At 73.8% G+C, this 115343-nt stretch carries 82 protein-coding genes, 1 rRNA gene and 2 pseudogenes (1 of these 85 running past the window's edge); 21 read left to right on the top strand and 64 right to left on the bottom strand.

Features of this window, described 5'->3' with window-relative positions:
• Both ACZ34W_RS25075 and ACZ34W_RS25070 read left to right on the top strand, forming a co-directional pair.
• Positions 1-478 carry the final stretch of an ATP-binding protein gene (locus ACZ34W_RS25075; RefSeq protein ID WP_465607225.1) on the top strand. It extends 1175 nt beyond the left edge of the window, so 478 of the gene's 1653 nt are visible here — the last part of the coding sequence; its start codon lies off the left edge, out of view; its stop codon occupies positions 476-478.
• Positions 475-1164 (top strand): response regulator, encoded by a 690-nt coding sequence (locus tag ACZ34W_RS25070; protein WP_329489873.1) that lies wholly within the window; start codon positions 475-477, stop codon positions 1162-1164. Before ACZ34W_RS25075 ends, ACZ34W_RS25070 begins: the two co-directional genes overlap by 4 nt.
• Positions 1165-1261: 97 nt before the next feature.
• On the opposite strand, the gene ACZ34W_RS25065 is transcribed toward ACZ34W_RS25070, so the two are convergent.
• The 6 genes from ACZ34W_RS25065 to ACZ34W_RS25040 form a co-directional block, all read right to left on the bottom strand.
• The gene (locus tag ACZ34W_RS25065) at positions 1262-2932 is read right to left on the bottom strand and encodes a solute symporter family protein (protein ID WP_465607223.1); all 1671 of its coding nucleotides are present in this window, start codon (positions 2930-2932) and stop codon (positions 1262-1264) included.
• Positions 2929-3459, bottom strand: coding sequence for a DUF485 domain-containing protein (locus ACZ34W_RS25060; RefSeq protein WP_465607221.1), 531 nt, complete (start codon positions 3457-3459; stop codon positions 2929-2931). Before ACZ34W_RS25060 ends, ACZ34W_RS25065 begins: the two co-directional genes overlap by 4 nt.
• 124 nt (positions 3460-3583) lie before the next feature.
• Complete coding sequence (locus ACZ34W_RS25055; RefSeq protein WP_465607246.1) at positions 3584-4276, bottom strand: response regulator; 693 nt, start codon at positions 4274-4276, stop codon at positions 3584-3586.
• Between the two features lie 65 nt (positions 4277-4341).
• Positions 4342-5502, bottom strand: a complete 1161-nt coding sequence (locus ACZ34W_RS25050; RefSeq protein WP_465607219.1) for a sensor histidine kinase — start codon at positions 5500-5502, stop codon at positions 4342-4344.
• A gap of 42 nt (positions 5503-5544) precedes the next feature.
• Entirely contained in the window at positions 5545-6030 is a 486-nt protein-coding gene (locus ACZ34W_RS25045) for a DUF1453 domain-containing protein (protein ID WP_465607217.1), read from the bottom strand.
• Positions 6031-6186: 156 nt separating this feature from the next.
• Complete coding sequence (locus ACZ34W_RS25040; RefSeq protein ID WP_329489867.1) at positions 6187-8298, bottom strand: DNA gyrase/topoisomerase IV subunit B; 2112 nt, start codon at positions 8296-8298, stop codon at positions 6187-6189.
• Positions 8299-8834: 536 nt separating this feature from the next.
• On the opposite strand from ACZ34W_RS25040, the gene ACZ34W_RS25035 reads away from it, so the two are divergent.
• A complete protein-coding gene (locus ACZ34W_RS25035) occupies positions 8835-9068 on the top strand; it encodes a DUF7455 domain-containing protein (protein ID WP_352294235.1) in 234 nt (77 codons plus the stop codon).
• A gap of 228 nt (positions 9069-9296) precedes the next feature.
• Here ACZ34W_RS25035 and ACZ34W_RS25030 read toward each other — a convergent pair whose 3' ends face one another.
• A complete protein-coding gene (locus ACZ34W_RS25030; protein WP_442906956.1) occupies positions 9297-10079 on the bottom strand; it encodes a S1 family peptidase in 783 nt (260 codons plus the stop codon).
• A 427-nt stretch (positions 10080-10506) separates the two neighbouring features.
• Here ACZ34W_RS25030 and ACZ34W_RS25025 point away from each other — a divergent pair.
• Positions 10507-11424: pseudogene (locus ACZ34W_RS25025) on the top strand (IS30 family transposase); the annotation flags it as partial.
• Positions 11425-11548: 124 nt separating this feature from the next.
• Here the strand turns inward: ACZ34W_RS25025 and ACZ34W_RS25020 are convergent.
• The 6 genes from ACZ34W_RS25020 to ACZ34W_RS24995 form a co-directional block, all read right to left on the bottom strand.
• Positions 11549-13189, bottom strand: a complete 1641-nt coding sequence (locus tag ACZ34W_RS25020; RefSeq protein ID WP_329489864.1) for an RNA polymerase sigma factor — start codon at positions 13187-13189, stop codon at positions 11549-11551.
• Positions 13190-13732: 543 nt separating this feature from the next.
• Positions 13733-14665, bottom strand: coding sequence for a FadR/GntR family transcriptional regulator (locus ACZ34W_RS25015; protein WP_465607213.1), 933 nt, complete (start codon positions 14663-14665; stop codon positions 13733-13735).
• Between the two features lie 219 nt (positions 14666-14884).
• Complete coding sequence (locus ACZ34W_RS25010) at positions 14885-15790, bottom strand: hypothetical protein (RefSeq protein ID WP_465607211.1); 906 nt, start codon at positions 15788-15790, stop codon at positions 14885-14887.
• A 3-nt stretch (positions 15791-15793) separates the two neighbouring features.
• The gene (locus tag ACZ34W_RS25005) at positions 15794-17515 is read right to left on the bottom strand and encodes an ATP-binding cassette domain-containing protein (RefSeq protein WP_465607209.1); all 1722 of its coding nucleotides are present in this window, start codon (positions 17513-17515) and stop codon (positions 15794-15796) included.
• A gap of 348 nt (positions 17516-17863) precedes the next feature.
• Entirely contained in the window at positions 17864-18622 is a 759-nt protein-coding gene (locus ACZ34W_RS25000) for an NUDIX hydrolase (protein ID WP_329489860.1), read from the bottom strand.
• Positions 18623-18785: 163 nt separating this feature from the next.
• Entirely contained in the window at positions 18786-20924 is a 2139-nt protein-coding gene (locus ACZ34W_RS24995) for an amylo-alpha-1,6-glucosidase (protein ID WP_329492271.1), read from the bottom strand.
• A gap of 749 nt (positions 20925-21673) precedes the next feature.
• Here ACZ34W_RS24995 and ACZ34W_RS24990 point away from each other — a divergent pair.
• Positions 21674-22987: an alpha/beta fold hydrolase gene (locus ACZ34W_RS24990; protein WP_465607206.1), complete on the top strand. Its 1314-nt coding sequence runs from the start codon at positions 21674-21676 to the stop codon at positions 22985-22987.
• Between the two features lie 76 nt (positions 22988-23063).
• On the opposite strand, the gene ACZ34W_RS24985 is transcribed toward ACZ34W_RS24990, so the two are convergent.
• Positions 23064-24644 (bottom strand): DUF4192 domain-containing protein, encoded by a 1581-nt coding sequence (locus ACZ34W_RS24985; RefSeq protein WP_465607204.1) that lies wholly within the window; start codon positions 24642-24644, stop codon positions 23064-23066.
• Between the two features lie 228 nt (positions 24645-24872).
• Here ACZ34W_RS24985 and ACZ34W_RS24980 point away from each other — a divergent pair, with 228 nt between their 5' ends.
• Positions 24873-27107, top strand: coding sequence for a RecQ family ATP-dependent DNA helicase (locus ACZ34W_RS24980; protein ID WP_465607202.1), 2235 nt, complete (start codon positions 24873-24875; stop codon positions 27105-27107).
• Between the two features lie 536 nt (positions 27108-27643).
• On the top strand, positions 27644-28252 hold the full coding sequence (locus ACZ34W_RS24975) for a hypothetical protein (protein WP_329489856.1): 609 nt from the start codon (positions 27644-27646) through the stop codon (positions 28250-28252).
• A gap of 145 nt (positions 28253-28397) precedes the next feature.
• On the opposite strand, the gene ACZ34W_RS24970 is transcribed toward ACZ34W_RS24975, so the two are convergent.
• From ACZ34W_RS24970 to ACZ34W_RS24960, 3 genes are all read right to left on the bottom strand, one after another.
• Entirely contained in the window at positions 28398-28925 is a 528-nt protein-coding gene (locus ACZ34W_RS24970; RefSeq protein ID WP_329489855.1) for a hypothetical protein, read from the bottom strand.
• A 256-nt stretch (positions 28926-29181) separates the two neighbouring features.
• Positions 29182-29892, bottom strand: coding sequence for a ribonuclease HII (locus ACZ34W_RS24965; RefSeq protein WP_329489854.1), 711 nt, complete (start codon positions 29890-29892; stop codon positions 29182-29184).
• Positions 29893-30180: 288 nt separating this feature from the next.
• Complete coding sequence (locus ACZ34W_RS24960) at positions 30181-30999, bottom strand: TetR/AcrR family transcriptional regulator (protein ID WP_465607199.1); 819 nt, start codon at positions 30997-30999, stop codon at positions 30181-30183.
• A gap of 160 nt (positions 31000-31159) precedes the next feature.
• On the opposite strand from ACZ34W_RS24960, the gene ACZ34W_RS24955 reads away from it, so the two are divergent.
• Positions 31160-32707: an MFS transporter gene (locus ACZ34W_RS24955; RefSeq protein ID WP_380390945.1), complete on the top strand. Its 1548-nt coding sequence runs from the start codon at positions 31160-31162 to the stop codon at positions 32705-32707.
• A gap of 237 nt (positions 32708-32944) precedes the next feature.
• Here the strand turns inward: ACZ34W_RS24955 and ACZ34W_RS24950 are convergent, their stop codons facing one another.
• The 15 genes from ACZ34W_RS24950 to nrdR all read right to left on the bottom strand — a co-directional run bounded on the left by ACZ34W_RS24950 (position 32945) and on the right by nrdR (position 52920).
• The gene (locus ACZ34W_RS24950; protein WP_465607197.1) at positions 32945-34657 is read right to left on the bottom strand and encodes a DUF4153 domain-containing protein; all 1713 of its coding nucleotides are present in this window, start codon (positions 34655-34657) and stop codon (positions 32945-32947) included.
• Between the two features lie 199 nt (positions 34658-34856).
• The gene (locus tag ACZ34W_RS24945) at positions 34857-38003 is read right to left on the bottom strand and encodes an Ig-like domain-containing protein (RefSeq protein ID WP_465607195.1); all 3147 of its coding nucleotides are present in this window, start codon (positions 38001-38003) and stop codon (positions 34857-34859) included.
• Positions 38004-38100: 97 nt separating this feature from the next.
• A complete protein-coding gene (locus ACZ34W_RS24940; protein WP_359838520.1) occupies positions 38101-39135 on the bottom strand; it encodes a carbohydrate ABC transporter permease in 1035 nt (344 codons plus the stop codon).
• Positions 39132-40139 (bottom strand): carbohydrate ABC transporter permease, encoded by a 1008-nt coding sequence (locus ACZ34W_RS24935; RefSeq protein ID WP_465607193.1) that lies wholly within the window; start codon positions 40137-40139, stop codon positions 39132-39134. Before ACZ34W_RS24935 ends, ACZ34W_RS24940 begins: the two co-directional genes overlap by 4 nt.
• A 139-nt stretch (positions 40140-40278) precedes the next feature.
• Complete coding sequence (locus ACZ34W_RS24930) at positions 40279-41661, bottom strand: ABC transporter substrate-binding protein (RefSeq protein WP_465607191.1); 1383 nt, start codon at positions 41659-41661, stop codon at positions 40279-40281.
• Between the two features lie 245 nt (positions 41662-41906).
• Entirely contained in the window at positions 41907-43112 is a 1206-nt protein-coding gene (locus ACZ34W_RS24925) for a cytochrome P450 family protein (protein ID WP_329489847.1), read from the bottom strand.
• A gap of 198 nt (positions 43113-43310) precedes the next feature.
• Positions 43311-44555, bottom strand: coding sequence for a cytochrome P450 (locus ACZ34W_RS24920; protein WP_329489846.1), 1245 nt, complete (start codon positions 44553-44555; stop codon positions 43311-43313).
• On the bottom strand, positions 44552-45262 hold the full coding sequence (locus ACZ34W_RS24915; protein ID WP_465607188.1) for a GTP-binding protein: 711 nt from the start codon (positions 45260-45262) through the stop codon (positions 44552-44554). The genes ACZ34W_RS24920 and ACZ34W_RS24915 overlap by 4 nt, the downstream gene beginning before the upstream one ends.
• Entirely contained in the window at positions 45243-45611 is a 369-nt protein-coding gene (locus ACZ34W_RS24910) for a DUF742 domain-containing protein (RefSeq protein ID WP_329489844.1), read from the bottom strand. The genes ACZ34W_RS24915 and ACZ34W_RS24910 overlap by 20 nt, the downstream gene beginning before the upstream one ends.
• Entirely contained in the window at positions 45608-46072 is a 465-nt protein-coding gene (locus ACZ34W_RS24905; RefSeq protein ID WP_465607186.1) for a roadblock/LC7 domain-containing protein, read from the bottom strand. Before ACZ34W_RS24905 ends, ACZ34W_RS24910 begins: the two co-directional genes overlap by 4 nt.
• Positions 46072-47892 (bottom strand): sensor histidine kinase, encoded by a 1821-nt coding sequence (locus ACZ34W_RS24900; protein ID WP_465607184.1) that lies wholly within the window; start codon positions 47890-47892, stop codon positions 46072-46074. Before ACZ34W_RS24900 ends, ACZ34W_RS24905 begins: the two co-directional genes overlap by 1 nt.
• 229 nt (positions 47893-48121) lie before the next feature.
• Complete coding sequence (locus tag ACZ34W_RS24895) at positions 48122-48688, bottom strand: Clp protease N-terminal domain-containing protein (protein WP_465607182.1); 567 nt, start codon at positions 48686-48688, stop codon at positions 48122-48124.
• A gap of 3 nt (positions 48689-48691) precedes the next feature.
• Positions 48692-48937: an RNA polymerase subunit sigma-70 gene (locus tag ACZ34W_RS24890; protein WP_329489840.1), complete on the bottom strand. Its 246-nt coding sequence runs from the start codon at positions 48935-48937 to the stop codon at positions 48692-48694.
• Positions 48938-49157: 220 nt separating this feature from the next.
• Complete coding sequence (locus tag ACZ34W_RS24885) at positions 49158-52049, bottom strand: vitamin B12-dependent ribonucleotide reductase (protein ID WP_465607179.1); 2892 nt, start codon at positions 52047-52049, stop codon at positions 49158-49160.
• Positions 52050-52422: 373 nt separating this feature from the next.
• A complete protein-coding gene (nrdR, locus tag ACZ34W_RS24880) occupies positions 52423-52920 on the bottom strand; it encodes a transcriptional regulator NrdR (RefSeq protein WP_329489838.1) in 498 nt (165 codons plus the stop codon).
• Between the two features lie 551 nt (positions 52921-53471).
• On the opposite strand from nrdR, the pseudogene lexA reads away from it, so the two are divergent.
• Positions 53472-54143: pseudogene (lexA, locus tag ACZ34W_RS24875) on the top strand (transcriptional repressor LexA); the annotation flags it as partial.
• Between the two features lie 102 nt (positions 54144-54245).
• Here lexA and ACZ34W_RS24870 read toward each other — a convergent pair.
• From ACZ34W_RS24870 to ACZ34W_RS24850, 5 genes are all read right to left on the bottom strand, one after another.
• Positions 54246-56366, bottom strand: a complete 2121-nt coding sequence (locus tag ACZ34W_RS24870; RefSeq protein WP_465607177.1) for an ATP-dependent DNA helicase — start codon at positions 56364-56366, stop codon at positions 54246-54248.
• A gap of 12 nt (positions 56367-56378) precedes the next feature.
• Positions 56379-58202: an IucA/IucC family protein gene (locus ACZ34W_RS24865; protein WP_465607175.1), complete on the bottom strand. Its 1824-nt coding sequence runs from the start codon at positions 58200-58202 to the stop codon at positions 56379-56381.
• Positions 58180-59625: a lysine N(6)-hydroxylase/L-ornithine N(5)-oxygenase family protein gene (locus ACZ34W_RS24860; protein ID WP_465607173.1), complete on the bottom strand. Its 1446-nt coding sequence runs from the start codon at positions 59623-59625 to the stop codon at positions 58180-58182. Before ACZ34W_RS24860 ends, ACZ34W_RS24865 begins: the two co-directional genes overlap by 23 nt.
• Before the next feature lie 57 nt (positions 59626-59682).
• Positions 59683-60306 carry a GNAT family N-acetyltransferase gene (locus ACZ34W_RS24855; RefSeq protein ID WP_465607171.1) on the bottom strand — a complete coding sequence of 208 codons (624 nt, stop codon included), beginning with the start codon at positions 60304-60306 and terminating at the stop codon, positions 59683-59685.
• Between the two features lie 104 nt (positions 60307-60410).
• Complete coding sequence (locus ACZ34W_RS24850; protein WP_465607169.1) at positions 60411-62246, bottom strand: IucA/IucC family protein; 1836 nt, start codon at positions 62244-62246, stop codon at positions 60411-60413.
• Positions 62247-62577: 331 nt separating this feature from the next.
• Between ACZ34W_RS24850 and ACZ34W_RS24845 the strand changes: the two genes are divergently transcribed.
• Together ACZ34W_RS24845 and ACZ34W_RS24840 are read left to right on the top strand one after the other, a co-directional pair.
• The gene (locus ACZ34W_RS24845) at positions 62578-63774 is read left to right on the top strand and encodes a trypsin-like serine peptidase (RefSeq protein WP_465607167.1); all 1197 of its coding nucleotides are present in this window, start codon (positions 62578-62580) and stop codon (positions 63772-63774) included.
• A gap of 32 nt (positions 63775-63806) precedes the next feature.
• A complete protein-coding gene (locus ACZ34W_RS24840) occupies positions 63807-64952 on the top strand; it encodes a trypsin-like serine peptidase (protein ID WP_465607165.1) in 1146 nt (381 codons plus the stop codon).
• Positions 64953-65030: 78 nt separating this feature from the next.
• Here ACZ34W_RS24840 and hflX read toward each other — a convergent pair whose 3' ends face one another.
• The 5 genes from hflX to miaA all read right to left on the bottom strand — a co-directional run bounded on the left by hflX (position 65031) and on the right by miaA (position 71936).
• On the bottom strand, positions 65031-66539 hold the full coding sequence (gene hflX, locus ACZ34W_RS24835; protein WP_329489832.1) for a GTPase HflX: 1509 nt from the start codon (positions 66537-66539) through the stop codon (positions 65031-65033).
• 151 nt (positions 66540-66690) lie between these two features.
• Complete coding sequence (locus ACZ34W_RS24830) at positions 66691-69054, bottom strand: RelA/SpoT family protein (RefSeq protein WP_465607162.1); 2364 nt, start codon at positions 69052-69054, stop codon at positions 66691-66693.
• Positions 69055-69234: 180 nt separating this feature from the next.
• On the bottom strand, positions 69235-70155 hold the full coding sequence (gene dapF, locus ACZ34W_RS24825) for a diaminopimelate epimerase (RefSeq protein WP_465607160.1): 921 nt from the start codon (positions 70153-70155) through the stop codon (positions 69235-69237).
• A gap of 74 nt (positions 70156-70229) precedes the next feature.
• A complete protein-coding gene (locus ACZ34W_RS24820) occupies positions 70230-70739 on the bottom strand; it encodes a hypothetical protein (protein WP_329489829.1) in 510 nt (169 codons plus the stop codon).
• A gap of 246 nt (positions 70740-70985) precedes the next feature.
• The gene (gene miaA / locus ACZ34W_RS24815; RefSeq protein WP_465607157.1) at positions 70986-71936 is read right to left on the bottom strand and encodes a tRNA (adenosine(37)-N6)-dimethylallyltransferase MiaA; all 951 of its coding nucleotides are present in this window, start codon (positions 71934-71936) and stop codon (positions 70986-70988) included.
• Positions 71937-72095: 159 nt separating this feature from the next.
• On the opposite strand from miaA, the gene ACZ34W_RS24810 reads away from it, so the two are divergent.
• Complete coding sequence (locus tag ACZ34W_RS24810) at positions 72096-72365, top strand: antitoxin (RefSeq protein WP_465607155.1); 270 nt, start codon at positions 72096-72098, stop codon at positions 72363-72365.
• A gap of 49 nt (positions 72366-72414) precedes the next feature.
• On the opposite strand, the gene ACZ34W_RS24805 is transcribed toward ACZ34W_RS24810, so the two are convergent.
• Positions 72415-73113 (bottom strand): class III extradiol dioxygenase subunit B-like domain-containing protein, encoded by a 699-nt coding sequence (locus ACZ34W_RS24805; RefSeq protein WP_465607153.1) that lies wholly within the window; start codon positions 73111-73113, stop codon positions 72415-72417.
• A gap of 96 nt (positions 73114-73209) precedes the next feature.
• On the bottom strand, positions 73210-74706 hold the full coding sequence (miaB, locus tag ACZ34W_RS24800) for a tRNA (N6-isopentenyl adenosine(37)-C2)-methylthiotransferase MiaB (protein WP_329489825.1): 1497 nt from the start codon (positions 74704-74706) through the stop codon (positions 73210-73212).
• Positions 74707-74844: 138 nt separating this feature from the next.
• On the opposite strand from miaB, the gene ACZ34W_RS24795 reads away from it, so the two are divergent.
• A complete protein-coding gene (locus ACZ34W_RS24795; protein ID WP_329489824.1) occupies positions 74845-75864 on the top strand; it encodes a TAXI family TRAP transporter solute-binding subunit in 1020 nt (339 codons plus the stop codon).
• A 64-nt stretch (positions 75865-75928) separates the two neighbouring features.
• Here ACZ34W_RS24795 and ACZ34W_RS24790 read toward each other — a convergent pair whose 3' ends face one another.
• Both ACZ34W_RS24790 and ACZ34W_RS24785 read right to left on the bottom strand, forming a co-directional pair.
• Positions 75929-77365, bottom strand: a complete 1437-nt coding sequence (locus tag ACZ34W_RS24790; protein WP_329489823.1) for a sensor histidine kinase — start codon at positions 77363-77365, stop codon at positions 75929-75931.
• A 6-nt stretch (positions 77366-77371) separates the two neighbouring features.
• Positions 77372-78145: a response regulator transcription factor gene (locus ACZ34W_RS24785; protein WP_329489822.1), complete on the bottom strand. Its 774-nt coding sequence runs from the start codon at positions 78143-78145 to the stop codon at positions 77372-77374.
• Between the two features lie 385 nt (positions 78146-78530).
• Here ACZ34W_RS24785 and ACZ34W_RS24780 point away from each other — a divergent pair, with 385 nt between their 5' ends.
• From ACZ34W_RS24780 to ACZ34W_RS24760, 5 genes are all read left to right on the top strand, one after another.
• A complete protein-coding gene (locus ACZ34W_RS24780; protein ID WP_329489821.1) occupies positions 78531-79307 on the top strand; it encodes an amino acid ABC transporter ATP-binding protein in 777 nt (258 codons plus the stop codon).
• A 123-nt stretch (positions 79308-79430) separates the two neighbouring features.
• Complete coding sequence (locus tag ACZ34W_RS24775; RefSeq protein WP_465607148.1) at positions 79431-80333, top strand: glutamate ABC transporter substrate-binding protein; 903 nt, start codon at positions 79431-79433, stop codon at positions 80331-80333.
• Between the two features lie 49 nt (positions 80334-80382).
• Entirely contained in the window at positions 80383-81033 is a 651-nt protein-coding gene (locus tag ACZ34W_RS24770; protein ID WP_329489819.1) for an amino acid ABC transporter permease, read from the top strand.
• On the top strand, positions 81030-81881 hold the full coding sequence (locus tag ACZ34W_RS24765) for an amino acid ABC transporter permease (protein WP_329489818.1): 852 nt from the start codon (positions 81030-81032) through the stop codon (positions 81879-81881). The genes ACZ34W_RS24770 and ACZ34W_RS24765 overlap by 4 nt, the downstream gene beginning before the upstream one ends.
• Before the next feature lie 146 nt (positions 81882-82027).
• Entirely contained in the window at positions 82028-83857 is a 1830-nt protein-coding gene (locus ACZ34W_RS24760) for an FAD-dependent monooxygenase (protein WP_465607145.1), read from the top strand.
• Here ACZ34W_RS24760 and rny read toward each other — a convergent pair.
• The 7 genes from rny to ACZ34W_RS24725 all read right to left on the bottom strand — a co-directional run bounded on the left by rny (position 83838) and on the right by ACZ34W_RS24725 (position 91726).
• Positions 83838-85292, bottom strand: coding sequence for a ribonuclease Y (gene rny, locus ACZ34W_RS24755; protein ID WP_465607143.1), 1455 nt, complete (start codon positions 85290-85292; stop codon positions 83838-83840). The genes ACZ34W_RS24760 and rny overlap by 20 nt on opposite strands.
• Positions 85293-85479: 187 nt before the next feature.
• The gene (locus tag ACZ34W_RS24750) at positions 85480-86544 is read right to left on the bottom strand and encodes a regulatory protein RecX (protein WP_465607141.1); all 1065 of its coding nucleotides are present in this window, start codon (positions 86542-86544) and stop codon (positions 85480-85482) included.
• A 7-nt stretch (positions 86545-86551) separates the two neighbouring features.
• Positions 86552-87682, bottom strand: a complete 1131-nt coding sequence (gene recA, locus ACZ34W_RS24745) for a recombinase RecA (protein ID WP_465607139.1) — start codon at positions 87680-87682, stop codon at positions 86552-86554.
• Positions 87683-87882: 200 nt separating this feature from the next.
• Positions 87883-89109, bottom strand: a complete 1227-nt coding sequence (locus ACZ34W_RS24740) for an AI-2E family transporter (protein ID WP_465607243.1) — start codon at positions 89107-89109, stop codon at positions 87883-87885.
• A 203-nt stretch (positions 89110-89312) separates the two neighbouring features.
• Positions 89313-89507, bottom strand: coding sequence for a DUF3046 domain-containing protein (locus ACZ34W_RS24735; RefSeq protein WP_329489814.1), 195 nt, complete (start codon positions 89505-89507; stop codon positions 89313-89315).
• 32 nt (positions 89508-89539) lie between these two features.
• Positions 89540-90094 (bottom strand): GNAT family N-acetyltransferase, encoded by a 555-nt coding sequence (locus ACZ34W_RS24730; protein WP_329489813.1) that lies wholly within the window; start codon positions 90092-90094, stop codon positions 89540-89542.
• Positions 90095-90190: 96 nt separating this feature from the next.
• On the bottom strand, positions 90191-91726 hold the full coding sequence (locus tag ACZ34W_RS24725) for a S8 family peptidase (protein ID WP_465607136.1): 1536 nt from the start codon (positions 91724-91726) through the stop codon (positions 90191-90193).
• Positions 91727-92043: 317 nt separating this feature from the next.
• Here ACZ34W_RS24725 and ACZ34W_RS24720 point away from each other — a divergent pair, with 317 nt between their 5' ends.
• Positions 92044-96831, top strand: a complete 4788-nt coding sequence (locus tag ACZ34W_RS24720) for an ATP-dependent helicase (RefSeq protein WP_465607134.1) — start codon at positions 92044-92046, stop codon at positions 96829-96831.
• Positions 96832-96931: 100 nt separating this feature from the next.
• On the opposite strand, the gene ACZ34W_RS24715 is transcribed toward ACZ34W_RS24720, so the two are convergent.
• The 9 genes from ACZ34W_RS24715 to ACZ34W_RS24675 form a co-directional block, all read right to left on the bottom strand.
• Positions 96932-97213: a hypothetical protein gene (locus ACZ34W_RS24715; protein ID WP_465607132.1), complete on the bottom strand. Its 282-nt coding sequence runs from the start codon at positions 97211-97213 to the stop codon at positions 96932-96934.
• A 54-nt stretch (positions 97214-97267) separates the two neighbouring features.
• Positions 97268-97636, bottom strand: coding sequence for a helix-turn-helix domain-containing protein (locus ACZ34W_RS24710; RefSeq protein ID WP_329489809.1), 369 nt, complete (start codon positions 97634-97636; stop codon positions 97268-97270).
• Between the two features lie 383 nt (positions 97637-98019).
• Positions 98020-98490, bottom strand: coding sequence for a CinA family protein (locus tag ACZ34W_RS24705; protein WP_329492264.1), 471 nt, complete (start codon positions 98488-98490; stop codon positions 98020-98022).
• A gap of 107 nt (positions 98491-98597) precedes the next feature.
• Entirely contained in the window at positions 98598-99236 is a 639-nt protein-coding gene (gene pgsA, locus ACZ34W_RS24700; RefSeq protein ID WP_329489808.1) for a CDP-diacylglycerol--glycerol-3-phosphate 3-phosphatidyltransferase, read from the bottom strand.
• The gene (rimO, locus tag ACZ34W_RS24695; RefSeq protein WP_329489807.1) at positions 99233-100705 is read right to left on the bottom strand and encodes a 30S ribosomal protein S12 methylthiotransferase RimO; all 1473 of its coding nucleotides are present in this window, start codon (positions 100703-100705) and stop codon (positions 99233-99235) included. The genes pgsA and rimO overlap by 4 nt, the downstream gene beginning before the upstream one ends.
• A 96-nt stretch (positions 100706-100801) precedes the next feature.
• Positions 100802-101665, bottom strand: coding sequence for a helix-turn-helix domain-containing protein (locus ACZ34W_RS24690; protein WP_329489806.1), 864 nt, complete (start codon positions 101663-101665; stop codon positions 100802-100804).
• A 274-nt stretch (positions 101666-101939) separates the two neighbouring features.
• Entirely contained in the window at positions 101940-104648 is a 2709-nt protein-coding gene (locus ACZ34W_RS24685) for a DNA translocase FtsK (protein WP_329489805.1), read from the bottom strand.
• Between the two features lie 123 nt (positions 104649-104771).
• Positions 104772-105407 carry a response regulator gene (locus tag ACZ34W_RS24680; protein WP_329489804.1) on the bottom strand — a complete coding sequence of 212 codons (636 nt, stop codon included), beginning with the start codon at positions 105405-105407 and terminating at the stop codon, positions 104772-104774.
• A gap of 339 nt (positions 105408-105746) precedes the next feature.
• Entirely contained in the window at positions 105747-110249 is a 4503-nt protein-coding gene (locus ACZ34W_RS24675) for a HAMP domain-containing protein (protein ID WP_465607241.1), read from the bottom strand.
• A gap of 570 nt (positions 110250-110819) precedes the next feature.
• On the opposite strand from ACZ34W_RS24675, the gene ACZ34W_RS24670 reads away from it, so the two are divergent.
• On the top strand, positions 110820-113381 hold the full coding sequence (locus ACZ34W_RS24670; RefSeq protein ID WP_329489803.1) for a SpoIIE family protein phosphatase: 2562 nt from the start codon (positions 110820-110822) through the stop codon (positions 113379-113381).
• A 288-nt stretch (positions 113382-113669) separates the two neighbouring features.
• On the top strand, positions 113670-114233 hold the full coding sequence (locus ACZ34W_RS24665) for an acetate uptake transporter (protein ID WP_359806547.1): 564 nt from the start codon (positions 113670-113672) through the stop codon (positions 114231-114233).
• Between the two features lie 81 nt (positions 114234-114314).
• Here ACZ34W_RS24665 and ACZ34W_RS24660 read toward each other — a convergent pair whose 3' ends face one another.
• Together ACZ34W_RS24660 and rrf are read right to left on the bottom strand one after the other, a co-directional pair.
• Positions 114315-115184, bottom strand: coding sequence for a phosphatase PAP2 family protein (locus ACZ34W_RS24660; protein ID WP_465607127.1), 870 nt, complete (start codon positions 115182-115184; stop codon positions 114315-114317).
• 76 nt (positions 115185-115260) lie between these two features.
• Positions 115261-115343: ribosomal RNA gene (gene rrf / locus ACZ34W_RS24655) — 5S ribosomal RNA — on the bottom strand; the annotation flags it as partial.

Below are 115343 nucleotides of genomic sequence, written 5' to 3'. Positions count from 1 at the left end.
CGAGCGCGGCGTCCGGCTGGCGGTCGCCCCGGCGGCGCACCTGCCGGACGCGGTGGTGGACACCCGGGCGCTGGTCACGGTGCTCGGCAACCTGATCGACAACGCCGTCGACGCGGTGGCTCCGGGCGGCGGCGGTCAGGTGGCGGTGACCCTGGTGGCGGCCGGGTCCACCCTGCTGGCCGAGGTCGCGGACAGCGGGCCGGGGGTGCCGGCGGCCCTGCGCGAGCGGGTCTTCGAAGAGGGGTGGACCAGCAAGGACGCGCCCGCGCACCGGCCGCGCGGGCTGGGGCTGGCGATGGTGCGGCGGCTGGTCGAACGGACCGGTGGCCGGATCGTGCTCGACACCGGGCCGCTCGGCGGCGCCCGGTTCACCGTCGAGCTCCCCGAGGCCCTGCACGACGCCCCCCCGGCCGCGGTCGCCCCCGCACCGCCCCTTCCCGCACCGCCCGTCCCCGCACCGCTCGTGGAGGCCCGATGATCGACGTACTCGTGGTGGACGACGACTTCCGGGTCGCCGACGTGCACGCCGCGTACGTGGCCAAGGTGCCCGGCTTCCGGGTCACCGGCACCGCGCACTCGGCCGGTCAGGCGCTCGCCGCGCTGGAACGCCGCCCGGTGGACCTGCTGCTGCTCGACCACCACCTGCCGGACGAGACCGGCCTCGCCCTGGTGCGGCGCCTGCGCGAACGGCAGGTGGCGTGCGACGTGATGATGGTGACGGCCGCCCGGGACGTCTCCACGGTGCACGCCGCGATGCAGCACGGCGCCCTGCAGTACCTGGTCAAGCCGTTCAGCTTCGCGGGGCTGCGGGAGAAGCTGGTCGCCTACGCGCAGCTGCGGCACGCGCTGGCCGGACCGGCCGCGCGCGAGGCGGGCCAGGACGAGGTGGACCGGCTCTTCGCCACCCTGCGCGGCACGGCGGCCCCCGCGGCCGCCCTGCCCAAGGGCCACTCGGCGCCCACCACCGACCTGGTGCTCGGTGTGCTCCGCCGCGCCGGCCGCCCGCTCTGCGCCCAGGAGGTCGCGGACGCCACCGGGCTGAGCCGCTCCACCGCGCAGCGCTACCTCAAGCAGCTGGAGCGGGACAGCCGGCTGCGGCTCACCCTGCGTTACGGCGACACCGGGCGGCCCGAGCACCGCTACGTGCTGGCCGTCCGGGCCTGAGGGCCGCCCCGGGCCGAACGCCGCCGTTCACGGCGGAACCCCGACGGGTCCCAGGCCCGTCGGGGTTCCGTGCGCGCCGCGCGGCGCCCGCCGCGGCTCAGGCCGCGCCGGCTCCGGTGAGGGAGCGGACCTCCAGCTCGGCGTAGCGGTCCGCGTCGGCCGGCTCGGGCGAGGTGAGGGTGCCGATCCAGCCGGCCAGGAAGCCCAGCGGGATGGAGACGAGGCCCGGGTTCTCCAGCGGGAACCAGTGGAAGTCCACCCCCGGGAAGAGCGCCACCTTGGTCCCGGAGACCACCGGCGAGAAGGTCACCAGGACGATCGCCGGGATCAGCCCGCCGTACACCGACCAGACCGCGCCGCGCGGGGTGAACCGCCGCCAGAACAGCGTGTACAGCAGCACCGGCAGGTTGGCCGAGGCGGCGACGGCGAAGGCCAGGCCGACCAGGAAGGCCACGTTCAGCTGCTGGGCGAAGAGGCTGAGCGCGATCGCGACCGCCCCGATCCCCACCGCCGCGATCCGGGCGACGCCGACCTCCTCGCGCTCGGACGCCTCCCGGCGGGCCCGCCGGGAGGCCGGCACGCCGCCCCGCCGACGGCGCGGGCGCCCCCGCCAGGCGCCCGCCCAGATGTCGTGGGCGAACGCGGCCGAGGAGGCGAGCGTCAGCCCGGCGACCACGGCCAGGATGGTGGCGAAGGCGATCGCCGAGATCAGCGCGAACAGCACCACCCCGCCGGTGCTGCCGTTGCCGCCGCCGAGGACGAGGGCCAGCAGCGGGACGGCCGTGTTCCCCGCCGCGTTGGCGTGCCGGACCTCCGCCGAGCCGACCAGCGCGGTGGCGCCCAGGCCGAGCGCGACGGCCATCAGGTAGAAGCCGCCGACCAGCCCGATCGCCCACATCGTCGAGCGCCGGGCAGCCCGGGCGGTGGGCACCGTGTAGAAGCGGGACAGGATGTGCGGCAGGCCCGCGGTGCCCAGCACCAGGGCGAGGCCGAGGCTGAAGAAGTCCAGCCGGCTGGTGAAGCTCGCCCCGTACTTGAGCCCCGGCTCCAGGTACCGCTGCCCGGCGCCGCTGTGCTGGGCGGCCTGCCGCATCAGCTCACCGACGTCCCCGTGGAAGCGGACCATCAGCAGCACGGTGAGCAGCACCGAGCCCGCGATCAGCAGGAAGGCCTTGACGATCTGGATCCAGGTGGTGGCCCGCATCCCGCCGACCGTGACGTAGACGATCATCAGACCGCCCACCGCCACGATGGTCCAGGTCCGGGCCTGGGTGCTGCTGGTGCCGAGCAGCAGGGCGACCAGGCTGCCCGCGCCGACCATCTGGGCGACCAGGTAGAGCAGGGTGACGACGACGCTGGCGCCGCCGGCCGCCGCCCGGACCTTGCGCCGCCGCAGGCGCAGCGCCAGCACGTCGGCCAGGGTGTACCGGCCGGCGTTGCGGACCAGCTCGGCGACCAGCATCAGCACCACCAGCCAGGCGACCAGGAAGCCGATGCTGTAGAGCACGCCGTCGTAGCCGTACAGCGCGATCAGCCCGGCGACGCCGAGGAAGGAGGCGGCGGAGAGGTAGTCGCCGGAGAGCGCGAAGCCGTTCTGCAGCGGGGTGAAGTCACGGCCGCCGGCGTAGAAGTCCTCGGCGGCGCTGCCCCGGCGGCCCACCCAGAGGGTGATGCCCAGGGTGACCAGGACGATGACGGCGAAGAGCACGATGGCCAGGTCGTGGTGGTCGCCGGCGGGGGCGACGGGAGGCGGGGTCGCGGTCCTCATCGCAGCTGGTCCTGGGTGTCCCAGCGCAGGCCCAGCGCGGCCCGGTCCCGCTTGGTGCGGGCGTTGCGGGCGTAGAGCCAGGTGAGCAGGAAGGTCGAGGCGAACTGCAGCAGGCCGAGCAGCCAGGCCACGTTGACCGGGCCGGCGACCTGGCTGCGCATCAGCCCGGGCGCGCCGGCCTGGGCGGCGACGTACAGCAGGTACCAGCCGAGGAACGCCCCGCTGACCGGGAGGACGAAGGCCCGGTAGCTGCGCTTGATCTCCTGGAACGCGTCGCTGCCCTGGACGGCGCGGTACACCTCGCTGCTGTCGACGGCCGACGGGGCCTCGACCGGCGGCACGGGAGCCGGCCCGAGCGGGGCGGCCTCCGTCCGGGCCGCGGGCGGCGCGGACGGCACCGGTGGTGCCGGCGGCGGCACGGCGGGGGCCGGCGGCGCGGGCCGGTCGGGCTGGGGGGCCGCGGCGGGAGCGGCCCACCAGTCGAATCGCTGCCCCTGTCCGGGACTGCTCGTCTGCTGCTGTGGCACTACTGCTCCTGGACCGGCGGGGCTCTGACCGAACCCATGATGGAGGCCCACGGAGCCCGCCAACTCCCATTGCAGATACGTTCACTCGATGAGGTGATCGATGATCCGACAGGTGCTCATCCGACTACTGCTGCGTACCGGTGAACCCGTGGCGAAAGGCGTACGCGACCGCCTGGGCGCGGTCCCGCACCCCGGTCTTGGCGAACAGATTGTTGATGTGCGTCTTCACGGTGGCCGGGCTGACGAACAGCCGACGGGCGATCTCGGTGTTGGAGAGGCCCTCCGCGATCAGTGCCAGCACCTCGGCCTCGCGGGCGGTCAGCCCGTCCGGCAGCTCCGCCGGGCGCCCCGCTCCCGGCCCGGCCGGACCGGACCGGCCCGCACCGCCGCCACCGCCACGCCCGCCGCCGTGCGACGCGTCCCACCCGCCCGGCGCGGTGGCCTGCTGCGCACCGCCCGCCAGCCGCTCCAGCAGGCGCAGCTGCACCTGCGGCGAGAGCCCGGCGGCGCCCGAGCGGACGTCCGCGATGGCCCGGGCGATCTCGTCGCCGCCGGCGTCCTTGGTGAGGTAGCCGCGCGCCCCGGCCTGCAGCGCGGGGAAGAGCGACTCGTCGTCGGCGTAGGTGGTCAGCACGACGACCTCGGTCTCCGGGTGCGCCGCCCGGATCCGGCGGGTGGCCTCGACCCCGTCGCAGCGCGGCATCCGCAGGTCCATCAGGACGACGTCCGGGCGGTGCCGCTCGACCAGCTCGACGGCCTCCTCGCCGTCGGCGGCGGCACCCACCACCTCGATGCCCGGCAACAGGCCGAGCAGCATCACGATGCCCTCGCGCACCACCGTCTGGTCGTCCGCGACCAGCACCCTGGTCGGATCCGCCCCGGTCACACCGGCACCCGCAACAGCACGCGCCACCCTCCCTCGTCCGGGCCCGCCAGCAGGGTGCCGCCGAGCAGTTCCGCGCGTTCGCGCATCCCCAGCAGACCGTACCCGCTGCCGGTGGCCGCCAGCCCACCGGCCGATTCGCCGCGGCCCGGGCGGGTGTTGCGCACCTCCAGCTCCACCGCGTCGGGCAGGTAGCGCAGTTCCAGCGCGCAGCGTGCGCCGGGGGCGTGTTTGCGCACGTTGGTCAGAGCCTCCTGCGCTGTGCGCCGGACCGCGAGCCCCGCTTCGGCGGGGAGCGGGCGCGGGGTCCCGGTGACGGTGAACGCCGCCCGCTCGCGCCCGGTCAGCTCCACCAGGAACTCGCCGACCGGGGTGAACTCGCCGCGCAGCGCGGAAAGCGCCTGCCGGGTCTCGGCCAGGCCGTCCCGCGCCATCCGCCGCGCCGCCACCACCCGTTCGCGGACCTGCTCCCGGTCGGTGCCCGCGTCCAGCATCAGCCGGGCCGCCTCCAGGTGGACGAGCTGCGCGGAGAGGCTGTGGGCCAGGACGTCGTGGATCTCGCGGGCGATCCTGGCGCGCTCGGCGAGCGCCGCGCTCTCCGCCTCGGCGGCCCGCGCCGCCCGTTCCTGGGCCAGCAGCCGCCGGGCGGTACCACGTGCCTCGCCGTCCATCCGCAGCAGGTAGCCGAGCAGGGTGAGCCCGCCCACCGTGGCGAGGATCCCCAGCCAGCTCTCCCAGCTGGCGGCCGTGTAACTGCCGAACGCGGCCGCCGCCGTGGCCAGCGCGGCGCCGGCGGGCAGCCGGACCAGCGCGGTCAGGGCCAGCCCGCCCCAGACGAAGTCGGCCAGCAGGTGGGCCCTCCCCCACTCGGCGACCCAGGCGGTGCCGATCAGGGCGGCGGCCAGGGCGAGCGCGGGCCGCAGCAGCTGCGCGCGGGCGGCCCGCAGGAAGGCGGCCGTCAGCAGGACCACCGCGGCCAGCCCGGCCGCCGCCGCGGCCACCGCCCAGCCGGTGTACCCGCCGCGGGAGAACGTCCCCCAGCCCAGGGTCACGAGCAGGACCGTCCGGCCGATCAGCGTCAGGACCCGCCGGGCCGGGCTCTCCGCGTCCCTCTCCAACCCCTCGCGGGCCGGCCAGCCGGTCCAGCTCCACCCGGGCACGGGCCTCCCTCTCGTCGGTGTGGTCACGCGCGGGCCAGCCGGTCAGCCGGCCACGCCCGCGCGGTACGGCGTCGCCAGCTCCCGCGCCCTCCAGTTCACCACGACGGTCCGGACCACCAGCAGCGCGGCGAGCCCGAGCATCAGCGCGCTGCCGCTCTGGTGGACGTGCAGCGCCGCGCCCAGTCCGTACAGACCGATCCGGACGACGATCATGCCGGCCCAGGCCGCCCCGGTGGCCTTGGTGGCGCGGGTCCAGAGCGCGCCGTCCTCACCGCGCCAGATCCGGACGGTCCAGCCCCAGACGCAGCCCATCGCCAGCACCACCAGCAGCGAGGCGGCGGTCAGCCCGATCGAGAGGGCCCGGTGGGCACCGTCGACCAGGCCCGGGTCGCGCAGCGCGAGCACGACGAGGACCAGCGGCAGCACCCAGAACCGGCGCTCGGTGTCGAGGCGCTGCGGGCTCAGCTGGCGGCGGAGCACCAGGGCGACCACCGCGATGATCACGAGGACGTTGACGAGGCCGGTCATCGGATTCTCCGTTCCGACAGGAGGGCTTGCTGACCTCTCCGACGCTACGGATCCGGCGCCCCCCGCTGATCGGCGCCGGGGTGGACCGGGGGTGGAGCCGGCACGGCAGGGGCCCTCCACCCGAGGGTGGAGGGCCCCTGCCGTGCGGCGGTGCGCTCAGGCGTCGATGCGCGAGCGGTCCAGGGTGGCCGCCGAGTCGACGATGAACTCCTTGCGGGGGGCGACGTCGTTGCCCATCAGCAGGTCGAAGATCTTCTCGGCCTGCTCCAGGTCGCCCAGGTTGATCCGGCGCAGGGTGCGGTGGCGCGGGTCCATGGTGGTCTCGGCCAGCTGGTCGGCGTCCATCTCACCGAGGCCCTTGTACCGCTGGACCGGGTCCTTCCAGCGCATGTTCTTGCGCTGGAACTCCAGCAGGGTGGAGCGCAGCTCGGCGTCGGAGTAGGTGTAGTGGTACTTGTCCTGGCCGCGCTTGGGGTTGGTGAGCTCGATCCGGTGCAGCGGCGGGACGGCGGCGAAGACCCGGCCCTGCTCGACCATGGGCCGCATGTAGCGCTGAAAGAGCGTCAGCAGCAGGCAGCGGATGTGCGAACCGTCGACATCGGCGTCGGCCATGAAGATGACCCGGCCGTAACGGGCCTGGTCGATGTCGAAGGTGCGGCCCGAACCGGCCCCTATCACCTGGATGATCGCGGCGCACTCGGTGTTCTTGAGCATGTCGCTCACGGACGCCTTCTGTACGTTGAGGATCTTGCCGCGGATCGGCAGCAGCGCCTGGAACTCCGAGTTGCGGGCCAGCTTGGCGGTCCCGAGCGCGGAGTCCCCCTCGACGATGAAGAGTTCGCTGCGCTCGACGTCGTCACTGCGGCAGTCGGCCAGCTTGGCCGGCAGCGAGCTGGTCTCCAGCGCGGTCTTCCGGCGCTGGGCCTCCTTGTGCTGGCGGGCGGCGACCCGGGTGCGGGCGGCCGCGACGACCTTGTCCAGGACGGCCCTGGCCTGGAGCTTCTCGTCCTTCTTGGCGGAGGTCAGGAAGGCCTTGAGCTCCTTGGCGACCACCGCGGCGACGATCCGGTTGGCCGCCGAGGTGCCCAGCACCTCCTTGGTCTGGCCCTCGAACTGCGGCTCCGCGAGCCGGACGGTGACCACGGCGGTGAGGCCCTCGGTGGCGTCGTCCTTGGTGATGTCGTCCTCGGCGACGCGCAGCAGCTTGGCGGCGCGCAGCGCCTCGTTGACGGTCTTGGCGAGCGAGCGCTCGAAGCCGGTGACGTGGGTGCCGCCCTTGGGGGTGGCGATGATGTTGACGAAGGAGCGCAGGGTGGTGTCGTAGCCGGCGCCCCAGCGCAGCGCGATGTCCACGCCGAGGTGGCGGGTGACCTCGGTGGGCGTCATGTGGCCGACCTCGTCCAGGACGGGGACCGTCTCCTTGAAGGTGCCCTCGCCGTGCAGCCGCAGCACGTCGCAGACCGGCTTGTCCGGCGCGAGGAACTCGCAGAACTCGGCGATGCCGCCGTCGTAGTGGAAGGTCGACTCCTCGACCACGTCGCTCTCGGTCAACCGCTCGTCACGGACGACGATGGTGAGGCCGGGGACGAGGAAGGCGGTCTGCCGGGCCCGGTTGTGCAGGTGCTCCAGGGAGAGCCGGGCGTCCTTGAGGAAGATCTGCCGGTCGGCCCAGTAGCGGATCCGGGTGCCGGTGCGGGCCTTCGGCACCTTGCGGGCCTTGCTGAGGCCGTTGGCGGGCTCGAAGGGGGCGTCCGGGCCGCCCTCGGTGAAGATGCCCGGGGTGCCCCGGCGGAAGCTGACCGCGTGGGTGTGGCCGCCGCGGTCCACCTCCACGTCCAGCCGGGCCGAGAGGGCGTTGACGACGGACGCGCCCACGCCGTGCAGGCCGCCCGAGGCCGCGTAGGAGCCGCCGCCGAACTTGCCGCCGGCGTGCAGCTTGGTCATCACGACCTCGACACCGGAGAGCCCGGTCTTGGGCTCGACGTCCACCGGGATGCCGCGGCCGTTGTCGCGCACCTCCACCGAGGAGTCGTCGTGCAGGACGACGTCGATGCGGTCGCAGTGGCCGCCGAGGGCCTCGTCGACCGAGTTGTCGATGATCTCCCAGAGGCAGTGCATCAGGCCCCGGCTGTCGGTGGAGCCGATGTACATGCCGGGGCGCTTGCGAACCGCCTCCAGGCCCTCCAGGACGAGCAGGTGCCGAGCGGTGTAGTTGGAGCCGTCGTCCCCGGCCAGCAGTGCGGACGGCACGGTCGATTCGGCACTCACGCGGCACTCTCCTCGGTGAAGTTCTGTCTCATCGGTCACATCCGGGCACAGCCGGAACGTCCGCCAGTGCAGCACACCGCACCGACAACAGCTCCGCCACGTGTGCACGCCCCTGCGCTGGGTCACAGCACGACGAGCCGGTCCCGCGCAGCTTGTACGCGCTGCGCGAACACGCACCGCGCCGGATTCCGCGCACCGGAGCGCCATCTCCTCCCGGTACCACCGGTCCTGGCGGATCGTGGGACCGGGCACAGGCTCCGGAACTGCCGTTATGCAGGCTACCGGGGCCTAGGACGGGGCTTATGCTCCAACCCAGCAGAGGATTATGCTACGCGGACCTCGCACCCCGTCCCGATAGGGCGTTCGAGGGACAGGCGGATCCTGGGCTTCGGTACGCATGAACCACCGGCCCCCGGGGCACGTCCTCATCAACACAGCAGAATCCTCAAAGAAGAAAAGCCACGAGCGGGAACGTTTTCGGCCTGGTTGGATGTTGACCCTGGTACGACAGCTCGTCGAGCTAGAGAAGAGGCGACGTGACTACTGTTCTGACCCCTGCGAGCCCGCTCACCGCGGCTGACCGCTGCGACCGCTGCGGCGCCCAGGCTTACCTGCGCGTCGTACTCGCCAGCGGCGGAGAGCTGCTCTTCTGTGCCCACCACGGCCGGAAGTTCGAGCCCGAGCTCAAGAAGATCGCCGTGGAGATACAGGACGAGAGCGGCCGGCTCAGCAGCACCACCAACGCCACGGCCGCCGACGAAGAGCGCTGATACCAGGCGCCACAGCAGCAGCAGGCCAACGAGCTGTGTCCGGCCGCGCACTGCGCGCGACCGGCGAGCCGGGCGGCGGGTCCCCTGACGGGGGCCGGTCGCCCGGCTCTGCTGTTTCCGGCCGCGATCGGACCAGCTGCGATCCGGCCGGGCCCGCCGCGGTTTCGGTACGGGCCGTCGCGCCGCCCGACGGTACGGGCGACGCGACGTCAGAACGTGACCGTGCGACTACAGGACGGAGCGTACCGCGTCGGCGACCGCGGCGACGCGGGTGTAGACACCCGGGTGGGCCGCCTCCGCGCAACCCGTCCCCCAGGAGACCAGCCCGGCGAGGCGTCCGGCGACGACCAGCGGGCCACCGCTGTCCCCCTGGCAGGCGTCCTTCCCGCCCTTCTCCGCACCGGCGCAGACCATGCCGCGGGCGTCGAAATGCCCGTCCGACCCACCCGGGTAGGCCTGGGCACAGGTCCGGTCGGGGATGACCGACACGTCGACACCACGGAGCGTGGGCGAGTAGTCGCCCTTGCCCGAGGTGTCCCCCCAGCCGTAGACCTGCGCCCGGTTCCCCTCCCGGTACGGCTCGGTGTCCCCCTGGCCGACCAGGTCGATCACCGGGCGGGCACCCTGCGACTCGGTGAGCGTGAGCACCGCCACATCGTTCATGTTGGCCGCGAAGGCGTAGTCGGGGTGGATCCAGACCGCCTCGACGGGCACCTCACGGCCGACCGAGCCGCGCAGGTCGTCCCGGCCCACCACGACCTTCAGCCCCGGCCGCTCCACCCGCCGGCCCTTGGCCTCGTCGTAGAAGCAGTGCGCCGCCGTCACGACCTTGGTCGGAGTGACGAGCGCACCACCACAGAACTGCCCCGAGCGACCGTTGCCGAACTGCTGGCGGCTGGCGACCGCCACCATCCACGGATGGTCGGCGGTGCTCACGACGGCGCCGCCGATCACCCGCCGCTGGGCCTCGGCCGGTGCGGCCGGGCCGAACGCGACCAGCGTCGCGGGCAGCGCGGCGAGCAGGCCCAGGACGGCCGCCCGGTAGCGGCGACGCACCGGCCGGCCGGCCGGGCACGCCGAGGGCGAGGCGACGGTCGGCAGGTCCGCGCGATCCGGGTTGGGCAGCACCGTGTGTCTCCAGTTGGCTCGGTAGCGGGCAACCGGCACAGCGTAGGTGATCGGCTACGGTCCGCGACCGGTTACCGCCGCACCGCCACCCGGACGAGCGACAACAGCCACCCGGACGCTGACGCGCCCTATCGCCCTGTCGCTCTATCGCCCGGTCGCCCCCCGGAGCCACGCCGGACACGGAGAAGGCCCGGAGCGCAGCTTAGGTTCTAGTGGTCGTCGCAACACCCCAGCTCAGGGGATGCGATGGACTTCAGGATCCGGGAGAGGCGGGACCCTCAGGGGCCTGTGCGGCTTGACAGGGAGCGAGCGGCAGGTCGCGGCCGAGCTGGGCCGCAGCCCCTCCACGGTCAGCCGGGAGATCCGCCGCAATCGCCACCCCTCCAGCGGTGCCTACCGCCCGCACGCGGCCCAGGCCCGGGCCGATGCCCGTCGGCCCCGCCCGAAGACGGGGAAGATCGCCGACAACCCGGAGCTCCGGGGCTTCATCCAGGACCACCTGAACGTGAAGTGGAGCCCCGAGCAGATCTGCCAGGCTCTGCGGGACACCTTTCCCGAGCGGCCGGAGATGCACGTGGTCCACGAGACGGTCTACCAGGCTCTCTACATCCAAGGCCGGGGCGAGTTGCGCCGCGAGATCGCGGCGGCCCTACGCACCGGACGCGCCCGCCGGGTTCCCCACCGCCAGGCCGCCGCACGCAGACCCAGGTTCGCCCACCCCATGGTCATGATCAGCGAACGCCCCGCCGAAGTCGAGGACCGAGCCGTGCCCGGCCACTGGGAGGGCGACCTGATCATCGGCAAGGACGGCGCCTCCGCCATCGGCACCCTCGTCGAGCGGGCCACCCGCTATGTGATGCTCCTGCACCTGCCCGCCGGCCGAACCGCCGAGCAGGTACGCGACGCCCTCGTGGACGCCGTCCGGACCCTGCCCGCCCACCTGACGCGCTCACTGACCTGGGACCAGGGCGCCGAGATGGCCGCCCACGGCTCCTTCAGCGTCGCCACCGACATCCCCGTCTACTTCTGCGACCCCGCCAGTCCCTGGCAACGTGGCTCGAACGAGAACACCAACGGCCTGCTGCGGCAGTACTTCCCCAAGGGCACCGACCTGGCCGCCCACACCGCGGAGCACCTGACCGCCGTGGCAGCCGAGCTCAACGGCCGACCACGCAAAACGCTCGGCTGGGAAACCCCAGCCGAGCGCCTGCATAAACTGCTCGCGGCCCGAACAACCGACCACGTGTTGCAACGACCCTTAGAAACCGCCCAGTGCTCCGGGCCTTCTCACGGTGCGGAACGCCGGACCGGGCCGGACCGGGTGGTCCGGCGGCGGTCCCGCCGGTCGCGGATCAGTCCAGGTAGTCGCGCAGCACCTGGGAGCGCGACGGGTGGCGCAGCTTCGACATGGTCTTGGACTCGATCTGGCGGATGCGCTCACGGGTGACCCCGTACACCTTGCCGATCTCGTCCAGCGTCTTCGGCTGACCGTCCGTCAGGCCGAAGCGCATCGAGACGACACCCGCCTCGCGCTCGGAGAGGGTGTCCAGCACCGAGTGCAGCTGCTCCTGGAGCAGGGTGAAGGAGACCGCGTCGGCCGGCACGACCGCCTCGGAGTCCTCGATCAGGTCACCGAACTCGCTGTCGCCGTCCTCACCCAGCGGGGTGTGCAGCGAAATGGGCTCGCGACCGTACTTCTGGACCTCGATGACCTTCTCGGGGGTCATGTCGAGTTCCTTGGCCAGCTCCTCCGGGGTGGGCTCGCGGCCCAGGTCCTGGAGCATCTGGCGCTGGACGCGGGCCAGCTTGTTGATGACCTCGACCATGTGCACCGGGATACGGATGGTGCGCGCCTGGTCGGCCATCGCGCGGGTGATCGCCTGGCGGATCCACCACGTGGCGTAGGTGGAGAACTTGTAGCCCTTGGTGTAGTCGAACTTCTCGACCGCACGGATCAGGCCCAGGTTGCCCTCCTGGATGAGGTCCAGGAAGAGCATGCCGCGACCGGTGTAGCGCTTGGCCAGCGAGACCACCAGGCGGAGGTTGGCCTCCAGCAGGTGGTTCTTGGCGCGGCGGCCGTCCTCGGCGATGATCTCCAGCTCGCGCTTGAGCTTCGGCGCCAGCTTGTCGGCGGCCGAGAGCTTGTCCTCGGCGAACAGGCCGGCCTCGATGCGCTTGGCGAGCTCGACCTCCTGCTCGGCGTTGAGCAGCGGGACCTTGCCGATCTGCTTCAGGTAGTCCTTGACCGGGTCGGCGGTGGCACCGGCGACGGCGACCTGCTGGGCAGGCGCGTCGTCCTCGTCGTCGTCGGAGAGGACGAACCCCTGCGACTCCTCCTCGGGCTCCGCCTCCTCGCCCGCCTTGTCGCCGGGCAGCGCGACGTCCTCGATCAGCTCTTCCTCGCCGCCGATCTCCTCGTCGCCCTTGCCCGCCTTACCTGCGGCGGTCTTCTTGGCGGCGGTCTTCTTGGCCGGCGCGGCGGTCTTCTTGGCGGCCGCCTTCTTCGCCGGGGCGGCCTTCTTCGCCGCAGGCGCCTTCGCCTCGGCGGAGAGCGTGGCTCCCGCCTCGGTGATCTCGGCGGACACCGTGCCGACCGACGCCGCGGCGGCCGCGACCGCCGGAACGGAGATGGTCGCGCCGGGCGCGATGCGCACGGGGGGCTTGGTCGGGGCCGCCGGAGCGGCGGGGTTCCGGGTGGTGACCGCCTTGGTGGCAGTGCGCTTGGTGGGGCTCTTGGCAGCGACGCTCTTGCGCTTGGCACCGGCCGGCTCGGCCGCGCTGACCATAAGGTCCACCCCCTCCTCAATCAGAACCTGGTTGAGGCTGCGCATGACGTTCTTCCACTTGGTGACCGGGATCTGGTCCGCCTCGAACGCCTGGCGCACGTCGTCACCGGCGATCTGCCCCTGGGCCTTGCCCCGCTCGATGAGCGCCAGCAGAGCCGCGGACTCGGCGATCTCGGGGGGAAGCGAACGGGATGTGCTGGCCGACACGAACAACCTCTCGGACGATGAGTGGACTCGAACCCGTACCGGCCGCCCGAGCGGGCGGGGAAGGAGATCGCGCGTCGGACGCGCGGTGTCGATTCCGACCGACTCGGGCTTGAGGACTGGGTTTGCAGGACGGCAGCAGCGCCGCAGACCAACACAGCATTCTGACATGTTGGGGTATTCCGGAGCTGCTTCCGCTCAGGACACATCGCTGCTACTCGTCAAGTGTTACGCATGGCCTTCGTGTCGCGGGTCACACCACTCGGCGCCCGCGGCCCGGGGCCGACCTCCATCATCCCTCACTCGCGACCAAGCTCTTGGCATGGGCAGACCACTGCGGCCGGGGCGGCTGCCGCCGGGCGTGCGGATTCCGCGGATCACGGCGGTTCACGGCGGATCACGGCGGATCACGGCGGATCACAGCCGTTCACGGCGGAGCGGGCGTCCGACGGCCGGGCCCGGGCGTGAAGAAGCCCTCCGGCTGCGCCGTGCGGTGCAGCCGGAGGGCCGGGAGTTCGCGGGCCGCTCGATCGCCGGGTGGGCGACTCAGTGCTCCCGGGGAGCGGGGACGGACGGCTCGATCTCCGGGTGGACGGTGAGCAGCGCCCGCACCGCGGCCTCGCCCGCCGTGCCGTCGCCGGTGCCGAGGGCGTCCACCAGCCGGGCGTGCAGGCTGACCGAGGCCTCCGAGGGGCGCTCGCAGGAGGTGGGCGGGCCGCCCGACACCTGGAGGGCGCAGGAGACGATCCCGGAGAGGTGCTCCAGCATCCGGTTCCCCGCCATCTGCAGGACCAGGGCGTGCAGCTCGGCGTCGGCCCGCGAGAACGTGGAGAGGTCGGCCTGGGCGGCGGCGTGGCCCATGATCTCGATCAGTTCGACCAGGCGCTGCTGGACGTCCTCCCGGCCGTGCCCCGCGGCGAGCCTGGCGGCCAGCGGCTCGATCGCCCAGCGGAGCTCGAACAGCTCCCGGCGCTGCTCGTCGCGCTGCGGGCCGAAGGCGCGCCACTCGATGATGTCCGGGTCGAGCAGGTTCCAGTCGCCGACCGGCCGGACCCGGGTGCCGACGTTCGGCCGGGCACTGACCAGGCCCTTCGCCTCCAGCACGCGCAGCGACTCGCGGACGACGGTGCGGGAGACCTCGAAGCGCTGGCCGATCTCCTCGGGGACGAGCGGGCGGTCGGCACCGAGGTCGCCCGAGACGATCATCTGACCGAGCTGCTGCACGAGCTGGCCGTGCAGGCCTCGGCCACGACTGCTGGTGGTCTTGCGGCCGACCCGGCCCAGATCCGACTCGGCGCCCTCCCAGCGGGGCGCCGGCGGGGTCGGCCGGTCGGCGTACGAGAAGCGGTCCAGGTCGCCGGCGCCGGGGATGGCACCATCGGCGGAACGGGCGGGGGTCATGGTGGGGTGCGCAAGGGTACTCACAAGTCCTTTGTCGGCGATCGGCGGGCGCAGCTTGAGAATTCTCGTGAAAAGCACACGAAAGGGTGATCGACCGTGACTGGATAATTGACTTCTTATCAGGAAGAACCGCACATTACGGCCACTGCTGGTCGATCTTGGCAGACCGTCAGCGACGGTCCGGGCTCTGCCAGGGGATTCCCGGTGGCTTCCCGGCCCTCGGCGAGGCTTTCGACCGGCCTCCGCCGGGAGCCGCGCGGGCGGGCGCCCGACCGGTCCGCACGCCCGCCCGTCGCCTCAGAGCGCCCGCCGCCGGGCCTGGACCATGAGCGAGACGAGCAGCAGCACCAGCGCCGGCGCCGCGACCGCTGCCAGCAGCGCCGGGTCGGTCAGCACCGAACCGCCCTCCGCAACCCGGTCGTCCCCGCCGTACACCCATCCGTACGCCCACTCGACGCCGGACTGGAACGGCAGCAGTTCGGTCGCGCGGGCCGGCCAGGCGGTGCCGGTCTGCCGGAGCACCAGGGCCACCCCGGACTCCAGCAGCGGCGGCAGCGCGCAGAGCAGCAGCACACCCGCGGCGGCACTGCGGGTCAGCGAGGCCGTCAGCACCCCCGTCCAGCCCGCCACGACCACCAGCAGGACGAAGGCCAGCAGAGCGGCGGGCACCCCCTGGCCGGCCGCGAGCGCGGCGGGGGCGAAAGCCCCGGGCAGGTCCGCGAGCCCGCTGAAGCCTGCCGAGGCGAGCGCCTCGGACACCCGGCCCGACAGGGCGGCCGGCTCCGACCAGGCGGCCACCGCCACCCCGTCCGGGAGCGCGAAGTGCACGACCACGATGTCGATCAGCAGGGTGACCAGCGCCAGCAGCCCGGCCACCGGGGCGATCACCACCAGCTTGGCCAGCAGCAGCCGCACCCGGCGCGGATACGACACCTGCGAGGCCGCCAACCCCGGGTGGCGCACCTCGTGGCCGTAGGAGAGCGCGCCCAGCAACCCGGCGCCGAGCGCCGCGAACGGCAGCGGGATCAGCGGCACGGTCGCCGTCAGCAGCCGCACGCCGGCCGACCCGGCCAGCGGCCCGGCGGGAGTCTGGGCGGCCAGCACCGCGGCCACCGCGGCGTCGCAGAGCAGCACGGCGGTGAGGAGCAGCCAGGTGGAGCGCAGGCCGCGCAGCCGGCGCAGCTCGTAGGCCAGTACACGCACGGTTCACTCGCTCCGGTGGTCGGGGACGGCGGGGGCGGCGGGGGCGGCGGGGGTGTCCGGGGCGTCGGGGGTGGTGCCCGGGAGCGGTCGGCCGAGGCGGACGGTATCGGCGGTCATCAGGTCGCCGGCGTCCTCGCGCCGGGCGCGGGCACCGGGGTCCGGGGCGCTGCCGGACCGGGCCAGTCCGCGGAGGCCGTCCCGGAAGAGGCGGTCCACGACGACCGTCGGCGCGGTGTCGGCGCTCTCGATGACCCCCCCGGTGTCGGGGGTATCGGCGGTCGCGGGAGTGCTGGCGGTGTTGGGGGTACCGGCGGTCGCGGGGGTGTCGGCGACCTCGGGAGTGCGGCCGGTGTTCGGAGCTTCGGCGGTTGTCAGCTCGGGTAGGCGGGGCGGGTGGGGGTCCCGGGACCGTGACTTCCGGTCCTGCCGGCCCTCCCGGCCCTGCCGGGTTTCCTGGCCCTGCCGGGTTTCCTGGCCCTGCTGGCCCTGCTGGCCCTGCTGGCCCTGCTGGGGCGTGCGCCGGGTGGCCCGCGCGGTGACCGCCGACAGGGCCGTCGCGGCGGCGACCGCGACGGTACCGGCGGCCGCGGCCGCGACGGACGACGAAGGCAGCGCGAGGACCGGCAGCGCGCCGGTGCCCGCCGCGCCCGCGGCCGGCCTGGGCACCTGCGCCGACTCGCTCGGGGAGGCCTCGGGCTCCACCGCCGCCTCCGCCGGGCGGGGCTCCGCCGAACGGGGCTCGGCCAGGCGCCCGGACCTGGGATCGGCCGGGCGGTGCTCGGCCTGCGCCGACCTGACCCGGAGCCGACCCGACCGCCCCGAGGCCGTGGGCAGGGTGGCGCGGGGAGCGGGCTGCTCGACCACGCGGTCGGCGAGTTCGTGCAGCAGGATGCCGTGCCGGTAGGCGAGTTCACCGATCTCGGTGCGATCGATCCCCGCCACCGCGAGGCCCGCCCCGCCGTCCCGGCGCACCGCCGCGCCCTGGGCCGCCAGCAGATCGGCGAGCCGGGCCATCTGCGGCCCGCGCACGGCGACCTCGGGGCTGAGCCGGGTGCGGCAGAACTCCTCCACCGGCTGATCGGCCACCAGGCGGCCCTGGTCGAGCGTGACCACCCGGTCCGCGAGCCGGGAGGCCTCCTGCGGCGTGCGGGTGGTGACCAGGACCGCGCCGCCGGCGACCCCGAACGAGCGGAGGAAGGAGTGGAACCACTCCACATTGCGCGGCGAGAGCCCCTCGGTGGGCGCGTCGAGGATCAGGGCGCCCGGGTCGCCGAGCAGCGCCGCGGCGAGGGCGAGCCGCCGGTGCATGCCGGGCGAGAAGCTGCGCAGCCGCTGCCCGGCCACGGCCGCCAGCCGGGTCTGCTCCAGCAGTTCGTCGGCCCGCCGGGCGGGGACTCCGACGGCCGCCGCCAGCATCCGGAGGTGGCTGACGGCCTTTCGGTCGGGGTGCCCGGCGACCGCGCCGCCGGCACCGCCCGGGGCCGGCAGCAGTACGCCGACCTCGCGCTCCGGGCGGCGGAGCCGACGGTAGGTGCGGCCGTCGAAGAGCGTGACGCCCTGGCCGCGTTCGAGTTCGAGCATCAGCCGCAACGCGGTTGACTTGCCCGCGTCCTCGGGGCCCAGCAGTGCCGTCACGGAGCCGGCGCGGGCGTCGAAGGTCAGGTCGAGCACCGCCGGCGGGACACCCCTGCGGTAGACCTTGGTCAGTCCGGTGATCTGGATCATCGCTGGCTGCTCCCGTGCCCTCGGCCGACCTGGTCTGCGCGACACGGGGCCGTGCCCGCACGGCCCCGCGCCAGCACATTAGGGGGCCGGAGCGGCGATTCCGGGCATTACGGGAGCGGCACGGGCCCGCCGCCCACGCACCTCACCCGATCAGGGGACAATCCGATCCTGCGACGGAGTCACCGTCGCACCGATCGGGTGAGCGGTTCCGGGCGTTGCGGTCGTTCCGGGCTCTGCGGATGTCGGGCGCCGCGGATGTCGGGCGCCGCGGATGTCGGGGGCCGCGAGCACCGGTGGCCCGGCCGCCGGGAGGGCGGCCGCGGGCGCGGGGCTGGACGGGATGCCCGCTCAGGACTCCGGGCGCAGCATGGGCGGGTTGAGCACGGTGGCGCCGCCGGGGGTGAACAGTTGCGCGGGGCGGCCGCCCTGGCGCGTGGTCGTGCCGCCGGAGGGCAGCAGGAAGCCGGGGGTGCCGGTGACCTTGCGGTGGAAGTTCCGCGGGTCGAGCACCACGCCCCAGACCGCCTCGTAGACCCGGCGCAGCTCGCCTACGGTGAACTCGGGCGGACAGAACGCCGTCGCCAGTGAGGAGTACTCGATCTTGGACCGGGCCCGCTCCACGCCATCGGCCAGGATCAGCCCGTGGTCGAAGGCGAGCGGGACGCCGTCGACCGGACTCGGTCCGAGCAGTTCGGCGACCGGGGCCCAGCGGGCGCCGCTGGCGTCGCCACCGGCCCGCGGGGTCGGCAGGTCGGGCGCCAGGACGAGGTAGGCCACGCTGACCACCCGCATCCGGGGGTCGCGCTGTGGGTGGCCGTAGGTCGCGAGCTGCTCCAGGTGGGCGCCGGCCGCACCGGGGCCCGCCGCGTCGTGGCCGGGAGCGGAGTAGGCGCGCAGACCGGTCTCCTCGGCCAGCTCCCGGGACGCCGCCTCGGCCAGGCCCTCGTCCAGGCGGACGAAGCCGCCCGGCAGGGCCCAGTAGCCCTGGAAGGGGGGCTCGCCCCGTCGGACCAGCAGGGCGCACAGCGCGTGGTCCCGCACCGTCAGGACCACCAGGTCAACCGTGACAGCGAACGGGGGGAAGGCCGACGGGTCATAACGCGACATGGCGACGATCATAGTCGTCTCTCTGACGATAAGCACAGGCCCGCGCACGAAGCGTGCCCGACCGTCCGCGCCCCCGACCTGTCCCTGCCCCGTGCCCGGCTCTGGGTGGCCGGCCGGTCGGGCGGGGCGGGCGGCCCCGCCCGACCGGGGCGCGGTTCAGGGGTCAGCGGGCGACCAGCTGGAGCTCCGCGGACGCCTCCTCGACCATCGCCACGCCGATCCGGCTCACCCGCACCGAGAACGGCTCGCCCGCCACCCGCAGCCCGGTCAGCTGCAGCTCGCCCAGCGGCGCCGTGCTGGCCGGCCGGACCAGCACCCGGCCGCCCGGTACGTCGGGGCGCACCCCGGCGAGGGCGAACACCGCGTGCACGGCCCCGGCCGCCGAGACCGCCGCCGGGTGACACGCGGCCGGGTGCGGCACCGGCGGGCAACCGGGGACACGCTGCTCCCCCGCGTACATCTCGGGCAGCCGGCCCTCGAAGTGGGCGGCGGCGCCGAGCAGGCCCTCCAGCAGGGCGCCGGCCTCGTTCTCGTGGCCGGCCTCGGCCAGCCCGGCGATCGCGAGGGCGGTCTCATGGACCCGCACCGCCCCGCTGCGGTGGCCGAGCGGATTGAACCGGGGCGACTTGGCGCTGAGCGTGCGCAGGCCCCAGCCGCTGTCCAGCTCGGGCGCGGCCAGCCGTTGGGCCAGCACCCTGGTCTGCTCGCGGTCGAGCAGGCTCTCGTGCCGGCCGCCGTCGGCGCAGAGCCCCGGGTCGAGGAGGTGGACGAAGGAGGAGGCGACGGCGGGGAGCTGCTGGCCCCCCGGGACGAGGCCCGCCGCCGGACGGCCGCCGGAGAGGTCGTCGATCCAGAACCGCTCACGGAAGCGCCCCCGCAGACCGGCCGCCCAGGAGCGCCACTCCTCGGCGCCGGGGCGGCCGAAGGCGTCCAGCAGCTCGGCCCCGTGCAGCGCGGCCCGGTGCGCCTGGGCCTGGACCTCGGCGCGGGCCGCCACCGGATGGGCGGCGCGCTCCTCCACCGGACGGCTCAGGTCGGTGACGAAGCCGTCGACCAGGCCGTCACGGAGCGCCCCGAGCGCCCGCTCGGCGGCCGGCAGCAGCTCGGCCACCTCGTGCCGGGGCAGGCCCCAGCGCCAGGCCTCGGCGAGCACCGTGACGAACAGCAGGGTCGCCTCGGTGGCCGTGCAGGTGGGCGGCAGCTCCGGACCGCCGTGCCGCAGCGCCCCGGGCAGCAGCCCCTCGGGCCGTTGGCCGGGGCCGCCCTGGCCGGCCGGGGGCGCGAGCTGCTGACGGCGGGCGAGTGCCCGCAGGGTGCCGGCCGCCAGCCGGGTGCCCAGCGGGAGCATCAGCCGGGCCGCCCAGAGCGCGTCGGCCGGGGCGAGTCCGAAGCGCCAGGGCGCGCCGGAGGCCGGGTAGAGGTCGGTCGGGCGGTCCGGGTCGGCGAACAGCAGGCCGCCGAGGGCGTCCAGTGCGCGCGGCACCAGCGACTGGACCCGGGGGTCGTCACTGCGGACCTCCGGCTCCGCCCACGGCAGCGGGACCCCGGTGCCGCGGCCGCCCGGCGGCCGGGGACCGGGGGTGGTGCTCTCCAGCTCGGTGCGCAGCTCGACCGACCACCGGGCGCCGGGCTGCACCTCCAGGTCCCAGCGCAGCACTCCGGCGCCGGCCAGCACGGCGTGCGGCGAGGGCTTGGCGCTGACGACGGCGCTGTGGGTCGGCCCGGCCCAGCGCAGCCCTGCGGACTGCACCTGTCCGGGCAGGTCCGGCGGCCGGTGCCCGGCGGCGATCTCGCCGACCGGGCCGAGGTCCGTGCCGAGCGCGATCTCCAGCGGCAGCCGGGCCGGCCTGCTGCCGGTGTTCCGGACGGTGACGGTCTCGATCCCGTCGGCATGGCGCAGCCGTTCGACGGTGAGCGCCGGATCGGGGTCGAGGTCGCCGGGGATCCGGACGGCGCCGAGGAAGCGGGCCTGCGCCGCCGAGGTCAGGGTGCCCTGGAGCGGCAGCGGCTCCATGCCGCCGATCCGCAGCTCCATCCGGGCCAGGACCCGGACTCCGGAGCGGTAGAAGCCGTGGAGGCCGTGACCGCGCAGCTGTCCGTCCGGACCGGAGGCGGCCATCGAGGGGGCGTTGACGCAGAGCACCGCGTGGTGGACGGCGGCGGGCTGCGGACGCGGCGCCGCCGACCGGGCCGGGCCGGCGGGTGCGCCGCCGGGCATGCCCGGCGGTACCTGGTCGGGGCGCCCGACCGGTCTCGGCGCACCGACCACGCTCTCGGCCGGCATGGCCTGTGGTGGCCTCATGGCGGTCACCGGACTCTCCTCCCCTCGGCGGTCCGGTGGCCGGGGGGCCGGTGGGCCGCGAGCATGCTCGATCGCGTGCTGATGATGCCTGGCCGGCAGGGGTTCCCGCCGGCGTGTCTGCCGTGTCTGGCCGTACCCGTCGCCGGGCCGTGCCATGCGGTGCCCGGTGCCGCCGGGGTACCGGGTTCGCCTTTCCCGGGCACCCGCTGGTGCCCGGCACTTCGTCACGGCCTCTGCCCGGTCGCACCGGTGACACCGTGTCCCGATCGGCGCCCCGGTCCCGCCGTGGACGGGCGCGGGGCGACCACCTTCTGCCGGCCGCCCGCCGGCCGGGCGGTGCGCCGGGCACCGTCGGCGGGCCGCACCCCGGTACTCGGCGCGGCGCGGCGTCGTCCGGCTACGGGAGCCCGGTGTCCGTCCGGGCACAGTGCCCCCGGGGTGAACGCCGCGGACCGGCCGCAGGTAACGCCCGAACCGTCACTTCGGCCTGCCGCACCGGGGTACCGGGCAGTCGTGCCGCCGCCGGGCCGCCGGCGCTCCGGGCCGGTGCCGTGACGGGCCCGCACCCACGGGTGCCGCGGCTGTCGTACAGCCTCGCGCGGCTCCTCGGGCGGACGGTCGTGAACGGCAACCGTCGAACCCGTGTCCGACCGCCGTCAGGATACGGTGCGGGGGTTGCGGCGCCCGCACCGGCAACACCGTGAGCGGCGGCGTGACGGCTGTGAACCAGACACATACCGAGGAGTTGTATGTCCACCGCCAGCCGGCTGCCCGGGATTGTCACGACCGACCACGTCTTCCGCGTGCCCCTCGACCACTCCGCCCCCCAGGGCGAGCAGATCGAGGTGTACGCCCGCGAGGTGGTGGCCGCGCGCCGTGAGAAGGACGATCTGCCCTGGCTGCTCTTCCTCCAGGGCGGACCGGGCGGCAAGGCGGGGCGCCCGCTCGGCCGCGACGGCTGGCTGGAGCGCGCCCTGGACGACTACCGGGTGCTCCTGCTCGACCAGCGCGGCACCGGGCGGTCCACGCCCGCGAACCGGCAGACCCTCGCCCGGCGCGGCGGCGCCCAGGAGCAGGCCGACTACCTGACGTGCTTCCGCGCGGACTCGATCGTGCGGGACGCCGAGCTGATCCGGCTCCGACTTCTCGGCGACGACCGGCGCTGGAGCGTGCTCGGCCAGAGCTTCGGCGGCTTCTGCCTCCTCACCTACCTGTCGATCGCGCCCGAGGGGCTGCACGAGGCTTTCGTCACGGGCGGCCTCGCGGGCCTGCGCAGCTCGGCCGACGACGTGTACCGGGCGGCCTACCCCCGGGTGGTCCGCAAGAACGAGGAGCACTACGCCCGCTTCCCGCAGGACGTCGAAGCGGTCCGGCGGATCGCCGCCCACCTCGCCGACTCCCCCGCCACGCTGCCCGACGGCGGGCTGCTCACCGTCCAGGCGTTCCAGGGCCTCGGCATGATGCTCGGCGGCGGCAGCGGCTCCGGAAGCCTGCACTACCTGCTGGAGGAGGCCTGGGTGGAAGGCGTCGCCGGGCCCGAGCTGTCCGACACCTTCCTGGCCGGCGTCCAGGCGAAGGTCTCCTTCGCCGAGGGACCGCTGTACGCCGTGCTGCACGAATCGATCTACGGTCAGCGGTCGGTGGACGGGGCGGGTACCGGCTGGGCGGCCGAGCGCGTCCGCAAGGAGTTCCCCGAGTTCGACGCCGGGGCTGCGCTGGAATCGGGGGCCCCGGTGCTGTTCACCGGGGAGATGATCTACCCCTGGCTGTTCGACACCGACCCGGCGCTCCGCCCGCTGAAGGAGACGGCGGAGCTGCTCGCCGCCCGCACCGACTGGGCCGACCTGTACGACCCGGCCCGACTGGCCGTCAACGAGGTGCCCGTCGTGGCGGCGGTCTACCACGACGACATGTACGTCGACACCGCGGACTCGCTGGAGACCGCCCGGGCCGTACGCGGCCTGCGGACGTGGGTCACCAACGAGTGGGAGCACGACGGGCTCCGGGTCAGCGGCGGCAAGGTGCTGGACCGTCTGATCGCGATGGCCCGCGGCGAGGTGTAGCGGTCTCGGGCCGCCGGCTCGGGTCGGCGGCCCGAGCCGGCCGGCGGAGGAACCGGGGCCCCCGACCGCCGGGGTGTCACGGCGCATGCCGGGACCGGCCCGTCGCACCGCGGGCGCCGCGACTCCGGCCGCGCCCACCCGCCGTCGCCTCCGCCTCCGCCTCCGCCTCCACCGACGCCCAGGGCGAGGCGCGGCCGGGCCCCACCCTCCAGGCGGAGCGCACCCGGGGGGACGGCCGTCGTGCCTCGCGGTCAGACGCCCGAACCGGCGGTCCTGCACTCGGGCCCTCGTCGGGCCGACCGCCCTCGCGGACCTTCGCCGTGCCCCTGGCCGGACGGTCGGGGCGCCGCCCCGGCGTACCGGCGACACCTGGCGCGCCTGCCTCGCCGGGCACCGCCCCCGGGCTCGCGGCACCCGACTCACCCGGCGGCTCCGCCTCGGCCTCCCCCTTGCGGGCGCGCCGACGGCGAGGCTTCGCCGGGGCCGGGGGCGACGGCTCCTCCGGCGACCGCTCGGGGTCCGGACCCCGCTCAGGGACAGGGCGGCCCGGGCCGCCCGCCGGCGCTCCCCGCTCTCCGGCGGAGCGGCGGCCGCGCTCGGCCGCCACGCTCGCCAACAGCTCCTCGGGCGAGAGGCCGCCGTTCAACGACTCGTAGAGCAGCTGGGCCAGCAGGTAGGTGGGGGCGAGCCGAAGCGTGTGGGCGAGCACCACGCGGGCCGTCGCGGTGTCCCCCGCGACCCAGGAGGCCCAGGCCAGCAGAGTGAGCGGCGGCGGGGCGTAACCGGTGTAGGGCGGCACGCACCGTCTGGCGAGGAAGCGCCAGAGCCGCTGGGTGGGCGCGAGCTCCTCGGGCCGGATGTACTCGGCGGCCCGGTCCCGGGTGCGCCGGTCCTGGAGGGCGACGAGCAGCCGGGCCGTCCGGTGGTCGTCGAGTACGCGCGCGCCGGCCATGAACTCGGCCACCGCCTGGTCGAGCAGCGCGCCGCCCTGCTCCCGGGAGGGCGACGGCGCCCGGCTGTCCAGTACCCGGGCCAGTGCCAGGCGCTGGGCGTCCGCCTCGGGCGGACCGATCGGGCCCACCGCCGCCACGATCGCCTTGCGGCTGCCCCGCGGCGCGAGTCCCGCGAACGTGGCCGCCGCGGCCACCGGGCCGGGGGCGGGGCTGTGCCGGACCGGGTGGCCGGCCGGATCGCAGCACCCCTCCCGACGGCAGAGGAAGGACCACCAGCGGCCGGCGGACACGCAGAGTGACTCCTTCACCCGCACTCCCCTGGCCTCGAAGGCCGCCCGCAGCTCCTCCGCGAGCGGTTGGAGCCGGTCGAGCACCGGCGGACCGTGCTCCCGGTCGGGGTCCTGACAGAGGTAGAGGAGGACCTGGACCGGTCGGCGGTCCCGGCGCTCGGAGAGGCCGACGAGCAGCGAGGCCGTCTCGTCGGCGGCCGCCGACCACTGCTGCGGCGCCTCGGGGATGTCCAGCCGGATCACCCCGCCCTGGTGGAGGTCCGGCCCCTGGAGGCCGACGGCGACGATGCTGTCGTCGGGGAAGAAGCCCAGCAGGTAGGGCAGCAGCTCGGCCATGTCGGCCGGGCCGCGCATGGTGACCGGACGCCCGCCGGAGGCCGGGTGGAAGGGGAGTGCGACGCGTTCGTTGTTCATGACCGGAAGACTGCCGCAATCCACGAGCCGCCCCCGGATTTTCCTTTTCCCTGTGGATAAAGCCCGCCTGTGGATAAAACGTCCTTCGTTCGGGGCATTCGGAGCCACTCTCCCGGGGGACATTCGACACCCGTTCAGCGGAAGAGCTGATGAATTGCACCCGCCGGCCACCCACCCGTGAGCAGCGCCGTTCGCCCATTGTCGGCAGCTCGGGGTTACATGGACGGCATGCAGCAGCCGCAGAACCACACCACCGCCACCGACGCCACCGCCACGGCCGGCACCGGCAGCGCGACAGCCGCCGACCGCGCCGAGGTCCGGGCGCGGGCCGAGGCCGTCCTGCGCGAACTCGCCGGGCCCGCCGCCACACTCCGCGAGGACCAGTGGACGGCCATCGAGGCCCTGGTCGTCGACCACCGCCGGGCCCTCGTGGTGCAGCGCACCGGCTGGGGCAAGTCCGCCGTCTACTTCATCGCCACCGCCCTGCTGCGGGCCCGCGGCGCCGGTCCGACGGTGATCGTCTCCCCCCTGCTCGCCCTGATGCGCAACCAGGTCGAGTCGGCCGCCCGGGCCGGCATCAACGCCCGCACCATCAACTCGGCCAACACCGACGAGTGGGACGCCGTCCAGGCCGAGGTCGCGGCGGGCGCGGTGGACATCCTGCTGGTCAGCCCCGAGCGGCTGAACAACCCCGACTTCCGGGACCAGGTGCTCCCCAAGCTGGCCGCCTCCACCGGCCTGCTGGTGGTGGACGAGGCGCACTGCATCTCCGACTGGGGCCACGACTTCCGCCCCGACTACCGCCGGCTGCGCACCATGCTCGCCGACCTCTCGCCGGGCGTCCCGGTGCTGGCCACCACCGCCACGGCCAACGCCCGCGTCACGGCCGACGTCGCCGAGCAGCTCGGCACCGGCACCACCGACGAGCACGCCCTGGTGCTGCGCGGCCCGCTGGACCGCAAGAGCCTCACCCTGGGGGTGCTCGCCCTGCCCGACCCGGCGCACCGGCTGGCCTGGCTGGCCGACCACCTCGACCGGCTGCCCGGCTCCGGCATCATCTACACCCTCACGGTCGCCGCCACCGACGAGGTGACGGCCTTCCTGCGCGAGCGGGGCTTCCCGGTGGCCTCGTACTCCGGCCGCACCGAGGACGCCGAGCGCCGCACCGCCGAGGCGGACCTGCTGGCCAACCGGGTCAAGGCGCTGGTCGCCACCTCCGCGCTCGGCATGGGCTTCGACAAGCCCGATCTCGGATTCGTGGTGCACCTGGGCTCGCCCAGCTCGCCGATCGCCTACTACCAGCAGGTCGGCCGGGCCGGCCGTGGCGTCGACCGGGCCGAGGTGCTGCTGCTGCCGGGGCGCGAGGACGAGGCGATCTGGCGCTACTTCGCCTCCCTGGCCTTCCCGCCCGAGGAGCAGGTCCGCCGCACCATCGACGCCCTCGCCGAGGCCGGCCGGCCGCTCTCCACCGCCGCCCTGGAGCCCCGGGTGGACCTGCGCCGCGCCCGGCTGGAGACCATGCTCAAGGTGCTCGACGTGGACGGCGCGGTGCGCCGGGTCAAGGGCGGCTGGACGGCCACCGGGCAGAGCTGGGCGTACGACACCGCCAGGTACGCCAAGGTCGCCGCCTCGCGCGAGGCGGAGCAGGCGGCGATGCGCGAGTACGCGGCGTCGACCGGTTGCCGGATGGAGTTCCTGCGGCGGCAGCTGGACGACGAGCAGGCCGAGCCGTGCGGCCGCTGCGACAACTGCGCCGGACCGCTGCACACCCCGGAGGTCTCCGCCGCGGCGCTGGACGCGGCGCGGGCCGCGCTCGGCCGGCCCGGCGTCAGCTTCGAGCCTCGCCGGCTCTGGCCGACCGGGATGGACGCGCTGGGCGTGCCGCTCAAGGGCCGCATCCCGGCGGGCGAGCAGGCCGAGACCGGCCGGGCGCTGGGCCGGCTCTCCGACATCGGCTGGGGCAACCGGCTGCGGACGCTGCTGGCCGACCAGGCGCCCGACGTTCCGGTGCCCGGGGAGGCGGTGGACGCCCTGGTGGCGGTGCTGAGCGACTGGGCGCGCGGCCCCGGCGGCTGGGCCGGGCCCGCGACGACCGAGGGAGTCCGGCTCGACCGGCCGGTCGGCGTGGTGACCATGGCCTCGTCCCGCCGACCGCAGCTGGTCGGCAGCCTCGGGGCCCGGATCGCCGAGATCGGCCGACTGCCCCTGCTCGGGCACATCGAGTACGCGGCCGGACGGTCGCCGCAGGGCGGGCGCAGCAACAGTGCCCAGCGCCTGCACGCACTGGCCGGAGCGCTCGCGCTGCCCCCGGAGGTGGAGGAGGCGGTGGCCGCGGCGGGCGGGCCGGTGCTGCTGGTCGACGACCTGGTCGACTCCGGGTGGACGGTCACCGTCGCCGCCCGGCTGCTGCGCAAGGCCGGGGCGAGCGCCGTCCTGCCGCTGGTCCTGGCCGTGCAGGGCTGAGCCGGGGGGTACGCGGGGCTCCGGCGAGCGGGGAGCCGGGGCCGACCGGAAGGTGCGAAGCGGGCCGGAACGAGCGGAGCGAGGTGGGACTGCGCTCGTGATCGGCGGGAAGACGGTGACGGAGCCTGGGGGTTCCGGCACTGACCTACACCTGAATGGAGTAATGCGGGCGCAGTGCGGACGATCTGCGGGAACCGGCGGCACCGACCGGGCAAAGGAAGGGGCGACCATGCGAAAAGTACTCCGCACCGGCCTTCGGGTGCTCCGGATCACCGCCTCGCGAGCCGTGGGTGACGGTCACGCCGAGGGGGAATATATCCGGCAGAACGTTGGCTTTCGGGCGGCGTTCATCATTTCATCATTGCCGCTCCACCCCCGCTGCCCTGAGAATTGGACCGTACCCGGAACCCGGTCCGCTGGACCAGGGCTCCGGCGTACACACGTACCCGCGCATCCGTGGGTCGGGAAGGAGGATCGTGATCAACGGTATCGGCCGAGGTCAGTATCCCCTCGCCCGGGGTTCGGAGCCCAGACGGGTGTGCGACCTGGAGACATGGGCCGCCTCGGGGATCCCGTCGCTGCGCGACCCGCGCGAGTTCGTCCTGGAACTGCACCGGCGCCACCTGCCGCAGCCCGGCACGGTCGTGGTCACCGTGCTGGACGCCTCGCACCGGCTGAACGCCTCGGCGTCCTTCGTTCCCCGGCCGCGCCACACCGACGGCTGGGAGCACCGCAACGCCCTCCTGGCGCACCTGCGGCAGGTCACCCCGCACGACCTGCGCCGGACCACTCCGGCCAGAACGGCCGTGCTGCTGCGCTGCCGGGAGGGCTCGGCGGGCTGGACGGCCCAGGACGGCGCCTGGATGTGGGCCCTGCAGGACGCGGCCGCCCTGCACGGACTGCGCTGCGGTTCGTACCTCACGCTGACCCCGGCGGGCTGGCAGATCCTCGCCGACGGCCGGAGCGGACGCAATCCGCACTCGGGCTCGTGGGCGGACGGGCCGGTCCACACCGTGACCGAGCTGCCGCCCCGCCCGGCACTGGAGAGCGCTCGGGGGCAGCGCCCACTGCGCCAGTCCGATCGCCCGTGGACCGGCGCACGGGTCACCGCGATCGAGCCCGGCCGACGCACCGGCACCTACTGAGGCCGCGCCCTCAGGCAACGGGCCGCCGCCCACCCGTGCTTCGGGGCCCGGGCGCCGCGGGCACGCCCACAGGTGGCGGCACGGGTCGGAACGGAACGGGTCGGGCCCGGCACCTGGTGGTGCCGGGCCCAAGGGTCGACGGGTGTCAGGCGGACACGGGGCGGCCGGCCGGTACACCGGCGGCCTCGGCGGCGGGGCCGGCGTCACCGCAGACCACCAGGAGCTCGGCCGCCCGGCCGCGCGCCTCGGTGAACGCCTTGGCGGCACGGTCGGCGCTGCCGCCGTTGACCACCAGCACGACCACGGCACGGCGGGCCGGCCGGGTCAGCGCGGCGTCCGCGTAGAACACGTCGCCCCCCTCGGCGAGTTGCGCCCAGTAGCGCTCCTCGCCGAAGGAGAGTTCGTGCCGCTGCCAGGGGTGCGGTTCGCCGACCGTCAGCACCAGGACGGCGCCCGGGTCGCGGCCGGAGTCCAGCAGCCGGTCGACCGCCTCGTCGGCGCGCTCCAGCGCCTGCGCGGCGGTGGCGGACAGGAGTTGGACCGCGACCTGCGGTGCCGCGGGCGCCGGACGGCGCGGGCCGGGCTTGGGGATCCCGCCCGGCCGGGGCTGCGGCCCCGGGCGCCCGGCGCCCGGCGGCGCCGGGCGCGCGGGTGCGGGTCGTTGGCCCGGCACCGGGGCCGGGGCTGCGGTGACGGTCGACGGTGCGGAAGGAGTCGCGCTGCCGGAGGCAGGCGTACGGGGGGCTTGTGCGTCCGACTCGCGGGGGAAGGGAACGCCGGGGCCCGGGAGGCTCTCGTGAATCTCCGGCTCCTCGGGGAAGACAGGCATACCCGGATATCTATCAAATGCCGGTCGGGCGCGCACGGGCGCCCCACCCATTGGGCACGGAAGCCTTCCGCCCCCACCCGGGTCAATGGACGACGAAACGTCAGAAACCGAGCGTCAACTGCTCGTCCGCGGGACCCGCCGAGCCCGGTCCGCCGACACCGACGACGGCCCTGGTCCGCTTCAGGTGGCGCCATCGGGGCAGCCCGTCCAGGTAGGCCCAGGAGAGCCGGTGCTGTTCGGTGGGGCCGAACTCCTCCAGCGCGGTGCGGTGCACCGGGGAGGGGTAGCCGGCGTTGTCGGCGAAACCGTACTCGGGGCAGGTCTCGCCGAGTTCGGTCATCAGTCCGTCGCGGTGGACCTTGGCGAGCACCGAGGCCGCCGACACGCAGATGCAGGACTGATCGCCCTTGATGACCGTGCGTACCCGCCACGGGCCGCCCAGGTAGTCGTGCTTGCCGTCGAGTATCACCGCGTCCGGTTCGACCGGCAGCGCCTCCAGGGCGCGCACGGCGGCCAGCCGCAGCGCCGCGGTCATCCCCAGCTCGTCGCACTCCAGCGCGGAGGCGTGGCCGAGCGCGTACGCGGTGACCCAGTCGGCGAGGACGGGGGCCAGCGCCTCGCGGCGCAGCTCGGTCAGCAGCTTGGAGTCGGTCAGGCCCTCCGGGGGCTTGCGCAGCCCGGTGACGGCGGCACCCACGGTGACCGGTCCGGCCCAGGCGCCGCGCCCGACCTCGTCGAGACCGACGACGATCTTGGCGCCGGCCCGGCGCAGCGAGCGCTCGACGGAGTGCGTCGGCGGAACGATGGGCATCGCGGAGTCCTTCGGCTGGGGCAACCTCCAGCGTAAGCCCCGCCCGGAACCGCCCCGACCAGCCGGCCCCCGGCCCCCGCCGCCCGGAACCGCCCCGACCAGCCGGCCCCCGGCCCCCGCCGCCCGGAACCGCCCCGACCAGCCGGCCCCCGGCCCCCGCCGTCCGGAGCCGCCCCGACCAGCCGGCCCCGGCCCCCGCCGTCCGGAGCCGCCCCGACCAGCCGGCCCCGGCGACCTGGCGCCCCGGCCGCCAGGCACACCACCCGGACCCGCCCCCGGCAGCGCGCGTCAGCGGCGGATCAGCGGCACCAGGACCTCGTCCACCAGCTCGACGGCGAATCCGCGCCCGAGCTGCCGGCCGCAGACCTTGACCCGGTACATCAGCATCGCGGGCGCCACGTCGGCGACCAGCGGGCTGACCGCGCCGGGCCGGACGTCGCCGCGCTCCGCTCCCCGCCGCAGGATCTCCAGGATCGTGTCCTTGGTCGGCTCGACCACCCGCTGGACGATGAAGTCCTTGAACAGCTCCGCCTGCTCGTGCTCCAGCTCGGCCATCAACGCGTGCATGGCACCACCCGACCGGGAGTTCATCGCCTCGGTGAAACCCTGGATGAGCAGCAGCAATTCGGCACGGGCGGACCCGAGGTCGGGGGTGTCGGAGGGCCGTGGCAGAGTGGAGTCCAGGGCGTCGATGACGAGTTCGACCTTGGACGCCCAGCGCCGGTACAACGCGGCCTTCCCGGTCCGCGCGGCCCCGGCGACGCCTTCCATCGTCAGCCGTGCGAATCCGCCGGAGGTGAGCTGGTCGAGCACGGCCTCGAAGATCGCGCGTTCCAGCTCCTTGCCCCGGCGCCGCATCGGCCGGGACAGCACCTCGGCGGCCACCTTCATCGGACAGTGCGACGCCGGCCCGGCCACCGGGACGACGATCCTCGGCACGGGCACGGCCGGACCGCCCTCCGCCGGGCACTCCACGGCTCCCTCCGCCGACCCCGGGAGCTGCTCGCCCGCCCGGCCCGCGACCTGGTCGCGCGGCCGCTCGACGGGCCGCTCGGCCGCCCGGCCGCCCGGCCGTTCTGCCGCCTGGCGCCGTACCAACTGATCCATCGTCACCAACCTTAGGGAACGCTTGCGTTCACAATCTCGCCCAGGATATCGTCCAGGCTAGTGAACGATCCCGTTCCTTCATAGCCCGCGGGACGCCGCGGGAACGCACTGGACCTCGGGTCCACAGCATACGAAGCAGTAGCCAGCAGGGGGCACTAACTTGGCTATCTCCGACACGCTCAGCAAGAACTCTCCGCCGCAAGGCAGCCAGGGCAGGCGCAAGGGCATCACCCTGACCGTCATCGCCGCGACGCAGCTGATGGTCGTCCTCGACGCCACCATCGTGAACATCGCGCTGCCGCAGATCAGGGACGCGCTGAACTTCTCCACCACCAACCTGTCGTGGGTGATCAACGCCTACACGCTGACCTTCGGTGGCTTGCTGCTGCTCGGCGGCCGCGCGGGCGACATCCTCGGCCGTCGTCGGGTGTTCATCGCCGGCACGCTGCTGTTCGGGCTGGCCTCGCTGCTCGGCGGCTTCGCGCAGGACGGCGGCATGCTGCTCGCCGCCCGCGCGCTCCAGGGCATCGGCGGCGCGATATGTTCGCCGACCGCGTTCGCCCTGATCGCCACCAACTTCGACGAAGGGCCCGAACGCAACAAGGCCTTCGGGGTCTTCTCGGCGGTGGCCGGTTCGGGCGCGGCCATCGGCCTGCTGGCCGGCGGCGTGCTGACCGAGTACCTCGACTGGCGCTGGGTGTTCTTCGTCAACGTGCCGATCGCGATCCTGATCGCCGTCGCCGCGCCGCGCTACATCGCGGAGTCGGAGCGCCGCGCCGGCCGCTTCGACCTGCCCGGTGCGCTCACCTCCACGCTGGGGCTGGTCAGCCTGGTCTACGGATTCATCCGGGCCGCCTCGGACGGCTGGACGGACCCGGTGACGCTCGGCTCCTTCGCGGCCGGCGTGCTGCTGGTGGCCGCGTTCCTGGTGATCGAGAACCGCACCGCGCAGCCGATCACCCCGCTGCACCTGTTCGCCAACCGCAACCGCACCGGTGGCCTGGTGATGATGCTCTGCCTGGCCGCGGCCATGTTCGGCATCTTCTTCTACGTCACGCTCTTCGTGCAGGGACCGCTCGGCTACAGCCCGCTGAAGGCCGGCTTCGCCTTCCTCCCGATCAGCGTGTCGATCATCATCGCCGCGCAGGTCGCCTCCACCCTCCAGGCCAAGTACGGCCCGAAGCCGTTCATGGCCGGGGGTGCGCTGTTCGTCACCATCGGGCTCACCTGGCTGACCCAGATGAACGCGGACAGCGGCTACATCGACGGGGTGCTCGGCCCCACGGTGGTGTTCGGCTTCGGCATGGGTCTGACCTTCGTCCCGGTGATGCTGCTCGCGGTCGCCGGGGTGGCCGGCGAGGACACCGGCGCCGCGTCCGGCCTGCTCAACTCGATGCAGCAGATCGGCGGGTCGCTGGGCCTGTCGATCCTCACCACGGTGTTCGCGCACTACGCCACCGCGGAGGCCAAGGTGCAGCTGCCCGGCTTCATGGCCTCGGCCACGCCGGAGCAGAAGGCGGCGTTCCTGGAGAAGAAGGAGTTCCCCAAGGGCACCGACGCGGCCAACCAGGTACTCGCTCATGGCATTTCGCACGGCTTCATCGTGGGCGCGGTGCTCGCCGGGCTCGCCCTGGTGGTCGCGGTCACCGTGATCAGGGCCAAGGCGGAGGACCTGGCGTCGAACACCTCCGGCATCGCGATGCACTGACGCGGCGCCGACACCGCAGCGACGCGACGCCGACGCGACGCCGAGCCCGACACCGCAGTGACGCGGCGCCGACGCGACACCGGTCGGAGCGGCCGCCGACGGCGGACCGTCCGGACTCCGCACCGACCGCGGAACACCACGAGGGCCGGCCGGGAGCTCACCGCTCCCGGCCGGCCCTCGCGCGTCGGGCCACCTCCGGCCCCCGCGCCGCACGGCGGCACGGCCCACCGGGCCGGCTCACCGCCGCTCGGCGCCCCCGCCCTCCCGGTACCCGTCCCACAGGCCCGCCCGGGCGCAGGCGTCGCCCGCCGCCGACACCTCGTCCAGCGGCGGACGCTCGGCGAGGATGTCCCGCGCGCGGGTGGCCGCGAGGTTGGTCGCGTACCAGGGCACGGGCTCCTCTGCCTGGGTCCGCATCAGCTCCAGCGCGCAGGTCCGGTAGTCCTTCGGCAGCCGGTCCAGGGCCGGGACGGCGTCGAGCGAGAGGTCCCGGACGTTGCGCAGGTCGATCTGCTGGGTCCGCTCGAAGCGGGCCACGTTCTGCTCGGCGATGATCGCGTCCGGCCCCATCAGTCCGTACACCGCGGCCGTCAGCATGCCGCTGAGCACCACGGCGCGCGGCAGCCAGGCCGCCGAACGGACCAGCCCGGCCGTGATCAGCAGGAGGAAGACGACGCCCAGCCAGACCTCGACCACCAGCACCCAGAGCCGGAGCCTGGTCAGCCCGGAGGCGTCGACGTAGAACCACATCCGGCCGAGGGCCGAGGCGACCACGACGAGGGTGAGCAGGCAGAGCGCGCCGAGCAGGATGCGGACCAGCCGGCGGTCCGCCGCGGTGCTGCGCGGCGCCCAGCGCTTGGCGACGCCCACCACGACCAGGGTCAGCACGGTGACGGCGGTCAGCTGCCAGAAGCCCTGCCGGGCGTACTCGGAACGGCTCATCCCGGTGTTCCGCATGATCGAGTCCCGGCCACCGAGCACCACCACGGCCTGGATCAGCGCGAAGGCGCCGAACATCAGGTTGAGCGCGACCAGCGGCAGCGCCCACTCCAGCCGGCCGCGCTCGCGGCCCGGCCGGACCACCGTGCGGTCCCAGCGGCGCGGGCCCGCCGCGATGTGGGCGAAGCCCAGCGCGATGACCGTGCCGAGGACGAACAGCACCGCGCGCAGCGGGAACTCACCCAGGTCCAGGTCCGGGATGAGCGCCTCCAGGACGTCGGCCATGGCGGCGTCGGCGCTGGCGAACAGCGAGCCGAAGACGGCCAGCAGCACCCCGGCCACCAGGACCGCCTTCAGGACCGGGGCGACCCTGCCCCGGCCGACCGGGCTGATGCGGCGCAGGGCGGCGGCGGCCCAGCCCAGACCGGGCACCAGCTGCCAGAGGAGGCCGGGCAGCGCGAGCAGCACGCCCGCCCAGCGGCGTCCGCCGTGCAGCGCGAGCGAGGCCAGGCCCAGGGCGCAGAGCGTCGACAGCATCGTCGGCCAGCCGGCGTCGGAGAGTGCCGGGACGGCGAGCAGGGCGAGCGCCAGTGCGCTCCAGAGGAGCGTCCAGCCGCGCACCCGGCGACCGGCCGAGCGGGCCGCCAGGCCGGCCCCGACGGCGGCGGCCACGCCGCAGATCAGCAGGTTGACGCCGAGTCCGCGGTTCACCAGCAGGGAGACCAGCAGGCCGGTCACCAGGGCGGCCGCGAGCACCCGGGGCGTGGCCGGGGCCTTGGGGCCGGGGTCGCTGGGGCGCAGCCACGAGAAGGGCGACGGGACGGGGCGGCCCGGCGCGCGGTAGGGGTTCGCGCCGTCGGCCGCTCCCGGCCAGGACGCGCCGGGGGCGGCCGGGCCGGGAGCGGACTCGGCATGCTGGGGGCCCGCCTGCCGCCCCGGGCCGCCGGGAGCGCGGTACGGGTCGGATCCGGACGGTCCGCCGGCCGGGGCGGGTGTGGAGTGACCGGGCATGAGTTCCCCCTCGAAGGGTCTGCGGGCATGCGGAAGCAGCCCACGGGGCAGTCCGCCGGCAGGCGCCTGGGCGCCGCGACTGACGCCGACTGTAGACCATTCTGAACAGGTTCAAAAAACCCTGGGGCGCCTCCGTCACAAGGCTGTGACAGAGGCGCCCCGGGGGGCGCCGTGCCGCGGGTGCGGGCGGGGCGGGCCGTCAGTAGGAGCCGTAGAGCGAGTACCGCAGCGTGTCCTTCACCGCCGGTCCGAACTCAGCCGGCCAGGTGCCGAAGGGCACCACCGCGTTGCTGTAGGCGCCCGAGCCGGTCGGGCCGGTGGAGTAGTTCATGTTGTTGACCGAAGCACCCGTCCCGTTGCTGTTGTAGACCAGCCAGTACGCGGTGTCGGCGCTCAGCGTGAGCCCGACCGGGAGCGTGTTCCAGGCGTTGGCGGTCAGCGTGCCGCTGCCGGTCGCCGCGACCAGGGTGCCCGGCGAGCCGCCCGCGTCGGTGTAGACCGCCAGCTGGTACTGGTTGTTCGGCGCCGCGCTGACCGGGCCGGTGTGCACGCTCAGCGCGGTGAGCGGCACCGGGGACGCCCCGGTGGTGACCCGGCTGCCGTTGAGGTGGTGGGAGTCGGTGTCGTCGATCAGCGAGCCCACCACCGTGTTGCCGAGCGTCCTGGGCGGCGCTCCCCCGGTGGTGAAGGAGATCGCGTACGGGCCCGCCAGCGCGTTGCCGGAGGTGTCCCGCACCCCCTGGACGCTCGCGGTGTAACCGGTGGTCAGCGCCAGGGGTGCGCTCGGCGTGAAGACCACGCCGTTGGCGGCGCCGTCGTACGCCACCGAGCCGGCCACGGCGGCGCCGGCGGCGGTCCGCAGGGTCACCGTGGAGGCCGTCACGCTCGCCTGGTCCAGCGGCTCGCCGAACGAGAAGCGCACCGCCGTCCCCGCCGCCACCCCGGTGGCACCGCCGGCCGGGGTGGTCCCGGTGACGGCGGGCGGGGTGGTGTCGCGGCCGTACGAAGCCGTGTAGGAGCCGACCGCCCCGTCGAAGAACGCGTACGCCACGCCCTTGACCGTCTCGATCCGGTACGGGACGCTCCGGCCGCCCGAGGAGATGCCGGTCAGCGTGCCGGAGGCGGCGGAGACGGGCAGCATCGCCCGCAGCCCGTTGGCCCCGCCGGTGATGTCGAAGGTCAGGCTGCCGCCGTTCCAGGCCAGCTTGGTGAACGCCGAGCCGTTGCGCCCGTCCAGCCAGGTGAGCATCTGCCGCCCGGAGACCACCGGGACGCCGCGCGCCTTCGCGGCGGTGATGATCGCGTCCGAGGCGGCGGAGGCCGCGAAGTCGGTGTGGATGTTGGCGGTCAGCGCCGCGTAGTAGCCCGTGCCGCCGTAGGCGGCGTCGAGCAGCGTGGTGATGGTGCCGGGGTAGGACTGGCCGGACTCGTCGGTCAGCTGGGTGGTGGCCTGGTACTCGTCGATCACGCTGCCGTCGGTGTCGGCGAAGCGCATGATCTGACCGGTGCCGTTGAAGTAGCCGGGTCGGTCCTTGGTGAAGTTGGAGGGGTAGAAGTAGTAGTCGGTGTCCAGCCGGATGCCGTTGGCCAGCTTGGTCTTCGCCTGGGTCGCCCAGTCGTCCCACTCCACGCAGTGCGTACGGCTGCTCGAAGGGTTCGGCAGCGAGGGGTACTTGGCCCGCCAGTTGGACAACTGGTCGGCGTAGTAGCCCTGCAGGGCGGCGGCGCTGCCCCAGGGCCGGCAGTTGGTGGTGACGTGGACGCCCACCTCGAAGCCCTCGTCGGTGTAGGCCTGCGCCTGCGCCGGGGTCAGCGGATCGTCGGTGTAGATGTACGAGGAGCCGCGCACGCAATCCCAGTTGGCGACGCTGCAGCCGGGCGGGCTCTGCGCCGTGTAGCCGTCCCAGCGGCCCGCCGTGCCGCCGACGCCGTGGTCGTCCCCGGTCATCACCACCACGGCCTTGACGTCGCGCGGGAAGTACCAGAAGCGCGGCAGCGGCTTGCGGGCGGAGTCGAGCAGGGTGATCAGGTTGGCCAGCAGCCGCTGCTGCTCGTCGGCGATCGGGATCAGCGCCTTGTCCAGGTCGTTCCAGTCCGGCCGGCCTCCGGTACCGAAGAACATCTCGGAGGCCTCGTAGCCGTCCGTGCCGTCCCGCTGCTGGCCGGCCCAGGCCGCGTTGCCCTGCCGGGTCTGCACCACCGACCTGGCCAGGTCGTAGCTGAAGGCGGCGGCCCGCCCGCTGCCGGCCGTCCGCAGCGTGACCGCCGGGTTGGCGGTCGCGGTGGCGGCGTCGGCGTACAGGGCGGCGACGGTGGTGGCGCCGTTGAGCGCGTAGAGGTCGGCGGCGCCGTGGTAGCCCATGGTGTCGCCGGTGATCCCGGCGCCGGGGGCCGCGGAGGTGTCCACCTTGAGGTAGGCGTCCGCGCGGGTGCCGGCGGTGGGGGTGAGGCCGAACAGCGGCGCGAGCTGCTTGTCGGGGCGCATCGCCACCAGCCGGCCGCCGCCGTCGGTCCAGGTGGTGAACAGCGCGGCCTGCGCCGCGGTGAGCGGCATCTCGCCCAGCAGCACCACGTCGGCGGAGGCCAGCACCGAGCCGGTCACCGCCGAGATGTCCACCGTGCGGTAGTCGTTGAGGCCCTCCGCCTTGAGGATCTCGGCCAGGTAGCGGGTGTACGGGTTGGCCTGGCTGGTCACCAGCAGGATCGGACCCTCGGCGCCCGGGCCGGCGCCCGGCGGCGGGGGCGGCGGGGTCTGCTCCGCGGTGTAGGTCGCGTAGATCGAGAAGCTGAGACCGCTGGACGTCACCGCGCCGAAGTCGGCGGGCCAACTGCCGAACGCCCGGCCGCCGTTGCCGTACACGCTGGTACCGCCGGGGCTGTAGCGCAGGTTGTTGACGGCGGCGCTGCCGCCGTTGCTGTTGTAGGCCAGCCAGTACGCGGTGTTCGCGGTGAGGTCCGCCGTCAGCGGCACGGTGTTCCAGCTGTCGGCGGTGAGCGTCGCCGTGGCGCTGCCGGCCAGCAGTGCGCCCGGGCTGCCCCCGTTGTCGCGGTAGAGCGCCACCTGGAACCGGTTGTTCGGCGCCGCGTCCACCGCGCCCACGTAGACGCTGACGCTGCTGACCGTGCCGCCGGCCGCGCCGGTGACGTACCGGGACGCGTTGAGGTGGTTCGAGTCTCCGGAATCGGTGGACGGACCGACCGCCGTACTGCCCAGGGTCACCGTGGCGGCCGCCGCCGGAGCGGCCGCCGGGCCGGCGACCACCGCCACGGCGGTGGTGAGGGCGGCCAGCAGACCCCCGAGCCTGCCACGCCTTCCGACGCCCGCGCGAATGCCTGTACCTGCCATGACCGCCCCCCACGCACCTCGGCCAACTGCCCCTATCGGTGTACCGGTTCGGCGTCGACCGTGTCCACGGAACCGCCACATCCCGTGCCGATCGGGACTATCCCTTGACCGAACCGGCCAGCAGGCCGCGGACGAAGTACCGCTGGAGGCCGAAGAAGACCGCCAGGGGGATGACGATCGACAGGAACGCACCGGCCGTGAGCAGCTCCCAGCGGCCGCCGAAGGAGCCGGAGAGCTGGGCCAACCGGACGGTCATCGGCGCCACTTCGGGCGTTCCCCCGGCGAAGGTCAGCGCGACCAGCAGGTCGTTCCAGACCCAGAGGAACTGGAAGATGGCGAACGAGGCCAGCGCCGGCGTGCAGAGCGGCAGCACGATCGACCGGAAGATCTTGAAGTGCGAGGCGCCGTCCACCACCGCCGCCTCCATCAGGTCCCGCGGCAGCTGGGCGATGAAGTTGTGCAGCAGGAAGATCGCCAGCGGCAGCGCGAACATGGTGTGCGCGAGCCAGACCGGCGCGTAGGTGCCCTTGAAGTCCACCGCCGGGACGACGGTCAGCGAACCCAGGTGCGCGCCGCCGGAGAAGAGCCGCAGCAGCGGGATCAGCGCCATCTGGATCGGCACCACCTGGAGCGCGAACACCACGAAGAACACCGTGTCGCTGCCCCGGAACCGCACCCAGGCCAGGCCGTACGCGGCCATCGCGGCCAGCACCAGCGGGAAGAGCGTCGCCGGCACGCTGATCGCCAGCGAGTTGACCAGGAAGGGCATCAGGCCGGTGGAGACGCCGGAGCCGCCCTCGAACAGCACGGTGTGGTAGTTGGAGAGGCCGAGGTCCGGGTGGAGGAAGACGTTCCACCAGCCGTCGGCGGTGACGTCCTGCTTGGGCCGCAGCGAGGTGGCGAGCAGCCCGAGGGTCGGGACGGTCCACAGCACCGTCACCGCGATCACGAAGACCGAGGAGAGCGGGCTGGTGAACGCCTGCCGGACCGGGCCCCGGCGCCCGTCCGGCAGCCGGCGCCCGCCCCGCCGGCCCGCGCGCGACGGTCGCCGGTCACCGGTCGGACGCCGGCCGCCCGTGGCCGGACGCTCGCCGGTCGGACGCCGGCCCGTGGTCGGACGGTGCTCGCTCATCGGACTCCGCGCTCCTTCCGCAGCTGGAGGATGTTGTAGGCCACCAGGGGCAGCACCGCGAGGAAGAGGATCACCGCGAGCGCGCTGCCCCGCCCGGTGTTGAACTGCACGAAGGACTGCGAGTACATCTCGTTGGCCAGCACCTGGGTACCGAAGTTGCCGCCGGTCATGGTGCGGACGATGTCGAAGGCCTTGAGCGTGGTGATCATGACCGTGGTGAGCACGACCACCACCGTGGTGCGGATCATCGGCACCGTGACGTACCAGAACAGCCGCGCCCCGCCCGCCCCGTCCAGCCGGGCCGCCTCGGTGACCTCGTCCGGGATCGCCTTGATCGCCGCCGAGAGGACGACCATCGCGAAGCCGGTCTGCACCCAGACCATCACCGCCATCAGCAGGAAGGTGTTGAGCGGCTGGGAGAGCGTCCAGTTCGGCGGGTGCTCCCAGCCCAGCGTGATGGCGAGCTGGCTGAGCAGGCCGATCTGCGACTGGGCGGCGTCGCGGGACTCGTAGACGAACTTGAAGATGATCGAGGCGCCGACCAGCGAGATGGCCATCGGCATGAAGATCAGCGACTTGTAGACCGCCTGGCCGCGCATCCGGTCCACCAGCAGCGCCAGCACCAGCCCCAGACCGGTGGCCGCGAGCGGCGCCACCACCAGCCACAGCAGGGTGGTGACCAGGATCTTCTGGACCGAGTCGGTGGTGAACGCCCAGCCGAAGTTCTCGCCGCCCACGAAGCGGCTGCTGTCGTCGTTGTAGAGGCTCAGGTAGACGGTGCGGACCAGCGGGGCGACCAGGCCGACGAGCAGCAGCAGGACGGCCGGGCCGAGGAAGACCCCGACGGCCAGCGGGCGGGCGATCCGGCCGGAGGCCCGGCCGGCCACCAGGAAGACCAGCAGCAGGATGCCCAGGAAAGCGGCGACGGCGCCGAAGCTGTTGCCGAACTTGACGGCGGCGTCGCCCCAGGCGCCGTCGGCGAGCGCGGTGGCGGTGAGGGACATGGCTGCGCGTCCTTTCCCTGCCACGGGCAGGAAGGAGGGGCGGGCGGTGCGGGTGGGTGGCCCCGCACCGCCCTCGACAGGTGGTCCTTGGCGGTCGGAGACCGCTACCGGGGCCGGGCCGCGGTAACGGTCGGACCCGTTACCGCGGCCAGGCCGCGTCGATGTCGGCGGCGGTCTTCTGGATGGACTGGCCCTCGGCGAACCAGGCGGTCAGCGACTTCCACTCCTGCCCGGCGCCGACCGCGGCCGGCATCAGGTCCGAGCCGTCGAACCGGAAGGTCGCCGCCGGGTCGGTGAGCGCGTCGGCGGAGAGCCGGTCGATCGGATCGGTGTACAGGCTCTTGTCCACGCCCTGGTTGGCGGAGACCCAGCCGGTGGCGGTCTTCACCCGGCTGCTCGCCCAGTCCGGGCTGGACAGGTAGTTCTGCACGGCCTGCACCTCGGGTCGGCTCGCGAACGCCGTCACGAACTCCCCACCGCCCTCGACCGGGCTGGCCACCTGCGGGTTCACGGCCGGCAGGCGGAAGGCGAAGACGTCGCCGTCCGGGCCGACCTTGGTGTCCTTGGGCCACTGCGCCTTGTAGAAGGACGCCTGCTGGAGCATGAGGCACTTGCCGGTGAGGATCGGGGCCCCCGCGTCCTGGAAGGTCGTGGTGGCGATCGACTTCACGTCACCGTACCCGCCGTTGACCCAGGCGGGGTTCTGCATCCAGTCCGCCACGGTCCGCATCGCGGTGGTGATCTTCTCGTCGGAGAACTTCACCTGGTGGTTCACCCACTGGTCGTACACCTCGCCGCCGTACGAGCCCAGCACCACCTCCTCCAGCCAGTCGGTGGCCGGCCAGCCGGTGGCCGTCCCGGAGGCGATCCCGCCGCACCACGGCTTCGCGGCACCGGCCTTGGCGATCCGGTCGCTGAGCGCCATCAGGTCGGCCCAGGACTGCGGCACCTCGTAGCCGGCCTGCTTGAAGGCCTTGGGCGAGTACCAGACCAGGGACTTCATGTTGGCGCTCATCGGCGCCGCGTAGAAGGTGCCGTTGACCGAGCCGTAGGTCTTCCAGACCGGGCTCCACTTGTCCTGGTTGGTGACCGTCTGCGCGGGGGGCTTGGCCACCTTGCCGCTCTTGACCATCTGGGCCAGCAGGCCGGGCTGCGGGATGATCGCGAAGTCCGGGGCGTTGCCGCCGGTCACCCGGACCGGCAGCTGGGACTCGAAGTCGTTGGAGCCCTCGTAACTGATCTTGATGCCCGTGCACTTGGCGAACTCGGCCCAGGACTTCTCCAGGTTGTCCGACTCCGGGCTGAGGATCGACGCGAAGACCGTCACCGTGGTGCCGGAATGCCCGGCGTACGGCTGGTACTTGGCGCAGTCACCGGCCAGGGTCTCGCCCCCGCCGCCCGAACCGCCGCCGGAGCTCGAACTGTTGGAGCAGGCCGCGGTCAGGGCCAGCGCCGCCAGCAGGGCGGGCACGGCGACCAGACGGCGGGACCTCGCGGACGGCGTGGTCGGGGTGGGGGTCAATGCGGTCCTCCTCGCCAGGGCGCACGAGCGCCGGCAGTACGACAGAACGACATTGCGCTGTACCGGAGATCGACATGGACGCGGCGGGCCGCCGGTTTGACGACGTTAACGCAGCAGCCCCCCTCCGCCAAGGTCCGCGTTCGACCTTCATCGGCACGTGCCCCAGTTGTGACCCCGAGATCCGCCCCGCCCGCCGGCCGGTTCCCCGTCCGGGCGGACGGGGAACCGGCCGGCGCCGGGCGCGCTCAGAAGAGCCGGACCGGCAGCTCCCGCAGCGAGTTGACCACCAGCGAGGGGCTCGGCCGCAGGTCCTCGTCGGGCACCGCCAGGGACAGCTCCGGGAACCGCTCGAACAGCGCCGGCAGCGCGACCCCCGCCTCCAGCCGGGCCAGCGGCGAGCCCGGGCAGACGTGCGGACCGTGGCCGAAGGAGAGATGACGGCTCGGGTCCCTGGTGATGTCGAACAGCTCGGCCGTCACCCCGTGCTGGGCGGGATCCCGGCCGATCGCGTTGTAGGAGATCAGCACCGGCTCGCCGCGCGGGATCACGACCTCGCCGACCTCGATGGACTCGGCGGCGAACCGGAACAGGAAGTTGCTGGTCGGCGGCGTCCACCGGAGCGACTCCTCGACCACCGCGTCCCAGGACACCGTGCCGGCCCGGACCAGCTCCAGCTGGTCCGGGTGGGCGAGCAGCGCCCGGACGGCGTTGCCGATCAGGTTCACCGTGGTCTCGTGGCCCGCCGCGATGATCACCCGCAGGGTGGCCGCCGCCTCCGCGTCGCTCAGCGCCCCGCCCTCGGCGTCCGCCGCCAGCAGCGCACTGGCCAGATCGTCACCGGGCTCCGAACGGCGCTTCGCCACCAACTCGTTTACGAAGGCGTTCAGCCCGGCGATGGTCGCCTGGATGCCGTCGGGGTTGGGCCGGATGCCGAAGAACTCCTCGTAGAGCCCCCGCAGCAGGGCGTGGTCGGACTCCGGAACGCCCAGCAGCGAACAGATCACCGTCATCGGCAGCGGGAAGGCGAAGACCGACTTGAGGTCCACCACCCGCTCCCCCGCGGCCAGGACGTCCAGCAGGCCGTCGGTGATCTCCCGCACCCGGGGGCGCATCAGCTCCACCCGGCGCGGCGTGAACGCCTGCGCCACCAGCGTCCGCAGCCGCCGGTGCCGGGCGCCGTCGGTGGTCACCATGCTCGGGCCGGGCACGGCCAGGCCGATCAGCGGCCACGTCTTCGGCACGTCGCCGCGCTGGTAGGCCGCCCAGTGCGCGGCGTCCTTCACCAGCCGGGGGTCGGTCAGCAGGTCGCGCGCGGCCGCGTGCCGCGTCACCGCCCAGGCGGCGACGCCGCCGGGCAGCTCCACCGCCACCGCCGGGCCGGCGGCGCGCAGCAGCGCGCCCTCGGCGGCGTTGTCGCGCGCCAGCGGGTCGAGGGCTATCGGGGCGGTCATCGGCACAACTCTCCTTGGCTTCCTGATTCCTGTCCGGTGGTCCTGCCGGCGGGCTCCGGCGCCTCGCTGCCGGGCTGCGGCGGGGGCCCGGGTTCCGGGGCACGGGGTGCGAGGTGCGAGGTGCGGGGCCCGGGTTCCGGGGTACGGGGTGCGGGTTCCGGCGGGCGCGGCTGACCCGGGGCCGCGCGGCCCCGGGTGTCAGACCGCGTAGCCCGGGGTGAACGACACCGGCAGTGCCACCAGCCCGCGCACCCACGCCGACGGCCGCCACACCAGCGCGTGCTCGGCCACCGCCAGCCGGAGGTCCGGCAGGCGGTCCAGCAGCACCTCGATCGCCGTGGTGGCGATCACCTCGGCCGCCTCCTGCGCCGGGAACGGGCACCCGTGCTCGCCGTAGGAGTAGCTCATGTGCGCCCGGTTGCCCTCCGCCGGGCTGCCGTCGGCCTGCCGCACCGCCGGGTCCGCGTTCGCCCCCGCGAAGCCGAGCAGCAGCATGTCCCCCGCGGCGATCCGCTGGCCGCCGAGCTGGGTGTCCCGGACCGCCCAGCGCCCGGCGAAGATCTGCGTCGGGGTGTCCTCCCAGAGCGCCTCGTTCAGGGCCTGGTTGATGCTGCGCCGGCCGCCGGAGAGCGAGGCGGCGAACCGCTCGTCGGTGAGCATCAGCCGCAGCGCGTTGGAGATCCAGTACGAGCACGGCTGGTGGCCGGCGATCAGCAGGACGCGCAGGTCGCGCATCACCTCGTCGTGGTCCAGGCCCGCCTCGTGCAGCAGCATCCGCGAGGCCAGGTCGTCGGACGGCCGCTCGGCCTTCTCCCGGACCAGGTCGAGCATCACGCCGAGCAGCCGCTGTGCGCCGGCCGGGGCGTCCGCCCCGCCGTCCAGCATCGCCAGCAGCCCGTCGATCAGGACGGGCGCCTGCTCCTCGCTCAGTCCGAGCAGCCGGCAGAGCACCAGCAGCGGCATCCGGTGCGCGTACTCGGCGACCAGCTCGGCCTCACCGCGCCCGGCGAACCCGTCGATCAGCCGGTCGGCGATCTCCTCGCAGTGCTTGCGCAGCTCGTACGGGTCGACGGCGGCCAGCGCGTCCGTGACGGCCCGCGAGCGGCGGACGTGCTCCTCCCCCTCGGCGTACAGGATCGACGGCACCGGCGCCATCATCGGCTTCAGCGGCCAGTCCTCGGGGATGCTCTCCCAGGCGTTCCAGCGGGTCGAGTCCCGGCCGAACAACTGCGGCTGGCCGGTCACCAGTTGCAGCTCCCGGTAGCCGATGACCAGCCAGGCGGGGACACCCCCGGCGAGCTCGACCGGAGCCACCGGACCGTGCGCGGCCCGCAGCTCGCGGTACAGCTGGGACGGGTCGGTCTGGAAGCGCGGCCCGTACAGCGGGGTGGCGCCGGCGTGCGCCGGGCAGCCCGGCGGCGGGGTGGCGGCGGGCTCGGTCACGGGGTGCTCTCCTCGTACGGGGACGGGTGGGTGGCGCCGGCGCCAGCGACAGCGGACACGGCGACCGGGGCGACCGGAGCGGCCTCCGGACGGGCGGCCGGACCGCTGCCGGCCTCCACCCGGGCGGCCAGGTGCCGGACCAGCTCGATCAGGACCTGCTTGCTCGACTCCCGGTCGCGCGCGTCGCAGTCCACCAGCGGCACCTCGGCGGGCAGGTCGAGCGCCGCGCGCACCTGCTCCAGGCTGTGGCTCGGGTCGCCGAAGTTGTTGCGGGCCACGATGAACGGCGTGCCGTGGTGTTCGAGCCGGTCGATGGCGTACCAGGACTCCTCCAGCCGCCGGGTGTCCACCAGGACGACCGCGCCGAGCGCCCCGCTGAACAGGCGGTCCCAGAGGAACCAGAAGCGCTCCTGCCCGGGCGCGCCGAACAGGTACAGCACCTGGCTCGCGGAGAGCGTGATCCGGCCGAAGTCGAACGCGACCGTGGTGGAGCGCTTGCCCCAGGAGCCCGAGGGGTCGTCGATGCCCTCGCCCGCCTTGGTCATGGTCTCCTCGGTGTTCAGCGGACGGATCTCGCTGACCGCACCGACCAGGGTGGTCTTGCCGACGCCGAACCCGCCGACCACGACGATCTTCAGAGCGTTGTCGGCGGTACCGCGCAGCGGGGTGCGCCGGGGCCCGGGGGCCTCAGAGCTGTTGGAGTCCATGCAACACCTGCTTCAGCGTGTCGAGATCGGGCAGCCGGGCTTTGTTGGGGGCGAACCGGGGGTGCCTGGCGGTGACCGCCCCGGACTCCAGCAGGTCCCCGAGGAGGATCTTCACCGCCGAGACCGGCAGCGCCAGCTCGGCGGCGACCTCCACGACGGCGGTCGGGGCCTCGCACATCCGCAGGATGCGGGCGTGCTCCGACTGCATGCCCGGGTCCGGCTCCCGCTCGGCGACGATCAGGGTGACCAGGTCGAAGGCGTTCTCCGGGGAACGGCTGCGGCCGCGGGTGATGGTGTAGAGGCGGTCCGGGTCGTCGTCGCGGCCCGGCAGGACCGGCCGCCCGCTCATGCCCGGGCGCTCTCTTGGACCACCGCGTCCGTATCCGCCCCGGTACCCGCCCCGGTACCCGCGTCGTCGCGGGCCGGAGCACTGAGGTGGACGCCGATCTGCTCGATCAGACCGTGCATGTTGTGGCCGACCACGCCCACGTCCGCCTCGTCGTCGGTGACCACGGCGAGGTGGGCGCCCTCGCCGGCCGCCACGATGCAGAGGATGCCGCCGTGGAACTCGGTCATCGACTGCCGCACGCCGCCGCTGCCGTCCCCGAACTCGATCGAGGCGCCGTGCGCCAGGCTCTGCATCCCGGAGGCGATCGCGGCCAGCTGGTCGGCCTGATCGGCGCCGAGCCCGGCGGTGTGGCAGAGCCTGAGGCCGTCGGCCGAGAGCACCAGGGCGTGCCGGGCGCCGGGGGTGGCGGTCAGCAGGTTCTCCAACAGCCAGTCGAGGTCACGGTCGATAACGCTGCTCATCAGGAGTCCTTCTCGGTGACGGGGGAGGCGTCGGGCGTGGTGTCCGTGGTCGGTGCGGTCGGCGTGGTGTCCGTGGTCCTCGCGGGAGTCGCGGCCGGTGCGGGAGTCGCGGCCGGTGCGGGGGTCGCGGCCGGTGCGGGGGTCGCGGCCGGCGTGGGGTTCGGGGTCGGTGCGGGGGTCGCGGCCGATGCGCTGCCGTTCCCGGCCTGCTGGGCGGCGCGCCGGAAGGCGCCGAACCGGGCGGCGGCGCTCACCGCGTCGGCACGGACGGGCTTGGCGGCCGGAGCCGGTGCCGCGGTGGTGGTACCGGTGGCGGCGAGCGTCTGCCCGCGGCGGCGCTGCGGCAGACCGCTGTCGGCGACCTCCACCGGGACCGCGCCGGACGACGGCACCGGGGCGGACGAGGTCGCCGGAGCGGACGACGGCGCGGCGGCGGGCCTGGCCGGCAGCAGCGCCGGCGGGCCGGCGGGCGTGAGCGCCAGGCGCGACGGCGCGGGCGCCGTCGCCCGGGCCGGGGCGGGCACCGGAGCGGGCGCCGGCGCGGCGTGCGTCACCAGCTGCTGCGGGATCAGCATCACCACCCCCGTTCCACCGCGCGCCGACGGCCGGAAGGAGATCTGCAACCCGTACTTGCGGGCCAGCGCGCCGACCACCGCGAGGCCGAGCCGCGTCCCCGCGGTGAGCGTGGTGAGGTCCAGGGGCTCGGCGGAGACGGCCCGCTCGGCCCGGCGCAGCCAGCTCTCGCTCAGCCCGAGGCCGCTGTCCTCGACGGTGACCGCCAGCCCGGCCGGCACCTCCTCGACGTAGACGTGCACCTCGGCCGGCGGGGCGGAGAAGTTGGTGGCGTTGTCCAGCAGTTCGGCCAGCGCGTGCATCACGCCCTCGGCGGCGAACCCGGCCACGGCCGCCGTGCTGGCGTTGTGCAGCCGGACCCGCTGGTAGGCGCCGATCCGGCCGAGCGCCCCGCGCAGCACCGACTCCACCGCGATCGGCTTGGCCCAGCGCCGACCCGAGCGGGCGCCGGTGAGCACGGCGATGCTGTCGGCCATCCGGCCGGCCTGGGCCGTGGAGTGGTCCAGTCGCAGCAGGTCGCCGAGGACCTCCTCGTCGTGCCGGTGCTGCATCTCGCGCAGCTCGGCGTGCATGCTCGTGGCGAGTGCCTGGACCCGCCCGGCGGCGGTCGCGCAGACCGCGAGGGCGGCGGCCCGCAGCCGCTCGCCCCGGCCGATCTCCTCGGCGAGGGCCCGCAGCAGCGCGTACTGAGGGTGCGTGCGGTGCGTCGCGAGCGCGCTGTCCACGGACGCGCCGTCCCGGAGCTTCTTCACCACCTCGGGCAGGACGGACCCGGCCAGCCGGTCCAGTGCGGCTCGCTCCGCCTGCTCGGCCTCCAGTTCGGTCCGCACCCGGGCCAGCTCGGCCTGCGCGGCCAGCACCTCGGCCTCGGCGTCCGCCTGCGCGGTCCGGGCCACCTCCCGCGCCGTGTCGGCGGCGGCGGCCCGCTCGCGGGCGCTCGCCCCGGCGGCGTCGGCCGCGGCGGTCAGCTCGCGCGCCGCCCCGGTCTCCTCCCGCTGCGCGGCGAGCTCCTCCGCCAGTCGGCGGGCGCGCTCGGTGGCGGTCGCCGCCAGTCCGACCGCGATCAGCCAGAGCACCGCGACCGCGCAGACCGCGGCCACGGTCAGCGGCTGGTGCGCCGACAGGGCCCGGCCCGCGGCCACCGGGGCGGCGACGCCCGCCAGCAGTACGGCCGCCGCGGTGAGGGCCGCGGTGCGCGGGGCCGGGCGTCGGCGCGCCGTGCCGTCGGGGCTGGTGCGTTCTCTCATCGATGCGGTCCTCGGCAGCGGCGGGCGTCGACGGGCGGACGCCGACAGCGGGGGCGGGCGAACGCGCGACCGCCCGGCCGACGTAGTGAAACGTCTCCGGGCGGCTGATCGGTTCACGCTTTCGGCCGATCATATCCATTCAGCTCCTGCCCTCAATGGGCAAGTTGACGGCCAGTATCATTCGTTCACGGCTCGTGCACCGATTGGCGACCTCACCGTCGCACCTCGATCAACTCAAGGTGGCATCCACCGCCCGGCGCAGTGCCGCGAAGTCCAGCCCGTGATCGGCGATGATCCTGGCGCCGAGCCCCTCCCCCTCCCGGACCACCCCGAGCAGCAGGTGCCCGACGCCGATGCGGCCGGACTTCAGCCGGAGCGACTCGCGCAGCGACAGCTCCAGCACCTTCTTCGCCCGGGGCGTGAACGGCACTCGTCCGCCCTTGGCGTCGGCCCGGAACCAGCCCCGCCGCCTCGACTCCGGGCCCTCCGCCGGAGCGTCCAGCGCCCCCTCGCCGAACGCCGACTCGACGGCCTCCCGGACGGCGTCCAGATCGACCCCGATCGCCGCCAGCGCCTGCGCGTCGTCGGCCCCGCCGAGCAGCCGGCGCACCGCCCGCCGCACGGCGGCGTGGTCCAGCCCCGCCTCGACCAGCACGGCCGCCGACGGATCGTGCGGCATCGCCACGACGGCCAGCAACAGGTGCTCGGTGCCGATCTGCCCGTGCCGGAGCTGCGCCGCCTCCCGGCCCGCCTGGCCGACCACCTGCCGCGCATCGTCGGTGAAGCGCTCGAACATCGCTCAGCCTCCGTCCTTCTCGCTCGCGGTACCCCCGGCACCCCGCCGGGCGTACTTCTTGTGCACCGCCTGCCTGGTCACCCCGAGACAGACCGCGATGTCCTGCCAGGACCACCCCTGCTCGCGGGCGTTCCCGACCTGCAGGCCCTCCAGGCGATCGGCCAGGTCGCGCAGCGCCCGCACCGCCCGGAGCCCCACCGCGGGGTCCCGACTGCTCGCGGCCGCCGCGAGCTCTCCGTTCTCGCTCATACCGTCAACTTAGGTTGACGCCCATCGCGTGTCAACCCTGGTTGACAGGTGCTCCGGGATCCGCAGCGCCCCACCGCGCGAACAACGAGCGCCCGACCGGGCCGCCCCGGTGTCCGGGCAACGCAAAAGGCGGGGCGAGGACCTCGAAGGTCCTCGCCCCGCCTCGCGGAAATCAGCCGCTCAGGCTGTCATCCGGCACCGGGCCGGCACGGCGGCCGGATCAGCTGCAGCCGCTGGTGGAGCCGCAGCCCTCGCAGAGGTAGCAACTGCCGGCGCGGCGCATCTTGGTGCCGCAGGAGAAGCAGAGCGGCGCGTCGGCGTTGAGGCCGAGCTGGATCTCCATCAGCTCCGTCGAGTTGTGGGCCCTGCGCGGGGCCTCGACGGCCGGTGCGGGCTTGGCCACCGGGGCGGCCGGAGCCGCCGGGGCCACCGGCGCGGACTGCGCCAGGGTCTCGGTGTCCAGCTCCTCGGCCTCCAGCGGCTCGTAGGAGCCCGTCTCCAGGTGGCGCTGGCGCTCCTCGACGGAGTGGATGCCGAGCGCGGAACGGGTCTCGAACGGCAGGAAGTCCAGCGCCAGGCGGCGGAAGATGTAGTCGACGATCGACTGCGCCATCCGCACGTCCGGGTCGTCGGTCAGACCGGCCGGCTCGAAGCGCATGTTGGTGAACTTCGAGACGTACGTCTCCAGCGGCACGCCGTACTGCAGGCCGACCGAGACGGCGATCGAGAAGGCGTCCATCATGCCCGCGAGGGTCGAGCCCTGCTTGGACATCTTCAGGAAGACCTCGCCGAGGCCGTCGTCCGGGTAGGAGTTGGCCGTCATGTAGCCCTCGGCGCCACCGACCGTGAAGGAGGTGGTGATGCCCGGGCGGCCCTTGGGCAGGCGCTTGCGGACCGGGCGGTACTCGACGATCTTCTCGACCGCGGCGGCCGGGGCCGCCTCGGTCTCGGCCTTCGCGTCGCCGGCCTTCTTCTTGGCCGACAGCGGCTGGCCGACCTTCGAGTTCTCGCGGTAGATGGCGAGCGCCTTGACGCCCATCTTCCAGGCCTCGAAGTAGATCTCCTCGACGTCCTCGACGGTCGCCGCGGCGGGCATGTTGACGGTCTTGGAGATGGCGCCCGAGATCCACGGCTGGATCGCCGCCATCATCCGCACGTGCCCCATCGGGGAGATGGAACGCTCGCCCATCGCGCAGTCGAAGACCTCGTAGTGCTCGGGCTTCAGGCCGGGCGCGTCCACCACGTTGCCGTGCTCGGCGATGTGGGCGACGATCGCCTCGATCTGCTCGTCCTGGTAGCCGAGGCGCTTCAGGGCGCGCGGCACGGTGCCGTTGACGATCTGCATCGAGCCGCCGCCGACGAGCTTCTTGAACTTGACCAGTGCCAGGTCGGGCTCGACGCCGGTGGTGTCGCAGTCCATCATCAGGCCGATGGTGCCGGTCGGGGCGAGCACCGAGGCCTGGGCGTTGCGGAAGCCGTTCTGCTCGCCGAGGCGCAGCACGTCCTGCCAGGTCTCGGTGGCGGCGGCCCAGACCGGGGCGTCCAGCTCGTCGACCGCGACGGCGGCGACCGAGGCGTCCGCGTGCTGCTTCATGACCTGCCGGTGCGGGGCCGCGTTGCGGGCGTAGCCGTCGTACGGGCCGACCACGCCGGCGAGTTCGGCGCCGCGGCGGTAGGCGGTGCCGGTCATCAGCGAGGTGATGGCGCCGGCCAGGGCGCGGCCGCCCTCGCTGTCGTAGGCGTGGCCGGTGGCCATCAGCAGAGCGCCGAGGTTGGCGTAGCCGATGCCGAGCTGGCGGTAGGCGCGGGTGGTCTCGCCGATCTTCTCGGTCGGGAAGTCGGCGAAGCAGATGGAGATGTCCATCGCGGTGATGACCAGCTCGACGACCTTGGCGAAGCGCTCGGCGTCGAACGAGTCGTCGTCGCGCAGGAACTTCATCAGGTTGAGCGAGGCCAGGTTGCAGCTGGAGTTGTCCAGGTGCATGTACTCGGAGCAGGGGTTGGACGCGTTGATGCGGCCGGACTCCGGGCAGGTGTGCCAGCGGTTGATGGTGGTGTCGTACTGGATGCCCGGGTCGGCGCAGGCCCAGGCGGCCTCGGCCATCTTGCGGAAGAGCTTCTTCGCGTCGACGGTCTCGATGACCTCGCCGGTCATCCGGGCGCGCAGGCCGAATTCGGTGCCGTTCTCGACGGCGGTCATGAATTCGTCGTTGACCCGGACCGAGTTGTTGGCGTTCTGGTACTGCACGGAGGCGATGTCGTCGCCGCCGAGGTCCATGTCGAAGCCCGCGTCGCGCAGGGCGCGGATCTTCTCCTCCTCCTTCACCTTGGTCTCGATGAAGGCCTCGACGTCCGGGTGGTCGACGTCCAGCACGACCATCTTGGCCGCCCGGCGGGTGGCGCCACCGGACTTGATGGTGCCGGCGGAGGCGTCGGCGCCGCGCATGAAGGAGACCGGGCCGGAGGCGTTGCCGCCGGAGGAGAGCAGTTCCTTGGAGGAGCGGATCCGGGAGAGGTTCAGGCCGGCGCCGGAGCCGCCCTTGAAGATCATGCCCTCTTCCTTGTACCAGTCGAGGATCGACTCCATGGAGTCGTCGACGGCCAGGATGAAGCAGGCGCTGACCTGCTGGGGCTGCTTGGTGCCGACGTTGAACCAGACCGGCGAGTTGAAGCTGAACACCTGGTGGAGGAGGGCGTAGGTCAGCTCGTGCTCGAAGGTCTCGGCGTCACCGGGGGTGGTGAAGTAACCGTTCTTCTCGCCGGCGGCGCGGTAGGTGAGCACCACGCGGTCGATGATCTGCTTGAGGCTCCACTCGCGCTGCGGGGTGCCCACGGCGCCGCGGAAGTACTTGGACGTGACGATGTTGACGGCGTTGACCGACCAAAAGTCGGGGAACTCCACGCCGCGCTGCTCGAAGTTGATCGAGCCGTCGCGCCAGTTGGTCATGACGACGTCACGCCGCTCCCAGCGGACCTCGTCGTAGGGGTGTACGCCAGGGGTGGTGTGGATGCGCTCGATCCGCAGGCCGCCCTTGGGGGCCTTGCCGGCGCCCTTGGTCACGGTCTTGTCGGACTTCGACCCGCGTGCGGAACCGCTCGTGGTGTCTGTCACTTCTCGCTCCTCCTCCTGGGCAAACGCCCAAAGTGCCCCGAAAAGTCCGGGCACCGCTGGTTCGTCTTCCGGTGTGCGGACAGGCGACGACCTGCCTGTACCCGCACGGTTTGTGGTGTTCTGTGTGCCGTTTCCGGGCACCCTCGGCCCCGAGGGGTCGGTATGGCTGATGTGGCTGATGTGGTGCTATGAGCCCCGAGGGGCCGGTGTGGTGCTGTCGGCCCCGAAGGGCTGGTGTGGCTGGTGTGGCTGCTGTGGGACGAAAGGCCCCGAGGGGCCGGTGTGGTGCTGTCGGCCCCGAAGGGCTGGTGTGGCTGGTGTGGCCGGTGTGGGACGAAAGGCCCCGAGGGGCGGGTGGTGCGCAGCCGGCCTCCTAGGGCGCGGCGGCGGCGACGGGCACGCAGGCGCCGTCCGCCTCGGGGACGGGCCGCTCGGCGCGGAGCTCCGCGATGGCGGCCTCGAAGTCTTCCAGTCCGTCGTACGCCTGGTAGACGCTGGCGAAGCGCAGGAAGGCGACGACGTCGAGTTCCTTGAGCGGTCCGAGTATGGCCAGCCCCACGTCGTGGGTGGTCAGCTCGGACTTGCCGGTGGCCCGCACGCACTCCTCGACCTTCTGGCCGAGCTGGGCGAGCGCGTCCTCGGTGACCGGGCGGCCCTGACAGGCCTTGCGGACTCCGGAGATGACCTTCTCCCGGGAGAACGGCTCGGTGACGCCGCTGCGCTTGATGACCATCAGTGCGGCCGTCTCCACCGTGGTGAAACGGCGGCCGCAGTCCGGGCACTGCCGGCGACGGCGGATCGAGCTGCCGTCTTCGGTGGTCCGGCTGTCGACGACGCGGCTGTCGGAGTGCCGGCAGAAGGGGCAGTGCACCTGAAGATCCCTCCCGGGCAGGACGTGCGGACTGGACGAGTCTATGCGATGAGGACCCGGCGCCGCCAAGCGGATCATGCGACGTAACCACTAGTACTGGGCCCGGAGAGGACTGTAACCACTACATGTGGGTCCAGGGGGGAAGCGACACCCCTGGCGTGTCGGCGCCGATTAGACTGCCGGAGTCGCGTTCGAGTCGAACATTTAAGCGATGTACAACAAAGCCTTGATCGAGTCAGCCAACTCCCGAATAATTCACTCGAACGTGTGTTTGGCGCAACCTTTCGATAGGAGGTGCCGTTGGGCTGGAAAAGGGGAGAGGACAGCCGTCGAGAGGGGCCGCCGTGAACACGATCGAAAGCAACACCATCCCGGTGCAGGAACACTCCCAGCTCAAGGTGGGGCAGCGCACCACGAATCAGCAGAGTGTGGACAGCATGGACCGTAGCGAAGAACACCGCCTCTCCGGCCAGGCCATTTCCCATCCGGGCCGCGTTCCCGACCAGCCGATCGAGCACGCCGCCGTGCTGGACGACAGCCACCCGGTCCCCGCGCGCTCGCTGCCCGGCCGCCCCCCCGGCATCCGGACGGACGAGGCCGGGCTGACCGAGCGCCAGCGGCGGGTGATCGAGGTCATCCGGGACTCGGTCCAGCGCCGCGGCTACCCGCCGTCCATGCGGGAGATCGGCCAGGCCGTCGGCCTGTCCAGCACCTCTTCGGTCGCCCACCAGCTGATGGCCCTGGAGCGCAAGGGCTTCCTGCGCCGGGATCCGCACCGCCCGCGCGCCTACGAGGTCCGCGGCGTCGAGGTGGCCCGCCCCAACACCGCCGAGACGGCCGGGCGTCCGTCCACCTCGTACGTGCCACTGGTCGGGCGGATCGCCGCCGGCGGCCCGATCCTGGCCGAGCAGACCGTCGAGGACGTCTTTCCGCTGCCGCGCCAGCTGGTCGGCGAGGGCGAGCTGTTCGCGCTGACCGTGCGCGGCGACTCGATGATCGAGGCCGCCATCTGCGACGGCGACTGGGTGACCGTCCGCCGCCAGCCGGTCGCCGAGAACGGCGACATCGTGGCCGCGATGATCGACGGCGAGGCGACCGTGAAGCGCCTCAAGCGCGAGGACGGCCGGATCTGGCTGATGCCGCACAACCCGGCGTACGAGCCGATCAACGGTGACAACGCGACCATCCTGGGCAAGGTCGTCGCCGTGCTGCGCCGCCTCTGAGCCGCCCGGTACGGCGCCCACCGGGAAGGGGCTCCACCGCACGGTGCGGGGAGCCCCTCCGGTGTGCCCGGGCGGCGGCCGCCTCTCGGGGCGACCGACGCCTCAGCCCCGCTTGACCACCGGCCGCACCGGAGCCGCGGAGGCGTCGATCGCCGCCAGTGAGCGGCGCACCTGGTTGCGATCGGTGGTGTACCAGAACTCCGGCATCGAGGAGCGGAAGAAGCTCCCGTACCGCTTGGTCTCCACCCGCGGGTCCAGCACCGCCACCACACCGCGGTCGTCCGCCGCGCGGACCAGCCGGCCCGCGCCCTGCGCCATCAGCAGCGCGGCATGGGTGGCCGCGACGGCCATGAAGCCGTTCCCGCCGCGCTGTTCGACGTCCCGCTGGCGGGCGCTCATCAGCGGGTCGTCCGGGCGCGGGAACGGGATCCGGTCCATCACCACCAGCTGGCAGGCCGAGCCGGGCACGTCCACGCCCTGCCAGAGCGAGAGCGTGCCGAACAGGCAGGTGGTCGCGTCCGAGGCGAACTCGCGGATCAGCTCACCCAGGGTGTCCTCGCCCTGGAGCAGGATCCGGTTGTCCAGCCGCTCGCGCATCGCGTCGGCGGCGGCCTGGGCGCCGCGCATCGAGGAGAACAGGCCGAGCGTCCGCCCGCCGGCCGCGCCGATCAGCTCGGCGAGTTCGTCCAGCATGTCGGGGCGCTCCGGGTCCCGCCCCGGGTCGGCCAGGTGCCGGGCGACGTAGAGGATGCCCTGCTTGGGGTACTTGAACGGCGAGCCGACGTCGATGCCGCGCCAGTGCGGCACCGCGTCCTCGCCGGAGGCGGCCTCGGGAGCGTCGCCCTCGGTGCGCTGGTCCGGCAGCCGGGCCTCCGAGGGCAGGCCGACCGAGGCGGCGACGCCGGTGAAGTCCCCGCCGAGCTTCAGCGTGGCGGAGGTGAGCACCACCGAGCGCTCCTTGTAGAGGCCCTCCCGCAGCAGCCCGGAGACGCTCAGCGGGGCGACCCGCAGCGAGGCGGTGCCCAGGCCGTACCGGTCGCTGCGCTCGATCCAGACCACGTCGTACTCGGAGTCGGCCAGCAGCCGCTCGGCCGTCTCGTGCAGCGCCTCGGCGGAGGCCATCGCCTGCTTGCGCACCGCGTCCTCGTCGGTGAGCGCCTTGTCCCGCGTCTCGCCGAGCGAGGTGATCACCTGCCGGCTGGCGTCCCGGATCGCGGTGACCGCGTACGCCAGGTACTCGGGCAGTTCCTCGACCCGGCCGGGCTGGGCGGTCTCCATCAGGCCGTGGTAGTTCTCCGCGGCCCCCTGGAGGGCGTCCACCGCCTTCTCGTTCGCCAGCCTGGCCGCGCGCTTGACCGCCCGGTTGACCGCGCCGACGGTCAGCTCGGCGGTGGCCGCGCCGGTGACCCGGTTGACCAGCTCGTGCGCCTCGTCGACGATCAGCAGCTCGTGCTCCGGCAGCACCGGCGCGCCCTCGATGGCGTCGATCGCCAGCATCGCGTGGTTGGTGACCACGACGTCCGCCAGCTTGGCGCGCTCCCGCGCCTTCTCGGCGAAGCACTCCTGCCCGTACGCGCAGCGGGTGGCGCCCAGGCACTCCTTGGAGGTGACCGAGAGCTGGGCCCAGGCCTTGTCGGAGACGCCGGGGCTCATGTCGTCCCGGTCGCCGGTCTCCGTCTCGTCCGCCCACTCGCGCAGCCGCAGGACGTCCTGGCCGAGCTTGCCGGTGGGGCCGCCGAGGGCGTCCACCGGATCGAAGAGGCCCTCGCCCTCCTCGCTCGGGGTGCCCTCGTTGGCCCGGTGCAGGCAGAGGTAGTTGGAGCGGCCCTTGAGCATCGCGAACAGCGGGCGGCGGCGCAGCACCGGGTGCAGAGCCTCCACCGTCCGCGGCAAGTCCCGCTCGACCAGCTGGCGTTGGAGCGCCAGGGTGGCCGTGGCGACCACCACGCGGTCCCCGTGGGCGAGGGCCGGCACCAGGTAGGCGAGGGACTTGCCGGTGCCGGTGCCGGCCTGCACCAGCAGGTGCTCGCCGTTGTCGACGGCGTCGGCGACGGCCTCGGCCATCCTGACCTGGCCGGGGCGCTCGACGCCGCCGACGGCGGCCACGGCGGCGTGCAGCAGCTCGGGGAGCTGGGCCCGCGGGACGGCCTCGACCGCGCCGGCGGCGGCCGACCCGTCGGCCTCGTCGTCGGCGGGGAGCTGGGATTCGGAGTCGTTCGTCATGACCCACCCAGCCTACGGGGCGGGGGTGACAATCCGGTCCCGCCGGCCGTGCGGCACCGCGGCTCCCGCGGCGGCCAGCGCGTTGGGCACGGTGCCGTGCCTGGCCGCGTGCGGGCGGTGTGGGCGGTCCCCGTAACCGTCCAGCAGCAGCCGGTTCCGGTTGAGGCAGAGCCGGTCGATCCGCGGGCGGAACAGGTCGAAGAGCTCGAACCGCTCGCGCAGCTCGGGGAAGCGCTCCTGGTAGCGCAGGATCTCGGCCCGCAGCAGGGCCCAGAACTCGGCCTCGGGCAGTCCGGTCTGCGCCTCCAGCAGCGGGGCGAGGTAGCGGTAGACGCCGATGAACAGGCCGGAGTGGAGGAACTGGCAGAGGCCCTGCGGGTCCTCGCGCAGCAGTACCTCGGCCACCTCGGCGGGCAGCTCGCGCAGCTCGGGCAGGTCCTGGTCGCTCAGGTTGACGTCGTCGACGAAGTCCTTGACCGCGAGCCGGGCCGGGGCGTCCCGCTCGTCGAAGACCACGATGGCGTTCTCCCCGTGCGGGGAGAAGACCAGGCCGTACCGGTAGAGGAAGTGCAGCAGCGGCGGGAGCATCGCCGCGAACAGCCGGGCGGTCCACGCGGCGGGGGTGAGGCCGGAGCGGGCGATCAGCTCGGCGGCCAGCGCCCGCCCGTCGGAGCCGGTCTGCAGCAGCGCCGCCAGGGTGCGGGCGCGCTCGCCGCCGTCCAGGCAGGGTCCGAGCGGCTCGCGCCAGATCGCGCCCAGCAGTTCCTTGTACTGGTAGGGCGCCTCCGGCAGCTCCCGGTAGAGCGGGTGGTCGACGGTGACGGAGGCGATCTCGCCGAGCAGCACGATCCGGCACTCGTCGCGCAGGAAGGGGTCGGCCTGCCGGATCCCGTGGATCCAGGCGGTCACGGCGGGCGCGGCCAGCGTGCGCTCGGTGGGCAGGCCGCGCCAGACCAGGGTGTTGAGGATGGCGAGCGGCAGCTTGACGGTGCAGCGGTCGGGCCGGCTCCGGTTGAAGAAGGAGCGGATGGACTGCTGGGGCAGCCGCAGGTCGCCGTCGGTGGGCAGCGGGACGATCTCACCGCTCGCGATCCACGGGGCGAACAGCGGGACGACGGTCTCGTCCCACTGCCAGGGGTGCACCGGCAGCAGCAGGTAGTCGTCGGCGTCCGGGCCGAGGACGGCGCGCAGGGCGGCGGGGTCGTCGAGCTCGCGCGCGTACAGCTGCTCGGGCTCGGCGACGCCGGGAACGCCGCGGTACTGCGCCAGCCGGCGGTGCACGGCGATCCAGGGCAGGGGTCGCGGGGTGCGCGCCTCCGGGGCCCAGCGGGCGGCGTCGGTGGCGGAGAAGCCGAGCCGGCCCTTGTTGGGGACGATCCAGGGGTGCCCGCCCTGCCGGCCCTCCAGCTCGGGGTGGCCGAGGTCGGCGAGCTCGGCGGCGGTGAGCGCGGTGGCGAGCTGGTGGGCGTCGGCGATCAGGGTCGCGGTGAGTTCGCGGATCAGGTGGCCGGTGGTGTCGCCGCGCAGCCCGAGGGTGTGCCGGGCGTAGGGGAGGAAGCGCAGCGGGTCCAGGCCGTCCGGCCGGGAGCAGCGCACCGAGTCCGGGACGACCTGCCAGCCGCCGTACGCGCCGCGGCCGGCGGTGAAGCGGTACTCGGCCTCGGGCAGCCGGAGCAGGTAGCCGTCGGGGCCGTCGGGGACGGGGGTGATCAGCTCCTCGTAGGCGAACTCGCCGAGCATCTTGGCCAGCAGCGTGCGGCCGGCCCGCGCCCAGTGCCCGGCGGTGAGCTGCGGGGGCAGGTACAGCGGGGGTTCAGCGGCCGGCGGTTGCGGCACGGGTCCACTCCTGGGGTCGCGGAACGGCGGGGACGTCCGCGGTGGCGGGGACGTCGCCCATGGCGGGGGCGGCAGGGCCGGTGGAGCCACCGGGGGTGACTGGGGTGACGGGTGGTGCGAAGCCGGTCCAGGCGGTGCGTTCGGGAAGCCGGTGGACCGTCCGGCCGGCGACGGCGTTGAGGATCACGGCGGCCCGGTGGGCGCCGAGCCCGAGATCGGGAGTGCCGACGCCATGAGTGTGCAACTCGGCGTTCTGTACGTACAGTCCGCCGACGAGGTCGGGGAGGGTCGCGACCCGGTGGTCGAGGTCGACCCGGTAGCGCCCGGCCGCGTCCCAGTCGATCAGGTGGGCGAGCGGCTCCAGGGCGGCCGGGCGGGCGGCGCGGTACCCCGTGGCGAGCACCACGGCGTCGGTGCGCAGCACGTGCTCGACGCCCGAGTCACCGTGCCGGCAGCGGAGTTCGAGACCACCGCAGGGACCGGTCCGGGCGTCCGTGACGGCCGTGCCGGGGGTGATCTCGACCGGGGCGTCATCGATCGGCCGGCCGATGGTCCGCTCGTACAGGTGGTCGTGGATCTCGGCGAGGGTCTCGGCGCTGGCGGCCTTGTGCAGTTGCCACTGCGCCTCGACCAGGGTGTCCCGGACGGGCCCGGGCAGGCCGTGGAAGTAGCGGGTGTAGTCGGGCGTGAAGTGCTCCAGCCCGAGCTTGGAGTACTCCATCGGCGCCAGCGCCCGGGTGCGGGTGAGCCAGCGCAGCCGGACGCCCTCCCCCACCCGGCGCAGCAGGTCGAGGAAGACCTCCGCGCCGGACTGCCCGCTGCCGACCACGGTGATGTCGCGCGCGTCGTCCAGGGTCTCCCGGCGGTCCAGGTAGTCGGCGGAGTGGAAGGCCCGGGGGTGGCCGTCGAGGGCGGTGAAGGCCTCGGGCAGGACCGGCCGGGTGCCGACGCCGAGCGCGAGGTTGCGGGCGTGCACCTCGGTGCGCCGGCCGGTGGCGGTGTCGCGGAGTTCGGCCCGGTACAGCGCGCCGTCCCGGTGCAGCGCGGTGACCTCGGTGCCGAAGCGGCAGTTGCCGAGCCGTTCGGCCGCCCAGCGGCAGTAGTGGTCGTACTCCCGGCGGGGCAGCTGGAAGCGCTCGGCGAAGTAGAACGGGAAGAGCCGGCCCTGCTCGCGCAGGTAGTTGAGGAAGGACCAGCGGTTGGTCGGGTCGACCAGGGAGACCAGGTCGGCGAGGAAGGGGACCTGCATCCGGGCCCCGTCGACCAGCATCCCGGGGTGCCAGCGGAACTCCGGGCGCTGGTCGCAGAAGAGCGTGCGCAGGCCGGGGGCGGGTTCGGCCAGCGCGGCGAGCGAGAGGTTGAACGGGCCGATGCCGACGCCGAGCAGGTCGTACGGCGCGGGTGGGGCTGCTGGGGTGTCCATGGAGTCGGAGGTGTCCTCGGCGGGGTCGGTCGCGGGCGGGCGGCGGAGGGGGCGCGGTCAGGCGGCGGGCGGCCGGGCGGCGGGGGCTCGGTCCGGCGGCACCCGGCCCGGCCGGTCCGGACCGCGGTCGCGGACCATCAGCGCCGCGCGCTTGTCGGGCAGGTCGAGTTCGGCGGCCCGGGTGAAGCCGGCCCGCTCGAAGGCACGGATCGAGCGCAGGTTCCGGACGTCGGGCTCGGCGACCACCCGCCGGCAGCGCGGCCGCGCCCGCAGGATGCGGTCGGCCAGCGCGGCGAGCAGGGTCGCGCCCAGGCCCCGCCCCCGGCAGTCGGCGGGGCCGAGCAGCAGGTGGACGCCGGTGTCGTGGGGCCGGGCCGGGTAGTGCGCGGCGAGCGGGTCGAGGTCGGCGCGGTAGATCTCCCAGTAGCTCATCGGGGCGCCGTCGAGCAGCCCCAGGCGGGGCAGGCTGCGGCCGTCGCCGTCGAGCTGGGCCCGCAGGTGCCGTTCGGTGACGGCGGGCGGCCCGGCGAGCTCCCAGAAGGCGGCGGTCTCGGGGTCGTTCATCCACCCGGCGAGCAGCTCCAGGTCGGCGGGCAGCCGGACCGGGCGGAGCCGGAACTCCCCCGCGCCGGTGGCCATCGGGCTCCGGCCGGTCACACCGTCGGCGCCTTCGGCGGTCACACCGTCGGAGCCCTCGGCGGACACGTCGTCGGAGCCCTCACCGGAAACGTCCTCAAGACCTTCACCGGTACCGCAATCGTCGTCGGAGCCGCTCGGGCGGGAGTTCACGCGCCGGCCACCGGGTTGGGGATGTCGACGTAGACGGACTGCGTGGCCACCGGCCCGACCAGCTCGTCCAGGCCGTTGATCCGGGTGAGCAGGTTGGCCTTGCAGGGCAGCGTGGCGGCGTCCAGCAGGAGCGCGGGCAGCGCGGACCCGGTGGCCGCGACGCGCGGTCCGGACAGGAAGCCGCGCAGGGCGGCCAGCAGCACCGACTCGTCGGCCAGCCGCTGCGAGCCGAAGGCGCCGATCAGGCCCAGGACGTGGTTGATCCCGAGGTAGTAGGCGAAGTGGTGGTCGATCACCTCGTCGGCCAGGAAGGTGTCGCTCCGGGCACCGAGCCCGGGCAGCCGGGCCGTGAGCCGGTCGGCCGCGCTCTGCCGGTAGTAGAAGCCCTGGTTGTCCCGGTAGCGGCCGCCCTGCGGCCACCCGTCGGCGTCGAGCAGGACGAGGCTGTTCTGCTGGTGCGCCTCCAGCGCGATGCCGGCCTGGCCGTCCAGCCAGAGCACCGGCAGGACGACGGCGTCCAGGTAGCGCAGGAACCATTCGGCGGCCACCGTGGGCAGCGGGCGTCCGCAGCGCGCGGCGAGCGCCCGCAGGGTGTCGCCGAGCCGCGACGGTACGGTGTCGCCGGTGCCGAGCGGCTGCTCGGCGACCAGCCCGGCCACGCAGAGGGCGCGGTCGCCCGGGGCGAACGGCTGGGCGCGCAGCACGGTGTCCAGCCCGCCGGGGTCGCCGAGCGCGGGGTGGTCGACGCCGATCCAGGCCGGGTCGCGGACGATGTCGAAGCCGGGGTGGACGGCCTGCCACTCGGCGGCCAGTCCGGTCTCCAGCAGCCGGTGCATCTCCAGGCCCCGGTGGAGCTCCTTGCGGAGGTTCTCCCGCCGGGAGTTGGTGATCCGCAGGCCGAGCGAGAGCTTCAGCATCCAGGGCGTGCCGGGCCGGTAGACGGTGCGCACCGAGGAGGTCGGGTACCAGGGGTCACCGGCCGGGCCGAGGTCGCGCAGCCGCCCGTCGGCGAGCAGTTCCGCGACGGCCGGGCGCAGGGCGAGCTCGCGGGCCTGCCAGGGGTGCAGCGGGAGGGCGGCCGTCCCGGGCGGCACCAGGGTCGGGTCGCCGAGCAGGTGGGCGGTGATCCGGTCGGCGCTCTCGGTCAGCGCCGAACCGGCCGCGAGCAGGTCGCGGTCGACGGCGTACCAGTGCAGCCGGAAGGAGCCGTGGAGCTCCGGGGAGTACGCGGCGCTCTGCGCGGGCCCGAGGCCGTCGCGGCTCTTGGGCGTCGGGTGCAGCGGGTGGCCCAGCAGCAGGGACTGCTCGGCGGCCAGGAACTGCGAGCCCTCCGGCCCGCCGGGGGCGGCGGCGGTGCGGCGGTGGGCCAGGATGTCGGCGGTGCGGACCACCGAGTCGGCCACCCGGGCGGCGAGGTCGGCGACCTGGCCGGGGTCGGGGCGGTCGGCGGCCGCGGCGGCGAGCAGGGCGGCGGCGGTGACGGCGTCCACCGGGGCGGCGGCGGTGCCCTCACCGACCGCGAGGGTGGCCGGGCCGAAGCGGTGCCAGCCGGCCGGCGACCAGTAGCGGACCGGGGCGAGCAGCCGGGCGGCGCCGCCGAGTACGGCGATCCGCAGCCGTCCGTCCGTCCCGGGTACCGCCCCGGTCTCCCGGGCCCAGCACCGCAACAGGGCCTCCAGACCGGCCTGTTCGGCGGCGACGGCCGGGTCCGGATGGAGGAGCGGGTCGGGCGGCACCGGGCGGGCCGCGGCCGGCCGGACCCCGGCGGGCTGGACCGGGGCGGGGTGGCGCGTCGGGGCTTCGGGCGGGGCTCCGGTGACGGCGGTGCTCAAGGCTGCTCCTTGTGGCGCGTGGGGTGCGGACGCGCGCTGGTGGTGGAGAGGGTGTGGCGGGCGCTCGCACCGTCGCGTCAGGTAAGGGTTAGCTATCCCTGAGGGGTGATCACAAGGGCTGCTCACTCGTCCGAGTGAAGAGCGGTGAGAGTTCAACACTCAGGAGGGAGGACCTGCCGTGCCAACGAGCCAACCGGGCGTTCGTCACAGATCGGTGACCTCCGGCCGCCGTCGCAACCCGGGGGTCGGCCCGCGCCGTCCTGGTGGCCAGTGGGAGACTCCAAGGCGGTCGGCCGCCGCCGCACATGACCAGCAGGGGGAAGCGAACACCATGCCATCGATCCACCGGTCAGCCATGGCCGCGGCCCTCGCCGCCGGAACGCTGCTCGTCGTGACGGCCTGCGGGCCGGACGGCCCCTCCGGCGGGGGCACCGCCGCCCCTCCGCCGGCCCCGGCGAGCGGCAGCGCCACGACCGCCGGGGGTGGCGGCGTGATCGGCGGCGGTGTGATCGGCGGCCTGACCCTGCCGTCGGGCATCCCGACCAGCCTGCTGGAGGGCCTGCCCACGAGCTGGGACGACCTGAAGAAGTGGAAGTTCGAGGACTGGGACAACTGGGCCTCCAAGCACGTCTTCAACAACCCGGTGGTGAAGGACTTCTGGAACCCGGACAAGATGGGCGACTCCAAGCCGGCCGACCCGGCCCCGCCCATCGCGAAGCCGACCGGCGACGCCGGGGTGACCGATCCGGACCCGGCCCCGGTCAAGGCCACGCCGGTGACCCGCCCGTACACCAAGCAGCCGTCCGGCAAGGTGTTCTTCAGCGCCGACGGCGGCCGCGGCAACTGCTCGGCCACGGTGATCGCCGACCCGGCGCACCCCGGCAGGAGCAACCTGGTCTGGACCGCCGGGCACTGCGTGCACCCGGGCAAGGGCGGCGACTTCTACAAGGACCTCGTCTTCGTCCCCGCCTACAACAACTCCGGTGCCTCCAGCGGCGGCAAGAAGGCCCCGCTCGCGGAGCTGGCACCGCTGGGCACCTGGTGGGCCAAGGACGTGGTGACCTCGCCGCAGTGGACGGTCGAGGGCGGCGGCACCGGTGACGCCGCCAACCAGTACGACTTCGCCGTGATGCGGGTGCAGAACCAGAACGACACCGGCAAGTCACTGGAGGAGACGGTCGGCGCGGCCGTCCCGGTCTGGTTCGACGCCCCGCGCGACCGGATCTCCGCCTCGGCGTGGGGCTACCCGCTCTACAAGCCCTTCGACGGGCAGGAGTTGTACAAGTGCGACGGCGGGAAGCCCACCCGGCTCTCCTTCGACGCCAAGCGCCCGGCGATGCTCACCATCGGCTGCACCATGACCCAGGGCTCCAGCGGCGGCGGCTGGTTCGCCCCGATGCCGGACGGCCGGACCGCCCTGGTCAGCAACACCTCCATCGGCACCCAGGACCACACCTCGCTGAGCGGCCCGTACCTGGAGACGGTCGCCAAGCAGGCCCTGGACTACATCTCCAGGAAGCAGAAGTAGCCGCCACCGCGCCGAAGACCACACGGGGACCGATGACCATGCCGAAGACCAGGCACCGCACCGCGCCGACGGCCGCCGCCGTACTCGCCGCGCTCGCGCTCACCGCGACCGCCTGCGGCCCGGAGGACGCGGGCAGCGCCGACGCCGCGTCCACCCCGGCCACGACCGCCGCCGCCACCGCCGCGTCCGCCAAGCCGGGCGCACTGCCCGGCAGCCTCCAGGACCTCGCCGGCTGGAAGCTCGACGACTGGGCCCGCTTCGTCAGCGAGAACGCCTTCGTCAACGAGGTCGCCCAGGGCTTCTGGTCGATCGCCAAGATGGAGAACGCCAAGGGCCGGCCCACCCCGGAGTACTCGCACAAGAGCCCGGGGAACACGGTCGTCCGGGACGATCCGCCGGCGGCCGTCCCGGCCAGGCCGCAGCCGCACCCGTACAGCCCGGCGACGGCGGTGGTCGGCAAGATCTTCATGACCGCGCCCGAGGGCGACTCGATGTGCTCGGGCACCGTGGTCTCCGACCCGGCCAACCCGGGCCGCAGCAACCTCGTCTACACCGCCGCGCACTGCCTGCACGACGGCAAGGGCGGCGGCTGGCTGAAGAACATCGTCTTCGTCCCCGGCTACAACCGCGACGGCCAGGCCAGCCGGGGCAGGCAGTACACCGAGCAGCAGGTCTCCCCGTACGGGCGGTGGACGGCGGTCCGCGCGCTGGTCGCGCCGACCTGGGTGAAGGAGACCGGTGTCGGCCCCAACTCCCAGTTCGACTACGGGATCATCCGGGTCCGCAACGAGAACGGCTCCGGCAAGTCGCTGGAGGAGACGGTCGGCGGCTCCGTCCCGATCTGGTTCAACGCCCCTCGCGAGCAGATCACCTCGGCCTTCGCCTACGGCTACCCGGCCGAGCGGCCGTTCGACGGCATGGAGCTCAACCACTGCGACTCCACCGTCCGGCCGGTCAGGCTCTCCTTCGACCAGGCCTGCCCGCCGATGTACGTGATCGGCTGCACCATGACCGGCGGGTCCAGCGGCGGCGGCTGGTTCATCACCAAGGACGGCAAGCCGAACCTGATCAGCGTCAACTCGATCGGCAACCGCAACCCGTCCGAGTACATGGCCGGCCCCTCGCTCCAGGACCAGGCGAAGCAGGCCTTCGACTACTTCTCCAAGAACGCCAAGTAGGACGCGCCCGGCTTCCGGGGACGACGACGGGCCCCGGCCTCCCGCGAGGGGAGGCCGGGGCCCGTCGGCTGCCGGTGCTCAGCTCTGCGAGCTCAGCGCGACCGCGTAGCGCTCCAGCTCGGCGGCCAGCTCGGCCGGCACCTTCGCGTGCAGCAGGGTGCCCTCGGCGGTGTGCTCGGTGGAGAGCAGCTCGCCCTCGGCGTGCACCCGGGAGACCAGGCCGCCCTGGGTGTACGGGACCAGCACCTGCACCTCGATCGCCGGGCGCGGCAGCTCGTCGTCGATGAGCTTCAGCAGCTCCTCGATGCCCAGGCCGCTGCGGGCCGACACCACGATCGCGTGCGGCTCGCGGCGCAGCAGGCGCTGCAGCACCAGCGGGTCGGCGGCGTCCGCCTTGTTGATCACCACGATCTCCGGCACGTTCTGTGCCTCGACCGAGACGATCACCTCGCGGACGGCGGCCAGCTGCGTCTCCGGCTCGGGGTGCGAGCCGTCCACCACGTGCAGGATGAGGTCCGCGTCGGCGACCTCCTCCATGGTCGAGCGGAACGCCTCGACCAGGTGGTGCGGCAGGTGCCGGACGAAGCCCACGGTGTCGGCCAGGGTGTAGAGCCGGCCGCTCGGGGTCTGCGCCCGGCGCACCGTCGGGTCGAGGGTGGCGAACAGCGAGTTCTCCACCAGCACGCCCGCGCCGGTGAGCCGGTTGAGCAGCGAGGACTTGCCGGCGTTGGTGTAACCGGCGATGGCCACGGACGGCACCTGGTGGCGCTTGCGCTCCTGGCGCTTGGTGTCGCGGCCCTTCTTCATGTCGGCGATCTCACGGCGGAGCTTCGCCATCTTCTCGCGGATCCGCCGACGGTCGGTCTCGATCTTGGTCTCACCGGGACCACGGGTGGCCATGCCGCCGCCGGACGAGCCGGAGCCACCACCACCCATCTGCCGGGAGAGCGACTGACCCCAGCCCCGCAGGCGCGGCAGCATGTACTGCATCTGCGCGAGCGAGACCTGCGCCTTGCCCTCACGGGACTTGGCGTGCTGGGCGAAGATGTCCAGGATCAGGGCCGTCCGGTCGACGACCTTGACCTTGACGACGTCTTCCAGGTGGATCAGCTGGCCCGGGGTGAGCTCACCGTCGCAGACCACGGTGTCGGCGCCGGTCGCCGCGACGATGTCGCGCAGCTCCTTCGCCTTGCCGGAGCCGATGTAGGTGGCCGCGTCGGGCTTGTCGCGGCGCTGGATGACGCCGTCCAGCACCTCGGAACCGGCGGTCTCGGCGAGGGCGGCGAGCTCGGCCAGCGAGTTCTCCGCCTCCTCGACGGTGCCGTCGGTCCAGACGCCGACGAGCACCACGCGCTCCAGACGGAGCTGGCGGTACTCGACCTCGGTGACGTCCTGGAGTTCGGTGGAGAGGCCGGCGACACGGCGCAGGGCGGCTCGCTCGCTGCGGTCGTACTGGTCGCCGTCGTAGTGGTGGTCGAGGTCCTCGTCGATGGCCGCGAGGTCCTCGTCCATGAGGGCTTCCGCCCGCAGACCGTCGAAGCGGCGCGGGGCGTCGGCGTGGTCGCGGGTGTCTGACGTGGAGGTCATTCTGTCCTTTGGCTGCAGGAGTGGGACGGCCTGTGGGCGCGACCGTGCACAACGGTCTCACCCGGAGTCTGCCCAGCTGCCGCCCCGTCTACCGCTCGGGCGAGTCGTGAGCTACCCCTCAGGGCCACGGAGCCCACTGGGACTCTTGTGTTCAGTGTCCAGTGAACGCCGCGGACCGGCCGTGAATTCCCCATGATGGTCGCACGCCGGGCGCCGACGGGTCATCCCCATTTCCCTGCGCGGACACCGGCCCGGACACCGGTGCGGACACCGCGCCGGCGACCGGCTCGGGCGCCGGGCCCGGCGCCGGGCGGGTCGCCGCGGCCGGGGTGCGGGCGCCGCCCCCCGCCGGGGCGTACGGCCGGCCCACGTCGTACACCCCGGAGACCCGGAGCATCGCCCGCAGCACGGCGGGCAGCGCGCCCGGCTCGGGCAGCTCCACGGTGTAGGTGTGCCGCACCCGCAGCTCCTGCGGCGGCTCCACCTCCGCCGAGACGATCCCGACGCCCTCCCCCGAGATCGCCGCGGTGAGGTCCGCCAGCAGCCGGGGCCGGTTCAGCGCCTCGGCCCGCAGGGTGGCCCGGTAGCCGGACGGCGGCGCGGCGCCGGGCCGCCAGCGGACCTCCGGGGTGCCCCGCCCGTCCGCCCGCATCCGCTCCCCGGCCGGACAGCCGGTGCGGTGCACGGCGACCGCGCCGCCGCGGATCGCGAAGCCGCTGACCTCGTCCGGTGGCACCGGGGTGCAGCAGCGGGCCAGCCGGACCGGCGCCCCGGGCCGGCCGACCACCGTGACCGGGGCCTCGCCGCGCTCGGCGGTGCGGTGCGCGGGCGGTGCCGGCTGGCCGGCCGACGGCCCGGTGCGGACCACCGGGACGCGCGGCGGGTGGTCGGCCAGCCACCGCTCGATGGCCAGCCGGGCGGCCGGCGTACGGGCGTGCGCCAGCCACTCGGGCGCCGGGCCGGACGGGCGGGCGGCCGGATCACCCTGCTCGGTGAGGATGGCCACCCGGTCGCCGTCCTGGAGGACGGTGGAGAGCGCGGTGAGCCGGCCGTTGACCCGGGCGCCGATACATCGGTGGCCGGTCTCCTCGCCGAGCAGGTAGGCCGCGTCGACGCAGCTGGCACCGGCCCGCAGCTGAAGCGTTTCGCCGGCCTCGGTGACGACGGTGATCTCGCGGTCCCCGGCGAGGTCGGCGGTCAGCGCGGACCAGAACGCGTCCGGATCGGGCGTCTCCTGCTGCCACTCCAGCAGCCGGCTGAGCCAGCCGGGTCTGGCCGGGTCGGTCCGGTCCAGCTCGTCCGCGCCCGGCTCGGTGCCGGGCTGGCGGGGGTCGCCGAGGGCCACCACCCCGGTCTCGGCGATCTCGTGCATCCGCCGGGTGCGGACCAGCACCTCGACCACCTCGCCGCCCTCCAGCGCCACCGCGGTGTGCAGCGACTGGTAGAGGTTGAACTTGGGAGCGGCCACGAAGTCCTTGAACTCGCCCGGCAGCGGTGTCCAGCAGGTGTGCAGTTCGCCGAGCACGGCGTAGCAGTCCGCGTTCTCCTCGACCACCACCAGCACCCGGCCGAAGTCGGCGGGCTGGGGCCCCTGCGGACGCCCGTCCGGCCCGGCGGCGGCGTCCCGCTTGAGCAGGACCCGGTGCAGCGAGACGCAGTGCCGCGGCCGGACGGTGACCTCGGCGGCCACCCCGGCCTCGGCGAGCTGGCGGCCCAGCGCCAGGGCGAACGGGGCGAGCAGGGCGTCCGGGTGGTCCTCGCGGCCGGCCAGCAGCGCCCTGGTCCGGGCGTACTCCTCCGGGTGCAGGGTGGCGAAGACGATGTCCTCCAGCTCCGCCTTGAGCACCTGGATGCCCAGCCGCTCGGCCAGCGGGATCAGCACGTCCCGGGTGACCTTGGCGATCCGGACCCGGCTGGCGGGCTTCATGTGGCGGATGGTGCGCATGTTGTGCAGCCGGTCGGCGAGCTTGATGACCATCACCCGGACGTCGTCCCCGGTGGCGACCAGCATCTTGCGGAAGGTCTCCGCCTCGGCCGCCGCACCGAAGTCGACCTTCTCCAGCTTCGTCACCCCGTCGACCAGGTAGGCGACTTCGGGCCCGAAGCCCGCCCCCACCTGGTCCAGCGTCAACTCGGTGTCCTCCACGGTGTCGTGGAGCAGCGAGGCGACCAACGTGGTCGTCCCGGCGCCGAGTTGGGCCAGGATCATGGTGACGGCCAGTGGGTGGGTGATGTACGGCTCGCCGCTCTTGCGCTTCTGCCCGCGGTGGCTGGCCTCGGCGAGCCGGTAGGCCCGGCCGAGCAGGCCGAGGTCGGCCTGCGGATGGTGGCGGCGGTGGGCCTGCACCAGCGGTTCGAGCGCGTCCGGCACCGGCGTGCGGCCGGTGGCCAGCAGGGCGGCGCGCCCGGCCCGGCCGAGGGCGGCCCGGCCGAGGCCTCCCAGGGGCCGCTTGGGCCCGGCCTGCCGTGCGGACGTCGGCTGCCCCGCCAGGGGCTGCCCGGCTTCGATGGTCATCGGCACCTCCGGCAGCGGTCACCGGGAGCATTGGCCGACCCGGTGGTCCATGCTACCGAGCAGAGCACGTTCCGCGACGCCCTGCTCCCCGTCGGTCATCGGGATCACCCGAACGGGGGGATTCATCACCGCACGAAATGGGCAAACCGGCCGCCCTGCCAGGGCCTGTTCGAACCGGACCTACCGGTGGGCGGTGGCGAGCCACCCCGGGTCGAGCTCGCCGCGGGCCACGATGACCGCCGGACCGGTCTTCTCCACCCGGCCGTCCGGGTACTCGGTGATCACCAGCCGGCCCCCGAGCACGTCCACGGTGTAGGTGACGGCCTCACCGGTGACCGACGGGTCGACACCGTCCCGCCGGGCGGCGGCCACGGCGACGGCGCAGGCCCCGGTGCCGCAGGAGCGGGTCTCGCCCGAGCCGCGCTCGTGCACCCGCATCGCGACGTGGCGCGGACCGCGGTCCACCACGAACTCGACGTTGACGCCCTCCGGGTAGGCGTTCGCGGGGCTGGTGAGCGGCGCGCTCAGCAGGTCGCCGGCCTGGTCGAGGCTGTCCACGAAGGCCACCGCGTGCGGGTTGCCCATGTTCACGTTGCGGGCCGGCCAGCGCCGCTCGCCGACCGCCACCTCGATGCCGTCCGGTCCGGGCAGCACCGCGTGGCCCATGTCCACGGTCACCTGACCGGGCGTGCCGTCCCCGGCGTCCGCGCCCACCCGCACCCGCCGCACGCCGGCCCGGGTGGCCACCGCCAGCTCGCCCGGCTCGGCCAGCCCGGCCTCGACCAGGTAGCGGGCGAAGACCCGGACCCCGTTGCCGCACATCTCGCCGATCGAACCGTCGGAGTTGCGGTAGTCCATGAACCACTCGGCCTGCTCCGCCTGGTCGGCCGCGACCGGGTCGGCGGCCGAGCGCACCACCCGCAGCAGCCCGTCCCCGCCGATGCCGGCCCGGCGGTCGCAGAGCGCGGCGACCGCCTCGGGGCCGATCGTCAGCAGGCCGTCCGGATCGGGCACGATGACGAAGTCGTTCTGGGTGCCGTGCCCCTTCAGGAAGGGCAGGCCGACGGGGGTCACGGAGGATTCGCTCACCCTCCCGATCATACTGAGCGGGCCCGCTCCGCAGCGCCGCGGACCAGCAGGCGGACCGCGCCCGCCGAGGCGGCGGGCGGTGGCGGTCAGCGCAGGTGGACGACCCGCCACAGCGCGAGCGCGCAGGCGACCAGGGCGACCAGGGTGTAGATCACGATCGCCTTCCACCCGGCGCGCCGGCCCGAGCCGCGACGCGGCAGCCCCGGCCACTTGTACCCGGCGTGCCGGGCGGCCATCGCGCCCCAGCCGACCGAGGCCGCGGTGAGCAGCAGACCGAGCATGCCGACCATCGCGGAGCCGGCCCCGGCCGAGCCGAAGGCGAGCGGGAAGGCGAACATCAGCGAGCCGGCGGTGCCCAGCAGCGCGATCGGCAGGGTCTGCCACCAGCGCAGCCGGCGGCGCGGCCGGATCTCCCGCTCGTGCACCGCTCCGGCCGGGGCGCTGGTGTCCAGGGCGGGCAGCGCGAGCGCGTAGGAGGTCGGTCCGTCGAGACCCGCCAGCACCGGCAGGTCCGGCAGGGAGGAGGCGTCGGGGCCGTCGGCCTGAGCCGTGGCGCTCCCGCTCTGACCGCTTTCGGGGCCGGTACCCGTTGACACGCGGCCTCCCCTGACAGTTCGACACGAGTGCGGACTCGCGGCCGGGCAACGGTCGACCCGCCCGGGGCCGACCCTTATGGCATCGATGATGGCATGTCCAGGGGGGCGTTCCGGGCCTGACCGGGGCCATCGGGTGATCCGTGGCCATGACGTGATCCGGCCGTAACCGCGGGTTCGTCCTGCACGCCCACCTGCGCGCGCAGCTGCACCGCCGGATTGGCCGGATCCCGTCCACGGCCCGTCCGATTACTGACGCTCGATCAGCTCCATGGAGCGGGAGAGCAGCTCGGCGGGGTCGGCGCCGGCCGGCCGGGAGAGCCAGTGGATCCGTTCGTCGCGCCGGAACCAGGACTCCTGGCGGCGGGCGAACCGCTTGGTGGCCCGGACGGTCTCGGCACGGGCCTCGTCCTCGGTGCACTCGCCGGCGAAGTGGTCCAGCACCTGCTGGTAGCCGAGCGCCCGGGAGGCCGTCCGGCCCTCACGCAGGCCGAGCCCCTCCAGCTCCCGCACCTCGTCCAGGAGTCCGGCCCGCCACATCCGGTCGACCCGCAGGGCGATCCGCTCGTCCAGTTCGGGCCGGGGCACCGCGACGCCGATCTGGACGGCGTCGTAGACGGCGGTGTTGCTCGGCAGGTTGGCGGTGAAGGGCTGCCCGGTGATCTCGATGACCTCCAGCGCCCGGACGATCCGTCGGCCGTTGCCGGTCAGGATCGCCTCGGCGGCGGCCGGGTCCAGCTCCGCCAGCCGCCGGTGCAGCGCGTACGGGCCGGCCTGCGCCAGCTCGGCCTCCAGCCGGGCCCGGACCTCCGGGTCGGTGCCGGGGAACTCCATCTCGTCGATCGCCGCCCGGACGTACAGGCCCGAGCCGCCGACCAGGACGGCGGTCCGGCCCGCCGCGAGCAACCGGTCGATCTCGGCCCGGGCCAGCCGCTGGTACTCGGCGACGCTGGCGGCCTCGGTCACGTCCCAGATGTCCATCAGGTGGTGCGGGACGCCCTCGCGCTCCGCCAGGGTGAGCTTGGCCGTACCGATGTCCATGCCCCGGTAGAGCTGCATCGAGTCGGTGTTGATCACTTCGCCGCCCAGGGCCCGGGCGAGGGCGACGGCCAGGTCGGACTTGCCGGCGGCGGTCGCGCCCACCACCGAGACGACGCGCGGCGGGGCGGCATGGGGCTGGACGGTACGGGAGCTGCTCACCGGACCAGTCTCGCAAAACCGTCGCCGCGCCGGTGACCTCCCCGTCCGTCCGGCCCCACCGGGCGACGATATGAGCGGTTCCGGCCGTTTGCACCGGGCTGCGAACGGTTCGGCCACGACGGACGTTGAGCAGGAAACAGAAGGAACGGTGAGACCACCATGGGTCTGATGGACAACCTCAAGGGCAAGGCCGGCGAGCTCAAGGGGAAGGCGAGCGAACTGGCCGGCAAGCACAGCGAGCAGATCGAGCAGGTGGTGGACAAGGCCGGCGGCGCGATCGACAAGGCGACCAAGGGCAAGTACAGCGACAAGATCGAGCACGGCGCCAGCAAGGCCAAGGGGGCGGTCGACGACTTCGCCCACAAGCCCGGCGACCCGGGCGCTCCAGGGGCTCCCGGCGCTCCCGGTGCCGGCGGCCCGTCCGCCTGATCCCGGCCCGCTCCCGGGTCGCTCGCCGGGCCGCTCGCCGGGCCCGGTCTCAGCTCCAGGACGCGACGAAGTACCCGACCCCGTACGGCGCGTCCCGGTAGCCCAGCCGCGCGGTGAGGCCGGCGCCCCCGGCGGCGCCGGCCAGCACCTGCCAGGGGGCCCGGCCCTCGGCCAGCAGCTCGCCGGCCAGGCCCGGGTCGACGGCGGCCAGCGCCGCGGTGTCCGCCGAGCCCAGCGCGTCCGCGATCACCGCGTCGAAGCCCTCGGCCCGCTCGTCCAGGTAGCCCGGCGCCTTCAGCGAGCGGCAGGCGCTGCCGTCGCCCATCACCAGCAGCCCGACCCGGTCGGCCAGCCCGGCCAGCCCCTGGCCCAGCCCGAGCATCCGGTCGGCCGGCGCGTCGGCGGGCACCGCGCAGGCGTGCGTCGGCACGGTGGCCCCGGCCCGCTCCAGCAGCCAGGCGCCGACGGTCAGCGCGGGGCTCAGCTCCGGCCCCTCGACCCGGCCGGACGGCAGCTTGGCCGCCAGCGGCACGCCGTACCGGTGGAAGGAGCCCGCGCCGCCCTCGGTCCAGACCTCGGGCTCGGGACCGGTCCCGACCACCAAGACCAGCTCCGGTCCGGCCGCGAGCAGCGCGGCGAGCGCCTCGTCGCAGGCCGCGCGCAGCGGCTCCAGCTCGGCGGCGGCGCCGGCGGCGACCTCCGGGACGAGCAGCGGCGGACAGGGGCAGACGGCGGCGGCAACCAGCATGTGGATCACTCTAACGAAGAAGGACGGCCGTTCGGCCGGGGACGACGGCGGCCCGGCGGGATCCGAGATCCCGCCGGGCCGTCGAAGGAGCGCCGGTCAGTCGCCGCAGCAGCCGCCCGCCGCGGGGGCCGCCACCGGCGCCGGGGCGCCGATGGTGGGCAGGCCGAGCATCACGCCGGCCGGCTTGGCCGCCGGGGCCGCCTGGCGCTTCTCCCAGGCGTCGCCGGCCCGGGTGCGGCGCACCCCGAGGGTCGGGCCCTCGGCCAGCAGGTGGTGCGGGGCGGCGTAGGTGATCTCGACGGTCACCGTGTCGCCCGGGCGCACCGGCTCGGCGGGCCGGGTGAAGTGCACCAGCCGGTTGTCGGGCGCGCGGCCGGAGAGCCGGTCGGTCCGGTCGTCCTTCTTGCCCTCGCCCTCGGCGACCAGGATCTCCAGGGTGCGTCCGACCTGCTTCTTGTTCTCCTCCCAGGAGATCTCCTCCTGGAGCGCGATCAGCCGGTCGTAGCGGGCCTGCACGACGGCCTTCGGCACCTGGTTCTCCATCTCGGCGGCCGGGGTACCGGGGCGCTTGGAGTACTGGAAGGTGAAGGCGTTGGTGAAGCGGGCCTCGCGCACGGTGTGCATGGTCTGCTCGAAGTCCTCCTCGGTCTCGCCGGGGAAGCCCACGATGATGTCGGTGGAGATGGCCGCGTCCGGCATCGCCTCGCGCACCTTCCGGATGATGCCGAGGAAGCGCTCCTGCCGGTACGAGCGGCGCATCGCCTTGAGCACGGTGTCCGAGCCGGACTGCAGCGGCATGTGCAGCTGGTGCATCACGTTCGGGGTCTCGGCCATCGCGGCGATCACGTCGTCGGTGAAGTCCCGCGGGTGCGGCGAGGTGAAGCGGATCCGCTCCAGGCCCTCGATCTGCCCGGCGGCGCGCAGCAGCTTGGAGAACGCCTCGCGGTCGCCCAGGTCGGAGCCGTAGGCGTTGACGTTCTGGCCCAGCAGGGTGACCTCGATGACGCCCTCGCCGACCAGCGCCTCGATCTCGGCGAGGACGTCGCCCGGGCGGCGGTCCTCCTCCTTGCCGCGCAGCGCGGGGACGATGCAGAACGTACAGGTGTTGTTGCAGCCGACCGAGATGGCCACCCACGCGGCGTACGCGGACTCGCGGCGGGTGGGCAGCGTGGACGGGAAGGTCTCCAGCGACTCCAGGATCTCGACCTGGGCCTTGCGCTCGACCGCGGCCCGCTCCAGCAGCGCGGGCAGGTGCCCGATGTTGTGGGTGCCGAACACCACGTCGACCCAGGGGGCCTTGCGGACGATGGTGTCGCGGTCCTTCTGCGCCAGGCAGCCGCCGACGGCGATCTGCATGCCCCGGTGGCGGCTCTTCACCGGCGCCAGCTGCCCGAGGTTGCCGTACAGCTTGTTGTCGGCGTTCTCGCGCACCGCGCAGGTGTTGAACACGACCAGGTCCGGGTCGCCGTCCTGCCCTGCCTTCACGTACCCGGCGTCCTCCAGCAGCCCGGACAGCCGCTCGGAGTCGTGGACGTTCATCTGGCAGCCGTACGTGACGACCTTGTAGCTCTTCAATCCGCTCTCACCGCTCACCCAACCAGGGTACGGGCACCCGCGAAGGGCTTTTCCCCGCCCGCCCGGGCGCCGCCCGCCCGCTCTCCGGGCGCCGGCCGCCACCCGCCCCGGCCTGCGCCCCTCCCGTTCGCCGCCCGCGCCTGGCACTATCCCTGCATGGCCCCCTCCCCCGATCCCCGCCCCGGCGGCGCCCTCCGCGCCGCCGCCCGCAGCCCGCTGTGGCGGACGCTGCTGGTCCTGGTGCTGGTGGCGGCCGGGTTCGGCGGCTGGTGGCTCTCGGCGGGCCGCACGCCCGACTACCCGCGCGGCGAGACCGGCTTCGCCACCGGGGTCCAGCGCGGCGTCTACGACCGGTACGGGCAACTGCTGCAGACCCACGTCGCCAGGGCGATGCCGGGGGTGCGGCTGCGGCTGGACAACTCGCAGGGCTCGATCGACAACCTGGCCCGGGTCACCAGCGGCCAGGACGACTTCGCGATCGCGACCGCCGACGCCGTCGCCGAGTACTCCGGCCCCGGCAAGGACCGGCTGCGGGCCATCGCCCGGCTCTACGACGACTACCTCCAGCTGATCGTCCCCGCCGACTCGACGGTGCGCCGGACGGCCGACCTCAAGGGCAAGCGGGTCGGCGTCGGGCAGGCCCTGTCCGGGGTGAACCTGGTGACCAGACGGCTGCTCTCCTCGGCCGGCCTCGACCCGGACCACGACATCACGCCGGTCATGCTGGGCGTCGGCGACGCCGCCGACCAGCTGCGGGCCGGCAAGCTGGACGCCTTCTTCTGGTCCGGCGGGCTGCCGACCAGCGCGCTGACCGACCTGTCCGACCACATCGGGATCAGGCTCGTACCGCTCGGCGACCTCGCCGAGGCCGTGCACAAGGTCGAGGGCGGCGGCACCGACGCCTACCGGGCGGCCACCATGCCGAAGGGCACCTACCCCAACGCCGAGCCCAAGGACGCCGTCGCCACGGTGGCCGTGCCCAACCTGCTGATCACCCGCGAGGACGTGGACACCGACCTGGTGCAGGGGATGACCCGGGCGGTGATAGACAGCCGTGACCAGATCGGCGCCCAGGTCCACGCCGCCCAGCTGGTCGACCTGCGCACCGCCGTCTACACCGACCCGCTCCCGCTGCACGAGGGCGCGATGCGCTACTACCGCTCGGTGAAGCCGTGAGGTCCTGACACCGCGAGGCCCGGACCCCCGGGGCCCCGAACCGCCCCGGCCCCGGCCCCGGCCGTCAGAGCTTCTTGCCCGCCCGCGGCACCGCCAGCGTCACCGCGAGGCCGGTCGGCCGGACCGGGGCGAAGGTGAGCGAGCCGCCGGCGGCCAGCAGCAGGGTGCGGGCGATCGAGAGCCCGAGCCCCGAGCCGTCCACGTTCTGGTGACGCGCGCTGCGCCAGAACCGGTCGCCGGCCCGGGCCAGCTCCTCCTCGGCGAGCCCCGGCCCGGCATCCGAGACGGTCACCGCGACCTCGTCGCGCCGCACCGCCACCAGCACCCGGACCCGGCTGCCGGCCGGGCCGAACTTGAGCGCGTTGTCGACCACGGCGTCCAGCGCGCTGCCGAAGCCGATCGGGTCGGCCATGCCGAGGGCGAGCGCCGGGCCCTCCCAGCCGAGCTCGATCCCGCGCTGCTGGGCCACCGGCCGCCAGGCGTCCGCCCGGGCCAGAGTGAGCGCGACCAGGTCGGTCGGCTCCGGCTCGGGGCGGGCGTGCTCGGCGGTGGCCAGGCCCAGCAGGTCGTCCAGCACCCGGGCCAGCCGGACGCCCTCCTCCCGGACCCTGCCGAGCTCCTCGTCGTGCCCCTCGGGCAGCTCCAGGCCCAGCACCTCGACCCGCAGCAGCAGCGCCGCCAGCGGGTTGCGCAGCTGGTGCGAGGCGTCCGCGACGAAGGCCTTCTGCTGGTCCAGGGCGAGCACCACATGGTCGGCCATGTCGTTGAACGAGCGGGCCAGGCGCTGCAGTTCGGGCGGCCCGCCGCCGGGCGCCACCCGGGCGTTCATCCGGCCGGTGGCGATGTCGTGGGTGGCCCGGTCGAGAGTCCGGACGGGCCGCAGCACCCACTCGGTGAGCCGGACGGCCAGCAGCACCGCGACGATCATCGCGGCGGCCTCGCCGGCCCCGATCACCAGCCAGCGGTGCAGCACCCGGGTGCGCATCGGCCCGGTCGGGGACTCGCTGAGCACCACGGCGACCACGTCGCCGTCCCGGACCACCGGGGTGGCGATGGTCAGGGTCCGGTCGGGGGTCCACGGCCAGACCTGCGGCGGGTTGTGGCTGCGCCGCCCGTCCAGGGCCTCCTGGAAGGCCTGCTCGCCCCAGCCGCCGGCGGGTACCCGCCAGTCCTCGGGGGCGGTGGCGATCGGCAGGCCGTCGCGCTGGAAGATGCCGAGCCGCACGCCGTAGAGGTCGTGGTAGCGCGCCACCTCGGCGTCCAGCGCGTGCCGACGGCTGAGGTCGCCGGGAGCGGGCTGGGACTCCCCCTTGAGGGCGGACTCCAGCCCGGAGACGCCCGAGGTGGGCAGGTCCTGGGCGAACCGGGCGGCGTCGTCGAGCCGGTCGACGACCACCCGGCTCTGCTCGGCGGCCGCGACCGCCGCGGCGAGCGGCAGCCCGAGAGCGGCCAGTACGCAGAGCATCAGGGCGAGCAGGATCCCGAGCAGGCGGGTACGCACGTGCGGTCAGTGCTCCGCGCGGGCCTGGGGGGCTTGCGCCGCGGCCGTCGCGGCGGACCCGGCGGCGGCCGGGCTCTCGGGGATCAGCCGGTAGCCGACGCCGCGGACGGCCTCGACCAGCCCGGGCAGCGCGAGCTTGGTGCGCAGCGAGCCGATGTGCACCTCCAGGGTGCGGCCGTTGCCCTCCCAGCCGCTGCGCCAGACCTCGCTGAAGATCTGCTCGCGGCGGTAGACCACGCCGGGGCTCTGCGCGAGCAGCGCCAGCAGGTCGAACTCCTTGCGGGTGAGCGGGACGTCCCGGCCGTCCACGCTGACCCGGCGGCGCTCGCGGTCGATCAGGATGCCGCGGGACTCCAGCGGCCCGCCCTGCTGCGGTACGACGTCGGGGGCGGGCACCGCGGCGGCTGCGGGTGCCGCGCCGCGCCGAGCCACGGCGTGGATCCGGGCGAGCAACTCGCCCATGTCGTAGGGCTTGGTGACGTAGTCGTCGGCACCGAGGTTGAGGCCGTGGATCCGGGAGCGGATGTCGGCGCGGGCGGTCACCATGATCACGGGCACGCCGCTGCCGGCCCGGATCCGGCTGCAGACCTCGAAGCCGTCCCGGTCGGGCAGGCCGAGGTCGAGCAGGACCACCCGGTACGGGTCGTTGCCGTCCGGCACCAGCGCGTCGAGCGCCTCGTGCCCGCTGCGGGCGTGCCTGACCTGGAAGCCGTGCCGGCCCAGGACCGCGACCAGCGCGGCGGCCACACGTTCGTCGTCCTCGACGAGCAGCAGTCGCATCGTTCCTCCTCCCCCCGACGTTCCCCGGGGTGTCACGTGGTGTTCACGGGCCCCACCGGGCAGGTCCCGGTCCTGCGCAGTATGGGCCAGCGGAGCGCCGGACGCCAGGCTCGGCCACGCCCCGGGACCGCCGGGGACGGCGTGCGGCGGTGCGGGTGCCCGCTGTCACGGTGCCCTCCTGTTTCCCGGTGTGAACGGCACTTGCCGGGCATGTGGCCGGATCGTGATCCTCAAGTTCCGCTCAGATCGGCTGACGTGGCATCGTCATCGCTCCTATGGTCACCCCACCGGGGGCCGAGGCTCCGCCGGCCGAGGCCCCCGGTTCCTACCATCACTGCCGCCCAAGGGAGTTCGACTCCGGGGGCCGACACGAGGAGCAGGCGCGATGACCGAGAGCCTGATCAAGGACTCCAGCGCCGCCGCGACCGCTCCGCTGGTGGTGCTGAACGGGGTGAACAAGCACTTCGGTGCCCTTCACGTCCTCCAGGACATCGACCTGGAGATCGCCCAGGGCGAGGTGGTGGTGCTGATCGGCCCCTCCGGCTCTGGCAAGTCCACGCTCTGCCGGACGATCAACCGGCTGGAGACCGTCGACTCCGGCACGATCACCATCGACGGCCGGCCGCTGCCCGCCGAGGGCCGGGAGCTGGCCAAGCTGCGCGCCGAGGTCGGCATGGTGTTCCAGAGCTTCAACCTCTTCGCGCACAAGACCGTGCTGGAGAACGTGGTGCTCGGCCAGGTCAAGGTGCGCGGGATCGCCCGTGAGAAGGCGGTGCGGACCGCCCAGGAGCTGCTGGAGCGGGTCGGGGTCGGGGCGCAGGCGTCGAAGTTCCCGGCGCAGCTCTCCGGCGGCCAGCAGCAGCGCGTCGCGATCGCCCGGGCACTGGCGATGAACCCGAAGGTGATGCTCTTCGACGAGCCCACCTCGGCGCTCGACCCGGAGATGATCAACGAGGTGCTGGAGGTCATGCGCCAGCTGGCCGCCGACGGCATGACGATGGTCGTCGTCACCCACGAGATGGGCTTCGCCCGCTCCGCCGCCAACCGCGTGCTCTTCATGGCCGACGGCCGAATCGTCGAGCAGAACACCCCCGAGGCCTTCTTCACCGCGCCGCGCAGCGACCGCGCGAAGGACTTCCTCTCGAAGATCCTGCACCACTGAGCTTCCGGACGGACCACCGGTCGGCGACGGCAAGGTCGCCGGCGCCGGTCACGTCCGCCCGGCCACCTTCCTGTCGCCAGAGCCCGGTTGAACCGTGGCCCAGCCCCGAGGAGAACCACCCTCATGAGGACTCGTCGCACCATCGCCGTCGCGCTCTGTGCCATCGCGCTCACCGCCACCGCCGCCTGTGGCAAGGACGGCACCCCCGGTGACGCCGCCGCCAGCGGCAGCACCGCCCCCAAGCTGCCCACCTACACCGTCAAGACCGACGCGAAGGTGGACTCCGCGATCTTCGCCGAGGCCAAGAAGCGCGGCCAGCTGATCATCGGCGCCAAGTCCGACCAGCCGTTCCTCGGCTTCGAGGACCTCGCCAGCGGCGACCGCAGCGGCTTCGACATCGAGATCGCCAAGATGGTCGCCGCGGACCTCGGCTTCACCCCGCAGCAGATCAAGTGGCAGACCCTGGTCTCCTCGCAGCGCGAGCCCGCGATCTCCAAGGGCCAGATCGACTTCTACGTCGGCACCTACAGCATCAACGACGAGCGCAAGAAGACGGTGTCCTTCGCCGGCCCGTACTTCATCGCCGGCCAGGACTTCCTGGTCAAGGCGGACAACACCTCAATCACCGGCCCGGAGTCGGTCAACGGCAAGAACATCTGCACCGCCACCGGCTCCACCTCGATCAAGAACATCCAGCAGTACTCGCCGAAGATCACCCAGTTCGACACCTACTCGGCCTGCGTCGAGAAGCTGCTGTCGGGCGAGGTCGACGCCGTCACCACGGACGACGCCATCCTCAAGGGCTACGCCTCCAAGTACGCGCCCAAGCTCAAGGTGGTCGGCAAGCCGTTCACCAAGGAGAACTACGGCGTGGGCCTGAACAAGGACGACGCCGCCCTGCGGGGCGCCATCAGCGACGCCCTGAAGGCGCACCAGGACAACGGCGACTGGAAGAAGGCGTACGACGCCACCCTCGGCCTCTCCGGCTCGGCCGCGCCCACCCCGCCGGCCCTTGAGCGGTACTGACCGCCCGCCGACCACCGTTCCTGACCACTCCTGAGAGGAGGGCCGCCGGATGGGTTTCCTGTTCGAGGACGGCAACTTCGCGCTGTTCCGCGACGGCTTCCTGCAGACGATCGAGCTGAGCGCGCTCAGCGCACTGCTCGCCCTGCTGCTGGGCACCCTGCTGGCGGCCTTCCGGGTCTCCCCCATACCCGCGCTGCGCGGCTTCGGCACGGCCTGGGTGACGCTCTTCCGCAACACCCCGCTGACGGTGCTGTTCTTCGCCGTCACGTTCGGGCTCCCGCCGCTCGGCGTGCACTTCAGCCACCTCACCTTCGCGGTGCTGGCGCTGGGCAGCTACACGGCCTCGTTCGTCTGCGAGGTGCTCCGCTCGGGCATCAACACCGTGCCGCTCGGCCAGGCCGAGGCCGCCCGCAGCCTCGGCATGACCTTCGGTCAGACCCTGACCAGCATCGTCCTGCCGCAGGCCGCCAGGACGGTGCTGGCACCGCTGAGCAGCGTCTTCATCGCCCTGCCGAGGAACTCGGCGATCGCCGGCGCCTTCAGCGTCAGCGAGCTGTACAGCGCGCAGCAGTCGTTCTCCGAGGACGGCTACTCGATCTTCGCGATCTTCTTCTGGGTGGCCTGCGCCTACCTGGTGATCAGCGCCGTCGTCGCCCTGCTGTTCCGCTTCCTGGAAGACCGACTGGCGGTGGCCCGATGAACGCCCTCTTCACCCGCTCCTCCACGGCCAGCGTCCTCTACGACGCCCCGGGCCCCCGGGCCCGCACGCGGTACCGGCTGTTCGGGGTGCTGTCGCTGCTCGCGATCGCCGGCCTGCTCTGGTACGCGATCGCCAGCCTGGCCTCCAACGGCCAGTTCGACGCCCAGCTCTGGGACGCCTTCCAGTACAACACCGTCCAGCAGCGGATCGTCGACGGCCTGCTGGCCACCCTGGAGGCCTTCGGGCTGGCCGCGGTCGGCTCGCTGGCCCTGGGCGCGCTGCTGGCGGCCGGACAGCTCTCCGACCACAAGCCGGTCCGCTGGGCGGCGGTCTCCTTCGTCCAGTTCTTCCGGGCGATGCCGCTGCTCATCCTGATCGTCGCGCTCTACTACGCCTTCTTCGCCAAGGAGCCGATGTGGGCCCTGGTGATCGGGCTCACGCTCTACAACGGCTCCGTGCAGGCGGAGATCATCCGCAGCGGCGTCAACGCCGTGCCGCGCGGTCAGGGCGAGGCCGCGTTCGCGCTCGGCCTGCGCAAGACCCAGGTGATGACGACCATCCTGGTGCCGCAGGCGGTCCGCTCGATGCTGCCCACGATGATCGGCCAGCTGGTCGTCACCCTCAAGGACACCTCGCTCGGCTTCATCATCACGTACCACGAGCTGCTGTTCGTCGGTAAGGCGATCGCCAGTCAGCCGCTCAACGCCGCGGGCTTCCCCTACATCCCCGTGGTCCTGGTGATCGGGCCCATCTACATCGCGATGTGCCTGCTGCTCACCGCGCTCGCCCGGTGGATCGAGGCACGCGGCCGCCGCGGCGCGAACCGGCGCACATCAGCTGCTGCTTGACGGACACGCAGGCGAACTGTTGCATTGCTCTTCGTGACACCATCCGGGACCATCCTCGCGGCATATGACGCCCCCTCGTCGGCCTGCCCGGCCCCGGGGGTGCGCGGCTCCGCCCGCCCGGCCGGCCGCTGCGCGGAGGGCCCGGCATGGACCCGGTGATCGTGGTCGGGGCCGGACCGGTCGGTCTGGCCCTGGCCCTCGCCCTCGCCCGGCACGAGGTGCCGACCGTCGTCCTGGACGAGGGCTCCGGGCTCTGCCCCGAGGGCCCTCGCAGCGTCGTGCTCGGGGCCGACACCGCCGCCTTCCTGACCAGGATCGGCTACCCGCGGGCCGTCTCGGACGCCGCCCGGTGGGACGCCTTCACCATCTGGCGCCGCCGCCAGGAGGTGCTGCGGATCGACCTGGCCGACACCCCCGTCCTCCACCTGCCCCAGCACCGCCTCCAGCGCGGCCTGCGCGACGCCCTGACCGGCACCCCGCTGGTGCGGCTGGTGCCGTTGAGCCGCGTCACCGAACTCGCCCAGGACCGCGACGGCGTCAGCGTCCGCACCCGCAACCCGCAGGACGGCACCGAGACCTGGTGGCGCGGCAGCCACCTGGTCGGCTGCGACGGAGCCCGCTCCGCCGTCCGGAAGCTGCTGCGAATCCGCTTCCCCGGCCGGCCGGCCGTCGACCGCAACGCCGTCGCCACCGTCCGGGTCGACCTGCCCTTCACCGAGGCCCGGCTGCACCGCGAGCCCCCGTGGCGCGGCGACCGCGAGGCCTCCGCCCGACCGCTGCCGGACGGCGTCTGGCGCCTCGACTGGCGGCTGCCCCCCGGCCGGCCGGTCCCCAGCGAACCCGTCGACCCGCACGCCACCTGGCCCGGCGTCGTCACCGGCGACACCCTGCTCACCCGAGTCACCGCGACCCTGACCGGCTGGTGCGGCGAGCTGCCCCGGTACGAGCTGCTCGCCGCCGCCGACCACACCGCCCAGCAGCGCCTCGCCGCCCGGTTCCGCAGCGGCCGCTGCTTCCTCGCCGGCGACGCCGCCCACCTGCACGGCGCCCTCGGCATGCAGAACCTCGCCGACGGCCTGCGCGACGCCGACAACCTCGCCTGGCGCCTCGCCCTCGCCTGGCATCTGCACACCGGCGGCCCCCAGCCCGGCGGCTCGCTGCTCGACGGGTACGAGGCCGAGCGGCGCGGCGCGGTCGGCGCCCGGCTGCGCGCCGTCGACCAGGCCATGCCGCTGCTGCGCCCGCTGCGCGGCTGGCAGGCCACCCGGCGCTCGCTGCTCTCCGGCTCGTTCCGCAAGCACGCGCCGCTGCTCGCCGACGGCCAGCTCGGCACCGGCCGCTTCGGCGGCGCTCCCGCCTACCCGGCGGCGCCCAGCGGCGTGCCCGGGCGGGTCCCGGTGCAGCGCGGCCGGCGCGACGCGACCTCGCTCAGCGAACTGCTGCCCGCCACCTCGCCCGGCGTGCTCGTCCCGGACCTGCCGGTGCTCACCGCCGACGGCACGCCGGACCAGCTGCACGCCCGGCTCGGTGCCTCCTTCCTGCTGCTGCTGGTCGCCCCCGGCACCGCCGTCTGGTCCGCCGAACACTGGCTCGGCGCCGGGCTGATGCCCCGGCTGGCCGAGGTCGCCGCGGCCCTGCCGGTGCCGGCCGAGGTGCTGGTCACCGAGGAGTACCCCGGAGCCGGACCGCACACCGTGCTGCTGATCCGGCCGGACGGCCATCTGGTCGGGGTCACCCAGGGCGCCGCGGCGGACGAGCTCCTCGCGCTGGCCGAGCGCGCCCGGGGCGGGCCGCCGACCCTGGCCGGCGGTGCCGAGCCGGACCAGGAACCCGATCGTCCCGGCCGCGACACCGGCACCGAATCCGCCCGCGGGACCGGCTCCGGTCCCGGGGCGGGCGCCGGGGCCGCCGCGCCCCGACAGGTCTCCGGCGCGACGCCGCGCCCGGCGGACTCGCCTAGCGGGCCACCTCGGTGACCCTGCTCTCCCGCACCACCGTGACCCGGATCTGGCCCGGGTAGGTCAACTCCTCCGCCACCTGCTTGGCGACCTCGCGGGCGATCACCTGCGCCCCGAGGTCGTCCACCACCTCCGGCCGCACCATCACCCGCACCTCGCGGCCGGCCTGCATCGCGTACACCTTGGCCACCCCTTCGTGCGCCCGGGCGATCTCCTCCAGCCGCTCCAGCCGGCGCACGTAGACCTCCAGCGACTCCTTGCGCGCCCCCGGACGGCCGCCCGAGCAGGCGTCGGCGGCCTGGGTCAGCACCGCCTCGACCGTCCTCGGCTCCACCTCGCCGTGGTGCGCCGCGATCGCGTGCACCACGTCCGCCGACTCGCCGTACCGGCGGGCGAAGTCCGCCCCGATCGCCGCGTGACTGCCCTCGACCTCGTGCGTCAGCGCCTTGCCGATGTCGTGCAGCAGCGCCGAACGGCGCACCGGCGCCGGGTCCACCCCGAGCTCGGCGGCCATCATCCCGGCCAGGTGCGCCGACTCCACCAGGTGCCCCAGCACGTTCTGCCCGTACGAGGCCCGGTAGCGCAGCGTCCCCAGGGTGCGCACCAGCTCCGGGTGCAGCCCGCCGACGCCGGCCGACAGCAGCGCGTCCTCACCGGCCCGGACGCAGCGCCGCTCGACCTCCTCGCGGCTGCGCTCGTGGACGTCCTCGATCCGCATCGGGTGGATCCGGCCGTCCTCGACCAGCTGCTCCAGGGTGAGCCGGGCGGTCTCCCGGCGGACCGGGTCGAAGCAGGACAGCTGCACCGAGACCGGGGTGTCATCGATGATCAGATTGACGCCGGTGACCGCCTCGAAGGCGCGGATGTTGCGGCCCTCCCGGCCGATGATCCGCCCCTTCATCTCCTCGTTGGGCAGCCGGAAGAGCGACACCGCCGTCTCGGCCGTCTGCTCGCTCGCCAGCCGCTGGATCGCCCCCGCGACGATCTCCCGGGCCCGCTGCTCGCCCTCCTCCTTGGCCGCCCGCTCGATCTCGCGGACGGAGACGGCCGCCTCCCGCCGCGCCTCGGCCTCGGCCTCCCGGACGAGTTGGGCCCGGGCCTCGGGGGCCGAGAGTCCGGCGGCGCGCTCCAGCTCCGCCGCCCGGCGCCGCAGCAGTTCGTCGGCCTGGATCCGGGACCGCTCCAACGCGGTCGAGCGGTCGTCGAGTTCACCCTCGCGGGCCCGGAGGCGGCTCAGCTCCTCGGTCAACCGCTCCTCGCGCCGGTCGAGTTCGGCCCGCAACCGCGCGGACTGCTCCTCGGCCCGGCGCCGGGCCCGCTCGGTCTCGGCCGTGGCCCGCCGCTGCGCGACCCGCAGGCGCCCGACCGTCAGCCAGGCCGCCGCCACGACGGCGACCAGCACCGCGGCCGACAGCAGGGGGACGACCGGTCCGGCGCTCAGCGCGATCCTCATCCTGCCCACTCCCCGTCCTGCGCGCCACGCCGCCCGGGACCAACCGAGACCGGGCCCGGGCATGCCTGCCCGCGGCACGGCCGGGGAGTGATCGACGCGTTACCCGCACTGAGTGCGAGGCTAAGCGCAGGTTACGAAACGGTCAAGACTGGCCAGGTAGTTGGCGAACTCCTCCACAGCGGGGCCGTCATTCCCACCCGGAACCGGGTCCTCCGTCCACGTCCTCTCCATCCGGACCGCCGTCGGCCGCCTCCGCGTCCAGGACCTCCCGGACCACCCGGAAGGCCAGCCCCTCGGAGTAGCCGCGCCGGGCCAGCACGCCGACCAGACGCCGCGTCCGGGCCTGCCGCTCCAGGCCCCTGGTCACCCGCAGCTTGCGTTCGACCAGGGCCCGGGCCGCCTCGGTCTCGTCGTCGTAGTCCAGCTGCGCGACGGCCTGCTCGACCAGGTCGCCGGCGACCCCCTTGGTCCGCAACTCCTGGGCCAGCGCCCGCCTGGAGAGACCGCGAACGGCGTGCCGGGACTCCACCCAGGCCTGGGCGAACGCCGCGTCGTCGATCAGCCCGACCTCCTCCAGCCGGGTGAGCACCCCGTCGGCGACCTCGTCCGGGATCTCCCGCCGGCGCAGGGCGTCGGCCAGCTGCTTGCGGGACTTGGCGGCGCCGGTGAGCAGGCGCAGGCAGATGTCCCGCGCCCGGGCCTCGGGGTCGACCGACTCCTCGGGCTTCGCCGCCCGGGCACCCCGGGCGCCCTTGCGCCCTTCGCCCTCGGCGCGCTCCCCCCGCGCGCGTCCCCGCGTGCGACGGGCACCTGCGCCCCGCCCGGCGCGCCCGCCCTCCTCGGCCGCGTCGGCCGGGTCGGCGAGATCGGCCGGGCTGGTGCGGGAGACAGGGGCGGCCGCACCCCCGTGACCGGCCGCCCCTCCCCCGGCCGGATGGCCGGGAGCCGTCTCCTCCACCAGCGCCGAACGGCGCCGGCGCCGACCCGTCGGCAGCTCGGACGCGGACACCAGCCCGAGCGCGTCGTCCAAGCCGTCCGGACCGCTCGCGCCGTCGGGGGCACCCCGCCGCCCGACCCGGCCGGGCGGCACGCCCCGCCCGGGCCGCGGTCCGGGCCCCGGGGCCGGATCCGGTTCGAACTCCGGCTCCGGCCCCGGTTCCGGCTCGGCCACTGCGGCGAACCAGTCCGGCGGGCCGTAGTCGTCGTCCTCCGGGCCCGCCGGGCCGCCGTCCACCGCCCTGCTGTGCTGCATCAATGACTCAGGCCTTGGCCGCCGCCGTCGTCTTCTTCGCCGCGGCCGTCTTGGCGGCGGTCGCGGTGATCGGCTTGGCCCCGCCCTCGGCAGCGGCGTCGGCACCGGCGGCCGGCGCCTCGCCCTCGGCCGGCTCCGCCGTCTTCGGGCCGATGCCGAGCTTGGCCTTGATCTTCCGCTCGATCTCGTCGGCGAGCTGCGGGTTGTCCCGCAGGAAGTTGCGGGCGTTCTCCTTGCCCTGGCCGAGCTGGTCGCCCTCGTAGGTGTACCAGGCGCCCGACTTGCGGATGAACCCGTGCTCGACGCCCATGTCGATCAGGCCGCCCTCGCGGCTGATGCCCACGCCGTACAGGATGTCGAACTCGGCCTGCTTGAACGGCGCGGCCACCTTGTTCTTGACGACCTTCACCCGGGTGCGGTTACCGACCGCCTCGGTGCCGTCCTTCAGGGTCTCGATCCGGCGGATGTCGAGCCGGACGGAGGCGTAGAACTTCAGCGCGCGGCCACCGGTCGTCGTCTCCGGCGAGCCGAACATGACGCCGATCTTCTCGCGGAGCTGGTTGATGAACACCGCGGTGGTGTTCGACTGGTTCAGCGCACCGGCGATCTTGCGCAGCGCCTGGCTCATCAGACGGGCCTGCAGACCGACGTGCGAGTCACCCATCTCGCCCTCGATCTCCGCGCGCGGGACGAGCGCCGCGACGGAGTCGATGATCACCAGGTCGATCGCGCCGGAGCGGATCAGCATGTCGGTGATCTCCAGGGCCTGCTCACCCGTGTCCGGCTGGCTGACCAGCAGGGCGTCGGTGTCCACGCCGAGCTTCTTCGCGTAGTCCGGGTCGAGCGCGTGCTCCGCGTCGACGAACGCGACCGTGCCGCCGGCCCGCTGGGCGTTGGCCGCCAGGTGCAGGGTCAGCGTGGTCTTTCCGGACGACTCGGGGCCGTAGATCTCGACCACCCGGCCGCGCGGGATGCCGCCGACCCCGAGGGCGACGTCCAGGGCGGTGGACCCGGTGGGGATCACGTCGATCGGCTCGTTGGCCTTCTCGCCGAGGCGCATCACCGAGCCCTTGCCGAACTGCCGCTCGATCTGGGCGAGTGCGGTCTCAAGAGCCTTCTCGCGGTCCGTACCTGCCATGGCTTCCACCCTCGGGTTCTGTGCTGTGCGCTTCATCGTTCTCGACGCTAGCGCGTCCCACTGACAATCGGCCCCGACCGGGCTCGACCCTGTGGAAAACTCTTCGCCGGAGAGTACAAAGAACACCTGTTCGATTCAAGTGGCGCAGGTGGGCCCGGCCCGACCGGTCCCGTCCGAACGGTCGACCGCCGGCCCCGGCGCTACTCCTCGCCGCCCCGGCCCGGGCCCCCGCCCCGCCCGGAGTCCCGCCCGGCGTCACGGCCGCCCGCGTCCTCCCCGCCCGCGACGCCGTCCGGCCCCACCCCCGCGCCGACCATCCGCCGCAGCCGCCGCGCCGCCTTCCGGCGCAGCTCCCGCCGGGCCCGCCGCTGGGCCCCCCGGTCGATCCGCGGATCGGTGGCCACCTCGTACCGCCGCACGTAGGTGCCGACGAAGCCCTGCAGGGTGGCGGCCGCCGGGATGGCGATCAGCGCGCCCACCGCGCCGAGCAGCGCCGCGCCCGCGATCACCGAGCCGAAGGCCACCGCCGGGTGCACGTCCACCGTCCTGGCGGTGATCCGGGGGTGCAGCAGGTAGTTCTCGATCTGCTGGTAGACGACCACGAACGCCAGCACCCAGAGCGCGTCCACCGGCTCCACGGTGAGCGCGACCAGCACCGGCAGCGCGCCGGCCAGATACGTCCCGATGGTGGGCACGAACTGCGACATGACGCCCACCCAGACCGCCAGCGCCGCCGAGTACGGCAGGTCCAGCAGCGCGAACATCACCCAGTGCGCGAGTGCCGAGGCGACCGCGAGCAGCGCCCGCGAGTAGAGGTAGCCGCCGGTCTTCGCCAGCGCGATCTCCCAGGCCCGCAGCACCTCGCCCTGCTTGGCGGGCGGCAGCAGCGAGCAGACCGTGCGGCGCACCCGGGGGCCGTCCGCGGTGAAGTAGAAGGTGAAGAGCCCGACCGTGAAGGCCTGGAACAGCCCGCCGATCAGGGTCGAGGAGACGCCCCACACGTTGTCGGCGGCCTGCTGCGCGTAGGTCTCGATCGCCCCGGAGTCCTTGAGCAGCTTCTTCTGCAGCTCGTCCAGCGAGAGGTCCTGGTGGAAGGTCTGGTTGATCCAGTGGATCAGGTTGTCGAGCAGGTGCGGCAGGTCCCCGGCGATCTTCGCCACCTGGTCGACCAGCAGGGTGCCGAGCGCGGCCAGGAACCCGCCCACCGCGACCGCCACCGCCACGAAGACCAGGAAGGTGCCGACGCCCCGGCGCACCCCCCGGGCCGCCATCCGGTCGACGGCCGGCTCCAGCGCCAGCGAGAGGAAGAAGGCGACCAGCAGCATCACGAAGAGGTCGATCAGCTGGTGGAAGGCCCAGTCGGCGAGCTGGAACAGCCCGACCATGACCAGCGCCAGCACCATGGCGCGGGGCAGCCAGCGCGGCATGCCGGTCCCCAGGAGCCCGTCGGCCGGGGCCGGCGCGCAGTCGCGGGCGGGCTCCCGGTCGGTGCCGTCGCGGTGTTCGGGCCGCCGGCCCGCGGCCTCGTCGGCGACCTGCGCCGACCTGTCCGAATTCTGCGGTTCTGCGCTGCTTGTCACTCGGACAGTCTGTCCCATGCCCGACACCCCACCGGGCACCGGGCACCGGTTCAGCGGAGCACTGCGGAGACGCCCTGGTTCTCGCAGACCGTCCGCCAGACGTCCTTGGCCTCCCAGCCCGCGTCCAGGGCCTGCCGCACCGTCCGCCCGCCCAGCTCGCTCATCACGTGGTCGGTGGCGAAGGACTCCGCGTACGCCTCCCCGAAGTGTGCGTACATCCGTCGCCAGAATTCGGTCAGCCTCATGCCCACCAGTATCCCGGACCGGACCGGAGGCTTCAGGGCGTCCAGTCGGCCGCCTCCAGCGCGTACTCGACCTCCCCGTGCTCCGAGCCCGGGATCGCCTCCGGGTACTCCTCGTGGAAGGTCCGGACGAAGTGGAGCCCGGCCTTCTCCATCACCCGCCGCGAGCCGCGGTTGACCGTCATCGTGTACGCCACCACCCGGCGCACGCCGAGCTCGCTGAAGCCCCGGCGGATCAGCGCCCGGGCCCCCTCGGTGGCGTAGCCGCGGCCCCAGGCCGGCCGGCGCAGCCGGTAGCCGAGCTCGACCTCGCCGCGGTCCCGCCGGTCCGTCGGGCGGAACTCGAACCAGCCCAGGAAGGCCCCGCCGGCCCGCTCCTCGGCGGCCCACCAGCCGAGGTCGCCGTACCGCCGGTAGTGGTCGAAGTAGAGCGGCAGCAGCTCCCGCTCGACCACCTCGCGCGGGGTGGCCCGGCCGCCGGTGAGGTGGCGCATCACCTCGGGGTCGCCGTCCAGCTCCACCAGGTGGTCGACGTCGGCGGGGGTGAAGCGGCGCAGCACCAGCCGCTCGGTGGTGAGGTGGACGGTCATCCCCCGATCCTCGCCCACGGCGCGGCGCCCGTCACCCGATTTTCGGCGGCCCCCCAGCCCGGCGCGGGCCCGCCGCTCGGCGCAGGCCCCGCCCGCTCAGTGCGGCAGCGCGAGCGTCCCCGCGCCGTAGTACTGGCGGTCGCCGCAGGCGTACGGGCCGGGCGGGCAGGCGGCGGCCGCGGTGGTGGCCAGCAGGGTCGCGAGCCGGTCCGAGTCCCAGTCCGGGTGCAGCGCGGCGGCCACCGCCACCGCGCCGGTCACATGGGCCGCGGCCATCGAGGTGCCGGCCAGCGCGGCGTACTGGCCGCCGGGCCAGTCGGAGACCACCGCCCCCTGCGGGCCGCCGTCCGGGTCGCCGCCGGGGGCGGCCAGCGAGACCTTGCCGCGCCCGAAGTTGGAGTAGGCGGACGGGTGGCCGTCCCGGTTGACGGCGGTCACCGTGACCACCCCGGGGAGTTCGCCGGGGAGCCGGACGCACTCCGTCCCGACGTAGCGGGTCCGGGCCGGGCCGGAGCTGCGGTCGTTGGGGCTGCGGTCGTCGGTGCGGGCGGCCCCGAGGTCCTGCCCGTCGTTGCCGGCCGAGGCCACCACCACCGCCCCCTTGCGCCGGGCGTAGTCGACGGCCCGGGCAACGGCGGCGGTCAGCGCGGCCTGGTCGCCGTCCTCCGGGCAGTTGTACTTCCAGGGGTCGGCGAAGTAGCTGTTGTTGATCGCCTTGGCACCGTGGTCGGCGGCCCAGAGCATGCCGCAGACGATGTTCTCCGCGTAGTACTGCCCCAGCGACCCGAGCAGCCGGACGGCGGCGATCCGGGCCCCTGGCGCGACGCCGCTGACGCCGTGGCCGTCCCGGGCCGCGCCGACGATCCCGGCGACGTGCGTACCGTGGCCGCTCTCGCCGACCCCGGGGTCGGGCCGCCAGGCGCCGGTCCGGGCGTCCGGGCGGCCGTCCGCGCAGGAGGCGGAGCTCTTCGGGTCCACGGCCGCGCGCAGGTCCGGATGGGTGTCGTCGACGCCCGAGTCGAGCACGGCGACCAGCACCCGGCGCAGCGCGTCGGCGGAGGGGGCGCCCGGTCCGGTGCCGGGACCGCGTAGCAGGGTGGCGGTGGTGTCGGCGGACGGGCCGCCGCCGCTGCCGAGCATCGCGAGGTTCCAGGCGTCGCGCTCGCCCGGGTCGGCCACGGTGGGGGTGGCGTCGTCCGCGCTGTCCGACCCCGCCCGGTCGCCGCCGGCCCCGGCGCCGAAGTCGCCGGCGCCGTCCAGCGGGCGGGGCGGGCTCGGCACCGGTGAGGTCCGGGTGGCGCCCACCGCGGCCACTCCGGGCCGGTCCCGGACCTTGTCGGCGAAGCCGCCGGCGGCGTACGCGAGGACCGCCCCGATCTGGGGGTACTCCTGGACGACCTGCCCGCCGGCGGCACGCGCCTCGGCACCGGCCCGGGCGGCGCCGGACGCGTCCTGCCGCTCGGCCAGCACCAGGTAGCTGAAGTACTCCCGCCCGGGCCCGGCCACGTACGGGACCGCGCCGCCGACCACCAGCGCGGTGAGCAGCATCGCGAGCAGTGCGCGGACCGGGCCCCGGGTACGGCGCCGGGGGACCTGCACGGGACCGCTGCCGGCCGTGTGCGCCTGCGCCATCGCACGGTCTCCGCTCGTCGGTCCCGGTGGCCGCGGGGATCCGGCGATCACCGGAGGTCCGATGCCACGAGAGGATCAGGTGTCTGAATTATCACCATATGAGCGGATTATCCTTTCTGCCTTTCCGGTGACCCTTCCGACCCCTCCCGACCCCTCCTGCCCCGACTTCGCGACGGCCCGGCACCCCGACGGCCCGGCACCCCGACCCGGCCCCGCGACGCCCCGCCCTCGCGACGCCCCGCCCTCGCGACGCCCCGGCCGACCGGCGCCGCCGCCTCCACCCGCCCCTTGTCAGTGCCACCCGGCACCATGGGGGCATGGCGCCGAAGACCCACCCCCAGCCGCCCGCCGACCCGCTGGCCGGATTCGCCCCGGCCACCCGGGCGTGGTTCTCGGGCGCCTTCCACGCGCCCACCACCGCCCAGGCCGAGGCCTGGCAGGCCATCGCCGGCGGGACGGACGTCCTGGTGGTGGCCCCCACCGGCTCCGGCAAGACGCTCGCCGCCTTCCTCTCCGCGCTGGACCGCCTGAGCAGCACCCCGCCCCCCGCCGAGCCGAAGCGCCGCTGCCGGGTCCTCTACATCTCGCCGCTCAAGGCCCTCGCCGTCGACGTCGAGCGGAACCTGCGCTCTCCACTGGCGGGCCTGCGCCAGGCCGCCGTCCGGCTCGGCCTGCCCGAGCCGGACGTCCAGGTCGGCATCCGCTCCGGCGACACCCCCGCCGCCGACCGGCGCCGCTTCACCACCCACCCGCCGGACATCCTGATCACCACCCCCGAGTCGCTCTTCCTGCTGCTCACCTCCGCCGCCCGGGAGGCCCTGCGCGGCATCGACACGGTGATCCTGGACGAGGTGCACGCCGTGGCCGGCACCAAGCGCGGCGCCCATCTGGCGCTCTCCCTGGAGCGGCTGGACGAACTGCTGGAGCACCCGGCCCGCCGGATCGGCCTCTCCGCCACCGTCCGGCCGGTCGAGGAGGTGGCCCGCTACCTCAGCCCGCGGCGCGGTGCCACCGTCGTCCAGCCCGCCGGTGCCAAGGAGTTCGACCTCTCGGTGGTCGTCCCCGTCCCCGACCTCGACGACCTGCCGCCCGCCCCCGCCACCGGCGGCGACACCGACCGGCAGAGCGGCGGAGCCTCGATCTGGCCGCACGTCGAGGAGCGGATCGTCGACCTCGTCCAGGCCCACCGCTCGACCATCGTCTTCGCCAACTCCCGCCGGCTCGCCGAGCGGCTCTGCAACCGGCTCAACGAGATCGCCTACGAGCGAGCCGCCGGCGAGCCGCTCCCCGAGGCGCACGCGCCCGCCCAGGTGATGGCCGAGTCCGGCGTCGCCAGGGGCGCCCCGCCGGTGATCGCCCGCGCCCACCACGGCTCGGTCTCCAAGGAGCAGCGCGCCCTGGTCGAGGAGGAGCTGAAGGCCGGCCGGCTGCCCGCCGTGGTCGCCACCTCCAGCCTGGAGCTCGGCATCGACATGGGCGCCGTCGAGCTGGTCGTCCAGGTCGAGTCACCGCCCTCGGTCGCCTCCGGCCTCCAGCGGGTCGGCCGGGCCGGCCACCAGGTCGGCGCCGTCTCCACCGGCGTCTTCTTCCCCAAGTACCGGGGGGACCTGGTGCAGTCCGCCGTGGTCACCGAGCGGATGCGGGCCGGCCGGATCGAGGCGCTGCGCATCCCGCGCAACCCGCTGGACGTGCTCGCCCAGCAGCTCGTCGCCATGACGGCGCTGGACACCTGGCCGGTGGACGACCTGCTCGCACTGGTCCGCCGGGCCGCGCCGTTCGCCACCCTGCCGCAGTCCGCCTTCGACGCCGTGCTGGACATGCTGGCCGGCCGCTACCCCTCGGACGCCTTCGCCGAGCTCCGCCCCCGCCTGGTCTGGGACCGGGTGGCCGGTACCGTCACCGGCCGTCCCGGTGCCCAGCGGCTCGCCGTCACCTCCGGCGGCACGATCCCCGACCGCGGCCTGTTCGGCGTCTTCATCGCCGGCTCCGAGGCGGCCGACTCCAAGGCCGGCCGCAAGGGCACCGGCGGCCGCCGGGTGGGCGAGCTGGACGAGGAGATGGTCTACGAGTCGCGCGTCGGGGACGTCTTCACCCTCGGCACCACCTCCTGGCGGATCGAGGAGATCACCCACGACAAGGTGCTGGTCACCCCCGCGCCCGGGGTCCCCGGCCGGCTCCCGTTCTGGAAGGGCGACACCCTCGGCCGCCCGCTCGAACTCGGCCGCGCGCTCGGCGCGTTCACCCGCGAGCTGGGCGCGCTGGAGCCCGCCGCCGCCACCGCCCGGCTCCGGCAGGCCGGCCTGGACGACTGGGCCGCCGGGAACCTCCTCGGCTACCTCACCGAGCAGCGCGCCGCCTGCGGCCACCTCCCGGACGACCGCACCATCGTGGTCGAGCGCTTCCGCGACGAGCTCGGCGACTGGCGGATCGTCATCCACTCCCCGTTCGGCGCCCAGGTGCACGCGCCCTGGGCGCTCGCGATCGGCGCCCGGCTGCGGGAGAAGCACGGTCTGGACCCCCAGGTCATGCACGCCGACGACGGCATCGTGCTCCGCCTCCCCGACGCCGACCTGCTCGACTTCCCGGTGGAGCAGCCGGCGCCGGACGACGCCCCGGTCGGCGCCGACGCCGCCCTGTTCGACTCCGGCGAGATCGAACAGCTCGTCACCGACCAGGTCGGCGGCTCCGCCCTGTTCGCCTCCCGCTTCCGCGAGTGCGCCGGCCGCGCCCTGCTGCTCCCCCGGCGCAGCCCGGGCAAGCGCACCCCGCTCTGGCAGCAGCGCCAGCGATCCGCGCAGCTCCTGGAGGTCGCCTCGGAGTACGGCTCGTTCCCGATCGTCCTGGAGGCCGTCCGGGAGTGCCTCCAGGACGTCTTCGACGTCCCCGGCCTGGTCGAGCTGATGCGGGACCTCGAATCGCGCGCCGTGCGCCTGGTCGAGGTCACCACGCCCGAGCCCTCCCCGTTCGCCCGCTCGCTGCTCTTCGGCTACGTCGCCCAGTTCCTCTACGAGGGGGACTCCCCGCTCGCCGAGCGCCGGGCCGCCGCCCTCGCGCTGGACTCCCGGCTGCTCTCCGAGCTGCTCGGCCAGGCCGAGCTGCGCGAGCTGCTCGACCCGCAGGTCCTGGCCGAGCTGGAGGCGGAGCTCCAGCGGCTCACCCCCGAGCGCCGGGTCAAGGACGCCGAGGGCGTCGCCGACGCCCTGCGGCTGCTCGGTCCGCTCACCGAGGCCGAGCTGACCGCCCGCGGCGCCGAACCGCTCTGGGCCCTGGAGCTCGAAGCCACCCGCCGGGTGATCGCGGTCCGGATCGCCGGCGAGCAGCGCTGGGCCGCCGTCGAGGACGCCGGGCGGCTGCGCGACGCCCTGGGCACCCCCCTGCCGGTCGGCGTCCCGGAGGCCTTCACCGAGCCGGTCAAGGACCCGCTGGGCGACCTCCTCGCCCGGTACGCCCGCACCCACGGCCCGTTCACCGCCGCCGAGGCCGCTGCCCGCTTCGGCCTCGGCAGCGCGGTGGTCGCCGGCACCCTGCAGCGCCTCACCGCCGCCGGGCGGCTGGTCCAGGGCGAGTTCCGCCCGCCCGACGCCCACCCCCTCGTGCCGGACGCCGCACGCCCGGCCTCCAACGACGGCCACCCCGCCACCGTCGAGTGGTGCGACGCCGAGGTGCTGCGCCGGCTGCGCCGCCGTTCGCTGGCCGCCCTGCGCCAGGAGGTCGAGGCCGTCCCGCCGCGCGCCCTGGCCGCCTTCCTCCCGCAGTGGCAGCACCTGGCCGGCCACCGGCTGCGCGGCCCGGACGGCCTGCTCCGGGTGGTCGAGCAGCTCCAGGGCACCGCCCTGCCCGCCTCCGCCCTGGAGCGGCTGATCCTCCCGGCCCGGCTCGCGGACTACTCCCCCGGCCTGCTGGACGAGTTGATGGCCGCCGGTGAGATCGGCTGGTCCGGCGCCGGCGCCCTGCCCGGCAAGGACGGCTGGATCGGCCTGCACCTCGCCGAGCACGCCCACCTGCTGCGTCCGGAGCCCGTCCCGCCCGCCGTCACACCCGTGCACACCGCGCTGCTGGAGGCCCTGGCCGGCGGCTACGGGCTCTTCTTCCGCCAGCTGGTCGCCCAGCTCCCCGACACCCCCGAGACCGAGGTCGTCGAGGCCCTCTGGGACCTGGTCTGGGCCGGGTACGTCAGCAACGACACCCTCGCCCCGCTGCGGGCCCTGCTCGGCTCCGGCCGGACGGCCGGCGCGACCGCCCACCGGGCGCCCCGGGCCACCCCGCGCGGGCGCTACGGCGGCGCGGGCCGGGCCTTCGGCCGGGCCGGCGGCACGCTGCGCGGCGGACCGCCGACGGTGGCCGGGCGCTGGTCGCTGCTGCCCGCCTTCGACGCCGACCCGACGGTGCGGGCCACCACCCAGGCCCAGAGCCTGCTGGACCGGCACGGCCTGCTGACCCGGGGCGCGGTGGCGGCCGAGCGGATCCCGGGCGGCTTCGCCGGGGTGTACCGGGTGCTCGCCGCGATGGAGGAGCGCGGCCGGGCCCGCCGGGGGTACTTCGTGGAGGGGCTGGGCGGCGCCCAGTTCGCCATGGACGGCGCCGCCGACCGGCTGCGGTCCGTCAGCGGGCGGCTGGAGCGGGCCCGGGCCGCCGAGTGGCCGGCCGGTCCGGCGGCCGAGCCCCCGCAGGTGCTGGTCCTGGCCGCCGCCGACCCCGCGAACGCCTACGGCGCCGCGCTGCCCTGGCCCGACCCGCCGGGCACTGCGGCACCCGGTGCCGAGCGGGCCACCGCGGCCGGGGAGGCGCCGAAGGAGACCAAGGAGGCCCGGGAGGCCAGGGCGCACCGCCCCGGCCGCAAGGCCGGCGCCCTGGTGGTGCTGGTCGACGGCGAGCTGGGCCTCTACATCGAGCGGGGCGGCAAGTCCCTGCTGGCCTGGCCCGAGGACGAGGCCACCCTCTCCGCCGCGACGGCCGCGCTGGCCTCGGCGGTCCGCGCGGGGGCGCTCGGCAGCGTCACCGTCGAGCGGGCCAACGGCGTGCCCGCGCTCGGCTCCCCGCTCGGCGCCGCCCTGGAGGAGGCCGGCTTCCACCCCACCCCACGGGGCCTGCGGCTGCGGCCCTGACCCGCCCCGGGCCCGGGGAACGGCGGGCGCCCACCGCCGGGCACGGCGAAGGCCGCGAGGCGGAGAACCACCTCGCGGCCTTCGCACCGCATCACTGCGCTCACCCGATCGGAGGCTCTGCCTCCATCCGGGCCCTCGGCTCACCCGTTCGGCGCGGCTCCGGTCCGGTGGACCAGCGGTCCGCGTGCACCGGGATCAGGCCGAGCCCCCACCCGCCGGCCGCGAGCAGCCCCAGCGCGGCCCCGTCGGCCGGTTGGCCCCGGAGCACCAGCCAGCCGGCGAGAGCGCCCGCCGACATCGGCAGAATCCTGCGCAGACGCCGGGGAACCAACTGCCCCAGCCGTATTCGGGCCTCGGCGAACGTCGTAGCTGCCTTCCGCACGACCGGCCTCCTTCGCTCGCCCCGGGCACCAGGGGCCCGGGCGTCGAGGCCAGGTCAGGCGGCGACCACGTCCATCGCGGCGGCCTTGGGCGAGAGGTTCGCCCGGTCGTTGCCGGGGGCGGGCAGCGGTACCGGTTCGAGCACCGGCCTCAGCAGTTCACCTTCGGAGAGGCTGGACATCGCCGCAAGTTCGGCGAGCGAGAGTTCGTCACTGACCTCGCGCATGACCTCGGACATTCGAACGTCGAGTGCGTCGCAGATCGCGGAGAGCAGCTCCGAGGAGGCCTCCTTCTGTCCCCGCTCGACCTCGGAGAGGTAACCGAGCGAAACCCTGGCTGCTGCCGACACCTCGCGAAGTGTGCGGCCCTGGCGCTGGCGCTGCCGACGCAGTACATCGCCCAGTAGGCGACGGAGCAGGATCATCGGTGCCTCCCTCCTCGGACTGCGGATCGAGATGTCACGCCCCCACCGTACCGCCTTGCCCGCTTCGCGTGCGGGGACCATGGTCGTGTTCACTCTGGGCTGCAAGGCTGTCCCCTCCCCTGTTTCGGTGTCGCACCCCGGCCCGCGGGCACCTCGTCGTACCCTCCGTGCGGCACCGGGTCACCGCCGCGCCACTCGTTCGCCACCTGGTTTCTGCCCCAGGACCTCCGATGTAACACGATCCTCCGTCGACCTCATCCCCGTACGCCAGTTCGGCAGATCTCGGTTCGGTGGAGATCTGCGCCGACGGACCGGTCCGGACACCGGGGGCGGAGCCTTCGACGGTGCGGGCCGTACGGCGGGAACCGAGGGTGAGCAGCTGGTCAGTGCGTGGACGCACCGGACGGGAGCCGCCCGACGAGCAGCTCCAGAGCGGCGGTCACCGCTCCGTGACGGATTGTGGCACGGTCCCCCGACAGTCGCGGCGAACTGACCCGACTTCCCCCCGGACCGGCCAGTGCGAGGTGTACCGTGCCCACCGGCTGTCCGTCCTGCGGATCCGGGCCGGCCACTCCGGTGGTCGCGAGCCCGTACGTGGCCCCCAGCAGCCGGCGCACGCCCTCGGCCATCTGCCGGGCCACCAGCGGGTGGACCGGCCCGTGCACGGCCAGCAGCCCCTCGTCGACGCCGAGCACCGAGGCCTTCAGCTCGGTCGCGTACGCGGTGACCGAGCCGCGGAAGGTCGCGGACGCCCCGGGGACGTCGACCAGCGCGGCGGCCAGCAGCCCGCCGGTGAGCGACTCGGCGACCGCCAGCGTGGCGCCCTCCCCGCGCAGCGCGGCGTGCGCCTTCAGCGCCGCCGCCTCGTAAGCAGCTCCGACGTCGCCCGCCCCGGAGTTGCCCGCCCCGGAGTTGCCCGCTCCGACGTTGTCCGCTCCGAACCCCACCCCGTCCGCCTCCCTCACCGGCCGGCGCGCTCCGCGGCCAGCCCCTCACGGCGCAGGCGCAGCGCCTGCCCGACGTAGTCCAGCGCCGTCCCGACGGTGAGCAGCACCGCGAGCGCCATCAGCACGGCCCGCGCGGTGGCCAGCCAGCCGGTCAGCTCCAGGACGTACATGCCCACCGCGATGCCCTGGGTGAGCGTCTTCAGCTTGCCGCCCCGGCTGGCGGGGATGACCCCGTACCGGATCACCCAGAACCGCATGACGGTGATGCCCAGCTCCCGGGCCAGGATGACGACGGTGACCCACCACGGCAGGTCGCCCAGCACCGAGAGGCCGATCAGCGCCGAGCCCATGATCGCCTTGTCGGCGATCGGGTCGGCGATCTTCCCGAAGTCGGTGACCAGGCCCTTGCGGCGGGCCAGCTCGCCATCGAACAGGTCGGTGATCATCGCGACCGCGAACGAGGCCCAGGCCACCGCGCGCCACTTGGGGTCGTGGCCGCCGTCGGCGAAGAGCAGCGCCACGAAGACCGGCACCAGCAGCAGCCGGAGCATCGTGAGCATGTTCGCGATGTTCCAGATTCCCGGCGCCGGCGGGGCCGCGGCCGCCGGTCTGCCCGGGTGAGCCGCGGCCGGAGCGCCGGGCCCCTTGGTCATTCCCCGGCTCCCGGGGCCTGGCCGACCCGGACCTGCTCCAGCGCCTCGGCGATCAGGTCGACGCCCTCGCTGGCGACCACGCGGGCCCGGTAGAACCGGCCGACCTGCGGGTCGGCCACCCCGGTGAGCGTGGTGAGGCCGTCCGTCTCGGGGGCCTGGTGGGCGGCGCGGCCCTCGACCAGGTCGCCGTCGACCGACTCGATCAGCACCTCGACCTCGGTCCCGATCCGCTGCTCGGCCCGCTGGGCGGTCATCTCCTCGGCGAGCCTGGAGAGCCGGTTCAGCCGGTCCGCCACCACGTCCTCGGGCAGCTTGCCGTCGAAGGTCGCCGCCTCGGTGCCGTCCTCGTCCGAGTAGCCGAAGACGCCGATCGCGTCGAGGCCCGCGTGCGTGACGAACCGCTCCAGCTCGGCGAAGTCCTCCTCGGTCTCACCGGGGAAGCCGACGATGAAGTTGGAGCGGGCGCCGGCCTGCGGGGCCTTGCCGCGGATGGTCCCGAGCAGCTCCAGGAACTGGTCGGTGGAGCCGAACCGCCGCATCCGGCGCAGCACCGCGGGTGCCGAGTGCTGGAACGAGAGGTCGAAGTAGGGCACCACGTCGGCGGTGCCGGTCATCGCGTCGATCAGCCCCGGCCGCATCTCGGCGGGCTGCAGGTAGGAGACCCGGACGCGTTCGACGCCCTCGATCGCGGAGATCTCGCCGAGCAGCGTCTCCAGCAGCCGGATGTCGCCGAGGTCCTTGCCGTAGGAGGTGTTGTTCTCGCTGACCAGCACCACCTCGCGGACGCCCTGCGCGGCCAGCCACTGGGCCTCCTGCAGCACGTCGGAGGGGCGGCGCGAGATGAACGAGCCGCGGAAGGCCGGGATGGCGCAGAAGGAGCACCGGCGGTCGCAGCCCGAGGCGAGCTTCACCGAGGCGACCGGGTTGTCGTCCAGCCGCTTGCGCAGGGTGCGCGGGCCGGAGGCCGGGGCGAGGCCCTCGGGCAGGTCCTCGGGGGCCCCGTGGCCCGGCAGGGCGACCTCGGCGGCGGCGGCCTGGCGCTCGACCGGGCTCAGCGGCAGCAGCTTGCGGCGGTCGCGCGGCAGGTGCGGGGCGTGGTGGCCGCCGGACAGGATGGTCTGCAGGCGGTCGGAGATGTCGGAGTAGTCGTCGAAGCCGAGCACGCCGTCCGCCTCGGGCAGCGCGTCGGCCAGCTCCTTGCCGTACCGCTCGGCCATACAGCCGACCGCGACGACGGCCTGGGTGCGACCGTGCCCCTTGAGGTCGTTGGCCTCCAGCAGGGCGTCGACGGAGTCCTTCTTGGCGGCCTCGACGAACCCGCAGGTGTTGACGACGGCCACGTCGGCGTCGGAGGCGTCGTCGACGAGCAGCCAGCCGTCGGCCTCCAGTCGCCCGGCGAGTTCCTCGGAGTCCACCTCGTTGCGGGCGCATCCGAGCGTGACAAGGGCGACAGTACGGCGTTCAGGCATAGGGCCAAGATTAACGCGCGGCCTCCGGTGCCGTTCGCCCCGGAGGCCGCGCGCCTCGGATTACCAGATCTTCACCGGGGCGCACGGCCCCTGCCATCAGCCCGCCTGCGGGTCGCCGGGGGTGTACGTGACGTGCACCACCTGGCCGTTCTTCCCGGCCGGACCGAGATCCTTGCCGTTGACGTACACATGCACGGCACCCGCGTTGCCGATCACCAGCTTGATCTGCTTCGGGTCGGTGAAGGTCTGGTCCTGGCCTTCCTCGATGTTGTTCTGGAACAGGGACTTGCCGCTGCCGTCCAGCGCCGAGACCCAGCTGGTGTCCTTCTCGGCGACCAGCTTCACCGTGACCTTGTCGGCCGGGGCGGCCGCGATCGCCTCGGCGCTGGGCGCCGGGGCCGGCGGCTGGACGCTCGGTGAGGCGACGGGCGCGACCGAGCCGGTGCCGGACCCGCTGGGCAGCGGCGCGCTGGCCGAGCCGGTGGTCGAGCCGCCGGTCTTGCCGCTCACCAGGTTGAAGCCGATCAGGGCGACCACCGCGAAGATCGCGGCCACCATCGCGGCCGTCCAGTTCGGGCGGCCGCGGCCGGGCACCTTGATCGGCCCGCTGTCGATCAGCTGGGTGGGCCGCTTGCCGGCGGGGGCCCCGCCGTGCGCGGCGTCGTACCGGGCGACCAGTGCCTCGCCGTCCACGCCGACCGCCCGGGCGATCGCCCGGATGTGGCCCCGGGCGTAGAAATCGCCACCGCATCGGGCGAAGTCGTCCTCCTCGATGGCATGCACGATCGGCACCCGGACCCGGGTGGCGGTACTCACCTGATCGACCGTGAGTCCGGCGTCGATCCGGGCGACGGACAGCACCCGGCCGATGCTCGGGGCATCGGCCGCGTGGTCCGGCTCGCCGGACAGCTCGGCGGAGGACGGAGCGTTCTCGCGATCGGGGGACTTGCCGATGGTCACGGTGCACGCCTTTCGAGCGGATGGCCACCTGCTGGAGAACAGTCTAGGGGCGGAGGAGGATCGTTTCTCAAGCGGAGCAGGACCGAATGCGCACGCCCATCCGGGCACGGTTCCGATCGTCCACTGACCGACAGTCAGGACGGGGGCCGACGAACCCGGAGGCCGCTCTTGCGCCCTGTGACGCGGTGCACGTTCGATCGGTTCCGCGCACCGCGCCTACCCTCCTCCGAACGAGTGAACACCCGCAAGGGCACGCACCGTCCGGGGCGGCCGGTCAGCCCCGGATGGCGATGAGCACGCCGTCCAGCTCGTCCGGTTTCACCAGGACGTCGCGGGCCTTGGAGCCCTCGCTCGGGCCGACGATCCCGCGCGACTCCATCAGGTCCATCAGCCGGCCCGCCTTGGCGAAACCGACCCGCAGCTTGCGCTGGAGCATCGAGGTGGAGCCGAACTGGGTGGAGACGACCAGCTCGGCGGCCTGGATCAGCAGGTCCAGATCGTCGCCGATCTCCTCGTCGATCTCCTTCTTCGGCCCGCCGCCGACCGTCACGTCGTCCCGGTAGACCGCCGTCAGCTGATCCTTGCAGTGCTGGACGACGGCGGCGATCTCGGCCTCGGTGACGAACGCGCCCTGCATCCGGACGGGCTTGCTCGCGCCCATCGGGAGGAAGAGCGCGTCGCCCTTGCCGATCAGCTTCTCCGCGCCGGGCTGGTCGAGGATGACCCGGGAGTCGGCCATCGCCGAGGTGGCGAAGGCCAGCCGGGACGGCACGTTGGCCTTGATCAGACCGGTGACCACGTCCACCGAGGGCCGCTGGGTGGCCAGCACCAGGTGGATGCCGGCCGCGCGGGCCAGCTGGGTGATCCGGACCACCGAGTCCTCGACGTCGCGCGGGGCGACCATCATCAGGTCGGCCAGCTCGTCGACGATCACCAGCAGGTACGGGTACGGGGTCAGCTCGCGCTCGCTGCCCAGCGGGGCGGTCACCTTGCCGGCCTTCACCGCCGCGTTGAAGTCGTCGACGTGCCGGAAGCCGAACGCGGCCAGGTCGTCGTAGCGCAGGTCCATCTCGCGCACCACCCACTGGAGGGCCTCGGCGGCCTTCTTGGGGTTGGTGATGATCGGCGTGATCAGGTGCGGGATGCCCTCGTACGCGGTCAGCTCGACCCGCTTGGGGTCGACCAGCACCATCCGGACCTCGTCCGGGGTGGCCCGCGCCAGGATCGAGGTGATCAGGCAGTTGATGCAGGACGACTTGCCGGCGCCGGTCGCGCCGGCCACCAGGATGTGCGGCATCTTGGCGAGGTTGGCCATCACGGTGTGGCCCTCGACGTCCTTGCCCATCCCGACCACCATCGGGTGGGTGTCCTCGGCGGCCGTGCGCGAGCGCAGCAGGTCCCCGAGGTTGACCATCTCGCGGTCCCGGTTGGGGATCTCGATGCCGACCGCGGACTTCCCCGGGATCGGGCTGATGATCCGCACGTCCGGGCTGGCCACCGCGTACGCGATGTTCTTGGCGAGCGCGGTGATCCGCTCCACCTTGACGGCCGGGCCCAGCTCGACCTCGTAGCGGGTGACCGTCGGCCCCCGGGTGAAGCCGGTGACCTTGGCGTCCACCTTGAACTCGCCGAAGGTCCCGGTGAGCTGGGCCACCACCTCGTCGTTGAGGGCGCTGCGGGCCTTCGCCGGGCCGCCGCGCTCCAACAGGTCGAGCGGGGGGAGCGCGTAGGTGACGTCGCCGGAGAGCTGGAGCTGCTCCATCCGCACCGGGGCCGGGCCGTGCTCCTCGGGGGCCGCCTGGCCGCCGCTGCGGGCGGGCGGCACGGCGGCCTCCTCCGGCGGGGCGGTGCGGTCCTGCACCTGGTGCATCATGTCCGCCACCGCCGAGGAGGCGGGCACCCCGTAGACCAGCGCGCCGTCCAGGTCCGCGGCGGCCCCGGCGGCGAGGTCGCGGGTGGCGTACGGGTCCACCGGGTCCTCGCCGAACGGGTCCTTCGCGAGCAGGTCGGGGACGCCGGAGGCGAGCTCCGGGTCGTCCAGCTGCTTGCGGCGGCGCCGGCGACGGCGGGCACCGACCTCGTCCGGCGGAGCGAGACCGTCGATCTCGACGCGGTACGGCAGCGCCGAGGGGTCCGCGTCCTCCGGCGGCTCGGTGGAGAACTCGCGCTCCGGCGCACGCCCCTCGGCGAAGGCGTCCTGCGGGCCGGGCTCGACCACGCCGAGCCGCACCCCGGCGGCGCGCAGCCGTTCGGGGATCCGGTTGACCGGGGTGGCGGTGGTCACCAGCAGGCCGAAGAAGGCCAGCAGCAGGAGCAGCGGCACCGCGAGCGGCGGCCCGGCGGCGGCCATCATCGGGGTGGAGACGGCCCAGCCGACGATCCCGCCGGCCGCCCTTATCCGGGTCGCGCCGCTGCCCATCATGGGCGCGCCGCAGCCGATGTGGACCAGTCCGAGCACGCCGACCACCAGGGCGCTCAGACCGATCATGATCCGCCCGTTGGCCTCCGGCAGCTCCGGGTGGCGCATCAGCCGGACCGCGACCAGGGCCAGCAGGAACGGCACCAGCACGTCCAGCCGGCCGAAGAGCCCGGAGACCACGTTGGTGGCCGCCTCGCCGAGCCAGCCCTGCGGGCTGAACCAGGTGCCGGCGGCGGTGACCAGCGCGAGCGCGAACAGCAGCAGGCCCACGCCGTCCTTGCGGTGCGCCGGGTCGAGGTTCTTGGCGCCGTCGCCGAAGCCGCGGAAGACCGCGCCGACGCTGTGCGCCAGGCCGAGCCAGACGGCCCGGACGGCCCGGAAGAGTATCGGCCTCGGTGCCGGCGGGGCGGGCGGCGCGGGCTTGGCCGCCGCCTTCTTCGCCGGGGCGGCCTTCTTGGCGGCCGCCTTCTTCGCGACCGGCTTGGCCGGAGCCTTCGCCGCGGCCTTCTTGGACGGTCCCGGACTCGGGTTGCGTGCCGCGCTTCCGGGCGTACGTGTGGCCATGGCTCAGCAGCCTACCGGGGCCGACCAGCTGTGCCCACGTGCCGAGCCGGGGCGCCCCGCCGTGTCGCAGACACACCGTCACACCGCCCCGGTTTCACCCGGACGGGTGCGCGCGGGCGGCCGCTACTCCACCCCGGGACGCAACGCGTCCAGGGCCCGCCGCAGACCCGCCAGCTTGCGCTCCAGATGCGCCGCGGTGGCGGCGACCCCGCCGTCCTCGGTGCCGTCCAGCTGCTTGACGAGCGCCTCGGCCTGCTCCTCCACCGACGCCAGCCGCGCCGACAGCTCGCCGAGCAACGCACCGCCGAGGGCAGGCTGCTCGCCGCCCGCCTCCAGTTGCAGGCGCAGCAGCGCCGCCTGCTCCTTGAGCTGGCAGTTCTTCATGTAGAGGTCGACGAAGACCGAGACCTTGGCGCGCAGCACCCACGGGTCGAAGGGCTTGGAGATGTAGTCCACCGCGCCCGCCGCGTAGCCGCGGAAGGTGTGGTGCGGCCCGTGGTTGAGCGCGGTCAGGAAGATGATCGGGATGTCCCGGGTGCGCTCGCGCCGCTTGATGTGGGCGGCCGTCTCGAAGCCGTCCATCCCGGGCATCTGGACGTCCAGCAGGATCACCGCGAAATCGTCGGTGAGCAGCGCCTTGAGCGCCTCCTCGCCGGAGGCCGCCCGTACCAGCGTCTGGTCCAGCGCCGAGAGGATCGCCTCCAGCGCCAGCAGGTTCTCCGGCCGGTCGTCGACCAGGAGGATCTTCGCCTTCTGCATTACGGCCCGCCCTCCTGTCGCCTGCCTGCCTGGGGAAGGCACTCGCACACTGCCCACCACTACCCCGGTCATGCTAGCCGCACCCCCTCGCCCGGCACACCGCCCCGTCGCAACCTGGTCCGGGGCAACGCGCACCCAGTGCCCCGGCGCACGCTCACCAGCGAGTCGCCATCCGGTCACTGTTCGCAACGATCGGTGACCCTACCGGGTTCCCGGCCCTCCCCGCCAGCAAAGCACGCCCCGAAAGGCGCGAACCCCGGAGCGGACTCCGAGGTTCGCGCCCCCACGACCCGGTGGGGCACCGGGCGGCGGGGGCGGGCCCGGCCGCGGAGGGCCGCGTCAGGACTTCCGCGCCGACAGCCACTCGTGCATCACGGTGAGCAGGTGGTCGGTCTCCACCGGCTTGGTGATGTGGTCGGTGGCACCGGCCTCCAGGGACTTCTCCCGGTCGCCCTTCATCGCCTTGGCGGTCAGCGCGATGATCGGCAGCCCGGCGAACTGCGGCATCCGGCGGATCGCCTCGGTCGTCGCGTAGCCGTCCATCTCCGGCATCATGATGTCCATCAGGACCAGCGCGACGTTCTCGTGCTGCTCCAGCATCTCGATGCCCTCACGGCCGTTCTCGGCGTACAGCACGGTCAGCCCGTGCTGCTCCAGGACGCTGGTGAGCGCGAAGACGTTGCGGACGTCGTCGTCCACGATCAGCACCTGCTGACCGTCGAAGCGGGTGTCCACCCGGGACGGCTGGTGGGCCGCCGGGCCGCCGGACGGCGGCCGGCCCTCGATCGGTGCCTCCAGGGCCGCACGACGGCGCTCCACGGCGCCGCGGCGGCGCTCCTCCGCGAGTTCGCGGACCTCCTGGGCCCAGTGGTCCGCCGGGTTCTCGCCGACCGGGACGGGCGTGCCCGCCGGGGTGACGCCGACCGCGGCGCGGAGCGTCGGGGCGTTCGGCGCGGACGGCGGCGCGACCTCCCCGCCGTCGGTGCGCAGCGGCAGGTAGAGGGTGAACGTCGAGCCCGCGCCCAGCTCGCTCTCGGCGTGGATCTCGCCGCCGAGCAGCCGGGCGATCTCCCGGCTGATCGAGAGCCCGAGACCGGTGCCGCCGTACTTGCGGCTGGTGGTGCCGTCGGCCTGCTTGAACGCCTCGAAGATCTCCCGCAGCTTGTTCTCCGGGATGCCGATGCCCGTGTCGGAGACCGAGAAGGCGATCAGCGGGTCGTCCGGGCCCTTGATCGCGCCAGCCTCCAGCAGCCGCTCGCGGACGTGCTGCGGGACGTCGGGACCGGCCGGGCTGATCGAGAAGTCCACCGCGCCGGAGTCGGTGAACTTGACCGCGTTGGAGATCAGGTTCCGCAGCACCTGCTGGAGCCGCTGCTCGTCGGTGTGCAGGGTGACCGGCAGCGCCGAGGAGACCCGGACGGCGAAGTCCAGGTTCTTGTCCAGCGCGACCGGCTGGAAGGTGGCCTCCACGTAGTCGACCAGCTGCACCAGGGCGATCCGGGACGGGCGGACGTCCATCTTGCCCGCCTCGACCTTGGAGAGGTCCAGGATGTCGTTGATCAGCTGGAGCAGGTCCGACCCGGCGCCGTGGATGGTGTCGGCGAATTCGACCTGCTTGGGCGAGAGGTTGCCCTCGTTGTTGTCGGAGAGCAGCTTGGCCAGGATGAGCAGCGAGTTGAGCGGGGTCCGCAGCTCGTGCGACATGTTGGCGAGGAACTCGCTCTTGTAGCGGGAGGCCAGGGCGAGTTGCTCGGCGCGCTCCTCCAGGACCTGCCGGGCCTCTTCGATCTCGCTGTTCTTGATCTCGATGTCGCGGTTCTGCTGGGCGAGTTGCTCGGCCTTCTCCTGCAACTCCTCGTTGGTCCGCTCCAGTTCCTCCTGACGCGCCTCCAACTCGGCCGATCGCATCGAGAGTTCGGCGGTGAGCCGCTGGGACTCCAGCAGCAGGCCCTCGGTCTTGGTGTTGACGCTGATGGTGTTGACCGTGACGCCGATCAGATCGGCGATCTGGTTGAGGAAGTCCAGCGCGACGGTGGTGAAGGAGCTGAAGGTGGCCAGCTCGATCACGCCCAGCAGGCGGCCCTCGAACAGCACCGGCAGCACCACGATGTGGGCCGGCGAGGCCTCCCCGAGGCCCGAGGCGATCTTCAGGTACCCGGGCGGGGCCTCCTTGAGGATGATCGAGCGCTTCTCCACCGCCGCCTGGCCGATCAGCGACTCGCCGGGCCGGAAGGTCGTCGGCATCGCCCGCCGCTGGTAGCCGTAGCTGCCGATCAGCCGCAGCACGGTGTCGTTCTCGTCGTCGTCCTCGGTGATCAGCTCGGCGGTCCGGCCGGCCGGCTGGGCCAGGAAGAACGCGCCGTGCTGGGCCGAGACCACCGGGGTCAGCTCGGTCATGATCAGCGAAGCGACCGCCTCCAGGTCCCGGCGGCCCTGCAGCAGGCCGGAGATCCGGGCCAGATTGGTCTTCAGCCAGTCCTGTTCCTGGTTGGTGCGCGTGGTCTCGCGCAGGTTGGCGATCATCTGGTTGATGTTGTCCTTGAGCTCGTCGAGCTCACCGGACGCGTCCACGTCGATCCGCAGCGAGAGATCGCCCCTGGTCACCGCGGTGGCGACCTGGGCGATCGCGCGCACCTGCCGGGTCAGGTTGTTGGCCAGCTCGTTCACCGACTCGGTGAGGTCCTGCCAGGTGCCGTCCACGCCGGGGACGCGGGCCTGCCCGCCGAGCCGCCCGTCGGTGCCCACCTCGCGGGCCACCCGGGTCACCTCGTCGGCGAACGCCGAGAGCTGGTCGACCATGGTGTTGATGCTGGTCTTGAGCTGCAGGATCTCGCCGCGCGCATCGACGTCGATCTTCTGCGAGAGGTCGCCGCGGGCCACCGCCGTGATCACCAGGGCGATGTTGCGGACCTGCCCGGTGAGGTTGTTGGCCATCAGGTTGACGTTGTCGGTCAGGTCCTTCCAGATCCCGGCCACGCCCGGCACCCCGGCCTGGCCGCCCAGGATGCCGTCGGTGCCGACCTCGCGGGCCACCCGGGTCACCTCCACCGCGAAGGCGGAGAGCTGGTCGACCATCGTGTTCAGGGTGCCGGCCAGCGCGGCGACCTCGCCCTGCGCCTCGATGTCGATCTTCTTGGAGAGGTCACCGCGGGCCACCGCGGTGGCGACCTCGGCGATGTTGCGCACCTGGCTGGTCAGATTGGACGCCATGAAGTTGACGTTGTCGGTCAGGTCCTTCCAGATGCCCGACACCCCGCGGACCCGGGCCTGGCCGCCCAGGATCCCCTCGGTACCCACCTCGCGGGCCACCCGGGTCACCTCGTCGGCGAACGCCGAGAGCTGGTCGACCATCGTGTTGACGGTGGTGACCAGCTCCAGGATCTCGCCGCGGGCGTCGACGGTGATCTTCTTGGAGACGTCGCCGCGCGCGACCGCCGTGGTGACCTCCGCGATGTTGCGGACCTGGCTGGTCAGGTTGTTGGCCATCAGGTTGACGCTGTTGGTCAGGTCCTTCCAGGTGCCGGAGACCCCCGGCACGCTCGCCTGACCGCCGAGGATGCCCTCGGTACCGACGTCCCGGGCGACTCTGGTCACCTCGTCGGCGAAGGCGCCCAGCTGGTCCACCATCGTGTTGATGGTGTTCTTCAGCTCCAGGATCTCGCCCCGCGCGTCCACCTGGATCTTCTGCGACAGGTCGCCCTTGGCCACCGCCGTCGTCACCTGCGCGATGTTGCGCACCTGATCGGTGAGGTTGTTCGCCATGAAGTTGACGTTGTCGGTGAGGTCCCGCCAGACCCCGGCGGCGCCCGGCACCTGTGCCTGACCGCCCAGGCGGCCCTCGGTACCGACCTGGCGGGCCACCCGGGTCACCTGCTCGGCGAAGCCGGAGAGCTGGTCCACCATCGTGTTGATGGTGTTCTTCAGCTCCAGGATCTCGCCCCGCGCGTCCACCTCGATCTTCTGCGAGAGGTCCCCGCGCGCGACCGCCGTCGTCACCTGCGCGATGTTGCGCACCTGGCCGGTCAGGTTGTCGGCCATGAAGTTCACCGAGTCGGTGAGGTCCCGCCACACCCCCGCGACGCCCGGGACCTGCGCCTGGCCGCCCAGGCGGCCCTCCGTGCCCACGTCCCGGGCCACCCTGGTGACCTGTGCCGCGAAGCCGTTCAGCTGGTCCACCATGGTGTTCACGGTGTTCTTCAGCTCAAGCATCTCGCCGGCCACCTCGACCGTGACCTTGCGCGAGAGGTCGCCCTTGGCCACCGCCGTGGTCACCTGGGCGATGTTGCGCACCTGCGCGGTCAGCCGGCCGGCCATCGTGTTGACCGAGTCCGCGAGGTCCTTCCAACTGCCCGAGACGCTGCGCACCTTGGCCTGGCCGCCCAGCTTGCCCTCGGTACCGACCTCGATGGCCACCCGGGTCACCTCGTCGGTGAACTCCGACAGCTGGTCCACCAGCCCGTTGACCGTCCGGCCGATCTTCAGGTACTCGCCGCGCAGCGGGTGGCTCACCCCGTTGCTGTGCAGCGAGCGCAGCTCCATCTTCTGGTCCAGGTCGCCCTCGGCGATCGAGGCCAGCACCCGGCCCACCTCGGCCATCGGCCGGGCCAGGTCGTCGATCAGCGCGTTGCAGTTGTCGACGGCCGCCATCCAGGCGCCCTCGCCCGCACCCGTCTCCAGCCGCTCGTTCAGCCGGCCCTCACGGCCCACCGCGCGCCGGACCCTGGCCAGCTCACCGGTCAGGTGCTGGTTCCGCTCGGCGACCTCGTTGAACACGGCGGCGATCTCGGCCAGCGGACCGTCGCCGGGCACGGTCAGCCGCCGCCGGAAGTTGCCGTCGCGCATCGCGGTCAGCGCGGCCAGCAGCTTGCGCAGCTCCGCCGGCTCGGCTCCGCGGCTGTGGTTCGCTCGCCGGCCGGCCGCGCTCCGCGGCGCGGCCCCGGGCCGCACACCGCGCTGGGCAGGCGGCGTCGTACCGGTTGCGTCCTTGGTGGCCGAACTCAACGGGCCCCTCCCAGATCGTGAACTGTCCGGTGATCCCCCGTGCCCCGTTTTCGGGGCGCGAAGCCACACCGGTCGGCGCTACAGCGTCCCGGTGACCTCGCGGACCACCGGAACCCGCATCGACCGTACTGCTCCCACGGGCGTCACGGACCCCCCAGTCTGGCAGCACCGGCGCCGGGTATACGGCCGGTTGCGCTCGGTTGGTACCGCCCCGACCGAAACAGGTGGGCAGAATCACCCTCAGGTGCCTGTTTCGGCGCCCCGCCCCCACGGGGAACCAACCGGAAAGTAGGGTGGGGCGCTGCACCGGGCCACGACCCGCCCCAGCGCCGCCGCTCACCCCGCCGGCGCCCACGGGGAGGTCGCCGCCGCACCCGGGCAGCCAGGCCAGAGCAGAGGAGAAGTGGCAACGTGGTCACCGCGCGCGCAGCCGCCACCTTCGAACCGGTCGGCCGGTCGGCCTCGGCCGCCCGCTCGTTCGTCCGGGACGCGCTGCTGGGCTGGGGCCTGCCCGAGATCGTCGACGACGCCGTGGTCCTGGTCAGCGAACTCGTCACCAACGCCGTGGTGCACGCCGGCACCGCCGCCGAGGTCTGCTGCCTGCGCGAGGAGGAGACCGTCCGGATCGAGGTGACCGACCACCACCCCGAGCGCGGCCTGCCGTCCTTCGCCGACGTCCCCGTCACCGCCTCCGAGCGCTACGCCGACCCCGACGGCGAAGGCGGCCGCGGCCTGTTGATGTGCTCCGCCCTCGCCGAACGCTGGGGCGTCGAGTACTCCGCCGGCCGCAAGACCGTCTGGTTCCGGCTCGCCCTGCCCGCCCACGTCACCGGCACCCGCTACGCCGTCCCCGCCACCCCGGGCAGCGAACTGCCCAGCAGCGCCGGACCGGTCCACGTCGCCGTCGTCCAGCTCGACGACGACGGCCGCGTGCTCGCCTGGAACCCGGACGCCGAGGCGCTCTTCCAGCACCCCGCCGACACCGTGCTCGGCCGCCCCTGGGCCGACCTCACCGTCTGGCCACAGGGCCCCGGCACCGGGCTCGGGCTGGCCGCGACGCTGCGGCTGGCCCGCTGGGAGGGCAGCTACGGCCTGCGCCACGCCGACGGCCGGACCGTCGAGGTCTACGGCCTGCAGGTCCGCATCCGCGACACCGAGGGCGTCCCGTCCACGCTCTGCCTGCTCGTCCTCGAACCCGACCGCGCGGTGCTCCGCTCGCCCGCCCGGGCGCTGCCCGGCGACAAGCCCGACCCGACCGGCTCCCGGCTGGACCTGCTCGCCGGTCCCACCGCCACCGACGACCTGGACACCCTGCTCCAGCGCACCGTCGAACGCGCCCGCGACCTGCTCGACGGCGACGCCGCCTACCTGCTGCTCACCACCGACGACGAGACCGAGTTCGAGGTCCGGGCCGCCACCGGCCTCACCTCCGGCCACCGCCGCCACACCCGCTTCCCGGTCGGCACCGGCAACCGCTACGACTCCGCCCGACTGCCGTCCGTCCACGAGGACCTCGCCACCCGGCCGACCGGTCTGCCGGTGCTCAGCGACAGCGGCATGCGCTCGCTGCTCACCGTCCCGCTCAAGGTCGAGGGCCGGCTGATCGGCTCGCTGGGCATCGCCGCCGCCGCGCCCGGCCGCTACGACAACGAGGACGCGCTGCGCCTGCAGTTCGCCGCCGACCGGGTCGCCCTGGCCATCGAGAGCACCCGGCTCACCGAGCTCGAACGGCTGCGCCGCGGCTCGCTCTCCTTCCTGGTCGAGGCCTCCGACCTGCTGGCCGGCACCCTGGAGCACGAGCAGACGCTCGCCCTGATGGCGCAGATGGCCGTCCCCACCCTCGCCTCCTGGTGCGCCGTGTACACCAACGGCGACCACGGCGCCCCGGCCTCCCTCGCCTTCGTGCTGCACGAGGACGAGGACCGCATCGACCCGCTGCGCGCCCTGCTCGACAAGACGCCCGCCCCGGACTCCGGACCCACTCACGGCGCCCGCTTCTGGGCGGCGCCGGCCGAGACCGCGCGGACCGGCGGGCTTTCCGCGAACCCCGAGCTCTCCGGCCTGCTCGGTGAGACGGTGGTCCTGCCGCTGGCCGCCCGCAACCGGGTCATCGGCCTGCTCGCGCTCGGCGTCCCGGCCGGCGTCCGGTTCCGCCAGGAGATCCTGGAACTCGCCGAGGACCTCTCCCGGCGGGCCGCCCTCGCCCTCGACAACTCCCGCCTCTACTCCGAGCGCACCGCCACCAGCCAGGCGCTGCAGCGCAGTCTGCTCCCCCCGGACCTGCCCGAGATCCCGGGCGTCGAGGTGGACGTGTACTACCAGGCCGCCGGCGAGGGCAACGAGGTCGGCGGCGACTTCTACGACCTCTTCACCATCCGCGAGGGCACCTACGGCTTCGCCATCGGCGACGTCTGCGGCACCGGTCCCGAGGCCGCCTCCGTCACCGGCCTGGCCCGGCACTCGCTGCGGCTGCTCGCCCGCGAGGGACTGGACGCCCCGCAGGTCCTCAGCAGGCTCAACGCGGCCATCCTGGACGAGGGTTCGCGAAGCCGCTTCCTCACCCTGCTCTACGGCGAGCTCACGCCCCGACCGGACGGCAGCACCGAGCTGTCCATGGTCTGCGCCGGCCACCCGCTGCCGCTGCGGCTGCGCACCGACGGCCAGGTCGACCGGGCCGCCACCCCGCAGCCGCTGCTCGGCGTGATGGAGGAACTCGACCTGACCGCGGAGCACTTGGTGCTCTCCCCCGGCGAGGTCCTGCTCTGCGTCACCGACGGCGTGACCGAACGCCGCGAGGGGTCGCGGATGCTGGGCGACGACGGCCTGGCCGAGGTGCTCACCGGCTGTACCGGGCTGACGGCCGGTGCGGTCGCCCTGCGCGTGCAGCGGGCGGTCGAACGCTTCGCGCCGGAGCCGCCGTCCGACGACATGGCGATCCTCACCCTGCGCGTCCCCACCCAGCGCCCGGGCTGACCGAGTCTGCTCACCCGGGGTCCAACCATGAGCGTTCCACAGCTGACGACGCCACAAATTGTGTGATTCACAAGGGTACAAGCTGGTCCGGCCGGGTACACCGATCTCACCGGGGAATCCCCCGGCGGGGACACGACCAGCAGTTCTTCGCGCTGGCCCATCATTCTGACCGCAGCCGTCGCACCCTCCTGTGGTGCGCCCTCGGCGCGGTCGCGCGCATCCACCTCATCGAACATCCTCCTGCGGTTCACAGCGCCCTGCGCGCGCCCAGAGTGAAAGGAGCCTCCGGTGAGCAACGAAGCTACCGGGGCACTGAACGCCCGCTCCACCGGAGCCGACGCGGGGAACCTCGGTTACCTCGCCCTCGGCCTGACCCTCCTCGCCTACGGCCTCCTCTCCACTGGCATCTTCAGTGGCACCGGGGTCGGGGACTCCGCCCGTCTCGCCCACCTCCTCGGCGGCCTCACCCTGTTCATCGCCGGCCTCTGGCAGCTCCGGGCCGGCGAGGGCTTCACCGGCACGGCCTTCACCAGCCTGGGCGCCTTCTGGGCCACCTGGTCGGCCGCCGGCGGGGCCGGCAAGAACGCGGCTGGCCTGTTCCTGCTGCTCTGGGCCCTGCTCGCGCTCACCCTCACCGCCGCGAGCTGGAAGGCCGGCTGGTTCAGCCGCGCGGTGTACGGCCTGCTGACCGTCTCCCTGGTGCTCTCCGCCATCGCGACCTTCGCCACCTCCGGCGGGCTCGCCAAGTTCGCCGGCTGGGTCGCCGCGGCCTCCGGGCTGGTCGCCTGGTACTGGGCCACCGCGGCCATGACCAACAGCGCGTGGGGCCGGGTGGCACTGCCGGTCAAGTAACACCCGACACGCGAACGCCGGTGGGCCGGACCTCCCTTCCGGGGAGGTCGGGCCCACCGGCCCGTGCTGCTCACGCCCCGGTCAGCTCCCGGTGGTGACGTGCTCCCCGGCCTGGGCTCCGGCCACTGCGGCGTCCGGACCGGACGCCGCCCGGCGGGCCCGCCGGCGGCCGCAGGCCGCCTGGACCGCGTACGCGAAGAGCAGGATCACCACGGCCACCAGGCCGTCCGCCCAGAAGTGGTTGGCCGTGACCACCACCACCGCGACGGTCAGCACCGGGTGCAGGACCACCAGCCAGCGCAGCGGGCTCGACGACACCCTGATCACCGCGACCGCCGCCAGCACGCACCAGGCCACGTGCACCGACGGCATCGCCGACAGCTGGGCGACCTTGACCATCCCGCCGACCGCGCCGCCGTACACCGACTGCCCGTACTCGGCCGCTACGTCGACGAACCCCTCCTGCGGCAGCATCCGGGGCGGCGCCACCGGGATGAACTGCACCGCCAGGCAGATCGCCGTCGTGATCACGACCGTGTTCCGCACCCACGGGTAGCGGGCCCGGTGCCGCACGAAGACCCAGAGCAGCACCGCGATCATCACGGTGAAGTGCATCGACGCGTAGTAGTAGTTCGCCGCCTTCACCACGGCCGGACACGAGGTCACGGCCGCCTGCCAGGAGGCCTCGTCCGGCAGGCCGATCGCCAGCTCCGTCCGGTGGATCCAGCTCGCCCGGTCCAGCGCGTGCTCGGCGCTCATCAGCGAGAGGTGCCCCACCAGCTGCCAGAGCGCGAACAGCGCCAGCAAGGTGCCGGCCTCCCGCAGCAGCGCCGACAGTGGTGCGCGCCGCACCCGGGCGGCCGCGTACGCGCCTCCGTAGAGAGCGACCGCGGCGCCCCCGGCGGACTGCCAGGTAAGAGTCAGGTTCTGCAACGGTTCGCGCCTCTCCACCGAGCGGGTTGTGCTGGGGAGACGTTAACGCAAAAAGACCCCCTCCCGAACGGGAGGGGGTCTTTTTGGAATGATTGTTCGGCGGCGTCCTACTCTCCCACAGGGTCCCCCCTGCAGTACCATCGGCGCTGTGAGGCTTAGCTTCCGGGTTCGGAATGT

It is taken from the genome of Kitasatospora sp. NPDC022856 (assembly GCF_055561235.1).
The sequence above is the reverse complement of the archived record's forward strand: the minus strand, read 5'-3'. Positions and strand labels throughout refer to the sequence as shown.

Coding starts and splice junctions, on each gene's coding strand:
- ACZ34W_RS24890 (WP_329489840.1), bottom strand. CDS start 48,937: ATGAGCGAGAACGGAGAGCTCGCGGCGGCCGCGAGCAGTCGGGACCCC.
- ACZ34W_RS24710 (WP_329489809.1), bottom strand. CDS start 97,636: ATGATCCTGCTCCGTCGCCTACTGGGCGATGTACTGCGTCGGCAGCGC.
- rimO (WP_329489807.1), bottom strand. CDS start 100,705: ATGCCTGAACGCCGTACTGTCGCCCTTGTCACGCTCGGATGCGCCCGC.
- ACZ34W_RS25045 (WP_465607217.1), bottom strand. CDS start 6,030: ATGACCGGCCTCGTCAACGTCCTCGTGATCATCGCGGTGGTCGCCCTG.
- ACZ34W_RS24905 (WP_465607186.1), bottom strand. CDS start 46,072: ATGAGCAGCGTTATCGACCGTGACCTCGACTGGCTGTTGGAGAACCTG.
- ACZ34W_RS24840 (WP_465607165.1), top strand. CDS start 63,807: ATGACCATGCCGAAGACCAGGCACCGCACCGCGCCGACGGCCGCCGCC.
- ACZ34W_RS24780 (WP_329489821.1), top strand. CDS start 78,531: ATGACCGAGAGCCTGATCAAGGACTCCAGCGCCGCCGCGACCGCTCCG.
- ACZ34W_RS24985 (WP_465607204.1), bottom strand. CDS start 24,644: ATGAACAACGAACGCGTCGCACTCCCCTTCCACCCGGCCTCCGGCGGG.
- ACZ34W_RS24685 (WP_329489805.1), bottom strand. CDS start 104,648: ATGGCCACACGTACGCCCGGAAGCGCGGCACGCAACCCGAGTCCGGGA.
- ACZ34W_RS24900 (WP_465607184.1), bottom strand. CDS start 47,892: ATGAGAGAACGCACCAGCCCCGACGGCACGGCGCGCCGACGCCCGGCC.
- dapF (WP_465607160.1), bottom strand. CDS start 70,155: ATGATCGGGAGGGTGAGCGAATCCTCCGTGACCCCCGTCGGCCTGCCC.
- ACZ34W_RS24935 (WP_465607193.1), bottom strand. CDS start 40,139: ATGTCCCTCACCGCCACCGCGCTCGCCGACGGCGCCTGGGGCGACGCC.
- ACZ34W_RS25000 (WP_329489860.1), bottom strand. CDS start 18,622: ATGTCGCGTTATGACCCGTCGGCCTTCCCCCCGTTCGCTGTCACGGTT.
- ACZ34W_RS24805 (WP_465607153.1), bottom strand. CDS start 73,113: ATGCTGGTTGCCGCCGCCGTCTGCCCCTGTCCGCCGCTGCTCGTCCCG.
- ACZ34W_RS24960 (WP_465607199.1), bottom strand. CDS start 30,999: ATGGATCAGTTGGTACGGCGCCAGGCGGCAGAACGGCCGGGCGGCCGG.
- ACZ34W_RS24940 (WP_359838520.1), bottom strand. CDS start 39,135: ATGAGCGAGCACCGTCCGACCACGGGCCGGCGTCCGACCGGCGAGCGT.
- ACZ34W_RS24750 (WP_465607141.1), bottom strand. CDS start 86,544: ATGCAGCACAGCAGGGCGGTGGACGGCGGCCCGGCGGGCCCGGAGGAC.
- ACZ34W_RS24760 (WP_465607145.1), top strand. CDS start 82,028: ATGGACCCGGTGATCGTGGTCGGGGCCGGACCGGTCGGTCTGGCCCTG.
- ACZ34W_RS24810 (WP_465607155.1), top strand. CDS start 72,096: ATGGGTCTGATGGACAACCTCAAGGGCAAGGCCGGCGAGCTCAAGGGG.
- ACZ34W_RS24735 (WP_329489814.1), bottom strand. CDS start 89,507: ATGAGGCTGACCGAATTCTGGCGACGGATGTACGCACACTTCGGGGAG.
- ACZ34W_RS24740 (WP_465607243.1), bottom strand. CDS start 89,109: ATGCCGCGCTGGCTGCCCCGCGCCATGGTGCTGGCGCTGGTCATGGTC.
- ACZ34W_RS24965 (WP_329489854.1), bottom strand. CDS start 29,892: ATGCCCATCGTTCCGCCGACGCACTCCGTCGAGCGCTCGCTGCGCCGG.
- ACZ34W_RS24830 (WP_465607162.1), bottom strand. CDS start 69,054: ATGACCATCGAAGCCGGGCAGCCCCTGGCGGGGCAGCCGACGTCCGCA.
- ACZ34W_RS24990 (WP_465607206.1), top strand. CDS start 21,674: ATGTCCACCGCCAGCCGGCTGCCCGGGATTGTCACGACCGACCACGTC.
- ACZ34W_RS24795 (WP_329489824.1), top strand. CDS start 74,845: ATGGCCCCCTCCCCCGATCCCCGCCCCGGCGGCGCCCTCCGCGCCGCC.
- ACZ34W_RS24680 (WP_329489804.1), bottom strand. CDS start 105,407: ATGCAGAAGGCGAAGATCCTCCTGGTCGACGACCGGCCGGAGAACCTG.
- ACZ34W_RS24775 (WP_465607148.1), top strand. CDS start 79,431: ATGAGGACTCGTCGCACCATCGCCGTCGCGCTCTGTGCCATCGCGCTC.
- ACZ34W_RS25065 (WP_465607223.1), bottom strand. CDS start 2,932: ATGAGGACCGCGACCCCGCCTCCCGTCGCCCCCGCCGGCGACCACCAC.
- ACZ34W_RS24860 (WP_465607173.1), bottom strand. CDS start 59,625: ATGGACACCCCAGCAGCCCCACCCGCGCCGTACGACCTGCTCGGCGTC.
- hflX (WP_329489832.1), bottom strand. CDS start 66,539: ATGACCTCCACGTCAGACACCCGCGACCACGCCGACGCCCCGCGCCGC.
- ACZ34W_RS24730 (WP_329489813.1), bottom strand. CDS start 90,094: ATGACCGTCCACCTCACCACCGAGCGGCTGGTGCTGCGCCGCTTCACC.
- ACZ34W_RS24895 (WP_465607182.1), bottom strand. CDS start 48,688: ATGTTCGAGCGCTTCACCGACGATGCGCGGCAGGTGGTCGGCCAGGCG.
- ACZ34W_RS25055 (WP_465607246.1), bottom strand. CDS start 4,276: ATGCTGCTCGGCCTGTTGCCGGGCATCGAGGTGGTGGGTGCCGCCGCC.
- ACZ34W_RS24845 (WP_465607167.1), top strand. CDS start 62,578: ATGCCATCGATCCACCGGTCAGCCATGGCCGCGGCCCTCGCCGCCGGA.
- ACZ34W_RS24720 (WP_465607134.1), top strand. CDS start 92,044: ATGGCGCCGAAGACCCACCCCCAGCCGCCCGCCGACCCGCTGGCCGGA.
- ACZ34W_RS24675 (WP_465607241.1), bottom strand. CDS start 110,249: ATGCGCGACGGCAACTTCCGGCGGCGGCTGACCGTGCCCGGCGACGGT.
- ACZ34W_RS25070 (WP_329489873.1), top strand. CDS start 475: ATGATCGACGTACTCGTGGTGGACGACGACTTCCGGGTCGCCGACGTG.
- recA (WP_465607139.1), bottom strand. CDS start 87,682: ATGGCAGGTACGGACCGCGAGAAGGCTCTTGAGACCGCACTCGCCCAG.
- ACZ34W_RS24910 (WP_329489844.1), bottom strand. CDS start 45,611: ATGAGCGGGCGGCCGGTCCTGCCGGGCCGCGACGACGACCCGGACCGC.
- ACZ34W_RS24915 (WP_465607188.1), bottom strand. CDS start 45,262: ATGGACTCCAACAGCTCTGAGGCCCCCGGGCCCCGGCGCACCCCGCTG.
- ACZ34W_RS24980 (WP_465607202.1), top strand. CDS start 24,873: ATGCAGCAGCCGCAGAACCACACCACCGCCACCGACGCCACCGCCACG.
- ACZ34W_RS24725 (WP_465607136.1), bottom strand. CDS start 91,726: ATGGCGCAGGCGCACACGGCCGGCAGCGGTCCCGTGCAGGTCCCCCGG.
- ACZ34W_RS24925 (WP_329489847.1), bottom strand. CDS start 43,112: ATGACCGCCCCGATAGCCCTCGACCCGCTGGCGCGCGACAACGCCGCC.
- ACZ34W_RS24765 (WP_329489818.1), top strand. CDS start 81,030: ATGAACGCCCTCTTCACCCGCTCCTCCACGGCCAGCGTCCTCTACGAC.
- rny (WP_465607143.1), bottom strand. CDS start 85,292: ATGAGGATCGCGCTGAGCGCCGGACCGGTCGTCCCCCTGCTGTCGGCC.
- ACZ34W_RS24995 (WP_329492271.1), bottom strand. CDS start 20,924: ATGAGGCCACCACAGGCCATGCCGGCCGAGAGCGTGGTCGGTGCGCCG.
- ACZ34W_RS24945 (WP_465607195.1), bottom strand. CDS start 38,003: ATGGCAGGTACAGGCATTCGCGCGGGCGTCGGAAGGCGTGGCAGGCTC.
- ACZ34W_RS24770 (WP_329489819.1), top strand. CDS start 80,383: ATGGGTTTCCTGTTCGAGGACGGCAACTTCGCGCTGTTCCGCGACGGC.
- ACZ34W_RS25005 (WP_465607209.1), bottom strand. CDS start 17,515: ATGATCCAGATCACCGGACTGACCAAGGTCTACCGCAGGGGTGTCCCG.
- ACZ34W_RS24950 (WP_465607197.1), bottom strand. CDS start 34,657: ATGCCCGGTCACTCCACACCCGCCCCGGCCGGCGGACCGTCCGGATCC.
- ACZ34W_RS24785 (WP_329489822.1), bottom strand. CDS start 78,145: ATGCGACTGCTGCTCGTCGAGGACGACGAACGTGTGGCCGCCGCGCTG.
- pgsA (WP_329489808.1), bottom strand. CDS start 99,236: ATGACCAAGGGGCCCGGCGCTCCGGCCGCGGCTCACCCGGGCAGACCG.
- ACZ34W_RS24870 (WP_465607177.1), bottom strand. CDS start 56,366: ATGACGAACGACTCCGAATCCCAGCTCCCCGCCGACGACGAGGCCGAC.